Origin of the sequence: Streptomyces sp. NPDC047869 (genome assembly GCF_040704065.1) — a bacterium.
GTDB lineage: Bacteria > Actinomycetota > Actinomycetes > Streptomycetales > Streptomycetaceae > Streptomyces.
Genome location: NZ_JBEYRK010000003.1, coordinates 114,922 through 228,774 on the forward strand (window position 1 = coordinate 114,922; position 113,853 = coordinate 228,774).

General features: G+C 72.1%; 98 protein-coding genes, 1 tRNA gene and 3 pseudogenes (2 of these 102 cut by a window edge). 51 read left to right on the forward strand and 51 right to left on the reverse strand.

The window, feature by feature from the left end:
* The 3 genes in view from AB0924_RS05240 to ettA are tightly spaced (at most 6 nt apart) and all read right to left on the reverse strand, a layout consistent with a single transcriptional unit that may run on beyond the window.
* Positions 1-433 carry the 5' portion of a hypothetical protein gene (locus AB0924_RS05240; protein ID WP_366910689.1) on the reverse strand. Its footprint begins 245 nt before the window's first position, so only the first 433 of its 678 coding nucleotides appear in the window; the start codon lies at positions 431-433; its stop codon lies off the left edge, out of view.
* Positions 430-858, reverse strand: a complete 429-nt coding sequence (locus AB0924_RS05245; RefSeq protein WP_366910690.1) for a thioesterase family protein — start codon at positions 856-858, stop codon at positions 430-432. The genes AB0924_RS05240 and AB0924_RS05245 overlap by 4 nt, the downstream gene beginning before the upstream one ends.
* Before the next feature lie 6 nt (positions 859-864).
* Positions 865-2,529: an energy-dependent translational throttle protein EttA gene (ettA, locus tag AB0924_RS05250; protein ID WP_366910691.1), complete on the reverse strand. Its 1,665-nt coding sequence runs from the start codon at positions 2,527-2,529 to the stop codon at positions 865-867.
* A gap of 808 nt (positions 2,530-3,337) precedes the next feature.
* On the opposite strand from ettA, the gene AB0924_RS05255 reads away from it, so the two are divergent.
* The 4 genes from AB0924_RS05255 to AB0924_RS05270 all read left to right on the forward strand — a co-directional run bounded on the left by AB0924_RS05255 (position 3,338) and on the right by AB0924_RS05270 (position 5,966).
* Positions 3,338-3,652, forward strand: a complete 315-nt coding sequence (locus AB0924_RS05255) for a DUF6416 domain-containing protein (RefSeq protein WP_366910692.1) — start codon at positions 3,338-3,340, stop codon at positions 3,650-3,652.
* 328 nt (positions 3,653-3,980) lie between these two features.
* Positions 3,981-4,658, forward strand: a complete 678-nt coding sequence (locus tag AB0924_RS05260) for an HNH endonuclease family protein (RefSeq protein WP_358931501.1) — start codon at positions 3,981-3,983, stop codon at positions 4,656-4,658.
* A gap of 572 nt (positions 4,659-5,230) precedes the next feature.
* Entirely contained in the window at positions 5,231-5,431 is a 201-nt protein-coding gene (locus AB0924_RS05265) for a hypothetical protein (protein WP_358931503.1), read from the forward strand.
* Between the two features lie 250 nt (positions 5,432-5,681).
* Complete coding sequence (locus AB0924_RS05270) at positions 5,682-5,966, forward strand: hypothetical protein (protein WP_358931505.1); 285 nt, start codon at positions 5,682-5,684, stop codon at positions 5,964-5,966.
* Between the two features lie 113 nt (positions 5,967-6,079).
* On the opposite strand, the gene AB0924_RS05275 is transcribed toward AB0924_RS05270, so the two are convergent.
* Positions 6,080-6,886: a YhjD/YihY/BrkB family envelope integrity protein gene (locus tag AB0924_RS05275; protein ID WP_366910693.1), complete on the reverse strand. Its 807-nt coding sequence runs from the start codon at positions 6,884-6,886 to the stop codon at positions 6,080-6,082.
* 287 nt (positions 6,887-7,173) lie between these two features.
* Here AB0924_RS05275 and AB0924_RS05280 point away from each other — a divergent pair, with 287 nt between their 5' ends.
* Positions 7,174-7,611: a hypothetical protein gene (locus AB0924_RS05280; protein ID WP_366910694.1), complete on the forward strand. Its 438-nt coding sequence runs from the start codon at positions 7,174-7,176 to the stop codon at positions 7,609-7,611.
* Between the two features lie 61 nt (positions 7,612-7,672).
* Here the strand turns inward: AB0924_RS05280 and AB0924_RS05285 are convergent, their stop codons facing one another.
* The 4 genes from AB0924_RS05285 to AB0924_RS05300 form a co-directional block, all read right to left on the reverse strand.
* Positions 7,673-9,040, reverse strand: a complete 1,368-nt coding sequence (locus AB0924_RS05285; RefSeq protein ID WP_358931511.1) for a Cys-Gln thioester bond-forming surface protein — start codon at positions 9,038-9,040, stop codon at positions 7,673-7,675.
* Positions 9,041-9,368: 328 nt separating this feature from the next.
* Positions 9,369-9,848, reverse strand: a complete 480-nt coding sequence (locus AB0924_RS05290; RefSeq protein WP_366910696.1) for a single-stranded DNA-binding protein — start codon at positions 9,846-9,848, stop codon at positions 9,369-9,371.
* 335 nt (positions 9,849-10,183) lie between these two features.
* Complete coding sequence (locus AB0924_RS05295) at positions 10,184-12,424, reverse strand: GTPase (protein ID WP_366910697.1); 2,241 nt, start codon at positions 12,422-12,424, stop codon at positions 10,184-10,186.
* Positions 12,425-12,481: 57 nt separating this feature from the next.
* Entirely contained in the window at positions 12,482-14,089 is a 1,608-nt protein-coding gene (locus tag AB0924_RS05300; protein ID WP_366910698.1) for a dynamin family protein, read from the reverse strand.
* Between the two features lie 272 nt (positions 14,090-14,361).
* Between AB0924_RS05300 and AB0924_RS05305 the strand changes: the two genes are divergently transcribed.
* Positions 14,362-14,434: transfer RNA gene (locus tag AB0924_RS05305), tRNA-Arg, on the forward strand.
* A 180-nt stretch (positions 14,435-14,614) separates the two neighbouring features.
* On the opposite strand, the gene AB0924_RS05310 is transcribed toward AB0924_RS05305, so the two are convergent.
* Positions 14,615-14,818 (reverse strand): hypothetical protein, encoded by a 204-nt coding sequence (locus AB0924_RS05310; RefSeq protein WP_358931519.1) that lies wholly within the window; start codon positions 14,816-14,818, stop codon positions 14,615-14,617.
* Positions 14,819-14,945: 127 nt separating this feature from the next.
* Here AB0924_RS05310 and AB0924_RS05315 point away from each other — a divergent pair, with 127 nt between their 5' ends.
* Positions 14,946-15,077 carry a hypothetical protein gene (locus AB0924_RS05315; RefSeq protein ID WP_358931521.1) on the forward strand — a complete coding sequence of 44 codons (132 nt, stop codon included), beginning with the start codon at positions 14,946-14,948 and terminating at the stop codon, positions 15,075-15,077.
* A 107-nt stretch (positions 15,078-15,184) separates the two neighbouring features.
* Complete coding sequence (locus AB0924_RS05320; protein WP_366910699.1) at positions 15,185-15,307, forward strand: hypothetical protein; 123 nt, start codon at positions 15,185-15,187, stop codon at positions 15,305-15,307.
* Between the two features lie 4 nt (positions 15,308-15,311).
* On the opposite strand, the gene AB0924_RS05325 is transcribed toward AB0924_RS05320, so the two are convergent.
* On the reverse strand, positions 15,312-16,073 hold the full coding sequence (locus tag AB0924_RS05325) for a maleylpyruvate isomerase family mycothiol-dependent enzyme (protein WP_366910700.1): 762 nt from the start codon (positions 16,071-16,073) through the stop codon (positions 15,312-15,314).
* A gap of 160 nt (positions 16,074-16,233) precedes the next feature.
* Here AB0924_RS05325 and AB0924_RS05330 point away from each other — a divergent pair.
* Both AB0924_RS05330 and AB0924_RS05335 read left to right on the forward strand, forming a co-directional pair.
* A pseudogene (locus tag AB0924_RS05330) lies at positions 16,234-16,347 on the forward strand (IS5/IS1182 family transposase); the annotation flags it as partial.
* 200 nt (positions 16,348-16,547) lie between these two features.
* Positions 16,548-17,165 carry a TOPRIM nucleotidyl transferase/hydrolase domain-containing protein gene (locus AB0924_RS05335; protein ID WP_366910701.1) on the forward strand — a complete coding sequence of 206 codons (618 nt, stop codon included), beginning with the start codon at positions 16,548-16,550 and terminating at the stop codon, positions 17,163-17,165.
* A gap of 193 nt (positions 17,166-17,358) precedes the next feature.
* On the opposite strand, the gene AB0924_RS05340 is transcribed toward AB0924_RS05335, so the two are convergent.
* Together AB0924_RS05340 and AB0924_RS05345 are read right to left on the reverse strand one after the other, a co-directional pair.
* Positions 17,359-17,763: a hypothetical protein gene (locus AB0924_RS05340; RefSeq protein WP_358931529.1), complete on the reverse strand. Its 405-nt coding sequence runs from the start codon at positions 17,761-17,763 to the stop codon at positions 17,359-17,361.
* 100 nt (positions 17,764-17,863) lie between these two features.
* Positions 17,864-19,876 carry a hypothetical protein gene (locus AB0924_RS05345; protein ID WP_358931531.1) on the reverse strand — a complete coding sequence of 671 codons (2,013 nt, stop codon included), beginning with the start codon at positions 19,874-19,876 and terminating at the stop codon, positions 17,864-17,866.
* Between the two features lie 195 nt (positions 19,877-20,071).
* Between AB0924_RS05345 and AB0924_RS05350 the strand changes: the two genes are divergently transcribed.
* A complete protein-coding gene (locus tag AB0924_RS05350) occupies positions 20,072-21,031 on the forward strand; it encodes a D-2-hydroxyacid dehydrogenase family protein (protein ID WP_366910702.1) in 960 nt (319 codons plus the stop codon).
* A gap of 142 nt (positions 21,032-21,173) precedes the next feature.
* Here the strand turns inward: AB0924_RS05350 and AB0924_RS05355 are convergent, their stop codons facing one another.
* Positions 21,174-21,770 carry a DUF2087 domain-containing protein gene (locus tag AB0924_RS05355; protein ID WP_358931535.1) on the reverse strand — a complete coding sequence of 199 codons (597 nt, stop codon included), beginning with the start codon at positions 21,768-21,770 and terminating at the stop codon, positions 21,174-21,176.
* Positions 21,771-22,062: 292 nt separating this feature from the next.
* On the opposite strand from AB0924_RS05355, the gene AB0924_RS05360 reads away from it, so the two are divergent.
* Complete coding sequence (locus AB0924_RS05360; RefSeq protein ID WP_358931537.1) at positions 22,063-22,350, forward strand: chaplin; 288 nt, start codon at positions 22,063-22,065, stop codon at positions 22,348-22,350.
* A gap of 70 nt (positions 22,351-22,420) precedes the next feature.
* On the opposite strand, the gene AB0924_RS05365 is transcribed toward AB0924_RS05360, so the two are convergent.
* From AB0924_RS05365 to AB0924_RS05395, 7 genes are all read right to left on the reverse strand, one after another.
* Positions 22,421-23,287, reverse strand: coding sequence for a tyrosinase family protein (locus AB0924_RS05365; protein ID WP_358931539.1), 867 nt, complete (start codon positions 23,285-23,287; stop codon positions 22,421-22,423).
* Positions 23,271-23,759, reverse strand: a complete 489-nt coding sequence (locus tag AB0924_RS05370) for a tyrosinase family oxidase copper chaperone (protein ID WP_358931541.1) — start codon at positions 23,757-23,759, stop codon at positions 23,271-23,273. Before AB0924_RS05370 ends, AB0924_RS05365 begins: the two co-directional genes overlap by 17 nt.
* A 302-nt stretch (positions 23,760-24,061) precedes the next feature.
* Complete coding sequence (locus tag AB0924_RS05375) at positions 24,062-24,559, reverse strand: DUF5949 family protein (protein ID WP_358931542.1); 498 nt, start codon at positions 24,557-24,559, stop codon at positions 24,062-24,064.
* A 164-nt stretch (positions 24,560-24,723) separates the two neighbouring features.
* On the reverse strand, positions 24,724-25,014 hold the full coding sequence (locus AB0924_RS05380; protein ID WP_358931544.1) for a hypothetical protein: 291 nt from the start codon (positions 25,012-25,014) through the stop codon (positions 24,724-24,726).
* Positions 25,015-25,192: 178 nt separating this feature from the next.
* Entirely contained in the window at positions 25,193-25,324 is a 132-nt protein-coding gene (locus AB0924_RS05385; RefSeq protein ID WP_366910703.1) for a hypothetical protein, read from the reverse strand.
* Positions 25,318-26,109 carry a hypothetical protein gene (locus AB0924_RS05390; protein ID WP_366910704.1) on the reverse strand — a complete coding sequence of 264 codons (792 nt, stop codon included), beginning with the start codon at positions 26,107-26,109 and terminating at the stop codon, positions 25,318-25,320. The genes AB0924_RS05385 and AB0924_RS05390 overlap by 7 nt, the downstream gene beginning before the upstream one ends.
* A gap of 171 nt (positions 26,110-26,280) precedes the next feature.
* Positions 26,281-26,520: a chaplin gene (locus AB0924_RS05395; protein WP_358931550.1), complete on the reverse strand. Its 240-nt coding sequence runs from the start codon at positions 26,518-26,520 to the stop codon at positions 26,281-26,283.
* Between the two features lie 410 nt (positions 26,521-26,930).
* On the opposite strand from AB0924_RS05395, the gene AB0924_RS05400 reads away from it, so the two are divergent.
* Genes AB0924_RS05400 through AB0924_RS05435 form a run of 8 tightly spaced genes read left to right on the forward strand, consistent with a single transcriptional unit; the run spans position 26,931 to position 36,493 of the window.
* Positions 26,931-28,112, forward strand: a complete 1,182-nt coding sequence (locus AB0924_RS05400) for a glycosyltransferase (RefSeq protein ID WP_366910705.1) — start codon at positions 26,931-26,933, stop codon at positions 28,110-28,112.
* On the forward strand, positions 28,109-29,530 hold the full coding sequence (locus AB0924_RS05405; protein ID WP_358931554.1) for a sugar transferase: 1,422 nt from the start codon (positions 28,109-28,111) through the stop codon (positions 29,528-29,530). Before AB0924_RS05400 ends, AB0924_RS05405 begins: the two co-directional genes overlap by 4 nt.
* A gap of 3 nt (positions 29,531-29,533) precedes the next feature.
* Entirely contained in the window at positions 29,534-30,862 is a 1,329-nt protein-coding gene (locus AB0924_RS05410; protein WP_358931556.1) for an O-antigen ligase family protein, read from the forward strand.
* Entirely contained in the window at positions 30,859-32,805 is a 1,947-nt protein-coding gene (locus tag AB0924_RS05415; protein WP_366910706.1) for a lipid II flippase MurJ, read from the forward strand. Before AB0924_RS05410 ends, AB0924_RS05415 begins: the two co-directional genes overlap by 4 nt.
* Complete coding sequence (locus AB0924_RS05420) at positions 32,789-33,553, forward strand: polysaccharide deacetylase family protein (RefSeq protein WP_358931560.1); 765 nt, start codon at positions 32,789-32,791, stop codon at positions 33,551-33,553. Before AB0924_RS05415 ends, AB0924_RS05420 begins: the two co-directional genes overlap by 17 nt.
* Positions 33,550-34,707, forward strand: coding sequence for a glycosyltransferase (locus AB0924_RS05425; protein WP_366910707.1), 1,158 nt, complete (start codon positions 33,550-33,552; stop codon positions 34,705-34,707). Before AB0924_RS05420 ends, AB0924_RS05425 begins: the two co-directional genes overlap by 4 nt.
* Complete coding sequence (locus AB0924_RS05430; RefSeq protein ID WP_358931564.1) at positions 34,704-35,369, forward strand: lipopolysaccharide biosynthesis protein; 666 nt, start codon at positions 34,704-34,706, stop codon at positions 35,367-35,369. The genes AB0924_RS05425 and AB0924_RS05430 overlap by 4 nt, the downstream gene beginning before the upstream one ends.
* The gene (locus AB0924_RS05435) at positions 35,366-36,493 is read left to right on the forward strand and encodes a GNAT family N-acetyltransferase (RefSeq protein ID WP_358931566.1); all 1,128 of its coding nucleotides are present in this window, start codon (positions 35,366-35,368) and stop codon (positions 36,491-36,493) included. Before AB0924_RS05430 ends, AB0924_RS05435 begins: the two co-directional genes overlap by 4 nt.
* 24 nt (positions 36,494-36,517) lie before the next feature.
* Here AB0924_RS05435 and AB0924_RS05440 read toward each other — a convergent pair whose 3' ends face one another.
* The 3 genes from AB0924_RS05440 to AB0924_RS05450 form a co-directional block, all read right to left on the reverse strand.
* On the reverse strand, positions 36,518-37,765 hold the full coding sequence (locus AB0924_RS05440; protein WP_366910708.1) for a glycosyl hydrolase: 1,248 nt from the start codon (positions 37,763-37,765) through the stop codon (positions 36,518-36,520).
* Between the two features lie 174 nt (positions 37,766-37,939).
* Positions 37,940-39,109 (reverse strand): chaplin family protein, encoded by a 1,170-nt coding sequence (locus tag AB0924_RS05445; protein ID WP_366910709.1) that lies wholly within the window; start codon positions 39,107-39,109, stop codon positions 37,940-37,942.
* A 109-nt stretch (positions 39,110-39,218) separates the two neighbouring features.
* Positions 39,219-39,446 carry a chaplin gene (locus AB0924_RS05450; RefSeq protein WP_358931572.1) on the reverse strand — a complete coding sequence of 76 codons (228 nt, stop codon included), beginning with the start codon at positions 39,444-39,446 and terminating at the stop codon, positions 39,219-39,221.
* 371 nt (positions 39,447-39,817) lie between these two features.
* On the opposite strand from AB0924_RS05450, the gene AB0924_RS05455 reads away from it, so the two are divergent.
* On the forward strand, positions 39,818-39,970 hold the full coding sequence (locus tag AB0924_RS05455) for a hypothetical protein (RefSeq protein WP_366910710.1): 153 nt from the start codon (positions 39,818-39,820) through the stop codon (positions 39,968-39,970).
* Positions 39,971-40,031: 61 nt separating this feature from the next.
* Here AB0924_RS05455 and AB0924_RS05460 read toward each other — a convergent pair whose 3' ends face one another.
* From AB0924_RS05460 to iolC, 9 genes are all read right to left on the reverse strand, one after another.
* Positions 40,032-41,993 (reverse strand): AMP-dependent synthetase/ligase, encoded by a 1,962-nt coding sequence (locus tag AB0924_RS05460; protein ID WP_366910711.1) that lies wholly within the window; start codon positions 41,991-41,993, stop codon positions 40,032-40,034.
* A 105-nt stretch (positions 41,994-42,098) separates the two neighbouring features.
* A complete protein-coding gene (locus AB0924_RS05465; RefSeq protein ID WP_358931576.1) occupies positions 42,099-42,962 on the reverse strand; it encodes an ABC transporter permease in 864 nt (287 codons plus the stop codon).
* A complete protein-coding gene (locus tag AB0924_RS05470; RefSeq protein ID WP_366910712.1) occupies positions 42,959-45,610 on the reverse strand; it encodes a CocE/NonD family hydrolase in 2,652 nt (883 codons plus the stop codon). Before AB0924_RS05470 ends, AB0924_RS05465 begins: the two co-directional genes overlap by 4 nt.
* 247 nt (positions 45,611-45,857) lie before the next feature.
* Positions 45,858-47,264: an APC family permease gene (locus AB0924_RS05475; protein WP_358931580.1), complete on the reverse strand. Its 1,407-nt coding sequence runs from the start codon at positions 47,262-47,264 to the stop codon at positions 45,858-45,860.
* A gap of 371 nt (positions 47,265-47,635) precedes the next feature.
* Positions 47,636-49,138 (reverse strand): CoA-acylating methylmalonate-semialdehyde dehydrogenase, encoded by a 1,503-nt coding sequence (gene mmsA, locus AB0924_RS05480; protein WP_358931582.1) that lies wholly within the window; start codon positions 49,136-49,138, stop codon positions 47,636-47,638.
* Between the two features lie 15 nt (positions 49,139-49,153).
* Complete coding sequence (gene iolD, locus AB0924_RS05485; protein ID WP_358931584.1) at positions 49,154-51,031, reverse strand: 3D-(3,5/4)-trihydroxycyclohexane-1,2-dione acylhydrolase (decyclizing); 1,878 nt, start codon at positions 51,029-51,031, stop codon at positions 49,154-49,156.
* The gene (iolB, locus tag AB0924_RS05490; protein ID WP_358931586.1) at positions 51,028-51,852 is read right to left on the reverse strand and encodes a 5-deoxy-glucuronate isomerase; all 825 of its coding nucleotides are present in this window, start codon (positions 51,850-51,852) and stop codon (positions 51,028-51,030) included. Before iolB ends, iolD begins: the two co-directional genes overlap by 4 nt.
* An 8-nt stretch (positions 51,853-51,860) precedes the next feature.
* Positions 51,861-52,793, reverse strand: a complete 933-nt coding sequence (locus AB0924_RS05495; protein ID WP_366910713.1) for a deoxyribose-phosphate aldolase — start codon at positions 52,791-52,793, stop codon at positions 51,861-51,863.
* 11 nt (positions 52,794-52,804) lie between these two features.
* Complete coding sequence (iolC, locus tag AB0924_RS05500; RefSeq protein ID WP_358931590.1) at positions 52,805-53,770, reverse strand: 5-dehydro-2-deoxygluconokinase; 966 nt, start codon at positions 53,768-53,770, stop codon at positions 52,805-52,807.
* 145 nt (positions 53,771-53,915) lie between these two features.
* Between iolC and AB0924_RS05505 the strand changes: the two genes are divergently transcribed.
* From AB0924_RS05505 to AB0924_RS05515, 3 genes are all read left to right on the forward strand, one after another.
* Positions 53,916-54,830: a sugar phosphate isomerase/epimerase gene (locus AB0924_RS05505; RefSeq protein WP_366910714.1), complete on the forward strand. Its 915-nt coding sequence runs from the start codon at positions 53,916-53,918 to the stop codon at positions 54,828-54,830.
* A gap of 281 nt (positions 54,831-55,111) precedes the next feature.
* The gene (locus tag AB0924_RS05510; protein WP_199210618.1) at positions 55,112-55,312 is read left to right on the forward strand and encodes a MerR family transcriptional regulator; all 201 of its coding nucleotides are present in this window, start codon (positions 55,112-55,114) and stop codon (positions 55,310-55,312) included.
* Between the two features lie 50 nt (positions 55,313-55,362).
* Entirely contained in the window at positions 55,363-55,926 is a 564-nt protein-coding gene (locus tag AB0924_RS05515; protein ID WP_358931595.1) for a GNAT family protein, read from the forward strand.
* On the opposite strand, the gene AB0924_RS05520 is transcribed toward AB0924_RS05515, so the two are convergent.
* Positions 55,907-56,950 carry a zinc-dependent alcohol dehydrogenase family protein gene (locus tag AB0924_RS05520; RefSeq protein WP_366910715.1) on the reverse strand — a complete coding sequence of 348 codons (1,044 nt, stop codon included), beginning with the start codon at positions 56,948-56,950 and terminating at the stop codon, positions 55,907-55,909. The two genes, AB0924_RS05515 and AB0924_RS05520, sit on opposite strands and share 20 nt — an antisense overlap.
* A 49-nt stretch (positions 56,951-56,999) precedes the next feature.
* The gene (locus tag AB0924_RS05525) at positions 57,000-59,231 is read right to left on the reverse strand and encodes an MMPL family transporter (RefSeq protein ID WP_366910716.1); all 2,232 of its coding nucleotides are present in this window, start codon (positions 59,229-59,231) and stop codon (positions 57,000-57,002) included.
* Positions 59,232-59,391: 160 nt separating this feature from the next.
* Here AB0924_RS05525 and AB0924_RS05530 point away from each other — a divergent pair, with 160 nt between their 5' ends.
* From AB0924_RS05530 to AB0924_RS05545, 4 genes are all read left to right on the forward strand, one after another.
* A complete protein-coding gene (locus tag AB0924_RS05530; RefSeq protein ID WP_358931601.1) occupies positions 59,392-60,030 on the forward strand; it encodes a TetR family transcriptional regulator in 639 nt (212 codons plus the stop codon).
* A gap of 87 nt (positions 60,031-60,117) precedes the next feature.
* Positions 60,118-61,065 (forward strand): PrsW family glutamic-type intramembrane protease, encoded by a 948-nt coding sequence (locus AB0924_RS05535; protein WP_358931603.1) that lies wholly within the window; start codon positions 60,118-60,120, stop codon positions 61,063-61,065.
* Positions 61,066-61,140: 75 nt separating this feature from the next.
* Positions 61,141-61,380: a heavy-metal-associated domain-containing protein gene (locus AB0924_RS05540; RefSeq protein WP_358931605.1), complete on the forward strand. Its 240-nt coding sequence runs from the start codon at positions 61,141-61,143 to the stop codon at positions 61,378-61,380.
* 86 nt (positions 61,381-61,466) lie between these two features.
* Positions 61,467-63,719, forward strand: a complete 2,253-nt coding sequence (locus AB0924_RS05545) for a heavy metal translocating P-type ATPase (protein WP_358931607.1) — start codon at positions 61,467-61,469, stop codon at positions 63,717-63,719.
* Positions 63,720-64,349: 630 nt separating this feature from the next.
* Here the strand turns inward: AB0924_RS05545 and AB0924_RS05550 are convergent.
* Both AB0924_RS05550 and AB0924_RS05555 read right to left on the reverse strand, forming a co-directional pair.
* Complete coding sequence (locus AB0924_RS05550) at positions 64,350-65,639, reverse strand: citrate synthase (RefSeq protein WP_358931609.1); 1,290 nt, start codon at positions 65,637-65,639, stop codon at positions 64,350-64,352.
* Positions 65,640-65,878: 239 nt separating this feature from the next.
* On the reverse strand, positions 65,879-68,134 hold the full coding sequence (locus tag AB0924_RS05555; RefSeq protein WP_366910717.1) for an ATP-dependent RecD-like DNA helicase: 2,256 nt from the start codon (positions 68,132-68,134) through the stop codon (positions 65,879-65,881).
* Between the two features lie 148 nt (positions 68,135-68,282).
* Here AB0924_RS05555 and AB0924_RS05560 point away from each other — a divergent pair, with 148 nt between their 5' ends.
* The 5 genes from AB0924_RS05560 to rbsD all read left to right on the forward strand — a co-directional run bounded on the left by AB0924_RS05560 (position 68,283) and on the right by rbsD (position 74,144).
* The gene (locus AB0924_RS05560) at positions 68,283-69,311 is read left to right on the forward strand and encodes a LacI family DNA-binding transcriptional regulator (protein ID WP_358931613.1); all 1,029 of its coding nucleotides are present in this window, start codon (positions 68,283-68,285) and stop codon (positions 69,309-69,311) included.
* On the forward strand, positions 69,308-70,828 hold the full coding sequence (locus AB0924_RS05565) for a sugar ABC transporter ATP-binding protein (protein ID WP_366910718.1): 1,521 nt from the start codon (positions 69,308-69,310) through the stop codon (positions 70,826-70,828). Before AB0924_RS05560 ends, AB0924_RS05565 begins: the two co-directional genes overlap by 4 nt.
* Positions 70,818-72,767, forward strand: a complete 1,950-nt coding sequence (locus AB0924_RS05570; protein WP_358931617.1) for a substrate-binding domain-containing protein — start codon at positions 70,818-70,820, stop codon at positions 72,765-72,767. The genes AB0924_RS05565 and AB0924_RS05570 overlap by 11 nt, the downstream gene beginning before the upstream one ends.
* A gap of 67 nt (positions 72,768-72,834) precedes the next feature.
* Positions 72,835-73,758, forward strand: a complete 924-nt coding sequence (locus AB0924_RS05575; RefSeq protein WP_366910719.1) for a ribokinase — start codon at positions 72,835-72,837, stop codon at positions 73,756-73,758.
* Positions 73,755-74,144 carry a D-ribose pyranase gene (gene rbsD, locus AB0924_RS05580; RefSeq protein WP_366910720.1) on the forward strand — a complete coding sequence of 130 codons (390 nt, stop codon included), beginning with the start codon at positions 73,755-73,757 and terminating at the stop codon, positions 74,142-74,144. The genes AB0924_RS05575 and rbsD overlap by 4 nt, the downstream gene beginning before the upstream one ends.
* Positions 74,145-74,343: 199 nt before the next feature.
* On the opposite strand, the gene AB0924_RS05585 is transcribed toward rbsD, so the two are convergent.
* From AB0924_RS05585 to AB0924_RS05595, 3 genes are read right to left on the reverse strand one after another with little or no spacing between them, the layout of a single operon-like run.
* Entirely contained in the window at positions 74,344-75,195 is an 852-nt protein-coding gene (locus AB0924_RS05585; RefSeq protein ID WP_366910721.1) for a sugar phosphate isomerase/epimerase family protein, read from the reverse strand.
* Positions 75,192-76,343: a dihydrodipicolinate synthase family protein gene (locus AB0924_RS05590; protein ID WP_366910722.1), complete on the reverse strand. Its 1,152-nt coding sequence runs from the start codon at positions 76,341-76,343 to the stop codon at positions 75,192-75,194. Before AB0924_RS05590 ends, AB0924_RS05585 begins: the two co-directional genes overlap by 4 nt.
* Positions 76,340-77,491 carry a Gfo/Idh/MocA family oxidoreductase gene (locus AB0924_RS05595; protein WP_366910724.1) on the reverse strand — a complete coding sequence of 384 codons (1,152 nt, stop codon included), beginning with the start codon at positions 77,489-77,491 and terminating at the stop codon, positions 76,340-76,342. Before AB0924_RS05595 ends, AB0924_RS05590 begins: the two co-directional genes overlap by 4 nt.
* Before the next feature lie 278 nt (positions 77,492-77,769).
* On the opposite strand from AB0924_RS05595, the gene AB0924_RS05600 reads away from it, so the two are divergent.
* The 4 genes and pseudogenes from AB0924_RS05600 to AB0924_RS05615 all read left to right on the forward strand — a co-directional run bounded on the left by AB0924_RS05600 (position 77,770) and on the right by AB0924_RS05615 (position 81,971).
* Positions 77,770-78,822: a LacI family DNA-binding transcriptional regulator gene (locus AB0924_RS05600; protein ID WP_358937925.1), complete on the forward strand. Its 1,053-nt coding sequence runs from the start codon at positions 77,770-77,772 to the stop codon at positions 78,820-78,822.
* Between the two features lie 418 nt (positions 78,823-79,240).
* Positions 79,241-79,708: pseudogene (locus AB0924_RS05605) on the forward strand (GNAT family N-acetyltransferase); the annotation flags it as partial.
* A 16-nt stretch (positions 79,709-79,724) separates the two neighbouring features.
* Positions 79,725-80,525, forward strand: a complete 801-nt coding sequence (locus tag AB0924_RS05610; protein WP_358937923.1) for a sugar phosphate isomerase/epimerase family protein — start codon at positions 79,725-79,727, stop codon at positions 80,523-80,525.
* Positions 80,526-80,723: 198 nt separating this feature from the next.
* On the forward strand, positions 80,724-81,971 hold the full coding sequence (locus AB0924_RS05615; RefSeq protein ID WP_366910725.1) for an MFS transporter: 1,248 nt from the start codon (positions 80,724-80,726) through the stop codon (positions 81,969-81,971).
* 150 nt (positions 81,972-82,121) lie between these two features.
* Here AB0924_RS05615 and AB0924_RS05620 read toward each other — a convergent pair whose 3' ends face one another.
* On the reverse strand, positions 82,122-83,957 hold the full coding sequence (locus tag AB0924_RS05620) for a glycoside hydrolase family 3 protein (protein ID WP_358937919.1): 1,836 nt from the start codon (positions 83,955-83,957) through the stop codon (positions 82,122-82,124).
* Between the two features lie 368 nt (positions 83,958-84,325).
* Here AB0924_RS05620 and AB0924_RS05625 point away from each other — a divergent pair, with 368 nt between their 5' ends.
* Positions 84,326-84,970: a dihydrofolate reductase family protein gene (locus AB0924_RS05625; protein WP_358937916.1), complete on the forward strand. Its 645-nt coding sequence runs from the start codon at positions 84,326-84,328 to the stop codon at positions 84,968-84,970.
* 76 nt (positions 84,971-85,046) lie between these two features.
* Here AB0924_RS05625 and AB0924_RS05630 read toward each other — a convergent pair whose 3' ends face one another.
* From AB0924_RS05630 to AB0924_RS05645, 4 genes are all read right to left on the reverse strand, one after another.
* Positions 85,047-86,468, reverse strand: coding sequence for a S28 family serine protease (locus AB0924_RS05630; RefSeq protein ID WP_358937914.1), 1,422 nt, complete (start codon positions 86,466-86,468; stop codon positions 85,047-85,049).
* Between the two features lie 152 nt (positions 86,469-86,620).
* Positions 86,621-87,013: a hypothetical protein gene (locus AB0924_RS05635; protein WP_358937912.1), complete on the reverse strand. Its 393-nt coding sequence runs from the start codon at positions 87,011-87,013 to the stop codon at positions 86,621-86,623.
* A 126-nt stretch (positions 87,014-87,139) separates the two neighbouring features.
* Positions 87,140-90,859 (reverse strand): ABC transporter ATP-binding protein, encoded by a 3,720-nt coding sequence (locus AB0924_RS05640; RefSeq protein ID WP_366910726.1) that lies wholly within the window; start codon positions 90,857-90,859, stop codon positions 87,140-87,142.
* 123 nt (positions 90,860-90,982) lie between these two features.
* Positions 90,983-91,906, reverse strand: coding sequence for a serine hydrolase (locus tag AB0924_RS05645; RefSeq protein ID WP_358937907.1), 924 nt, complete (start codon positions 91,904-91,906; stop codon positions 90,983-90,985).
* A gap of 72 nt (positions 91,907-91,978) precedes the next feature.
* On the opposite strand from AB0924_RS05645, the gene AB0924_RS05650 reads away from it, so the two are divergent.
* Together AB0924_RS05650 and AB0924_RS05655 are read left to right on the forward strand one after the other, a co-directional pair.
* Complete coding sequence (locus AB0924_RS05650) at positions 91,979-92,356, forward strand: hypothetical protein (RefSeq protein ID WP_366910727.1); 378 nt, start codon at positions 91,979-91,981, stop codon at positions 92,354-92,356.
* Between the two features lie 77 nt (positions 92,357-92,433).
* A pseudogene (locus AB0924_RS05655) lies at positions 92,434-92,645 on the forward strand (endonuclease); the annotation flags it as partial.
* A 69-nt stretch (positions 92,646-92,714) separates the two neighbouring features.
* On the opposite strand, the gene AB0924_RS05660 reads toward AB0924_RS05655, so the two are convergent.
* The 3 genes from AB0924_RS05660 to AB0924_RS05670 are packed head-to-tail and all read right to left on the reverse strand — an operon-like array spanning position 92,715 to position 96,900.
* A complete protein-coding gene (locus AB0924_RS05660) occupies positions 92,715-94,400 on the reverse strand; it encodes a thiamine pyrophosphate-binding protein (protein WP_358937903.1) in 1,686 nt (561 codons plus the stop codon).
* A 5-nt stretch (positions 94,401-94,405) separates the two neighbouring features.
* A complete protein-coding gene (speB, locus tag AB0924_RS05665) occupies positions 94,406-95,377 on the reverse strand; it encodes an agmatinase (protein ID WP_358937901.1) in 972 nt (323 codons plus the stop codon).
* A gap of 56 nt (positions 95,378-95,433) precedes the next feature.
* Positions 95,434-96,900, reverse strand: a complete 1,467-nt coding sequence (locus AB0924_RS05670) for a sodium:solute symporter (RefSeq protein WP_358937899.1) — start codon at positions 96,898-96,900, stop codon at positions 95,434-95,436.
* Positions 96,901-97,092: 192 nt separating this feature from the next.
* Between AB0924_RS05670 and AB0924_RS05675 the strand changes: the two genes are divergently transcribed.
* Positions 97,093-98,667 (forward strand): PucR family transcriptional regulator ligand-binding domain-containing protein, encoded by a 1,575-nt coding sequence (locus tag AB0924_RS05675; RefSeq protein WP_358937897.1) that lies wholly within the window; start codon positions 97,093-97,095, stop codon positions 98,665-98,667.
* A 103-nt stretch (positions 98,668-98,770) separates the two neighbouring features.
* A complete protein-coding gene (locus AB0924_RS05680) occupies positions 98,771-99,559 on the forward strand; it encodes a phosphatase (RefSeq protein ID WP_366910728.1) in 789 nt (262 codons plus the stop codon).
* Between the two features lie 76 nt (positions 99,560-99,635).
* On the opposite strand, the gene AB0924_RS05685 is transcribed toward AB0924_RS05680, so the two are convergent.
* The gene (locus tag AB0924_RS05685) at positions 99,636-100,010 is read right to left on the reverse strand and encodes a hypothetical protein (RefSeq protein WP_366910729.1); all 375 of its coding nucleotides are present in this window, start codon (positions 100,008-100,010) and stop codon (positions 99,636-99,638) included.
* A 479-nt stretch (positions 100,011-100,489) separates the two neighbouring features.
* On the opposite strand from AB0924_RS05685, the gene AB0924_RS05690 reads away from it, so the two are divergent.
* The 3 genes from AB0924_RS05690 to AB0924_RS05700 are packed head-to-tail and all read left to right on the forward strand — an operon-like array spanning position 100,490 to position 103,934.
* The gene (locus tag AB0924_RS05690; RefSeq protein ID WP_358937891.1) at positions 100,490-100,903 is read left to right on the forward strand and encodes a hypothetical protein; all 414 of its coding nucleotides are present in this window, start codon (positions 100,490-100,492) and stop codon (positions 100,901-100,903) included.
* 29 nt (positions 100,904-100,932) lie between these two features.
* Positions 100,933-101,649: an ABC transporter ATP-binding protein gene (locus AB0924_RS05695; RefSeq protein WP_358937889.1), complete on the forward strand. Its 717-nt coding sequence runs from the start codon at positions 100,933-100,935 to the stop codon at positions 101,647-101,649.
* On the forward strand, positions 101,646-103,934 hold the full coding sequence (locus AB0924_RS05700) for an FtsX-like permease family protein (protein ID WP_366910730.1): 2,289 nt from the start codon (positions 101,646-101,648) through the stop codon (positions 103,932-103,934). Before AB0924_RS05695 ends, AB0924_RS05700 begins: the two co-directional genes overlap by 4 nt.
* A 71-nt stretch (positions 103,935-104,005) precedes the next feature.
* Here the strand turns inward: AB0924_RS05700 and tesB are convergent, their stop codons facing one another.
* The 3 genes from tesB to AB0924_RS05715 all read right to left on the reverse strand — a co-directional run bounded on the left by tesB (position 104,006) and on the right by AB0924_RS05715 (position 106,805).
* A complete protein-coding gene (gene tesB, locus AB0924_RS05705) occupies positions 104,006-104,872 on the reverse strand; it encodes an acyl-CoA thioesterase II (protein WP_358937884.1) in 867 nt (288 codons plus the stop codon).
* 34 nt (positions 104,873-104,906) lie between these two features.
* Positions 104,907-106,064, reverse strand: coding sequence for an acyl-CoA dehydrogenase family protein (locus tag AB0924_RS05710; protein ID WP_358937882.1), 1,158 nt, complete (start codon positions 106,062-106,064; stop codon positions 104,907-104,909).
* 135 nt (positions 106,065-106,199) lie between these two features.
* Entirely contained in the window at positions 106,200-106,805 is a 606-nt protein-coding gene (locus tag AB0924_RS05715) for a TetR/AcrR family transcriptional regulator (RefSeq protein WP_358937880.1), read from the reverse strand.
* 95 nt (positions 106,806-106,900) lie between these two features.
* Here AB0924_RS05715 and AB0924_RS05720 point away from each other — a divergent pair, with 95 nt between their 5' ends.
* The 6 genes from AB0924_RS05720 to AB0924_RS05745 form a co-directional block, all read left to right on the forward strand.
* Positions 106,901-108,517, forward strand: coding sequence for a carboxyl transferase domain-containing protein (locus tag AB0924_RS05720; RefSeq protein ID WP_366910731.1), 1,617 nt, complete (start codon positions 106,901-106,903; stop codon positions 108,515-108,517).
* Positions 108,518-108,528: 11 nt separating this feature from the next.
* Positions 108,529-110,457: an acetyl/propionyl/methylcrotonyl-CoA carboxylase subunit alpha gene (locus AB0924_RS05725; RefSeq protein WP_366910732.1), complete on the forward strand. Its 1,929-nt coding sequence runs from the start codon at positions 108,529-108,531 to the stop codon at positions 110,455-110,457.
* On the forward strand, positions 110,454-111,395 hold the full coding sequence (locus tag AB0924_RS05730) for a hydroxymethylglutaryl-CoA lyase (protein WP_366910733.1): 942 nt from the start codon (positions 110,454-110,456) through the stop codon (positions 111,393-111,395). Before AB0924_RS05725 ends, AB0924_RS05730 begins: the two co-directional genes overlap by 4 nt.
* 5 nt (positions 111,396-111,400) lie before the next feature.
* Positions 111,401-112,561: an acyl-CoA dehydrogenase family protein gene (locus AB0924_RS05735; RefSeq protein ID WP_358937871.1), complete on the forward strand. Its 1,161-nt coding sequence runs from the start codon at positions 111,401-111,403 to the stop codon at positions 112,559-112,561.
* Positions 112,562-112,744: 183 nt separating this feature from the next.
* Complete coding sequence (locus AB0924_RS05740; RefSeq protein WP_366910734.1) at positions 112,745-113,791, forward strand: ABC transporter substrate-binding protein; 1,047 nt, start codon at positions 112,745-112,747, stop codon at positions 113,789-113,791.
* A 37-nt stretch (positions 113,792-113,828) separates the two neighbouring features.
* On the forward strand, positions 113,829-113,853 hold the start of the coding sequence (locus AB0924_RS05745; RefSeq protein ID WP_366910735.1) for a siderophore-interacting protein. The gene runs 797 nt beyond the window's last position; the window shows 25 of its 822 coding nt (coding positions 1-25); the start codon lies at positions 113,829-113,831; its stop codon lies off the right edge, out of view.

The window sequence follows — 113,853 nt, forward strand, 5'->3', positions numbered from 1 at the left end:
CCGGCGTCAGCTCCTCGGTACGGGACCGGAACTCGGCGACGGCGTCGGCGACCGTGGTGCGCAGCGCGTCCGGCACGGGCAGCCCCGGTTCGGGCCGCCAGCCGCCGCGCGGCGGCAGCACACCGGCCCACGGCGGTCCGGTGACCGCGGCCGGTACGGCGGCCGTGGCCGCCCGTTCGTCCACGGACTCCAGGAACCCACCGGCCGAGACGGTGACGTCCAGCCTGACGTCGAGCCCGTTCTCGTACGGTTTGGCGAGCCGCACCGCGCGGATCGTCAGCACCTCGAAGGACGGCGGCCGGCCGAACACGGCGAGCGCCGTACCGGCCGCCTGCAGGCGCACCGCGGCTCCACGGTCGTAGTGGAGCAGCCGGGAGAGGAAGGCGGCGAGGTCGGCCGCCTCCGTCTCGTCGGCGAGGTGCAGGACCGTCATGCGGCGACGGCCTCCCCCGGGGTCTCCGCATCCTCGGCGGCGTCCGTGTAGTCCTGGAGGAACTCCCGCTCCTCCTGGGTGATCCGGCGCGGCCGCTGTGCCTCGAAGTCGAACGGCACGATGACGGTGGAGGCCCGTACGTAGACGAGATCCCCGTCCTTCACCTCGTAGGTGATGGTGAAGGACGCGGCCCGGATCTCGGTGACCCACAGCTCGATGTCCACCGGGTGGTGCCGGTGGACGAGCTGCCGCTTGTAGTCGATCTCGTGGCGCGCCACCACGGACCCCTGCTTGAACTCCTTGTCCGGGCGGAACAGGAAGTCGATACGGGCCTCCTCCAGGTAGCGGAGGAACACCACGTTGTTGACGTGGCCGTACGCGTCCATGTCCGCCCAGCGCAGCGGGCAGCGGTAGATGTGGCGCAAGACCGATCAGCCCCGGGTCAGCTTCTTGTAGGTGGCACGGTGCGGACGCGCGGCGTCCGCGCCCAGCCGCTCGACCTTGTTCTTCTCGTACGACTCGAAGTTGCCCTCGAACCAGAACCACTTCGACTCGCCCTCGTAGGCGAGGATGTGAGTGGCGACCCGGTCCAGGAACCAGCGGTCGTGGGAGACGACGACGGCGCAGCCGGGGAACTCCAGCAGCGCGTTCTCCAGGCTGCTGAGGGTCTCGACGTCGAGGTCGTTGGTGGGCTCGTCGAGGAGCAGCAGGTTGCCGCCCTGCTTCAGGGTCAGCGCCAGGTTGAGGCGGTTGCGCTCACCACCGGAGAGCACACCGGCCGGCTTCTGCTGGTCCGGGCCCTTGAACCCGAAGGCGGACACGTAGGCGCGGGACGGCATCTCGACCTGTCCGACGTTGATGTAGTCGAGCCCGTCGGACACGACCTCCCACAGCGTCTTCTTGGGGTCGAGGTTCGCGCGGCTCTGGTCGACGTAGGAGATCTTGACGGTCTCGCCGACCTTGATGTCGCCGGAGTCCGGGGTCTCCAGGCCCTGGATCATCTTGAACAGCGTGGTCTTGCCTGCGCCGTTCGGGCCGATGACGCCCACGATGCCGTTGCGCGGCAGCGTGAAGCTGAGGCCGTCGACGAGGACCTTCTCACCGAAGGCCTTGTTGAGCTTGTCGACCTCGACCACGACGTTGCCCAGACGCGGGCCCGGCGGGATCTGGATCTCCTCGAAGTCCAGCTTCCGCATCTTGTCGGCCTCGGCGGCCATCTCCTCGTACCGGGCGAGGCGGGCCTTGGACTTGGCCTGACGCCCCTTGGCGTTCGACCGCACCCACTCCAGCTCTTCCTTGAGCCGCTTCTGCCGCTTGGCGTCCTTCTGGCCCTCGACCTTCAGACGGGTGGCCTTGGTCTCCAGGTACTTGGAGTAGTTGCCCTCGTAGCCGTGCAGGCGGCCGCGGTCGACCTCGCAGATCCAGCCGGCCACGTTGTCCAGGAAGTACCGGTCGTGGGTGACGGCCACGACGGTGCCCGGGTACTTGGCCAGGTGCTGCTCCAGCCAGTTCACGGACTCGGCGTCGAGGTGGTTGGTGGGCTCGTCGAGGAGCAGCAGGTCGGGCTGCTCCAGCAGCAGCTTGCAGAGCGCGACGCGGCGCTTCTCACCACCGGAGAGGTTGGTGACGGGCCAGTCGCCGGGCGGGCAGCCCAGCGCGTCCATGGCCTGCTCCAGCTGGGCGTCGAGGTCCCACGCGTTGGCGTGGTCCAGCTCCTCCTGCAGCTTGCCCATCTCGTCGAGCAGCGCGTCGGAGTAGTCGGTCGCCATCAGCTCGGCGATCTCGTTGAACCGGTCGAGCTTGCCCTTGATCTCGGAGACACCGTCCTGGACGTTCTCCAGGACCGTCTTCTCCTCGTCGAGCGGCGGCTCCTGGAGCAGCATGCCCACGCTGTAGCCCGGCGACAGGTACGCGTCACCGTTGGACGGCTGCTCGAGGCCGGCCATGATCTTCAGCACGGTCGACTTACCGGCACCGTTCGGGCCGACGACACCGATCTTCGCTCCCGGCAGGAAGCTCAGGGTGACGTCGTCGAGGATCACCTTGTCGCCGTGCGCTTTGCGCGCCTTGCGCATGGTGTAAATGAACTCAGCCAAGAGAAACCGTCCGGCAGCTTGAAATCTGGCAGTGGGCAGATACACCCCATCTTGCCGTACCGCCACCCCTGTGCGGAAACGCGTATGGCCGGGCGCCTCTGACCTGGGGTTTCGCTGGTGGCAGCGGTGGCTCGTCTGTCAGTGTCGGTCGCCGTTGGTTGGCCTCGGGCACCCTCGCACGGCCCAGAGACGGCCCAGGGATGATCATTCGTCATCCGCCTGCCACATCGATCCGGCCCCTCACCTGATGGTTGTGTGGGTCGTGCCAGTAGACGACCCCCGTGGCGGAGGCCCCGGGCGCAGGCAGCTCCATCGCGAGTGGTCGTGATCTCAGCTACCCCACGGCATCGGGCACACCCTCTATCCGTTTGAAGATCCCGAACGGATGATGACTCACGACCTTCCGGTGATCCGGGTCCCCACGGCAGAGCAGCGACGGTCGCCGCCCGGCTCCGCCGCACCATGTCTCCAGCCGACACTTCAGAGCCCTTGAGCCTCGCGTACTCATCCATCGCTAGATCATGACGCCCTGACCGGGTCGGCGCTTAGAAGGCGCTTTGTGGGTGCGCCCCGCCCTCCCCCTTGACCTGTGGGTCTTCCTCAACTGAGGGGGTCGCCGGTAGAACTTCGACACGGATTCGACACGCAGTGTCCCCTGGCGGGTCTGTACGGTGCGAACGACACACACGCCAGGCACTAACTGTTGGGGGCGGGCATGACGGAGTACCTGTCTGAGGTTGATCCACGATGGGCTAAGCACTCTGGCGAAGCGGGGCACTACGGAGCCTCTGAATGGGGTCCGGAGGACTTGGAGCGCGCCGCGATGTTCTTGGCCGAACTCGCTCCGCAGGCCCGGCGGGTGTTCCAGTACCTGCTGAGCAACCCTGGCCGGAGGATCCACTGCACGGAGCTGGTGAGTAAGGCCCTGGGTGGGCCGAACGAGAGTGATCCGGCGCGGCGCGTGGCAGGGGTGCTGTCCGGGATGAGCAAGGGACACAGCAACAGTGAGCGGCGGCTTCCGTTCTACTGGTGGGAGGCTCCCGAGGGGAGCGCGGGCGCAACGTACGCAGTCCGCCCCTCGGTGGCGGCGGTGTTCCTGGCCGCTCAGCTCGGCGCTGCGTGATCTGCACAGCCACAACTGATCACGGGCGGCCGTGACCTGCGGCCGCTTCCTCGATCAACGTCCTGACCTGCTACTGAGCTGTCGGCAGTTGTCGGCGTCGGTCATCGTTGAGCGCCCTTCCACGGCCCCTGGACGGCCCGGGAGGGCGCTCGTGTGTCCGTCGCGCCTGTGGCGTACGCCTAGTGGGTCGTGCGGCGACTACTCCGACACACACTCTCCTCCAACGGGGCCAGGTGGCACACCTGCCCGGTGAACGCATGCACCTGTTCGGCTCATTCGTTCGAGTCGGATCTCATGATTGAAGTATTTTCAGTCAATCCTGCGGTGCGTGATCAGCAACCTCAAGCGCGCCGCGATTGCGGCCGCACTTGTCGCCGTGCCCCTCGTGGCACCCACGCCGGCCCACGCGCACGGCCGGTCCATCCCGAGCTACACACTTCCGATGTCGACCGCGGTCCTCGTCCTCCCCCTTGCGGCGGAGGTGCGGGACGGCTACCAGCGCACCAGCTTCAAGCACTGGAACGCGGGCCAGAACCCCACCGACGGATGCAATACACGAGCGGAGGTGCTCATCTCCGAGGCCGTCGACCCGCCAGAGGTCCTCCCAGGCTGCAAGCTCTCAGGAGGGCGATGGTGGTCGTACTACGACGCCAAGTGGCTGACCCCCGCGTCCGCCTTGGACGTCGACCACATGGTGCCCCTGGCCGAGGCCTGGGATTCCGGGGCATCGCAATGGACTGCCCAGCGGCGTGAGGCATACGCCAACGACCTCGCCGTTCCAACCTCCCTGGTCGCTGTCTCCGCAGCCTCGAACCGCAGCAAAGCCGACCAGGACCCGGCCGAGTGGCTGCCTCCGGCCGTCGACGTCACCTGTCGATACGCCTCGGAGTGGATCGCAACCAAGCTCCGCTGGGGGCTCACCGTCGACGCCGTCGAACTCGAAGCACTCACGCAGCTCGCGGAAGCATGCCCCGGCAACACTGTGACCTTCGAGCCTGCTCCGTAGGGCGGTGGCCTCGCCCGTGAACAGGGCGGGGCCACCAACCGGCCTGGCAGACATCGGGCACGGTCGCCCATAAGTCACCGCATCGTAGGACCGACGCTTACATAAGCCACCGCATCGTAGGACCGGCGCTTAGAGGATGCGGGCGGCCCTGTAGCGCGCCGCCGATTCGAAGGGCTTCGCAGCCACGACCGACTGCTGACGGCCACCACCGTCTGATCCCGCTGCCGTCATCGCAGGCGCCCTATCGGCCTCAGCCGCTTTCGGCTGTGCGCAACAGGTTCGGCGTCCCGGGTCTTTCGGAGCCTTGTTTCTGCAGGTTGGCGAGGACTACTGAATTGGGGCACGACCTGGGGTTTCGCTGCTTCGGGTCGGGCTCGTCCGTCAATGCCGGTCGCCGTTGTGCGCCCTCGGGCGGCCTCGCACGGTCCAGGGACGGCCTCATGGCGTCCCGGCCTGTCGAGGCAGCTCAAGCCATGGGGGCGTTTTGGCCGCAAGCCGCGGTGGTGTGGCGCAGACTGCTTGCAGGGGAGCCGGAAAGAAGTCGGAGCGGGAGGGAGAACAGGAGGACAGCCGTGACCGTCCTCGCGATCTTTCTCTTCGTCATCGGGACGCTCCTGGTCCTCATCGGAGCGCTTCTGATCTTGATCGGGACGTTCCTGATCACTCTCGGGGCGGCCTTGATCGTCATCGGGCTGGCTCTGATTGCCATCGGTGTGTTCGTGCTCATCCGGAGGCTCCTCGGACGTGATCGAACGCGATCTCACTCCTGGTGAACCGGTCACCGGGGCGGTGGCCTGCCAAGACCTCATCGATCACCGCTCTGACCTGCTGCTGAGTTGTCGGCGCCCGAGCCTGTCCGACGCCCCGGTCTGTTGCCGCGGTGGCTGACGGGACTCGGACGCCCAGTCGGAGGGGTCATGCGCCTGTCCGAGTGCCTTGCGGACCTGACGCGAGCGGGAGACGTGCACTGAGGGGTATGTCGCTTCGAGCAGAACGTCCCCGGGAGTCATGAGGAGATCAGCTATGTACGCAGTGGTTCGGCGGTACGAAGGGGTGACGGATCCTGCCGAGGCGGGACGCCAGGTGGACGAGGGATTCATCCCCCTCCTCCGCCAGGTCCCCGGTTTCGTGGCCTACTACTGGATTGATGCCGGGAATGGAGTGATGCTCTCCACCAGCGTCTACGAAGACCAGGCCGGAGCGGACGAGTCGGTCAAGCGGGCGGCGGACTTCGTGCGCGACAACCTCGCGTCGCTGCTGCCCAACCCTCCGCTGATCTCGGCCGGCCAGGTCGTGGCCGCTGGGTGACGATCTCCGCGGGCCGGCTGGATCCCCGTTACCCGCACGCCGCTGACCCGGTCATTCACGAGGCTGCGGGCAGAGCCGTCTTCGGCTCTGCCCGCAGTTCCGTGAGCTGGGGGTCACTGGAAGGCTCGGCCGACGATCGCGCCCAGGTGGATCACCACGCCGACCGCCACCAGCCAGGACAGGATGACCATCACGACGCCGATGGGGCCGTACTTCTGCTCGTTCGCCACGATCGCCGCGGAGAAGTAGTGGGCGGAGAAGACGCCGAGGCCGGTCCAGCACACGCTGGTGACCAGGGCCGACGGGAGTAGGGCGCGCCAGGGCACCCTCCCGGCCAGCAGCACGTACATGCTGCACCACCAGAAGACGACCGCCCAGAGAAAGCCGGTCAGGCCCGTCAGGAGCCAGCCGTGGAGCACCCTGCCGAAGGCGGCCTGCGCGGCGGCGTAGGCGAACAGCCCGGCGAGCCAGGTGAGCCGGGCCGTGGTCTTCCACTTCGCGTCCTCCGGGACGTCGAACAGCATGAGGTACCAGTTCTGGAGGGTGCCGGCCACGGCCAGGACTCCGAGCAGGAGCAGTACGGCGCTCGTCCCGGTCAGGGTGTACGAGGTCGTGGTCGGCGCGAACAGGGTGGCCACGGCCTGAGCCGCCTGCTCGTTCAGCCCCAGCCAGCCGGCGACGACCGCGGCCGTGTCCTGCCCTGCCGCCGCCGTGAGGATGATCAGGAACGGGAAGAAGCACAGGAGCGCGAGCGCGGCCAGCTGGAACGAGTGCCCGAAGAAGTCGACCGCCGAGAGCCGGACCCACAGCCGGCCCGGCCCACTCTCCTCGAAACGGCGGAACGCGGCCTGCCACGCCCGGTCCGCACGCCACCGGAGGGCGTGCTGTGACGGGTGGGATGTCTTCCTGCCGTCGTTCATGCGGTGATGCCCCAGGGGTTGGTCCGCCATCCGCTGGATGCGGGGTCCCCCCTGAGTGCACGGCGGTTGCGGAACAAGCGTAGGCACCCCCCTGCGGTGCCGCGCGTCGAGTCGCGTGTCGAGCGGGGTGGCCGGAGCGAAATCACCCGGGCCGAGTGATGCCACCGGTCCCGAGCAGGCGCACGGTGGATCCGGAAGCGTCGTCCGAAGCCCGGGCAAGGGCGAAGGGAGGCGCCCTCACTGATCGCCGGACGCAATCGCCGGACCCAATCGATCGAGGCCCAGAAATGACCACGACACACACCACACAGGCCCGCAAGCAACAGTGGGCCGGCGGGTTGATGCTCTTCGCCGCCATCATGCTGATGATCGCCGGAGTGATCGACATCTTCCGCGGCATCATGGGGATCGCCGCGGACGACGTGTTCATCACGACGCGTGGCTACGTCTTCCAGTTCGATCTGACCGGCTGGGGCTGGGTCACGCTCATCCTGGGCGCCGTCGCCGTGGTGGTCAGCCTGGGACTGTTCCAGACCGCGAAGTGGGCGCAGATCTCCGGCATCGTCATCGCTGGACTGATCATCATCGCCAACTTCCTGTCCCTGCCCTACTCCCCGCTGTGGTCCACCCTGATGATCGCCTTCTCGGGCGTCGCCATCTGGGCCATGTGCGTGGCCCAGCCCAGGGAGACCGGTCCGGGCCAGGGCATTCCGCGCGTCGGCTGACCGGCAGCGTCACGCGGCCCGCCCGGGCCGGCGGATCAGGAGGAACCGGTGCGGCCGGACCTCACTCGCCCGCCGCCGCTTCCCTCCTGCGCAGCACCACCAGCACCGCACCGCCGATCACCACGAGTCCGATGGCCACCCCGGCGATCATCGGGGTGATCGCGGAGCTGCCCGTGGCCGCGAGGTCGGTGTCGGGAGCCGTGCTGTTGCCGCCGACGGTCGCGGGGCTGGGCTCGCTGAGGGTCTGGGTGGACTCGGTGGTGACCGTGCCCTGGGTCTTGCAGTCGAGGACCCCGGTGAACCGATGGCTGAAGCCGTTCGGGCCGGTGATCGTGAAGTCGTAGGACTGGTCCTCCTGGAGCGGGACCGTCACCGTGCGGGAGGCCCCGGCCGGGATGGTGTGCTCCGCGCCCATCAGCTCGAAGGTGAAGGGCTGGTCCCCCTTGTTGGCCGCGGTGATGTCGACGCCGCTCTTGGCGCAGTTCTTCCGGGCCGACACCGCCGTGGCGCCCTTGTCCGCCCAGGTGGCGCCCGCGGTCGCGGAGACCGTGGACTCGCTGGAGCCGGCCAGGATCTGGGTCTGGCTGCGGCTCTCGGAGGCGAAGGCGCGGCCCACCGGGACGGTGGTGGAGGCCTGGACGGTCAGCTGGGCGGAGCCGTCCGCCGCACCCTCGGGAACATCGAAGAACAGCTGACTGCCGTCCTTCGCCGAGGTGATCACCTTGCCGGTCCTGTCGATGATCCGCACCCCACCGGCGCCCGCGCCCGCCGGCGCGCCGACCGTCACGCCGCGCGCGTTGGTGTGCACGGTCACCGGTCCGAGCAGGTCCCCCGGGCGGCCGGAGACAGCGGGCGGGTCCAGGGTCAGCGAGGCCTGCGGTTCGGTGCTGTCGCGGGCGCTCTTCTCCAGGTAGTCCGCGAGCTTCTCGGCCTGCGGGTCCACGGCGTCGACCTTCGCCCCGTCCGAGTAGCGCCAGATGGCAACCTGCGTGCCGGCAGCCGCGTCCTGCTCGCTCAGACCGCTCACACCCGCCCGCCGGGCGAGCGTGGCGAGGTCGTTCACTTGGGGGTAGGAGTTCTGCAGGATCCAGCGGATCTTGCCGGCGTCCTTGTTGGCGCCCAGCGAAGTCCCGCTCCAGGGGGTCTCCTGGTAGTGGGCGTCGCGCTGGGTGGGGTTGTGGATGTCGACGCAGTACGTCTGCAGTGTGCCGCCGCCGTCCACGGACATCTCGAACAGGCCCGCGGACACCTGCTGGTCGCCGCCGTCCTCGTGGATCACGGCCTGGCCGTACGTCTTCAGGCCGCCTATCGTCGCCGTCGCGCCGCCCTGGGTCTGCGGTGTCTCGTCGGCCGCGGCCGTACCCGCGCCGAACAGCACGGTGGTCGCCGCGAGGCCGGACGCGAGCGTCACGGCCGCGAGGCGGGCCACGCGGAACCGAGTGAACCCAGTGAACGCAGCAAGCACAGAATTCCCCTTCGAGCAGGACCCGTTGGATGTGGGGGACGGTCCCACCAGCAGAATCGGCTGCCCCGAGGGGCATGCCCGGCATCCTATGGATCACAGGGACCGCACCCCCTGTCGGATCGTCACATGAGGCGATCCGATCCGGAATCGTTATCGCCGGCACTGCACGCCGACCGGGCTTGTCGACAAATACATCGCGCTCACCGGCCTGTTCGGCACGCTCGGTGGCCGCATGCCGACAAGGCGTGACAGCCGCGGTGGTCGGTCGCAGGGCCGCGGCCGACCGCTGACGTCATGTCACCACCGCTGCTGCCACGACTGGTTGAGCGGATGGCTCGTCCTGGACCGAGTGGGCAGAGATGCCCGGTGTCTCCCAGCTCGGCTCCGGCCGGGCCGCCGGCGGTGCCTCCTGCCGGACCGTGCGGCGGAAGAGCGCGGTGCCCCGCGCAAGGTCGTGGCCAATGGCCACGGCGTCGATGTCGGCCGATGTGCGGCCCTGTTGCCCGTCGCGCAGTTCGGTGCGCACCTTCAGCCTGCCCTGGACGACGACGGGCTGTCCCACCTCCACCGAGGCCGCCACGTTGACTGCGAGCTGGCGGTTGGCCCACACGGTGAAGAAGTTGGTGTGCCCGTCCGTCCAGGCGCTCTTCTCCCGGTCCCAGTAGCGCGCGGTCACCGCCAGCCGGAACCGGGCCGAAGGTCCGGCGGCCGTCTCCCGGTACAGCGGCGGCGTCGCCACGTTGCCCACCACGCACACCACGGTCTCGTTCATCGTGAACCCCTCCCTCGCCCGGCCTCTCACGGCCGGGCGGCCATGCGTACGGGCCCGTCCCGTACGGCGGCGTCTGCCCTGCGGCACGATCGCCACGGGAACAGACTGCCTCCGCCGGGCCGGGCCCGCTGAGCACTGTGGACCACTGCCGAGCTGTGGAAAACTCCGCCACCCGTACGGGTGAGAGACGGGCAGGAAGACAGGCAGAAGGAAGACTGGCGGGAGGACGGCAGGGAGCCCCGTCGACGGCCGACACCTGACGACCTGCCGGGCTTACCCGTCTGACAGCCTCCTGCGCCCCTGCTCTTCGCCCTCTCCCCCTCACCGCACCGCTCTCACCCCACCCCCACGCCCGTCTGCACCACCCGGCCGTACTGCTCCCGCACCTCCCGGTACCGAAGCAGCTCCGCCGCCAGCGGATCGAGCACCCGGGCCCGGCCGCAGCTCGCGGCCGCCTCCCGCAGTCGCCGTTCCGCGTCCTGGCCGTACCGGCGGGCGGGCCCCCGGGCCGCCATCCGGCAGCCCCACTCCACGAACGGCCCGCCGACGATGCCGCACACCATCAGCAGCACCGGCACGCCCAGGTTGGGTGCCATGACTCCGGCGATCTGCCCCACCAGCCACAACCCGCCCACGACCTGCAGCAGGGTCATGGCCGCCTGGATCAGCACGGCCACCGGCCACCAGCCCGGCCGGGGCGGCCGCCCCGGCGGCAGTCCGGCCCGGGCCGCCAGGTCGTCCAGCGCCTCCGACAGTCCGTGCGAGCCGCGCACGGCCGCCTCCCGCACCGCCTGCGCCCACGGCGTGGGCAGACCGGCCGAAGCCCGGTCGGACACCGTACGGACCGCCTGTTCGACGCGCTGACGGGCCGTGGCCTCCTCATCGGCCTGGTGACGTACCGCCATGCGGCCCGTGCTGGGCCCGCCGCGGCTCTGGTACCAGCGCCACAGCCGCAGCCAGGGCGTGCCGCAGGCCCGGTTGGCGTTGCGCAGCCAGGCGCGTTCGGCGGCCTCGCCGGCCGCGGTGGCGCCCACCGCGTCGGCGAGCCGGGCGGCGAACTCCTCGCGCGCCTCCTCGCTGAGGCCGACGCGTCGGCCGGTGGCGTAGACGGGCCGCAGCTGAGCCGCGGCCGCGTCCAGATCGGCCGCGACCCGCCGGGCCGCCGCACCGCGCTCCATCACGAAGTGGCCGAGCACCTCGCGCAGCTCACCGACGCCGTCGCCGGTGAGCGCGGACAGCGCGAGCACCGTGGCGCCCGGCTCCCCGAACTCGCCGAGCGCGACACCGTCCTCGTCGAGCAGCCTGCGCAGATCGTCCAGTACCTGGTCGGCAGCCTCCCCGGGGAGCCGGTCGACCTGGTTGAGGACGACGAACATGACCTCCGCGTGGCCGGCCATGGGCCGCAGATAGCGCTCGTGGAGCATGGCGTCGCCGTACTTCTCGGGGTCGACCACCCAGATGACCGCGTCGACCAGCTTCAGAATCCGGTCGACCTGCTCGCGGTGCTCCACGGCCGCGGAGTCGTGGTCGGGCAGGTCGACCAGGACCAGTCCGCGCAGCTGCCCCTCCGCCTCCGCGCTCTGCAGAGGGCGCCGACGCAGCCGGCCCGGAATGCCGAGCCGGTCGATGAGGCCCGCCGCGCCGTCACTCCAACTGCACGCGATGGGCGCCGCGGTGGTCGGGCGCCGAACCCCCGTCTCCGAGATGGCCACCCCGGCCAGGGCGTTGAACAGCTGCGACTTTCCGCTGCCGGTGGCGCCCGCGATGGCGACGACGGTGTGCCCGCCGGAGAGCTTGCGGCGGGCGGCCGCCTCGTCCAGGACCCGGCCCGCCTCGGCGAGGGTGCGGGTGTCGAGGCGGGCGCGGGACAGGCCGACGAGTTCGCGCAGAGCGTCGAGCCGGGAGCGCAGAGGGCCGTCGTACGCCAGGGGGGCGGGGGTGTGGGTGCCCGGGGCGCGGACGGGCTTGTCGAGGACGGAGACGCGCTCGCCGCCCTCCGTCACCCGGCGGGCGATGAGCCCGTCGTCCCAGGGGTCGGACGCGTCCGCGTCGGGGCCGGGCTTCCCGTCGTCCTCCACAGGGCGGTGCGGGCCCCCATCGGTCCCGGTGCCGGTCCCCGTCCCGGTGCCGGAGGTGTTCACGCGCGCGTGCGGCTCGCCGGCGTCCCGCCAGTCCTGCTGTGCCTCTGCCGCGCGCGTGTGCGGCTCGGTTCCCCGCTGTCCCGCGGCTGCCGATGCCTGGTCACCGCCTTCATGGGCGGGCACGCCTTCCTCGCGGTCGGAGCGCTTACCGGGCACACGGGCGTGCGACCGTCCGTCCGTCTCCGGGTCGCGCTCGTCCCGCTGCTCCTCGGTCTCGGTGACTTCGGCCCTGGGGCCCGCCCCGGTGTCGTCACCGGTTTCCGCGCCGCGCACCGTGCCGGGGGTGGGGTGCGCGGAGCCGCCGGCGGCCGGTGTACGGCCGTTGACCGTGTCGCCCTCTTCCCCGGCTCGGCCGTCCGTGCCGGCAGCAGCAGGACCGGCGTGGTCCGAGGGGCCCACGTGCGTCGTGCGGTCCATGCGGTCCATGTGAGTCATGTGATCGGTGTGATCCCTGTGGTCCGTGTGATCATGGTCAGTGACGGCTGTCACCGTTCACCTCTCCTTCTGCAGTACGGACAGCGCGGCGATGAGCTCCGCCTGGGGCTCGGCACGAAGGTCCAGGGCGTCGAGCGGGGTGAGGCGCCGCTCGCGTTCGGTGTGCACGACGCGGTCGACGGTGTCGTTGAGCAGCCGCTCGGCCCGGTCGCGCAGCCGCAGCGCGCCATGGGCACCGATCCGCTCGGCCAGCCGCTCGCCCGCGGTACGCGCCCGGGTCCCGCCCAGCAGCGCGGTGGCGACGAGGGCGGCGACGCTCTCGGAATCGGGAGCGGTGCTGCGCTCGATGTCCCGCACCTCGTCCTCGGCGTACTCCTCCAGCTCGCGCCGCCAGCGACGGGCCGCGAGCCCGATGCGGTGCTCGGCCTTCTCCGGGGAGGGGTGCCGGTCGGCGAGTCCCGGAGCGGCCGCGCCGGGCTCGCGCCGCCAGGCCTCGTCGACGCGCTCGTCGGCGGCCGTGACGGCACACAGCAGCAGCGCGCCCAGGCTCTCCACGAGGGCGTCCAGCAGCTCGCCCGCGGTGCAGTCCAGGGGGAAGGCACGCCAGCGCTTGAGCGCGTCCCCGGCGAGTACCGCCCCGGACTGCAACCGGCCTCGCACGCGCGCGAGCTCGCCGTCGTAGGCGCTCTCGACGGCGGAGGTGAGCCGGAGCGCGGCGGCGTACTGCGCGGCGACGGCGGAGGCCAATTCCGGCATGCGCGACCTGAGCGAGTCGAGCAGGCCGTGTGCCGTACGGGCCATGACGTGCTCGCGGGCCGCGGCGTCCTGCGCGTGGTGCACGAGCCAGGTCCGCAGGGCCGCCACGGCGGTGCTGGGCAGCAGACCGGCGCCCCAGGCCGACTCGGGCAGCTCGGGCACGGTGAAACGCGGTACGTCGCCGAGCCCGGCCTTGGTCAGCAGGGCGCCGTACTGCCGGGAGACCTCCGAGACCACCTGGTGCGGCACACGGTCGAGAACCGTCACCAGGGTGACGTCGTACTCCTTGGCCGTACGCAGCAGATGCCAGGGCACGGCGTCGGCGTAGCGGGCGGCCGTGGTGACCATGATCCAGATATCGGCGGCGCAGATCAGCTCGGCGGCCAGGACACGGTTGTCGGCGAGCAGCGAGTCGATGTCGGGGGCGTCGAGCAGGGCGAGTCCGCGCGGGAGGCTCTCGGCGGTCTCGACACGCAGCACGCGCGCGGGAGCCTCGCCGGGGAGCAGCAGATCGTCTCCGGTGTCCGGCTGGGGCCCCCACACGCGCGTGAGATCGGGGAGCACGCGCATGCCGCTGAACCAGTGATGATCCTCCGGATGGCAGACCAGGACCGGCGTCCGGGTCGTCGGCCGGAGCACGCCCGCCTGGCTGACCCGGCGCCCCACGACGGAGTTCACGAGGGTCGATTTGCCGGCCCCGGTGGACCCGCCGACGACGGCCAGCAGAGGGGCGCCGGGGTCCCTTAGTCGGGGCACCAGATAGTCGTCGAGCTGCGCGAGCAGCTCGTCACGGTTCGCACGCGCGCGTGGGGCCCCGGCCAGGGGCAGCGGAAAGCGTGCGGCGGCGACACGGTCGCGCAGAGCGGAGAGTGTGTCGAGCAGCTGAGGCCGAACGTCCAAGGTCACCACATGTGAAGAATGCCCAATTTTAGGGGAATTCTGAAGCATATGGACATCTCAGCGCGCCGATGGAACACAACGGACGTAAGGGACGACTGGTACGAGGGCACAGTCCAGGCATAACGAGTGCACAACACCCGGTGCGTCGGAGGCCAAAAGCGGTGCACGATTCGTACCTGCCTGCGATTATCAGGACCGCTTCACCGAACCTCCACATCGAGCCACGGAGGCGAAGCGACAGGGTCAGGGAACAAGGAGCTTTATCCTTGTCCCGCCACCAGGCCCCCGTAGCTCAGTGGATAGAGCAGGCGCCTTCTAAGCGCTTGGCCGCAGGTTCGAGTCCTGCCGGGGGCGCTCACCCTCAGCCCTCCCCTCGGGAGGGCTTTTTGCTGGTCAGGGCCCATATCAGCCGACGTGACGAAGCCCCGGACGCCCTCTTGCTGATCAGGGCGGACTCCGAGGCTGTCCGGCTGGCACCGGGTTTTCGCGGGCGGCCGTGTCGAATACGTGTCGAAGTTCTCGACCAGTGGAAGATCAGCCAGCGCCAGGCACCTCCGCCTCCGGAAGGTCGCCCGCGGCTTTCAGTCGCCGTTTCAGGTCCGGCAGCTGCCCGTCGACGTACCGGGCGTAGGTCGCCAGGAGCACGGCGACGCTGTTTCCGGCCCACTCGGCCACCTGGGCGGGTGGGATGCCGTCGTTGAGCCGGATATGGCCCTGCGGGCCCATCGCGCTCATCATGAGCGGTATGCGAAGCGTTCAGGTGGGGGCCGCTGGAGCCGGGGGCAAGGCGCGGGGGGCGCTTGGTGGGGCGTCGGTCTGTCTGTTCGGGCTGGGTAGCCTCGACGCGGGGATCTACCTTGCCGAGTTGATCATGGATGGGGACCGCTACGTCGCCATGCTCGAGTCCGCCGTCGCGTTGTTGGTCGCGGGCTGGGTCGTCGGAGCCGTGCACCTCGCGCGGATCAGGCGGGTGGGGCAGCAGGGGCGGATCCCTTAGGGGCACCGAGGCTCAAGGGCGCGGAGGTTAGGGGCGCGGAGGCTTGGAGCACCTCACAGAAAGCCTGGTCGTAGCCATATCCCCTTCCTGGCTGAGTCGGCAGTGCTGTGGGGGAGGCGCTCGGGCCCGAGCTGTACGAGGCCGTACTGGCCGTCCGCCGTGCGGAGGCGGAGCTGTTCGCGATGTTCACCGACGCGGACGCCATCGAGGCCGTCCGCTGGCGGTATTGACTCGCTACTCCTCGGGCTCCCAGGCGATCAGCTGCTCGAACACCTGCTGGTCGCCCTCGATCTTCAGGTCGCTCAGCGTGAGGCGGCCCCAGACGAAGAGGAGCAGCTGCTCGGCCGTGCCCGTGGCCGAAGCGGAGGCGGGCGCGGCGTCGTCCGTGAGGGGTGCGGGCCAGGCGCCGGTGCCGTCCAGCGCGAGGAGCCAGGAGCGGCCCTCGGTGGCGTGGTAGTGGATGGTGGCGGCCTCGTGCGGCCAGGCCGCCGGGGTGGAGTTGCAGGTGTCGAGAAACTCGGCCACGCCGTCGATCGCGACGTCCGCCGGCATCGGCTGCACGGCGCCTGCGGCGAGCTGGGCGTCGTAGGTGTGCACGAGCACCTCGTGCACCCGGCGCCGGGCAACGCCCCGGGCATTCGCCGGCGACACGCCGGCGCCCCACCACGTCCAGCACTCGCGCTCCGGGCCGGCCTCGCGCAGCGCACTCAGCAGCAGCTCGTTCGCCTCGGCGTACCAGGCCAGCAGCGCCTCGAGCTCGCGCGGCACCTCCGCGGCATCCTTGGCCGGCGGAGCCTCGGCCGGGCCCGCGGCGACGATCGCGGCCCACCAGCGCTGGCCCGTACCCAGGTGCTGCACCAGATCGAACAACGTCCACTCGGGGCAGGACGGCACCGGCGCGTCAAGGCTGGGCGCGGCGGCAACCGCACTCCGGAACGCGGCCGACCGCTCGTCGATCAGTTGCAGCAGGGCGGAATACTCAAGACTGTCTGTCACATCGCTTACCTACCACCCCAGCTCAGCCGCCCGCACCCTATTTTCAGGGCCATCAGCTACGGGAGTTGGAGCACCTAATAGAAGGCCTGGTCGTAGTCATATCCCCTTCCTGGCCGGCTCGTTGAACGAGTCATGGGGAAGGGGAACGGGTTCTCCGTGGATGGTGCCTGATGACCTGTGGGGGCGCATGGAGCCGTCGCTGCCGGTCAGGCAGCGGCGTCCGCGCCATCCCGGCCGGCTGCCACTGGACGACCGTGGTTGCCTGCGGGGCATCCGCGACGACATCCACGAGGCGTTCCTGAAGCTCGCCTGCTGTGTGATCGCCTACAGGCGAGTCCAGGCACTGTGTTGGCTCTCTTAGGGGCTCAGGAGGGACGGGGCTCAGGGAAGGCATGGGGGGCTTACGGGCATCGGCGTCGCCTGGTGGAGGAAATTGCGTGGCGGTCCGGCCGTACGGGGGCGGAGACTCGGGGCGTGGCTGACATGGGGGCGTTCCGGGATGCGGTCGGTGTGTGGGCGGCCGGTGGGGACGGTGAGGCCGCGCGGGAGCTGGCCGGGCGGTTGTCCGTGCGGGTGGCCGTGTTGCTCGAAGGGCCCAGCGATGTCGCGGCCGTCGGTGCTCTGGCGGCGCGCCGGGGGCGGGATCTGGCGGCCGAAGGGGTCTGCGTGGTGTCGATGGGCGGTGCCATGAGCGTCGGGCACTTCGCCCGGGTTCTCGGGCCGCCCGGTCTCGGGCTGCGGCTCACGGGGCTGTGCGACGAGGCGGAACGTGGTTACTACGTCCGTGGGTTGGAGCGGGCCAGCGCCGCGTGGCAGGGGTTCTTCGTGTGTGCGGCGGATCTGGAGGACGAGCTCATCCGGGCGCTGGGCGTGACGCGGGTGGCGGAACTCGTCCGGGCGGAGGGGGACGAGCGGGCCCTGGAGACCTTTCTGCGCCAGCCGGCGCAGCGGGGCCGTACCGCGCAGCAGCAGTTGCGGCGCTTCTTCGGTACCAAGAAGGGGCGGAAGATCCATTACGGGCGGGTGCTGGTGGAGGCGCTCGAGGCCGATCGCGTGCCGGCACCGCTCGACGGTCTGCTCGCGGCTCTCTGACCGACCGAACCGGGCTGATTCAGCCGCCGGCGCCCGCCGCCTGAGCCCCCGCCCAGGTCCGCCGCCCAAGCCCGCCACCCGGGTCCCGCTCGCGCCCGCCACCAACTCCCACCGCTCGTGCCCGCCGCCCAGGCCCCCCGCTCGTGCCCGCCGCCTGAGCCCTCCGCCCAGGCCCCCCACCCGGTCCCCGCTTTCAGACTCCGGCCCGTCGGCCGTCCCGTGTCGCCGCGGTGATCACGGCGGAGACGACGGTGGTCGCGGCGAGGCTTCCCATCATGACCAGGCCCACGCCGACCGCGAAGAGGCCGCTGGAGTCGTCCGACCAGTCGTAGTACGCGGCGGTGGTCAGGCCGGCCGAGGTGCCGAGCACCGCGGCCGCGACGTAGTCGCGGAACGCCGCCCAGCACACCGGTGCCAGGAGGGTCAGCACCAGTCCGATGACCTGCCACGCCTCGTACGGGCCGGTCGTCGAGCCGTCGGGGTGGACGTCCCGGTGCTGGTCCCAGCCCAGCCAGGCGGCCCACAACGCCATCGACACGCCGGCCAGTACCAGGATCCACAACAGCTGGAGGGCGGGTTTCCGCGGTTCTCTGCTCATGGGTCAAGCGTTCCGGGCCGCCCCGGTACACGAACAGGGCGCTGATACTCAGGTCCACCCGAGTACGTCAGCGCCCCGTCCGCCGTGTCAGCCGCTCCGCTCAGGCCGCCAGTTCCGGAGTCGTCTCCTCCGCGCGCTCCGCCTCCGCCTTCGCGGCCAGGGCGTTCACCGAGGCGTTGAAGCGCGCCATGGAGGTCGGGTGGTCCGGGCCCAGGACGTACTCCTTCAGGGTGCGGCGGTCCAGGGCCATCGGGTCGGTGTGCGGGGCACGGACCGAGTCCAGGATCTGCGTCAGACGCGCGCACTCGCTGTCGAGGAGGTAGGCGCCGCCGGCCGTGGTGTAGGCGGCCCGGAACTCGTGGTCGGGCAGGTCGTGGGCGTTGGTCAGGACGTACGGCTTGAGGCCGGCCACGAAGTCGGCGACGACCGAGGAGACGTCGCTGATGAGCATGTCCGCCTGGTTGAAGCACTCGTAGAGGGTGGGCAGTTGCTTGAGGATCACGTTGTGGCGGACCGGGCCCCGGGTCTCCCAGAAGATCCGGTGCCACTCGGCGCGCAGCTCCTGCCATTCGGCCGCCCCCGCGCGGTCCGGCACCCGCGCCTCGCGCATCTGCTCGGCGTCGTCGCCGCCGTGCCGGCCGGCCAGTTCGTCGAGGCGGGCCTGGATCTCCTTGAGGCGGGGCTTGGCGGCGGCGACCGCGGCCTCCGCCTCGGCGGCGCCGCGCTGCTCGTTGTCCGCGCGCAGCAACTCGCGGATCTCCTTGTCGGCCTGGGCCGCCTCGGCCGAACGCTTGCCGGTGAGCGGGTGCGGCTTGTAGATGACCCGGACGTTCTCCGCGAGGAGCTTCTCGATCAGGCGTACGCCCATCGGGATCAGCGAGGTGTGGCAGTCGTCGTCGCTCCAGCCCTCCCAGGTGGGCGCGTACAGGACGACGGGCAGCGGGCCGGGCGTGTGGTCGGCGTGCAGCCGGATCGGGGAGAGCTGGGGGCGGCCGACCTCGACGATGGCGCTGTCGCTGATGGCATGCCGCACCCGCTGGTAGCGGTCGCGGCCGGCCCGGCCGGCCACCCAGATCTCGTCGTACACCTTGCTGACCCGGTTGCTGCTGGCGAGCTTGTCGCTGTCGCCGTGGCCGATGAAGACGTGCTTGGCCTCGGCCACCCGCAGCATGTGCACGTTCTTGCCCGCGTTGCCCGGATAGAGCACGACGCGCACGCCGGAGAGTTCGAGTTCGGCCAGGTCGTCGGCCTTCGGGACGCAGACCACGGGGATCCAGGTCCGGCTGAGGTAACGGAACGAGGCCCGCTCCCGGAGGATGATCACCGGGCGCATGTCGAGCTGCTCCAGCGTCTCGATCCACATGTTGACCTGGTACATGAAGTCACGGGAGACGGCGGCGAAGCTGAAGTAGAGCGCCACCTCGGGGCGGTATCCGGCGAGTTGCCGGTTGACCTCGGCGAACACCTCGTCCTTCGCGGGCATGCGGCGGGCCTTGCGGTACTGGTCGAGCAGTGCGACGACGGCCGCCGTGCTCACGCCGACGGTGACGGCGAAGGCCGCGTACGCCGGCTGCCAGGAGCCGACCGCGAGCGCGGCGAGGAGCCCGGCGTGGGCCGGCACGTCGAGGTGGAGGAGTTTGCGCAGGAAGCGCCGGTAGAGGAGGGCGGGCGGCTGCTTGGGTATGGGCAGCCCGCTCATGTCGAGGTTGCGCACGACCAGTGGCAGCACGCGGCGCGCGCGGATGGCGTGGTGCACCGCCGTGTAGAGCATCATCATCGCGAAGTGGGCGCTGAAGACGGCGAGCGCCGCCACCAGGACCGCCTCCGGCGCGTCCATCCGGCTGGCCAGCGCGAGCAGCATCACCGTGCGCACCGCGAACCGCAGCGGCCTGGTGAGCTGCAGCGCCGCGAGCCTGCGCACGAACCCCGGAGCCCTGGAGTGCAGCACCTCGTCCACGACGTACGTCACGGCCGACGCCACGGCGAAGCCCCGCCAGTCGGGCAGCAGCGCGAAGACGGGCAGCGCGGCGAAGCCGGCTCCGAGCAGGAGCACGAGAAGCAGCTCGGTCACCCCGCGCACGCGCAGGGCACCGCACAACCGACGGATCGTCATGGGCAAGGTTTCCTCTTCCGGGCAGGCGTGCACGTTGGGGGCAAACGCCGTTGTTCGCCAGTTCGACCCAGTAGGAGGAAGAAGAGTTGTACATCAGATCGAAAGAAGCAGTTCAGATTCCGTTTCCCCGGGTATTCGGCTGAGTTCGGGCTTTCGACGGGCAGGTACAGTCGCCGCGGGGAAGGGAGGGGTCACATGCGGCTTCGCTGTGCGGTGCTGGACGACTACCAGGGGGTGGCCACCGCCTCCGCCGACTGGTCGGTGGTCGGGGACCGGGTGGAGGTCGTCGCGCTGCGCGAGCACCTGGAGGGCGAGGACGCCCTCGCCGCGGCCCTCGCCGGCTACGACATCGTCGTCACCCTGCGCGAGCGCGTCCCTTTCCCCGGCTCGCTGATCGCCCGCCTGCCCCGGCTGAAGCTGCTCGTCGCCTCCGGCATGCGCAACAGCGTCATCGACTACACCGCCGCCGAGGCGCACGGGGTCACCGTGTGCGGTACGGCGAGTTCGTCGACGCCTCCCGTGGAGCTGACCTGGGCGCTGCTGCTGGGCATGGCCCGCGGGATCGTCGAGGAGAGCGGCGCGCTGCGCTCGGGCGGGCCCTGGCAGTCCACCGTCGGCGCCGACCTGCACGGGCACCGGCTCGGTCTCCTCGGGCTCGGGAAGATCGGCAGCCGGGTGGCACGGATCGGACTCGCCTTCGGCATGCGGGTGAGCGCCTGGAGCCAGAACCTGACCAAGGAGCGGGCCGAGGAGGTGGGCGTGGAACTGGCCGCGGGCAAGGAGGACCTCCTGGCGACCAGTGACTTCGTCTCCGTCCATCTGGCCCTCGGGGAGCGCACCCGCGGACTGCTGGGCGCCGCCGAACTCGCCCTCATGAAGCCGACCGCCTACCTGGTCAACACCTCCCGCGCGGCGATCGTGGACCAGGACGCCCTGCTGGCCGCGCTGCGCGAGGGCCGGATCGCCGGGGCCGGCATCGACGTCTTCGACCTCGAACCGCTGCCCGCGTCGCACCCGGTGCGCACCGCGCCCCGCCTCCTCGCCACGCCCCACCTCGGCTATGTCTCACGGGCCAACTACGCGACGTACTACGGCCAGGCGGTGGAGGACATCCAGGCGTACCTGGCGGGGTCGCCGGTACGCCGGCTGCCCTGAGGTTCCGGGGTACGGCAGCCGTTGTCCGGCCTTCGGGTTCGGCAGCCGGTGTCCGGCCTGCGACTCCGGCAGCCGGTGTCCGGCCTGCGACTCCGGCAGCCGGTGTCCGGCCTGCGACTCCGGCAGCCGGTGTACGGCCGGGTCAGCCGGCTTCCGGGCAGCGGTAGATTCCCTCGCTCCGGTGCAGATGGTGGAGGTCCACCAGATAGCGCCGGAGCGTCACATGGTCGATGTCGTCGGCGTCCTCGCACCAGGCCCGCAGGCGCTCGTTCACGACCCGTTCCGGGTAGGCGACGCCCGGCTCGAAGGTCTGCTCGGCGATGTGCCGGAGCACCAGCTTCTTCCGGGTCCATTTGGCGGGCAGCCGTACCAGCCGCCCGTCCCGTACGAAGGTGTCCAGGACGGCGTCCGGCCCGTTCCCGGCTCGCGGTGCCGGCGGCTCCCGCCGGGCCAGCTCGCGGAACAGGGCGTAGGAGACGGCGAGCGCGCCCGTCGGGCCGTCCGTCACCGCCCGCTGCTCGCGCAGCCGGAGCAGCGCCGCCGCCGTGTCCTTCGCGGACAGCCCGGCCGCCTCGGCGACCCGTTCGGGTGTGTCCGCGCCCAGGACCACGGCGGCGAGGGCACGCAGCCTGCGCTCCTCGGCCAGCAGGCCGATCAACTGCCTTGCCCGCTCGCTGGGGTCGGCGTCGTCGCCCGGGCCGGCTTCTGTGCCGGCGGCGGTGCCTGAGTCCGTGGTCATGACCGGAGGCTAGGCGGGCGGCCCACCCGGACGCCTCCCAATTAACGCGCGCCGGACATGCATCGGACGCGCGCCTGAAGTGCGGCGGACGTGCCCCGGACGTCTGCCGGCCCCGCTGTGCTCCATCCCCCCGGCGCCCCCCGCTCCACACTCCACCGTGCTCCGCCGCCCGCGCGCCCCGTTGAACGGGTGATCCCCGGCTGATCGGCGTGACCAGCCCTCTGCCGGGCCGTTGAACGGGGAGCGCGGCGGCTGGTCCTGCCGCCGTACCCCCGAGCAAAAGGAGAACCTGATGTCTCGCATCGCGAAGGCGGCCGCCGTCGCCCTCGGCGCGGGTGCCGTGGTGATCGGCGGTGCCGGCCTCGCCCTGGCCGACGCGGGCGCCGAGGGCGGAGCCCTCGACTCGGCCGGCGTGCTGTCCGGAAACGCGGCCCAGGTTCCGGTGCACGTCCCCGTGAACGTGTGCGGCGACACGGTCGACGTCATCGGCCTGCTGAACCCGGCGTTCGGCAACGTCTGCGGCAACGGCGGCCACAAGGCCACCCCGGGCAACCCCGAATCGGGCGCCTACGGCAACTGATCCGGCCGCACGGACAGCGAAGAGCCCCTGCACCTCGAGCGCCGGGGCTCTTCCCTTGTCCGCGCTCCGCTCACGCGTACCGGTAGATCCCGCTCACGTCCTCGAGCTGGTCCGGCGTCACGTCCCAGGGCGGCAGCTTCTGGTGCCGGGCGACGATCCGCCCGTGCTGCCGGTCCCCCGAGGGGGGCGGACTCGCGGGCAGATAGCGGTGGCTGCGGTGGGCGAGCTGCCACCGGTGCCACTGCATGTCGAGGAAGGCGTGGTGCAGCCAGAACACCGGGTCGTTGACGGACGCGCCGCCGAGCATGACACCGCCGACCCAGCGGTGCACCCGGTTGTGGTTGCGCCAGGAGGCGCTGCCGCTGCCGGGTCCCCAGCCCTCCAGCTTGTTGCGGAATCCCGTGGTCGCCGTCGAGTCCCAGGGCCGGGCGTCGTAGACGGGGTCGTCGAGGGCCCACTGGAGCTGGCTCCTGGTGGGCAGCGCGATGGGATTGGCGGCCCGGCCCAGGTCCCGGGTGAGGAACTTGCCGTCCGTGATCCCCACCCTGATGGTCCAGTGTCCCGCCGTGTAGGCGAAGGGGCCGGTCATCACCTGCCGGTCGGAGCGCCGCCCGTTGCCGCCGAGGACGTCCGCCGTCCACGGCACGGAGGTCTTCGTACGGTTCCGGGTCCAGTCCCAGTAAGGCACCGTCACCGAGGAGTCCACCCGGCGCAGCGCCCGCTCCAGGTCCAGCAGGAACCTGCGGTGCCAGGGCAGGAAGGACGGGGCCATGTGGGCGGAACGCAGCCCGGTCTCGCCGTCGGCGGCGTAGTGGTCGATGTGCATGCGCACGAACTCGTCGTACTCGCCCCGCCGTTTCAGCTCCAGCAGCGCGTCGACGAACCGGCGGCGCTCGGCGCGGGTCAGTGTGCTGACGTCCTTACGCACGTACGCCATGGCGCCCTCCCATGTGGTGCCCGGCCATCCGGCCGCCGACCGGGCCGGGGGCGAGGTCGCGCAGTTGCTGCCCGGGACCGATCTCGTCGACTGCCGCGCGGGTCGCCTCCAGCGCGGTGGGGTACGAGCCGTAGTGGTCGACCATGCTCAGCCAGGTGCCGTCGGCCCGGCGCATGAGGTGCAGCGGATGGCCGTCGATGGTGACCTCCCAGTCGCCGTCGGCCTTGCGGCGCCCGGCGATCGGCACCAGGGCGCCGTGGATGCGGCGGCCCCGGTAGGTCTCGTCGAAGGAGTTGCCCCCGGGGCCGGGCCCGGCCGGCAGGGGGCGGGAGGCGGCGACGACCGGGGCGAGCGCCAGGGCGGCGCCGGTGGCCAGCAGCGCCCGGGCCGCCTCTCTGCGGGAGACTCTGCGACCGCCCGCCGCGACCTGCTGATTCGCCCCCACCGCGACGCCTCCGGCACCGACGACCATCTCTCACTCCTAGATCGGGATCAGATGTCCGTATCGGTAACCGACGGGACCCGGGCCGAGTCACCGATGACGGCCATCCGGCGGTACGCGGCGCGCGGAATGCGGCCGGGTGCCCCAGCCGGTCACTCGGTGACCGATCGGCTCATCGGGTCGCCACTTCTCGACTCATCAGCTTTTAACTCATCGGTTCTTCATTCGTCCGCTCGTGGGCTCGTCGGTTCGTGGGCTCATGCGTTCGTCGTTCATCAGCCGGTCATTCTTGGGCTCGTCATTCATCGGCTCGTAGGCCGGGCTCGCGGGCGTCAGCCGCGCAGGCGGCGGGCCGGCAGGACGACGTGCGCGGCGGCCGAGAGGGTCTCCTCGGCACCGGCGAACGCGGCCAGGGCGGCCGGTTCCACCACCTTGCCGGGCTCGCCCTCGGGCCAGGCACGGGTGGTGAAGACCAGGTAGGCGTAGCCGCGGGCGGCGACGGCGGCGAGCCACTCCGGCGGCGCGTCGGCCTGCGCGACCAGCTGCGGCATGTTGACGACGGCCTGCCCCGCCTCCACGAGCAGGGTGACGGGCAGGCTGGGCCGGTTGGTGCCGTCGACCGGATCGCCGCCGACCGGGAGCCCGTTGCTCACCAGCAACCGCTCGACCGCGGCCGCCGTCGCCTCCGGGCCGCCCTCGGCGTCCCCGAGGGAGTAGCCCAGCAGATAGGGCATGTCGGTGCCGTCGGGCGCCTCGCCGCTCCAGGCCAGGACGACGAGCGTGCCGAGATCGGCGAGACGGGCGGCGGGCGCGCTTGAGGTTGAGGTCACCGCGCGACCCTACCGACGGGGTACGGCTCGGCCGGGTGGCCTCTCACCCTTTCGGCTCAGTGCCGGGTACCGCTCCACACGATCGGGGGAAGCGGTCTCGAACGCACCGAGGGCTGGTCCCGCACGGTGCGGTACCGGCCCCTCTTCGACGCGTCGCCGGTGTGTCAGCCCTGCAGGGGGATGCCGCCGAGCAGCGGGTTCTGCTGGTTCACGGCGGTGGTGGCGTCCTTGACCGTGTGCAGGACGGAGTCCTTGTTCTCGGTGCTGAGCGCGTCCGACTGGTGCTTGAGCGGCATCACGTCGTGCACGGTGAGGGGGTGCTGGGCGAGCGTGTCCACGGCGCCGTTGAGGCTGGTGGGCCTGAGGTCGGCCGAGTTCTGGGCGAACGCGGGCGCGGCGGCGCCGGCGAGGGCAAGGGAACCGGCAACGACAGCGGCGGCCTTGAGGGACTTCATCGTGTTCCTTCCTTCGGCAACTCACGTCACCCCGGGGATTTCTGACGCCGTGCTTAACGAGTCGCCGTCGGGCCGGAAACCCTGCGAGGAAAAGGCATATGAGATGCCTCCGGGAAGGGGGGCGCCTCGGCCGCCGTGCGCCGGTCGCACGGCGGCCGAGGCGGAGGCGGGGAAGCCGTCACCCGGTCGGCAGCGCCGGTACCGCCGGCAGACTGGGCACGGCCGGCAGGCTGGGCAGCGCCAGGCTCGGGGTGGGTGTTCCGGTGCCGGGGAGGGCCGGCTTGAGCAGGCCCAGCAGGTCGTTCACCACGCCGGTGGCGGCCGCAGTACGTCGTCGAGGCTGGAGACGTCGGCCTTGACCAGGGCGTCGATCGCGCCGGTCAGCGCAGCGAGCGCGTCACTCGTGGCGTCCCGGGCGGTGGGCGCCGCCATGCGGGCCGCACCGTCGGCGGCCGGCGGAGCCGCGGCGGGGTCCGGCAGGCCGAGGGTCTGGCTCATGGCGCCGTCGGCGGGGACGGCGGGCGTGGCGGGGGCCTCGGGACCGGTCGCTGTGGAGGGCGTCGCCGCCGACGGCACGGCTGTCATGGAGGGCGACGCGGCGGTGGACAGCGTCGGGTCCATGGAGGGCGACACGGCGGTCGACAGCGTCGGGTCCATGGAGGGCGACACGGCGGTCGACGACGCCGGGTCCATGGAAGGCGTCGCGGCACTCGTCGGCGTGTCCGCCGGAGCCACGGGCGTCATCGCCGCGAGCGGCGTGGCCGGCGTGGCGGCGGCCGTCGGGGCCCCGGTGACCGCCTCGGTGACGGAGCGTTTGGCCGCCTCGCCCAGCCGGTGCGCCTCGCCGGGGGTCAGCCGGCCCTTGCGGAGCGACTGTTCGAGCAGTTCCTTGACGGGCGCGGGGACGGAGCCGGTGACGCTCAGCGCCTTGATCCGGGCGAGCAGCGGGGCGGCGCCGGGGACGGCCGGGCGGGAACCCACCGGGGTGCGCTCCCTGGCCAGGTCGGTGGCGACGGCGGCGGAGCCGGCGATGCCGACCAGGAAGGCGGCGCAGAGGGTGGCGGACGCGAGACGCCGTGGGGGCAGCACACGCATGCGGGTTCCTTTCGGTGGGGCTGGGATCTCAGCCCACCGTTGAACCGCCGGTGTCGTACCGCAACCGCTCGGAGCCCGGGCGGAGCATCCGGCGGAGGCGGTACACGAACCGGCCGCCCGTCCGTGCGTGAGGCACGGGCGGGCGGCCGGCGAAGGGGATGCGTCTCGGCGTCAGTCGTTTACGCAGCCGCTGCCGACCGCGGGGTTCAGCAGGCCGATGACGTCGACGGTGTCGCCGCAGACGTTGACCGGCACGTGGATCGGGGCCTCGATGACGTTGCCCGACAGCACGCCCGGGGAGTTGGCGGCGAGGCCGTCCGCACCCGAGTCGGCGGCGGCCACGCCGACACCGCCGGCGACGGCCGCGACGGCGGCGGAGGTCAGAACCAGACCCTTCGCGATACGCGACATGGAGAAGTGCTCCTTGGGATCGACACAAACATCCGGGCGGGATGCCCAGCGCTGTGTCAACGCGTGGCAGCCGCCGGGGTTCCGCCGCCAAAGGGGTGATGTGTGCCGAAGTACCCCTTCACTATTCCGACACACTTGTCCAGTTTCTTCCGATTAATCCTCACGCCTCATAGAGTTGCTGCCCTCTCCACCACGTGCGGGAGGAGGGACTGCACACCCCGATCACCGCCACGCAGATGCGTTCGAAGCCGACCCGGCTCGGCGGCGCGGTGGTGACCAGCCGGGCTTCCGGCTCGTTGCTCACCGGGACGCGGCGTGGACCGGCGCACACCTCGTGGCGGCCGACGCGCCGGCACGACACGCGTACCCACCCTCAGCCCCGAGCGCCCCTGTGAGCGAGGAACCCGAGAATGCACCGACCGGCACCCGATCCTCGGCCGCGGGTTCTGCATCTCGCGCAACCCGTCGACGGCGGGGTCGCCCGTGTCGTGCTCGACCTCGTGCGGGCTCAACTGGCGTCCGGCGCCCAGGTCACCGCCGGCTGTCCCGGCGGTGATCTCGGCTTGGAGCTGCGGCGGACGGGCGCCGGATTCCGTCCCTGGCGGGCCACGCGGTCGCCGGGTCCGGGGCTGGCCGGTGAGGTGCGGCGACTGACACGTCTGATCGAAGAGGTGCAGCCCGAACTGGTGCACGCGCACAGCGCCAAGGCCGGGCTCGCCGCCCGGCTGGCGGTACGCGGCCGCATCCCGACCGTGTTCCAGCCGCACGCATGGTCGTTCGAGGCCGTCGGCGGAGTGACCGCGGGCCTCGCGCTGCGCTGGGAGCGCTGGGGCGCCCGGTGGGCCGACCGGGTGGTGTGCGTCAGCGAGGCGGAGCGTGCGACCGGAGTACGCGCCGGTGTCCACGCCTCGTACGCCGTCATCCCCAACGGCGTCGACACCGCACGCTTCTCCCCCGCACCCGCCGCCACGGCACCCGCCGCGCCCTGCCGCACCGCGCTTCCGCCGGACCTCGATCCGTCCGCGCCGCTCGTCGTCTGCGTCGGGCGGCTGTGCCGGCAGAAGGGCCAGGACGTGCTGCTGCGCGCCTGGGAGCAGGTCCGGCGCACGGCGCCGGACGCCCGGCTGGTGCTGGTCGGCGACGGACCCGACCGGGACGCGCTGCGCGCCCGGGCGCACCCCTCGGTCCATTTCGCGGGCGCCGTCGACGACACCGTCCCCTGGTACCGGGCCGCCGACCTGGTGGTCCTGCCCTCGCGCTGGGAGGGCATGGCGCTCGCCCCGCTGGAGGCGCTGGCCTGCGGGCGGCCCGTCGTACTCACCGATGTCGACGGCGCCCGGGAGAGCCTGCCCCCGGCCCTCACGCCCCACTGTCTGGTGCCGGCGGCGGACCCCGTGGCGCTGGCCGCGGCCGTCACCGCGCTGCTCGCCGACGCCCCCCTGCGCGCCGCCCTGGCGGACCAGGGGCGCCGTCACGTCGTGTCCACGCACGACGTGCGGCACACCGCAGAGCGGGTCGCGGACCTCTACCGCGACCTCCTCGGGTCCCGGCCACCCGTGTCCTTCGAGCGCAGGGAGTCCATCCACTCGTGACCGCGGAAAGTACCGTCCCCTCCACCGGCGGCCAGCCATGGGACCACGGACTCTCGCCCCTCTCGGTGCTGCCTGCCCGTGCCACCGGCGGGTCCAGGTTCCCGGTGCGCCGGCCGCCCGCGCGGCCCGCCTCGCCGCTGCCCCTGCTCGCCGCCGACGTGCTCGCCGCCTGCGCGGGCGCGCTCGCCCTGGAAGGCGCCGTCCACCGCCCGTTACTGGTCGCCGTGCTGGTGGCGGGCACCATACTGCTACGGCCGCGTACGGCGCGGCCGGTGCTCGGCGTGCTCGACGAACTACCCGCCGTCTGCGGCCGGATCGCGGTCACCTGGCTCGCCGTGGCCACACTGCGAGCCGCCTACGACCCCGGTCTGGCGCTGTCCGCCCGCGGTCTGCTGCTCGGCTGGACGCTGCACGCGGCCGTGGCCTGCGCGGGACGCGGCGCGGTGCACTGGCGGCGCCGTGCCGTCCTGGCCGGCCACCCGCGCCCGGCGCTGGTCGTCGGCCCCGCCGCGACCGCGCAGCGGGTGGCCGCCGCGCTGCTGCGGCATCCGCGCTGCGGGGTGCGGCCGGTGGGCGTCGTCGCCGAACACCCCGAAGGCCCGGGCGGGCTGCCCGTGCTCACCACCGACGAGGAGGTGGGACGCGCGCTCATCCAGAACGGCGTGCGGGTCGTCCTCACCGTCGCACCGGCCGTGCGCACCGAGCGGGCGCCGCTGCTGCGGACGCTGCTCGAGGCGGGCTGCACGGTGTGGGAGGTGGACCCGGACAGCCCGGCGCACGAGTCGGGCGACCAGCTCGCCGGGTTCGCGGTGCACCACCTGGACCTGGGTTCGGGGCGACGCGGGAGCCTCGGCAAGCGGCTGCTGGACCTGCTGGTGTCCGGGGCGCTGCTGGTGCCGGTCTCCCCCGTGCTGCTGGTGTGCGCGGTGGTGCTCCGGCTCACCGACGGACCCGGTGTGCTGTTCCGGCAGGAGCGCATCGGCAAGGACGGGCGCCCCTTCACACTGCTGAAGTTCCGCACCCACCGCCCGGTCGACCAGCACGAGGCGGCCACCCGGTGGAGCGTGGCGGGCGAGCGCGACATGAGCCGCTTCTGCCGCTTCCTGCGGCGGTCCTCGCTGGACGAGCTGCCGCAGCTTTGGAACGTGTTCCGGGGCGACATGAGCCTGGTCGGGCCGCGTCCCGAACGGCCCTACTTCGTCTCCCTGTTCAGCCAGAACCACCCCGGCTACGCGGCCCGCCACCGCATGCGGACCGGCGTCACCGGGCTCGCCCAGATCAACGGCCTGCGCGGCGACACCTCCATCGAGGACCGGGCCCGCTTCGACAACGCCTACATCGACAACTGGTCGCTGTGGCAGGACGTCTGCATCCTGCTGCGCACCGCGGTCGCGCTCGTGCGGTCGGCGGGGAGCTGACCGATGAGCCTCGCCCTGCCGCTCCACCGCCCGTTCAGGCCCTCGCCGGTGCTGTCCGTGGTGGCCGTGGTCGCGCTGCTCGCGCTGCCGGGCCAGCCCGGCGGCGAGGGTGGCGCGGGCCCGGCCGACGCCATGTCCGCCGTGGTCGTCGCCCACTGCGCCGTACGGCTCCTGCGGGAACGCCGGCGCCCGCTGTCCCGTACCGCCGCCGTCGTACTCGGGCTGCCGGTCGCGGGCCTGGCGCTCGCCGCGATGGGTGCGGTGTCACCGGGCTCCGGGATCACCGGCCTCGGCCGCTACCTGCAGATCTTCGTCCTCGTACCCGCCGCCGTCCTCCTGCTGGTCCGCGACCGGCGCGACTTCCGGCTGCTGGCCTGGTCGCTCGTGGCGCTCGCGCTGTGGCAGGGGGTCCTCGGGGTGCACCAGTACGTCACCGGCACGGGGGCGTCGTACGAGGGCGAGGACGTCCGCGCGGTGGGCACCTTCGGGGCGTCGGACGTGATGGGCATGGCGACGGTGGTGTCCTTCGGGCTGGTCTGCGCGGTAGGTCTGGCGCTGGGCCGGGCCACGGGGCGCGAGCGGTGGGCCGCGGCGGCCTGCGCCCTGGCCCTGCTGCCGCCGCTCGCCCTGTCCTTCAGCCGGGGCGCCTGGATCGCCACCGTCGTGACCGTCACCGTCCAGCTCGCGCTGGCCGGCCCGCGCCGGGCGCTGCGGGTGGGGGCGGCGGCGGTGGCCGCGGGCGTGGTCCTGGTGGGCGGGTTCGGGGTGGGTACGGCGATGCTGCAGGAGCGGTTCGACAGCATCACCCAGGTCGCCGACGCTCCCGACCAGTCCGTCACCGACCGGTACACCATGTGGGCGGCGGCCACCGACATGTGGCGGGAGCACCCGCTCACCGGCGTCGGCCTCAAGGGCTTCCCCGAGTACCGGGACGGCCACGCCTCGCTGGCGCTGTCCTCGGGCAGCGACACGGCGGGCGCGGGCGCCGCCTTCCGCCGCCAGCCGCTGCTCTCCCCGCACAACATGTACCTGCTGGTGCTCGGCGAGCAGGGTCTCCTCGGGCTGCTCGGTCTGGCGGGCGGCTGGCTGGCCCTGCTGGTGTGCGCGCTGCGGAACCTGTGGCGGACGCGGCGTTCGCGCGGGGGCCGGGAGTGCGCGCTGGTCGCCTGCGGACTGCTGGTCTGGCAGCTGGTCGACTTCGCCTACGCCGACATCGGCGGCCCCTCGACCGTGCTGACCGCGGTGTGCCTGGGGCTGGCGGCCTGGTGGGCGCTGTCCGGCAACGCCACGGCCGGACGCGCCGCGGAGCCGGGAGAGGCGGCCGCGCGATGACGGCGATCCCGTCCCGCGAACCGCGGGACCCCCGGGCACCGGCCGGGCCCGCGGCGAGCCCCGAGGCCGGTGGGGCGGCCGGGCCGGCGGCGGAATCCGCCGTTGCGGGGCCGGTGGGCGGGGTGTCCCTGCCGGCCGCGCGGACGGCCGTACGCGGCGGCGCCGTGTCCGGAGCGGAGGCGACGTCAGGCGCCGGCGCCACGCCCGGCGCGGGTGCCATGGCCGACGTGGACGCGATGCCCGGCGCAAACATCACGCCCGGCACGGATGCCGGGCCCGGCACAGACGCAACGCCCGGCGTCGAAGAGGGCACCGCCCCGGAGTCAGGCCCCAACCCCGAGTCCGGCCGCGCATCCGCCCTCACGCCCGAACCCACCCCGCCCATCCCCCGGTTCCTCGCCCGCGCCGCTCTCGTCACGGCCTCCCTCTCGGTCGCCGGCTCCCTCCTCGGGTTGCTGCGTGACCAGTCGCTGGCCCAGCTCTTCGGGGCCGGGCGGGACACCGACGCCTTCCTGGTCGCCTGGACCGTGCCGGAGTTCGCGGCCACGCTGCTCATCGAGGAGGGGCTGGCGTTCGCGCTGATCCCGGCGTTCAGCGCCGCCCTGGCCCGGCGTGCGCAGGGCGCCCCCGGTGATCCCGTGCGGTCCCTGGTGGCAGGAAGCCTGCCCCGGCTGGCACTGGCCTTCACGGCGGTGGGCGCGCTGCTCGCCGCCGCCGCGCCGCAACTGGTCGGGGTGCTCGCGCCCGGGCTGCCCGACCCCGCCCTCGCCGTCGACTGCACCCGGCTCACCGCGACCTGCGTGCTCAGCTTCGGGCTCGCCGGGTACTGCAGCGCGGCGCTGCGGGCCCACGGCCGCTACCTGGCCCCGGCGGCGATCTACGTCGTGTACAACATCGGCATCATCACGGCGATGTTCGCGCTCGGCGGGCGCTGGGGGGTGCGCTCGGCGGCGTTCGGGGTCGCGGCCGGCGGATGTCTGATGGTGTTGGTCCAACTGCCGGACCTGGTGCGCCGGTTGCGCGACCGCCGGGTGACGCGGGCCGTCTCCGGGGACGCCGCCGGCGCCCGGCCCGTGGACGTCGCGCTGATGGCCACCGTGCTGCTGTTCGGGCTGTGCCGGCAGTCGCAGGTGCTCATCGAGCGGTTCCTCGCCTCGCAGCTGCCCGCCGGGGCCATCTCGCACCTGAACTACGCGCAGAAGGTCGCGCAGATCCCGATGATGCTGTCGATGATGCTGTGCACGGTCACCTTCCCGGTGGTGGCCCGGGCCCTCGCGGACGGCGACACCGAGCGCGCCCGGACGAGGGTGGAGCGCGATCTGGCGGTGGCCGCCGGTCTGGTGCTGCTCGGCACTGCGGCCGTCCTCTCCTGCGCCCCGCTGATCATCCGGCTCCTCTTCCAGCGCGGCGCGTTCACCGCCGCCGACACCGCGGCCACGGCGGACGTCATGCGGGTGTACGCGCTCGGCCTGCTCGGCCAGACCCTGACGGGCGTGCTGGTCCGCTCCTACTTCTCGGCGGGCCGCGCCACCTGGTACCCGCTCGCCGCCATGGCCGCGGGCATCGCCGCGACCTCCTGGATCGGCGCCGGCACCATCGGCTCCTGGGGCGTCACCGGCATCGCCGCCGCCAACGCCGCCGGGATCACCGTCACCGCCGTCCTGCTGCTGTCCGGGCTGGCCTCGCGCAGCGTGCCCGTGCGGGCCCGGGGCGTGCTGCGCGAGCTGAGCCGGCCGCTGGGAGCCGCCGCGGTGGCCACCCCGGCCGGGGCGTTCGCCGCGAGCCTGCCCACCGCCCCGCTCGCCGGTCTGCTGGCCGGCGGCACCACCGTGACCGTCGTGTTCGTCCTGCTCGGCCATGCCCTGGGTGCCCAGGGCTGCACCTTCGTCATCCGAATCGTCCGCACCCTCGTCGGAAGGCTCGCCCATGCCGTCCTCCGTTGAGTCACCCCGGCGCGCAGCCGCCGCGGGCCCGGGCCGCGTCCCGTGGATCGCCATGTACCACTCGGTCGGTGACCGTGCCGACGACCCGTACCGGATCACCGTCACGCCCGACCGGCTGGAGCGGCAGCTTCGCTGGCTGCACGGCCGGGGCCTGCGGGGGGTGTCGGTGCGCGAACTGCTCACCGCCCGGGCCCGCGGGAAGGGACGCGGTCTGGTCGGGCTCACCTTCGACGACGGTTACGCCGACTTCCTGACCGGCGCGGTCGACGTGCTGGCCCGCTGGGAGTGCACGGCCACCCTGTTCGCGCTGCCCGGCCGGCTCGGCGGCGACAACGCGTGGGACCCGCTGGGCCCGCGCAAGCCGCTGCTGACCGCCGACGGGATCCGGCGCGTGGCCCGGGCGGGCGTGGAGATCGGCTCGCACGGTCTGACCCACGTGGACCTGACACGGGCCGACGACCTCACGCTCAAGGCCGAGACCGTCGAGAGCCGGGTCCTGCTCGAAGGGCTGACCGGTGCTCCGGTCACCGGCTTCTGCTATCCGTACGGCACGGTCGACGCCCGCGCCGCCGACGCGGTGCGGGAGGCCGGGTACGACTACGCCTGCGCCATCGACCCCGGCGCGCTGACCGGCCCGTACGCCCTGCCCCGGGTGTACGTCGGGCAGCACGACACCGATGTGCGCCTGTCGCTGAAGTACCGGCTGCACCGGCTGCGCCGCCGGCCGGTGCCGGAGGGGCCGCGGTGAGGGCGCTGCACATCATCACCGGACTCGGGGTGGGCGGCGCCGAACAGCAACTGCGTCTGCTGCTAAGGCACTTGCCCGCCCGGTGCGACGTGGTGACGCTGACCAACCCCGGGCCGGTGGCCGACGGGCTGGCCGCCGACGGGGTCCGGGTGACACACCTCGGTATGAGCGGCAACCGGGACGTGGCGGCGCTGCCCCGCCTGGCCCGTGTCATCCGGCGCGGCCGCTACGACCTCGTGCACACCCACCTCTACCGGGCCTGCCTGTACGGCCGGATCGCGGCCCGGCTGGCCGGGGTGCGCGCTGTCGTGGCCACCGAACACTCCCTCGGCGACTCGCAGATGGAGGGGCGGCCGCTCACGGCGGGGGTGCGCGCGCTGTACCTGGCCGGCGAACGGCTGGGCCGGACCACCGTCGCGGTCTCCCCCACGGTCGCCGACCGGCTCACCCTGTGGGGGGTGCCCCGGCCGCGCATCGCGGTGGTGCCCAACGGCATCGACCTCGACGGGTTCCGTTTCGACCCGGTACGGCGGCGGCTGACCCGCGCCCGGCTCGGGCTGCCGGACGACGCGTTCGTCATCGGCGGCATCGGCCGGCTGGCCCCTGGCAAGCGCTTCGACGTCCTGATCCGGGCCCTCGCCCGGCTCCCGGACGACTGCAGGCTGCTGCTGGTCGGCGGCGGCCCGGAGGAGGCCGCCCTGCGCCGGGCCGCCGAGGAGGCCGGCGTCGCCGGCCGGGTGCTGTTCGCCGGTGAGCGGCCCTACGCCCCGGACGGCTCGCCCGGTCCCGAACTGCCCGCGCTGACCTCGGCGATGGACGTGCTCGCCGCGCCGTCCACGCAGGAGGCCTTCGGGCTGGCCGTCGTCGAGGCGCTGGCGGCCGGGCTGCCGGTGCGCTACACCTCCTGCCCGGCCGTCGAGGACCTGCCGCCCGAGGCCGCCCCGGACGCGCTGCGCGTCACGGGCGGCGCCGACGCCTACGCCCGCGCGCTCGCCGGGGTGCGCGCCGCCGGGCCCGGCCCGCGCACCGCCCCCGAGGCGCCCCACCACTACTGCATCACCCGCAGCGCCGCCCGGCTCATGGACGTCTACACGGCGGCACTGGCCGGCACGTTCCCCAGGTCCCGATCTCCCGAGGAAGTCAGCTCGCCATGACCGAGAATCCCAGCCGGCACTCCCGCCCGGCCCCTTTCAGGCGCCTGCGCGCGCTTCCGCCCTGGTCGCTGGTGGCGGCCGGCGTCCTCACGGGCGGGCTGCTCGGCGGTGCTTACGGCGTGCTGAAGCCGCCGGTTTACACGGCCACCAGCTACGTCATCGCCGTACCCACCGAGAGCTCCGACTCCGCCGCCGCGGTCGGCTTCGCCCAGGCCTACGGCCGGGTCGCCACCGACCTCGCGGTGCTCGGCGACGCGCAGGTGTGGGCCGGGGTGCCGGTGAACACCCTGCGCGGCAGTGTGCGCACGGCAACCTCGCCGGACGCCCCGATGGTGGCCGTCTCCGCCACCTCGGGCCGCCCGGCCAAAGCCGCCGACATGGCCAACGCGGTCGCCCGCTCCCTGGCCCAGCACGCCAACGCCACCAAGGCCGACACCCATGTCGAGCTGGTGCAGTTCTCCCGGGCCCCGCGGCCGACCGCGCCCACCTCGGCCTCCCCCGTGGTCACGGGCCTGGTCGGGACGAGTGCGGGCGGACTGCTCGGCGCCCTGGTGCTGCTGGTACGGCCCCGGCGCAGGCCCGAGGACGAGGCCGGGGCCGACCTCCGCCCGGCGTCGGTGCCCGGCCCGGCCGTCGCCTCCGACGCGCACGGCCAGCTGTGACGGCCGTCTGCCCGGCGGTCCGGGCCCACACCACCGACCTCGTCACCGACGAGGACGCCTTCGCCGCGCTGGCCCCGGCCTGGGGGCGGCTGTACGAGCGGTGCGCCACCGCGACCCCGTTCCAGCACCACGCCTGGCTGCACTCGTGGTGGCGGTCGTACGGCGGGCGGGACCGGCTCCGGGTGCTGCTGGTGCGCTCCGGTGACGAACTGGTCGGCGCGGCGCCGCTGATGCTGGTCCGCAGCCCGCTGCCGGCGCTGGTGCCGCTGGGCGGGTCGATCTCCGACTACGGGGACGTCCTGCTGGACGACGCCGACGACGGGCGGGCGGCCGACGCCCTCGCCGACGCCCTGTGGGACGCGGCCCGCACCGCCCTGGTCGACTTCCGTGAGGTGCGGCCCGGTGGTGCGGTGGAGCGGGTCTACGACCGCTGGCGCGGGCCGCGCCGCACGGTCCGCGACTCGCTGTGCCTGGAGCTGCCCGCCGTCCCGCTGACCGAGCTGGCCGCCCGGCTGCCCACGAAGCGGGCCCAGCGGGTCCGCGCGCAACTGCGCCGGCATGCGTCGCTGGGCGTGGTGCGGCACGTGGCCCGGCCCGACGAGGCGGCCGCGGCCCTGCACCGGATGCTGGAGCTGCACCGGCTGCAGTGGCAGGAGCGCAAGGTGACGGCCGAGCACATGCTGCCGCGCTTCCGCGAGCATCTGGTGCGCGCGGTGCCCGAGCTGGTCCGCTCCGGGAACGCGGTCGTCACCGAGTTCCGGATCGGCGACGACGTGCTCGCCGTCGACCTGACGCTGCGGTCCCGGAGCCTGGCCGGCGGATATCTGTACGGCGCGCATCCGCGGCTGCGGGAGAGCAAGGCGGACGTGGCCGTGATGCTGCTGGACGCCTGCAGCGAGCAGGCCGCGCGCACCGGTGGCACGGACGGACGCGGCACGCTGAGTCTGCTGCGCGGCAACGAGCCGTACAAGCTGCACTGGCGGCCCGAGCAGGTCGCCAACCGGCGGCTGCTGATGGCCCGGCCGTGGACCGCGCCGCTGCTGTCGGCCACGCTGTTCGGCGCGGCCGCCCGGCAGCGGGGCGGCAAGGTGCTGCGCCGATGGCGGGAGCGGCCGTCGGGCTGACGGCGGGGCCCGCCCGTCGCGGGCTCACCAGTCGAGGCAGAATTTCCGGCCGAGCCAGTACTTCACCCAGTCGGCCGGGTCCGGGGCCGGGCAGTCGCCGGCCGGCTCCGGCGTGGGCGCGGTGGACTTCGTGGGCCCCGGGGCCGACGTGGACACCGTCGGTGCCGGAGCCGCGGGCTGCGCGCCACGGCCGTACAGGAAGGACCGGTAGACCTGGGACGAACGGGGGTTCTGCGCGCACTGCCACACGCCGTGCGGGCAGTAGTCCGTGAGGGTGTTGTACAGCGGCTTGTGTTCCTCGATCCAGGCCAGCATTCCGCGCATGTAGTCGGTGTTGTCGCCGTTGCGGAAGAGTCCCCACTCCGGATAGGAGATGGGCTTGTGGTGCGCCTCGGCGAAGTCGACGTGCTGCCGCAGCCCGTAGGGCTCCTTCACCTGCTCACCGAACGTCAGTCCGGCCGGCTGGTCGTAGGCGTCCATGCCGATGATGTCGACGGTGTCGTCCCCGGGGTAGCACTCGGTCCAGGGGACGGCGTCCCGGCCGCGGCTCGGGGTGAAGTCGAACCGGAACCGCTGGCCCGGCACCGACCGCATGGTCGTGACGATCCGCTTCCAGTACGTCTTCCAGGCCGCCGGGTCCGGCCCGCAGCGGTGGGTGTAGGTGACGCCGTTCATCTCCCAGCCGAGGACGAGCACGGTGTCGGGGACCTTCGACTCCACCAGCCGCTCGGCCAGTGTCCGGAAGTGCTGGTCGAACTCCCCGGCCGCCCCCTGCCGGAGCAGCTCGCGCACTTGGTCGTCGGAGACGTTCTCCTCGTTGCGCTCCTGCATCGGCACGTTGAGCACGAGCGTGCGGTCCGCCTGCGCGCGCCGCCACCGCGCCCAGGCGTCCAGGAAGCCGGGCGGGCCCTCGATGTCGATCCATCTGCCGCCGGGCAGATAGGTGTGCGCGACCTTCGGCTCGGTGCCCCCGAGCCAGCGCCGCAGCTCCGACATGCGGGTCACCCCGAGCGGCCCCGAGCCGAGGAAGGCGCCGAAGGGAGCGATTCCGGCGGCCGCCTTCGTGGCCTCGAGCGAGGCCGAGCCCGGTGGTGTCGCCGGTGCGGTGGCCGCGGGTGCGGAGGCCGCGGACGGGGACGCCGTGGGCGCGGGTGGCGCCGGTGTGGAGGTCAGCGGGCCGGGAACCGGCCCCGCCGCCAGGATCGCCGCGACGGTGATCCCGGCCGCGATGAGCGTCAGCCGGTACCGGGGCCTTCGCCGCTGTGGAGCCATGCCGGGATCCTCCCTCTCCCGCACGCCCGCCTGCTCGCCCGGCGGTTGCTGTTACTGACACCCAGTCATACGAACGGGGGCTCCGCCAGCGCGGTTACGGCTTACAGGTGGCCGTGCCCCCCGTACGGCCGAACAAGCGGGGTGCCGGGGCACTGGGCTCCGGCACCCGGCACGTCAGCGACGGGACGCGGTGCGGCGGCCCCGGCGGTAGAGAGTGGTTCCGGCCACGATCAGCGCGGCGCTCGCCGCGGAGGCCGCGATCATGGCTTCGGCGTTGCCACCGGTGTGCGGGAGGTGGGGTCTGCCCCCGTGGTGATGGTGGGGGCGGTGATGCTCCCCGCCACCGTAGGACGGGCGGGTGTGGTCATCGCCGTACGAGGGCGGACCCGAGTGGTCGTCGTGGCCGTACGAGGGCGGGTTCGAGTGGTCGTCGTGGCCGTACGAAGGCTTGTGGGAGGGCTCGTCGTGGCCGTACGAAGGCTTGTGGGAGGGCTCGTCGTGGCCGTACGAAGGCTTGGGAGACGGCTCGTCGTCCCCGTACGAAGGCTTCTGCGAAGGCTCATCGGTCCCGTACGAGGGCTTCGGAGTGGGCTCGTCGTCCCCGTACGAAGGCTTGGGAGAGGGCTCGTCGTCCCCGTACGAAGGCTTCTGGGTGTGCTCGTCGTCGCCGTACGTGGGCTTCGGCGAAGGCTCGTCGTGCCCGTACGAGGGCTTCTGAGAGTGCTCGTCGTCACCGTAGGAGGGCGGGGCCGAGGGCTCGTCGTCCTTCCCGTACGAGGACTGGGAGGAGTGCTCCTCATCGCCGTACGAGGGCGCGCTGGTGGGCTTCTCCTCCCCGTAGGAGGACTGGGAGGAGTGCTCCCCATCGCCGTACGAGGGCGCCTGGCTGGGTTCCTCGCGCCCGTACGAGGGTTCGGTCGAGTGCTCCTCTTCCTCCTTCGAGGGGCCCTCGGCCTTGTCCTCCTCGCCGTACGAGGACTGAGCCGAATCGTTTCCCTTACTCGGTTCGGCCGTCGGGGTCACGTCGTCGCTGTAGTCGGACTCGTCCTGCGGGTCCGCGTTCGTGACGCCCTTGCCCTTGTCGGTGTCCGGGCCGGACTCATGACCGCCGGCGCAGGAGCCGCCGGAAGCGGGGTCCAGCGCGGCGGTACCGTTCGCGGAGTTGCCGCAGACGTCGGCCGGGGCGTCCGCCGGGGCCTGGACGGTGTTGCCGGACACCACCCCGGACGATTGCCGGGCGGCGCCGTGCGCGCCCGAGTCGGCGAGGGCCAGGCCGCCGTACAAGGACAGCATGCCCGTCGCAGCGGCGGCCACGAGGATGCCCTTGCTGAGGGTCTGTCGCAATGTCGTTGTCTTCCTGCTCGTAGAAATGGGAAGGCCGGCCCCGGAACGAGAAAGAGGTCCGGGGCCGGCCACGACACAGCCGGTGGGCTGAGACGTCGGGATACTGCACTCAGTCGTTGTCGCACCTGGCGCCGAGCGCCGGGTTCAGCGCCCCGATGACGTCCACGGAGTCGCCGCAGGCGTTGACCGGAACGTGGACCGGCACCTCGATGGCGTTGCCCGAGACGACGCCCGGCGAGTTGGCGGCGACGCCTTCCGCGCCGGAGTCCGCGAACGCGGGGGCCGCCCCACCGAGAGCCAGGATCGCGCCGACGAGCACAACAGCGCTCTTGTTCATGAGACTTTCCCTTCTCTGCGGTCATGCCCTTTTGACGGCCGAAACCCAGCGAGCGGCTTCGGTCGAGCGAGCACAGCTTCAACGGCTCGCACCATGACCGGCAGTTGTAAAACGAGGAATAGACAGCGGAAGAAACTGCGGAACGCATACCACCCGTCAATTCACTCGAACGCCCCCACAGAATTGACACCTTGGCGGACACCGGCGCATTTTCACGTGCGCGAAAGCATGAGAAACCGCCCTCCGGGCGGTGCCGGGGGTCGGGACGGCTCAGTCGTCACCGGGGCCGTTGCCCGCCAGGACGGGGGTGCCGTCCAGGAGGTGCGAGGCCGCTCGTCGCCCTTGGCCTGCGTCGAGGTCCTGACGTCCCCGTGGCCACCTGGGCCATAGGAGTGAAGGGGAGCGACCCGGTGACCGGTGGTGGGTCGGCCAGGGCTCCGGTGGACGGGGTGTCCTCCGACACCACGCCGTTCAGCGGCAACGGTGCCTCGCAGGCGTTCGGCAACGGCACCGGGAACGGCTGAGCGCACACTCCGCGGCGGCGGGCACCGGGAAGTCCCGCTCGCCGGCCGCCGTTTCGCGTGCTCATCCGCGGTACAGCGCCTCGATGTGTTCGGCGTAGGCGGCGGTCACCGCGTGCCGCTTCACTTTCAGCGACGGGGTCAGCAGCCCGTTCTCCTCGGTGAACTCTCCCTCGATCAGGGCGAAGGCGCGGATCGACTCGGCGCGGGACACGGCCTCGTTGGCATGGTCCACCGCCTTCTGTACCTCGCGGCGCAGCCGTTCGTCACGGACGAGCTCGGCGAGCGGGGTCTCCGCCGGGAGCTTTCGCACCGTCAGCCAGTGCGCCACCGCCTCCGGATCGAGGGTGATCAGCGCGGCGACGAAGGGCCGGTTGTCGCCGACGACCAGGCACTGGCCGACCGGTGAGCGGCTCCGCAGCCGGTCCTCCAGGATCGCCGGGGAGACGTTCTTGCCGCCGGAGGTGACCAGGATGTCCTTCTTGCGGCCGGTGATGGTGAGGTAGCCGTCCTCGTCGAGCCGGCCGAGGTCGCCGGTGGCGAACCACTCGCCGGACAGGACGGCGTCCGTGGCCGCCGGGTTGTTCCAGTACGCACCGCAGACCACTCCGCCCCTGACCAGCACCTCGCCGTCGTCGGCGATGCGCACGGCCACGCCCGGGATGGGCAGGCCGACCGTGCCGGGGCGGGGGGCGAGCGGGGGCACGATGGTGGCGGCCGCGGTGGTCTCGGTCAGGCCGTAGCCCTCGTAGATGACGATCCCGGCCGCGTTGAAGAAGAGGTTGAGGTCGCGGTCCAGCGGGGAGCCGCCACTGATGGCGTAGCGCATGCGGCCGCCGAGTTCCTCGCGGATGCGCCGGTAGACCAGCAGGTCGTACAGGGCCCACGCGGCGTACAGGCCGGGGCCCGGGCCCTTGCCGGTGCCGAGGAACTTCCGCAGGTACGCCTCGGCGAAGCGCACGGCGACCCGTTCGGCGCGGTCGAAGGAGGCACCGCGGCCGATCTTCTCGGCGGTGGCGCGCCCGGTGTCATGGATCTTCTCGAAGAGGTACGGCACCCCGACCAGGAAGGTGGGCCGGAACTCCTTGAGCGCGGGCCGCAGCTCGTCGGGCTTGACGCTCGGGAAGTGGCCGGTCTCGATACGGGCCATCAGGCAGGCGAGCTGCAGGGTACGGCCGAGGATGTGGGCGAGCGGCAGGAAGAGCAGGGTGGAGGCGGTCTGTCCGGTGACCGCCTGGAAGACCGGGTGCAGCAGTTCGACGGTGTTGGCGGCCTCGGCGTGCAGGTTGGCGTGGGTGAGCACGCAGCCCTTGGGGCGGCCGGTGGTGCCCGAGGTATAGCAGAGGGTCGCGATGGTGTCGGGGGTGAGGGCCGCGCGCCGCTTGGTGACCTCGTCGTCGCCGAGGTCACGGCCGAGGGCGGTGAGTTCGGCGAGGGCGTCGTCCGGTACGGCGGACGCGGTGGTCGTACCGGCGTCCGCCGGCTGGGTCAGCTGCCACACGCGTGGCCGGTGGGCGTGGCTCGCGGTGCCGGCGAGAACCGTGGCGGTGTTCTCGGCGGTCTCGGTGACCACGTACCGGGCGCCGGAGTCCCGGACGATCCACTTGACCTGCGCGGCGGAGGAGGTCGGGTAGACGGGGACGGACTGGCCGCCGGCCGCCCAGATCGCGAAGTCCAGGACCGTCCACTCGTAGCGGGTGCGGGACATCACCGCGACCCGGCCGCCCGGTTCCAGACCGGCGGCGATCAGCCCCTTGGCGACGGCGGTGACCTCGGCGGCGAAGGCGGCCGCGGTCACCGGGCGCCAGGTCCCCCCGGCGCGGCGGCGCAGGAGAACCGCGTCCGGGGTCCCGGCCGCGTGGGAGTACGGGAGGTCGGCCATGGAGCCGCCGGTGAGCGGTGCCGCCAGGGGGGCTGCCCGCACCTCGCGCACGGTGCCCCCGGGATCCCTGACGATCTCCACCGACCCGCGCGCCGCCAGGTCGGCGCGCCGCCGTGCTCGTTTCAGATCCCTGCGTACGCCCATGACGGCTCCCGGTCGCGGCTGTGGCGAAGGTTCTTACTGCCGGGTCAACTTACTCACAAGTAAGGAAACGTCAATGGGGTGTGCGGCGGCTGGTCCGGGCCGTGGTCAGGAGACGATGTCCTTGCGTGCGAAGCCCCGGAAGGCCAGGGCGAACAGCACCACGGCGTACGTCACGGAGACCGCCGCGCCCTGGACCATGCCGGACCACTCCGGGTCCGGCTGCACGGCGTCGGCCCAGGCGAACTGCCAGTGCGCCGGCAGGAAGTCGCGCCAGTGGCCGAGGGCGGTCACGGCGTCCAGGACGTTGCCGACGATCGTCAGGCCGACCGCGCCGCCGACCGCGCCGAGCGGGGCGTCCGTCCTCGTCGACAGCCAGAACGCCAGACCGGCCGTGACCAGCTGCGACACGAAGACGTAACCCACGACCACCACGAGCCGCTGCGCCGCCGTGCCCGGGTCCAGCGCGCCGCCGGTGGGGATCTGCAGCGGCCCCCAGCCGTAGGCGGCCGTGCCGACCGCGAGGGCCACGACCGGCAGCAGCACCATCGCGGCGAGGCTCAGCCCGAGCCCCACGGCGAGCTTGGACAGCAGCAGCCGGGTTCTCGGCACGGGAGCGGCGAGCAGATAGCGCAGGGAGGACCAGCCCGCCTCGGAGGCGACCGTGTCCCCGCAGAACAGGGCGACCGGGATAACCAGCAGGAAGCCCGCCGAGACGAACAGGTTGACCGCGGCGAAGTTGGCGCCGGACGCGGTGGCCGTGTCCATCAGCGTGACCCGGCCGTCGCGGCCCGAGGGCTCGCCGCCGATCGCGAACGCGACGAGCAGCACGAACGGCAGGACCGCGAGGACGCCGCCCATGATCAGCGTGCGGCGCCGCTTGAGCTGGCGGACCAGCTCCACGCGCAGCGGCAGCGTACGGCCCGCGCGGTATCCGGGGGCCACCTCGACGGGCTCGGTGAGCGTGCTCACGGGGCACCTCCGATCAGGGTGAGGAAGGCGTCTTCCAGGCGCCGGTGGGGGCCGACCGAGGCGATGGGCACCTCGAGGCGCACCAGTTCCACGACCAGCTCCTCGGCGGTGCCGCCGGGTTCGAGACGGATGAGCAGCCCGTCCTCGGTGCGGACGGCGGAGGCGACACCGGGCAGGGCGGTGACCTTCTCCACCACCGGCTCCTCCACGGGCGTGCCGGTGCCGACCAGCAGCGTGTCGCCGGAGCCGACTATGTCCCGCACCGGTCCCGCCTGGACGAGCCGGCCGCGGTCCATCACCACCAGGTGGGTGCAGGACTGCTCGACCTCGGCGAGGAGATGGCTGGAGACGATGACGGTGCGGCCGGCGGCCGCGTAGCGGATCATCACCTCGCGCATCTCGCGGATCTGGGGCGGGTCGAGGCCGTTGGTGGGTTCGTCCAGGATGAGCAGCTCGGGCAGGCCGAGCATGGCCTGGGCGATGGCCAGGCGCTGGCGCATGCCCTGGGAGTAGGTGCGCACGGCGCGGGCGAGCGCGTCACCGAGGCCGGCGATCTCCAGGGCCTGGTCGAGATGGGCGTCCTCGGGCGGCCGGCCGGTGGCCCGCCAGTAGAGCTCCAGGTTCTCCCGGCCGGACAGATGGGGCAGGAAGCCCGCGCCCTCCACGAAGGCGCCGACTCTCGACAGCACGGGGGCGCCGGGCCGGACGGCGTGGCCGAAGACGCGGATCTCCCCGCCGTCGGGCCCGATGAGGCCCATCAGCATGCGCAGGGTGGTGGTCTTGCCCGCGCCGTTGGGCCCGAGCAGGCCGAGGACCTGGCCCTTCTCCACGCGGAAGGACAGCTCACGCACCGCGTACCGGTCGGCGGACCTGGCGTATCGCTTGCTCAGGTCCGTTATCTGCAGCGGGACGTCGGCGAGCGCCGGATCGGGCGCGGGGGCGGCCGTGGGCCGGCGGCCGGTGACCAGCAGGGCAAGCGCGCCCACGGCCCCGGCCAGGGGCAGCCACCACACCCAGGCGGGCAGCGGGGCCGCCGCGGTGGCGACGGCGGGCGCGGTCGGCACGCTCAGGTCCGACCTGAGGGACACGGTGTACGTGGCCGGGGCGGCCGGTGAGGCGTAGCCGAGGTCGGTGGAGGCGAGGACCAGGCGGAGCCGGTGGCCCTTGCGCACCTCGTGGTCGATCGCCGGGAGGGTGACCTTGACGTCCTTGCCGGCCTTGGCGCCGGTGACCCGCAGGGGTGTGACGAGCTGGGAGGGCAGCACCTGCCGGGTGCCGTCGGGGCCCACGTCGTACACCTTGCCGAACAGGACGGCGTCGCCGGTGGTGGAGGTGACGTGGACGGTGGCGGTCGGCGTGCCGGTGATCCGCAGGTCGCGGGTGAGGGGGGCCGAGTCGAACCGGGCGTACTGCCCGGGGAAGTCGAGGGAGACTCCGACGCCGAGCGCGGAGAGCTGGGAGAGTCCGCCGGAGCCGCCTAGGCCGGGCAGCGCGGAGACGCCGGGCGGGCTGGCGCCGGCCGGGTTGGTCACGTGCTGTTCGCGGCCGGTCAGGGCGATGGCGCGCGGGTGGTCGCGCAGGCCCGGGTAGGCGCCGGCGCTCGCGCCGCGCAGCCGGGCGGCGCCGTCGGTGGAGTCGACGCCGCCGGTGCGGGTGACGCGGAAGGCGGGGCCGGTGCCGGCGGACTTCTCGCCCTTGAGGTAGTGGTCGAACCAGGCGGTCACCCGCTCCCGCACCCGGCCGTCCTCCATGTCGCCGCCGTCGTGTCCGCCCGCGATCCAGTCGACGTCAACGGGGGCGCCGTTCGCGCGGATCGCCTTCTCGGCGGCGTCGGACTGGGCGAGGGTGAACAGGGAGTCGGTCTGGCCCTGCAGCAGCAGCGTGGGCACCTTGACGCGGTCGGCGACCGCGACCGGCGAGCGTTCCCGGAGCAGCTCGCGGGCGGCGTCGTCCGGGGTGCCGGACTCGGCGACCCGGTCGTACATCCGGCACAGGGCGGGCTCGAACCTGGCGCAGCCGCCGCCGGTGTTGAAGAAGACGCCGGCCCAGAGCTTCTTGAAGACGCCGTTCGGGAAGAGGGCGTCGGCCAGGTTCCAGTAGGTGACGGCCGGGGCGATGGCGTCGACGCGGCGGTCGTGTCCGGCGGCGAGCAGGGAGATCGCGCCGCCGTAGGAGCCGCCGGTCACGCCCACCCGCGGGTCGCCCTCGCCGTCGAGGCGGACCTGGGGCTGCTCGGCCAGCCAGTCGATGAGCCCGGAGACGTCGGCGACCTCGTGCTCCGGGTCGTTCAGACCGATCTTCCCGGTGGAGCGGCCGAAGCCGCGGGCCGACCAGGTCAGCACCGTGTATCCGGCGCGGGTGAGATCTTCGGCCTCCTGCCGCACGTCGTTCTTGCTGCCGCCGAAGCCGTGGCCGATCAGGACGGCGGGGCGGCGGCCGGCGGAGGCGCCGGTGAAGTACGAGGTGTCCAGGCGGGTGCCGTCGGCCATGGTCATGACCCGGTCGGTCCGGCGCACCCCGGGCCCGTCGTCGGACGCGACGGCCGACCACGTCCCGGCCCCGGCGAGCACCACGACGGCGGCCGCGGCGGCCAGCAGCCGGCGCGGCCCCTTCAGCAGTCCCCGGGGTCCGGGCGCTCGAAGATCCATGCATCAACGGTACGGGCCGCCACCGACAGCGCATGCGGCCCAGGGGCTGAACGCCCACCCTCCTTGCGGCGTACGGACACGCTCACCCGTACTCCAGGCGTGGTACCGGACCGGGCCGGCGCCACCGGGAAGGTGGCCGACGCGGGCCGCGGGAACGACGTCGCCCTCGCCGCCCGTCGGAGTGCGGGCGGCGAGGGCGAGGGCGAGGGGTCGTGCGCGGTGGTGGCCAGGGACTTCGGCCGGGTCCTCAGGCCTGCTCGTCCTCCGGGATCGACACCAGCCAGCGGGTGTCGCGGCGCGGGCGCAGGTAGAAGGCCCAGTAGAGGGTGGCGACCGCGGTGATGCCGCCGGTCCACAGCAGGTAGCTCGCCTCCTGCTGGGTGAGGATGTAGGCGAGGACCACGATCAGCAGGATCGGCATCGCGGGCCACAGCGGCATCCGCCAGGCGGAGGTGTGCTTGTGGGAGCCGCGGCGGCACAGCAGGGCGGCGACCGCGACGAGGATGTACATGCCGGTCACGGAGACACCGGTGACGCCGTACAGGGTGTCCAGGTTGACGAAGCAGAGCAGCGCGCCGGGGACGCCGACCGCCAGGGTGGCGACCCAGGGCGAGCCGAAGCGGCCGAGCTTGGAGAAGACGTTGTTGACCGGCTCGGGCCAGGCCTTGTCGCGGGCGGAGGCGAACAGGACGCGGGAGTTCTGGATGACCATGACGATGCCCGCGTTGATGATCGCGAGGGCCACGCAGAGGCTCACGAAGGTGCCGACCGCGGAGTTGGACCAGGCGGTGACCATGGAGCTGATGTCGCCGCTGGTGAGTTCCTCGATGTCGGAGGCGCCCATGGTGATCGCGGCGACCGGCACGATGATGACGACCGAGGAGATGGCGAGGGTGGCCAGCACCGTGCGGGCGACGTTGCGGCGCGGGTGCTCCAGTTCCTCGGAGAGGTAGACGGCGGTCGAGAAGCCCTGGGTGGCGAAGAGGGCGATGGCGAGCCCGGATATGACGAGCATGGCCGTCACCGGGTCGGTGTGGCCGCTCGGGCCGGCCACCTGCATGGAGACCAGGCTGCCGACGCCGCGGTGGCTGTGCGAGAAGCCCAGCAGGGCGACCACGCCGGCCGCGATGACCTCGAGGACCAGGAAGATGCCGGTGATCCAGGCGTTGGCCCGCAGGTCGAGCAGTCCGGCGAGGGTGGCGAGCAGCATCACGCCGGCGCCGGTCATGGCCGGGTCCAGGTGGACGATCGGGGCCAGGTAGTCGGCCGTGCCCATCGCGATCACGGGCGGGACGATCATCACCACCAGGAGGGACAGCACGAAGACCAGCCAGCCCGCGAGCCGCCCGGCCATCGTCGACACCATGGCGTACTCGCCGCCCGCGCTGGGGATGAGGGTGCCCAGCTCGGAGTAGCAGAACGCCACGGCGATACAGAGGAGGGAGCCGATGGCGATCGTCAGGGCGGTGGCGGTGCCGAGGGAGCCGAACAGGTCCGGGATGACCACGAAGAGCGTGGACGCGGGCGTGACGCACGAGAGCGTCAGCAGGGTGCCGCCGACGACGCCGATGGAACGCTTGAGCTTCTGGGGGCCGTCAGGGATGCCGGAAGCGTCTGTGACGGCTGTGTCGACAGGGCGGAGCGTGTCGGTCATGCGGCGGGGTTCCGATCGACTCGTGCGACTGAGGGTGGGGGTCGGGAGCGCTATCGCCTCCGGCGGATCGTCGTACGTCTCTCTCGTCCGCTCCCGGCGCTGCTTAGAGAACCCCTTCGAAAACCGCCGCGTCAATGGGGGTTCACCTTCGGATTCCGCACTCGTAAAGCGACGCAGTTCACATCGCTTTCGTAGGCACTGATCACGCAGCAGTTCATTCAGTAAGCCGAAGGGATTCATGACCTTGCTTTCGAAGGCAAAAGACAGATCCCTCATGGCTTGCCCGTTTCATCCGCGAAAACGGGAACCGCAGGTGCCAGGGCAAAAAAATGTCGGGCCGTCCGGTATCCGGACGGCCCGACGGGGCGTTCTCAGTGGTTGCGCGGGAAGCCCAGGTCGACGCCCGCGGGGGCGTCCGCCGGGTCCGGCCAGCGGGTGGTGACGACCTTGCCGCGGGTGTAGAAGTGCGTGCCGTCGTTGCCGTAGATGTGGTGGTCGCCGAAGAGCGAGTCCTTCCAGCCGCCGAAGGAGTGGTAGCCGACCGGGACCGGGATCGGGACGTTGACGCCGACCATGCCGGCCTCGACCTCGAGCTGGAAGCGGCGGGCCGCGCCGCCGTCCCGGGTGAAGATCGCGGTGCCGTTGCCGAACGGCGAGGCGTTGATGAGGGCCACGCCCTCCTCGTACGTCTCGGCGCGCAGCACGCACAGGACGGGGCCGAAGATCTCGTCCTGGTAGGCACGGGCGGTGACCGGAACCCTGTCGAGCAGCGAGAGGCCGATCCAGTGGCCGTCCTCGAAGCCCTCCACGGTGTGGCCGGTGCCGTCCAGCACCACTTCGCAGCCCTCGTCCGCGGCGCCCTTGACGTAGGAGGCGACCTTGTCGCGGTGGACGGCGGTGATCAGCGGGCCCATCTCGGACGCCGGGTCGTTGCCGGGACCGATCTTGATCTTCTCGGCCCGCTCGCGGATCTTCTCCACCAGCTCGTCGCCGATCGCGCCGACGGCCACGACCGCGGAGATCGCCATGCAGCGCTCGCCGGCCGAGCCGTAGGCCGCCGAGACCGCCGCGTCGGCGGCCGCGTCCAGGTCGGCGTCCGGCAGCACCAGCATGTGATTCTTGGCGCCGCCGAGGGCCTGCACCCGCTTGCCGGCCGCGGAGGCGGTGGTGTGGATGTAGCGGGCGATCGGGGTCGAGCCGACGAAGGAGACGGCCTTGACGTCCGGGTGCTCCAGCAGCCGGTCCACGGCCACCTTGTCACCGTGCACGACGTTGAAGACACCGTCGGGCAGTCCGGCCTCGGCGAGCAGCTCGGCCAGCCGGACGGCCGCCGACGGGTCCTTCTCGCTCGGCTTCAGCACGAACGTGTTGCCGCAGGCGATGGCGATCGGGAACATCCACATCGGGACCATCGCCGGGAAGTTGAACGGGGTGATGCCCGCGACGACACCCAGCGGCTGCCGGATCGACGACACGTCCACCCGGCTCGCCACCTGCGTCGACAGCTCGCCCTTGAGCTGCACGTTGATGCCGCAGGCCAGCTCGACGATCTCCAGGCCGCGCGCCACCTCGCCGAGGGCGTCCGAGTGCACCTTGCCGTGCTCGGCGGTGATCAGCTCGGCGATCTCGTCCCGGTGCGCGTCGAGCAGCGCCCGGAACCTGAAGAGGATGTTGGTCCGCTGGGCCAGCGAGGACTGGCTCCAGGTCAGGTAGGCGTCCTTGGCGGCGGCGACCGCCGCGTCCACCTCCTCGACCGACGCGAACGCGACCTTCGTGGTGACCGCGCCGGTCGCCGGGTCCGTGACCGGCCCGTACGTACCCGACGCGCCTTCGGCGGTCTTGCCGCCGATCCAGTGGTTGACGATCTTCGTCATGCCCTAAGACTCCTTCTACAGATGGCGGCGTCGGGTCGAGACGTGCCGTTCGTACAGCTCACGCGCCTTGACCGCGGACGATCGGGTCGCGGTCTCGGCCACAGGAACATCCCACCAGGCCTGCGCCGGAGGCGCGCCCGACACAGTGTCGGACGTTTCGGTCTCCACGTAGACACATGTGGGAGTGTCGGCCGCGCGTGCCTCGGCGAGCGCCGCCCGCAGGTCCCGGACCGTCCGCGCGCGCAGCACCCGCATGCCGAGGCTGGCCGCGTTGGCGGCGAGGTCCACCGGCAGCGGGGCACCGGTGAAGGTGCCGTCGGCCGCGCGGTGACGGTAGGCGGTGCCGAACCGCTCGCCGCCCACCGACTCCGACAGGCCGCCGATCGACGCGTACCCGTGGTTCTGCACCAGCAGGACCTTGATCGCGACGCCCTCCTGGACGGCGGTCACGATCTCCGTCGGCATCATCAGATACGTGCCGTCGCCGACCAGCGCCCACACGTTTCGCCCGGGCGCGGCGAGCTTGACGCCGATCGCGGCCGGGATCTCGTAGCCCATGCAGGAGTAGCCGTACTCCAGGTGGTACTGGTCCCGGGACCTGGTCCGCCACAGCTTGTGCAGGTCGCCGGGGAGCGAGCCGGCCGCGTTCACGATGATGTCGGACTCGTCGGCCAGGGCGTCGAGGGCGCCGATGACCTGCGGCTGGGTGGGCCGTACGTCGGGCTCGTCGGCCTCGAAGCAGGCATCCACGCGCTGCTCCCAGCGCTCCTTGTCCTCGGTGTACTCGGTGACGTAGGAGCCGGCGGCCCGGTGGCCGTGCATCACCAGCGCCTCGGTGAGTTCGCCCAGGCCGCTGCGGGCGTCCGCGACCAGCGGGAGCCCGGCGAGCTTGTGGCCGTCGAAGGGCGCGATGTTGAGGTTGAGGAAGCGGACGTCCGGGTTCTCGAAGAGGGTGCCGGAGGCGGTGGTGAAGTCGGTGTAGCGGGTGCCGACACCGATGACGAGGTCCGCGGTGCGGGCCAGTTCGTCGGCGGTGGCGGTGCCGGTGTGGCCGACGCCGCCGACGTCCTGCGGGTGGTCGTGGCGCAGGGAGCCCTTGCCGGCCTGGGTGGAGGCGACCGGTATGCGGGTGGCCGCGGCGAACTCCGCGAGGGCCTCCTCGGCGCGGCTGTGGTGGACGCCGCCGCCCGCGACGACGAGCGGCCGGCGGGCCCGGCGGACGGCCTGGACCGCCTCGGCCAGCTCGGTCGGGTCCGCGCCGGGGCGCCGTACCACCCACACGCGCCGGGCGAAGAACTCCTCGGGCCAGTCGTACGCCTCGGCCTGTACGTCCTGCGGCAGGGCGAGGGTGACCGCGCCGGTCTCCACCGGGTCGGTGAGGACCCGCATGGCCTGCAGCGCGCCCGGGATCAGCTGCTCGGGCCGGGTGATCCGGTCGAAGTACCGGGACACCGGGCGCAGGGTGTCGTTGACCGAGACGTCGCCCGCGTAGGGCACCTCTAGCTGCTGCAGGACCGGGTCGGCGGGGCGGGCGGCGAAGACGTCGCCGGGGAGGAGCAGGACCGGGAGGTGGTTGACGGTGGCGAGGGCGGCGCCGGTGACCAGGTTGGTGGCGCCGGGGCCGATGGAGGTCGTGACGGCGTGGGTGGACAGGCGGTTGGACTGGCGGGCGTAGCCGACCGCCGCGTGCACCATGGCCTGCTCGTTGCGGCCCTGGTGGTACGGCATGACCTCGGCGTACTCGACCAGTGCCTGGCCGAGCCCGGCGACGTTGCCGTGCCCGAAGATGCCCCAGGTGGCGCCGATCAGCCGCCGCCGCTCGCCGTCGCGTTCGGTGTGCTGGGCGGCGAGGAAGCGGACGAGCGCCTGGGCGACGGTCAGCCTGATCGTCATCGGTAGCCCCCTGTGTTCTCTGCTTGGCCGGGGTGGAAGCGGATCCGCCACTCCCGCTTCTCGCCGGGTCCCGCCATGACGTTGAGGTAGTACATGTCGTGGCCGGGCTGGGCGATCGACGGGCCGTGCCATCCGTCGGGGACGAGGACGGCGTCGCCGGAGCGGACCTCGGCGAGGACGTCGGAGCCGCCCTCCCGCGAGGGGAATACGCGCTGGTAGCCGAAACCGTTCGGGCCGTCGATCTCGAAGTAGTAGATCTCCTCCAGCCGGGACTCCTCACCCGGCAGCTGCTCGTCGTGCTTGTGCGACGGGTAGGAGGACCAGTTGCCGCCGGGGGTGACGACCTCCACGGCGATCAGCCGGTCGCAGTCGAAGGTGTCGGCCGCCGCGAAGTTGCGTACCCGGCGGGCGCAGGTGCCGCTGCCGCGGTGTTCGACGGGGACCTCCGGCGCGGGGCCGTAGCGGGCGGGGAGTCGTCGCTCGCACTTCGCTCCTGCCAGGGCGAAGCGGCCTCCCGCGCCGGAGGCGATCTGGACCCGGGCGTCGCGGGGCGCGTACACGAAGTCGGAGACCTCGGTGAACACGCTCTTGCGCCCCAGGAGTTGGAACTCGTTTTCCTCGATTCGCACGGTACATCCGCCTTGCAACGGAAGCACGATCCATTCACTGCCCCCGGTGGTGAACGTATGGCTGCCGCCGGGTGTCAACTCCACGACACGCAGGCCGCTGTACTCCCATCCGGCGCGCTCGGGGCCGATGTCGAGGGTGTACCCGCCGTTCGCGGTGGTTCCCCGGGGCAGGTGCAGATCGGTACTGGTCATGCGGCCCCTCACAGCAGTCCGGCGGCGGTGTCCACGGCGGCGGCCACATCGCCGTCCGCCGGGTACAGCAGCGAACGGCCCACCACCAGGCCGCGCACGGTGGGCAGTTGCAGTGCGCCGCGCCACTTCTCGAAGGCGGCGGTCTGCTCCCCGGGAGAGTCGCCGACGTCACCGCCGAGGAGTACGGCCGGCAGGGTCGAGGTCTCCATGACCCGGGCCATGTCGTCGGGGTTCTCGGTGACGGGCACCTTGAGCCAGGTGTAGGCCGAGGAGCCGCCGAGGCCGGAGGCGATGGCGATGGATCTGGTGACGGCGTCGGCGGACAGGTCGTTGACCAGCCGCCCCTCGGGGGTGCGGCTGGTGATGAACGGCTCCACGAAGACCGGCAGCCGGCGGGCGGCCATGTCGTCGATGACGCGGGCGGCGGACTCCAGGGTGGTCAGAGAGCCGGGGTCGGCGTAGTCGATGCGCAGCAGCAGCTTGCCGGCGTCGAAGCCGAGCCGCTGGATGTCCTCGGGGCGGTGACCGGTGAAGCGGTCGTCCAGTTCGAAACTGGCGCCCTGCAGGCCGCCGCGGTTCATGGAGCCGAGGACGACCTTGTGGTCGAGGGCGCCGAGGAGCAGCAGGTCGTCCAGGATGTCGGCGGTCGCGAGGACGCCGTCGACGCCGGGCCTGGACAGTGCGAGGCACAGCCGCCGCAGCAGATCGGCGCGGTTGGCCATGGCGAGAGCGCGGCCGCCGGCACCGAGCGCGCCCCGGGCCGGGTGGTCAGCGGCGACGATCATCAGGCGGCCGCTCGTGGTCAGCAGCGGGCGCCGGGCGCGGCGGGCGGCGGCCTCGGCGACGGCCTCGGGGTGGTGGGTGCGGACGCGGACCAGTTCGGAGACGTCGACGGGCGGCAGCCGGGTCCCCGACCCGCCCTCGGAGTGCGTCCCCGCCACGCGGCCGGCCCTCACAGCACCGCTCCGGCTTCGAGTGCGGCGGCCACCTCGGCGGGGGTCGGCATCGCGGAGGAGCACTCCAGGCGGGAGGCGACGATGGCGCCGGCCGCGTTGGCGTACCGCATGGTCGTCTCCAGGTCCCAGCCCGCCAGCAGGCCGTGGCAGAGGGCGCCGCCGAAGGCGTCGCCGGCGCCGAGTCCGTTGAGGACGGTGACCGGCAGGGGCGGGACCTCTGCGCACTCGCCGGTCCGGTCGACGGCGAGGACGCCCTTGGGTCCCTGTTTGACCACGGCGATCTCGGCCCCGGCGGCCAGCAGGGCGCGGGCCGCCGCATGGGGTTCGCGGACGCCCGTCGCGATCTCCACCTCGTCCAGGTTGCCGACGGCGACCGTGGTGTGCCGCAGCGCCTCGGCGTAGTGGGGGCGGACCTCGTCGGGGTCGGTCCGGGCCGTGCCGTTCCAGAGAACGGGGCGCCAGTCGAGGTCGAAGACCGTCGTACCGGACCGGGCCCGGTGGGCGAGGGCCGTGAGGGTCGCCGTACGGCTCGGCTCCTCGCTCAGGCCGGTGCCGGTGACCCAGAAGATCCGGGCGGCGGCGATGGCGTCCAGGTCCAGGTCGCCGGGGTCGATCTCCAGGTCGGGCGCCTTGGGGTGGCGGTAGAAGTAGAGGGGGAAGTCGTCCGGCGGGAAGACCTCGCAGAAGGTGACCGGCGTGGGCAGTCCGGGGACCGGGGTGACCCAGCGGTCGTCGACGCCGAAACCGCGCAGGGCCTCGTGCAGATAGGTGCCGAACGGATCGTCGCCGGTACGGGTGATCACGGCCGTGCTGCGGCCGAGCCGGGCGGCGGCGACCGCGACGTTGGTCGCCGATCCGCCGAGGAACTTGCCGAAGGCCGACACCTGGGCGAGGGGGACGCCGGTCCGCAGCGGGTAGAGATCCACTCCGATCCGCCCCATGGTGATCAGGTCGTACGCCATCGGCATCCCTTCCGTGCTGTCCGGTTCACCCCGCGTATCTCCTCCCGGGCTTTCTAGTCCTGCCGGACGAACCCTGTCAATCTTTTGTCCGGACATTCGGACGACAGCTTGACACCGCTTTCCGGGCGCCCGCAGGCTGGCGGCCATGACGTCCTTGTCACCCTCCTCACTTTCCCGCATCCGGATCGGTTCGGCGCCCGACTCCTGGGGTGTGTGGTTCCCGGACGACCCGCGGCAGGTGCCCTGGCAGCGGTTCCTCGACGAGGTCGCCGGCTCGGGCTACGAGTGGATCGAGCTGGGCCCCTACGGCTATCTGCCGACCGACCCCGCGGTGCTCGCCGAGGAGACCGGCCGCCGCGGCCTGAAGGTGTCGGCCGGCACGGTCTTCACCGGCCTGCACCACGGCGCCGCCGTCTGGGAGCGGACCTGGGAACACGTCTGCGGCATCGCCGCCCTGACCCGGGCCATGGGCGCCCGCCACCTGGTCGTCATCCCGTCCTTCTGGCGGGACGACCGGACGGGCGAGACGCTGGAGCCCGACACGCTGACCGCCGGGCAGTGGCGCGACCTGACCGCGCTGACCGAACGGCTGGGGCGCGAGGTACGGGAGCGGTACGGCCTCACGGTCGTGGTCCACCCGCACGCCGACACGCACATCGACACCGAGGAGAACGTCACCCGGTTCCTCGACGGCACCGACCCCGATCTGGTGTCGCTGTGCCTGGACACCGGGCACTACGCGTACTGCGGCGGCGACAGCGTCAAGCTGATCGAGACCTACGGCGAGCGGATCGGCTATCTGCATCTCAAGCAGGTGGACCCGGAGATCCTCGCCGACGTGCGGGCCAAGGGCACGCCGTTCGGGCCGGCGGTCGCCCAGGGCGTGATGTGCGAACCGCCGTCCGGGGTGCCCGCACTGGGGCCGGTATTGGAGGCCGCCGGGCGGCTGGACGCCGATCTGTTCGCGATCGTCGAGCAGGACATGTACCCGTGCGACCCGGACCAGCCGCTGCCGATCGCCCGGCGCACCCGGGCGTTCCTGAGGTCCTGCGGAGCCTGAACGCCGACGCCGCCCCGCTCCTACCTCCCTCCTCGCGCCCCTCGTCGCCCGAACCGGACGCATCGCGCGCCACTTTGCTGCGGCCGTGTCACAAACTCCCCTTTCCTGTCACAGATGTCGCACCTACGCGGGTTCTCCGTCACACCCGGCCGACAGCCGCTTGCCCGTCGCCCCTCGGTGTCGTTCACCGGGCACAGGCTTGGTGATCACCAGCGCACCGCCCGGCTCCCCCGACGGCCGTCCCCCGGCCGCGCCGCGGCGCGCGCGGGGAGGTACGACGCATGACCGACCGAAGGCTCTGGTCCTACAAGGAGATCGCGGCTCACATCAGGGTGCAGCCGGACACCGTGCGGTCCTACCGCAAGCACGGTCTGCTGCCGCCGCCGGACCAGGTGGAGGCCGGCAAGCCCTACTGGTACGCCGACACCGTCCGCGCCTGGGTCGCCTCCCGGCCGGGCAACCGGGGCCGAAGAGCGGACTGAGCGCCGAAAACCACCTGTGCCCCACCTGCCGTGTGCGGCACAGTCGCCCCATGAGTTTCTCCGTCAAACCCGTTCTGACCGGCCGCAGGACCGTTCTGCGGCCGTTCACCGAGGCCGACGCCGATGTCATGGGGGAGATCGTCGCCGACCCCGAGGTCGTCCGCTTCACCTTCGAGCCGTCCACCGACCTGACGCCGGAGCGGCTGCGCACCTGGTACGGCTCCCGGGCCACCGCCCCCGACCGCGTCGACCTGGCCGTCACCGATCCGCAGACCGGTGAGGTGCTGGGCGAGGTCGTGCTGTACGAGTACGACGCCGTCGCCCGAAGCTGCACCTTCCGCACCCTCATCGGCCCCCGCGGCCGGGGCCGTGGCATCGGCACCGAGGCGACCCGGCTGATCGTCGCCCACGGCTTCGAATCGCTCGGCCTTCATCGCATCGAGCTGGCCGCCTGGGCCCACAACCAGCGGGCCCTGCGCGTCTACGAGAAGGCCGGCTTCGTGGTCGAGGGGGTCCGGCGGGAGGTGCAGATACGCGACGGCGAGTGGGCCGACGAGGTGATCATGGCGATCCTGGACCGTGAGTGGGCCGCGCTCAGCGCCACGGCTCGATGACGGTCACGCCCGACCCCGGCGCCGCTCCCATGGCGGCGAGGGCGGCCGGGGCCTCGTCCAGCGGGATCGTCCGCGTCACCAGCAGGTCCGGGCGCAGCGCTCCGCTGCCGACCAGGTCCAGCATCCCGGGATAGGCGTGGGCGGCCATGCCGTGGCTGCCGAGGATCTCCAGTTCCAGGGCGATGGCGCGGGCCAGCGGGACCGGTGTGGTGCCGTCGGCCGAGGGCAGCAGGCCCACCTGGACATGCCGGCCGCGGCGGCGCAGGGAGCCGACGGAAGCGGCGCAGGTGGCGGGCGAGCCGAGGGCGTCCAGGGAGAGATGGGCGCCCCCGCCGGTCAGCTCCCGCACGGCCGCCGCCGTGTCCGGTACGGCGGCGGCGTCCACCGTCGCGGCCGCGCCGAACGTCCGGGCCAGTTCGAGCGCCCGGGGCGAGACGTCCACGGCGACCACCCGGGCCCCCGCGGCGGCCGCGATCATCACCGCCGACAGCCCGACCCCGCCGCAGCCGTGCACCGCGACCCACTCCCCCGCCGCCAGCCGGCCCTGCCGCACCACCGCGCGGAAGGCGGTGGCGAAGCGGCAGCCGAGGGCGGCGGCCGTGCCGAACGCCATCGAGTCCGGCACCGCGACCAGGTTCACGTCGGCGTGGTCGAGCGCCACGTACTGGGCGAAGGATCCCCAGTGGTGGAAGCCGGGCTGGGTCTGACGCTCGCACACCTGCTGGTCGCCGGCCGCGCAGGACGGGCAGCTTCCGCAGGCGCAGACGAAGGGCACGGTGACCCGGTCGCCCGGCCGCCAGCCGGTCACCCGGGCGCCCACCGCCTCGACGACTCCGGCGAGTTCGTGCCCTGGGACGTGTGGCAGGGTGATGTCCGGGTCGTGGCCCATCCAGCCGTGCCAGTCGCTGCGGCACAGTCCCGTCGCCTCGACCCGCACCACGACCCCGTGCTCGGCCGGCTCCGGGTCCGGCACCTCCCGCACCTCGGCCGGCTCCCCGTACTTCTCGAACACCACCGCTCTCATGCGGACCACCTTCGCACGCGGTGACGCCGCTCCACACCCCGCTGTCGGCTCACACCCCCGCCGTCTCCTTCTCCGGCGCGGGCGCCGGCGCCTCGCCCTCGCTGAGCCCGAACCGCCGGTGGAAGCGGCGCAGCGGGGCGGGGGCCCACCAGGTGGCGCGGCCGGTGAGCCGCATGATCGCCGGGACCAGGAGGCTGCGGACGACCATCGCGTCCATCAGGACCGCGAGCGCGATGCCGAGGCCCAGCATCTTGGTGTTGGTCACCCGGGAGGTGCCGATGGCGACCATCACCACCGCGAGGATGACCGCCGCCGCGGTGATCAGCCCGCCGGTGCGCTGCAGCCCGTGGCGGACCGCCTCGTTGTGGTCGCCGGTGCGGTCGTACTCCTCCTTGATGCGGGAGAGCAGGAACACGCCGTAGTCCATGGAGAGTCCGAAGGCCACGCAGAACATCAGGACGGGCAGGGTGGTCTCGATGGAGCCGGGGCTGGTGAAGCCCAGCGCGCCGGACAGATGGCCGTCTTGGAAGACCCAGACCACCGCGCCGAACATCGCGGTCAGGCTGAGCGCGTTGAGCACCACGGCCTGCAGGGGTATCAGCACGCTCCCGGTGAGCAGGAAGACCAGCAGCAGGGTGACGACCGCGATGAACGCTCCCGCCCAGGGCAGGCGTTCGCCTATCGCGTGCTTGGAGTCGACCAGGACGGCGGCCGTGCCGGTCACCTCGGTGTCGAAGGGGGCCTTCAGGGAGCGCAGGTCGCCGACGAGGTTCTGGGCCGCGGTGTCGACGGCCTCGCCCTTCGGCTGGACGGTGAAGTAGCCCGTGTCGCCCTTGATCAGGGGGCCGTCGACCCGGGCGACGCCGGGCAGGGCGGCCACCCGCTGTTTCCAGTCGGCGTACTGGGCCTTGGTGGCGCCGCCCTCGGTGAGGACCTCGAGGCCGCCGCCGGGGGTGCCCGGGAAGCCGTCGCGCAGGTGCTGCTGCACCACGTGCGACTCGGCGCCCGAGGGCAGCTGGCGGTCGTCGGCGGTGCCGAACCTCACGCCGAGGAACGGCAGTCCGAGGACGACGAGGAGGACGCTGGTGCCGATCGCGAAGAGCGGGGCGCGGCGCATCACCAGCGCGGCGGTGCGCGTCCAGCCGGTGCCGCCCGTCGCCTCGGTGCCGGAGCCGGCGCTCTCCCGGCCGCGGCGGAACAGGCGCCGCAGGTCGAGGGAGTTGACCCGGTGGCCGAGCAGGACCAGCGTCGCCGGGAGCAGGATGAGGGCGGCGGCGGCGGCCAGCAGGACCACGGCGATACCGGCGTAGGCGAAGGACCGCAGGAAGTACTGCGGGAAGAGCATCATGGCGGCCAGGGACACCGCGACGGTGAGGGCGGAGAACAGCACCGTGCGGCCGGCCGTGCGCAGGGTCGTGCCGACCGCTGTCAACGGGTCGGCCCCGCCGGACAGTTCCTCCCGGTAGCGGCGGACGATGAAGAGTGCGTAGTCGATGGCCAGGCCGAGGCCGAGGGCCGTGGTGAGGTTGAGCGCGAAGACCGAGACGTCGGTGAAGGTGGTCAGGCCGCGCAGCACCGCGTTGGTGCCGAGGATGGCCACGATGCCGATACCGAGGGGCAGCAGGGCCGCGACGGCGCTGCCGAAGACCATCACCAGGAGCACCAGTGTGATCGGCAGGGCGATCATCTCGGCCCGGGTGAGGTCCTCCTTGATGATGGTCTGCATCTCGTGCCGGACGGCGACGATACCGCCGACCTTCACCCGCACCGGGCCGTGCGCGCCCCGGTAGTGGGGTGCCATGCGGTCCAGCGTCCGGCCCATGGCGTTCTCGTCGCCGGTGATGCGGGCGGCGATCAGCGCCTCGTGACCGTCCTTGGCACGCAGGCCGGGCGCCGCCGAGGGGCCGGCCTGCCAGTAGGAGCCGACGCCGGTCACGCCGCGCTCCCCGGCCAGCCGCTCGGCCAGGCCGCGGGCCTCGGCGGCGACCGCCGGGTCGTCGACGGAGGCGCGGCCGGCGTCCACCAGGAGCAGCAGATTGGGCTGGGAGTCGGGGAACTCGCGCTCCAGCGCCTTGGTGGCGTACGTCGACTCGGCGGCCGGATCCTCCCAGCCGCCGCTGCCCAGATGGTCCGCGACCCCACTGCCGGCCAGCACGGCGAGCGCGGTCAGCACCAGGGCCACCAGCAGCGACAGGCGCGGGCGGGCGGTGACGAAACGCGTCCAGCCGCCGGCCCGGGGAGGTCCGTCCCCGGGGCGCGGCGCCTTGTTGACTTCGGTCATCGTGCGGTGTCCCCTTCACCGTGACCCATGTCCGTGCAGGCAGGCGGCATGGGTCGGTCATTGCCATAAACTGGCAAACACGAGAGATCGCTCGCGTTTCACAAGAATGCGAGCGACCACTCGCGTTTGTCAATCGCCTTCGAAGGGCTGGGGATAACGCGTGTCCGACACCTCGGAGAACGAGCAGCCGCGCCGCCGTCAGGCACGCGGCGAGCGCCGCATCGCCCAGCTCCTCCAGGCCGCCGCCCAGGTCTTCTGCACCACCGGCTACACCGCCGCCAGCACCAACGCCATCGCCCGCGAGGCGGGCGTCTCGCCGGGCACGCTCTACCAGTTCTTCCCGAACAAGGAAGCGATCGCGATCGAGCTGGGCGACCGCCTGATGCACGAGATGCGGGAGACCTACGGCGAGGCGCTGGCCCCGGTCGATCCCGCCACCCCGCTGGAGGAGGCCATCGGCTCGGCCGTCGACCGGTTCATGGCCTTCAACACCGAGCACCCGGTGTTCTTCGCGCTGATGCACGGACCCGACCTGCCCGGCGGGATCACGGAGGCGCACGACCAGCTGCACGCGACCCTGATCGGCCGCGTCGAGGGCCTGCTCGCCTCACTGCTGCCCGAGGCCCCGCCGGCCGACCTCACCCGCACGGCACACGTCTGCCTCGGCATCTACAAGGCCGGACTCGAGCTGGTCCTGGCCCACGAGGGAGCCGAGCGCACCGCCTACGTGCAGGAGATCAAGAACGTGCTCGTCCGCTACCTCGAACCACTGGTGGGCGACCGGCTCGGCCGCGCCTGACCCCACAGGGTCACCCGGACTGCGACAAAAGGCGCACCTGCATAGGGTGCGGATAAATCGCCCCGCAGCAGTCCGAGGGGGACCCACGTGACCCACTCCCCGCCGCCCGGCAGGCCCCGGGCCCGCATCCCCGGCCCGCAGCAGCCGCCGCCGCCGTTCCCCCGCATCGGCGCGGGCCTGTGGCGGCGTTGCCTCAAGGGGGGCCTCGCCCTGTGGGCGCTGACCGCGGTGGCGACGTACACCACGCGCGGCGTCGCGCCGCTGCCCGCCCTCGTCCTGCTCGGCGGCTTCCTGATCCCCGTCGTCTTCGTGCTGTGGGCGTACGAGCGGCACGGCCGGGACCTGGGCGTCAGCGCGGTCCTCGGCTGCTTCCTGGCCGGCGGCGCGCTCGGGGTGCCCGGCGCCGTGCTGATGGAGTCCCATCTGCTCCACCCCTCCCTGGGGCGGTTCACCTGTGTCGCCCTGGCCGAGGAGGCGGCGAAGCTCGGCGCGCTCGCCTTCGCGCTGCGCCGGCAGCCCGGCCTGCGCGGGGCGCGGGCCGGGCTGGTGCTCGGCGCGGCCGTCGGCCTCGGTTTCGCGGCGGTGGAGAGCTGCGCCTACGCCTTCGACGCGGTGCTCCTCTCCGACGCCGCCGATCTGCGGGTGGTACTGGAGACGGAGTTCCCGCGCGAGCTGCTCGCCCCGCTCGGGCACGGACTGTGGACCGCGATCGCGGGCGCCGCGCTGCTGTCCCAGCGCCGCCCGAACGGGCGCTTCCGCCTCGCCGCGCCGGTGACCGGCACCTGGCTCGGCGTCTGCGTGCTGCACGCTGCGTGGGACGCCACGCGCGGCGTCGCCGGCCGGCTGGTGACACGGGTGTACGGCACCGAAGCCGTCCCGGGGCCGTTCGGGCAGCCGTACCTCCCGCGGACCGGCGCGGGACAGGAGCACCTGTTCACGTTGGTCTCGGCGGGCGGCCTGGTACTCGTCGCCCTGCTCGGCGTCGCCTGGGTGTGGTCGCTGGCTCCCGGAGATGCTTGGAGAAATACCCCCTAGGGGTATAGTGTGGTGAGCATGGGGGTTCCACCGCGAGCCCCACTGGCCCCACCTGCCTCGACGAGGAGTAACGACATGACCGCCCAGACCGACACTTCGGGCTCCGTCACCACCGTCTACAAGGTGACCGGCATGAGCTGTGGCCACTGCGAGGGATCCGTCTCCGGCGAGATCTCCGGGATCCCGGGTGTCAGCTCGGTGAAGGCCGTCGCGTCCACCGGCGAGGTGACCGTCGTCTCCACGGCCCCGCTCGACGACGAGGCCGTCCGCGCCGCCGTGGACGAGGCCGGCTTCGAGCTCACCGGCCGGGCCTGAGAAAACCCTCTCCCTTCCCCGACCGGGCCGTTCCGACCAGCTGATACTGGATCCGTACGGCCCGGTCCGATGTCTGGAGTCCGGACATGACCAGCACCACCGCCCAACCGGCGAGCGCGATAGGCGACACCTCAGAGGTCGAGCTGCTCATCGGCGGGATGACCTGCGCCTCCTGCGCCGCGCGGGTGGAGAAGAAGCTCAACCGCATGGACGGCGTGAGCGCCTCCGTGAACTACGCGACCGAGAAGGCGAAGGTCAACTACGCCGGAGACGTCCAGGTCGCCGACCTGATCGCGACCGTGGTGAAGACCGGCTACACCGCCGAGGAACCCCCGCCCCCGGAGCCCGAACCCGCGGCCGCCGAGACCCCCCGGGGCGCCGGCCAGGACCCGGAACTCGGCGCCCTGCGGCACCGCCTGCTGGTTTCCGCGCTGCTCGCCACCCCGGTCGTCCTGCTCGCGATGGTCCCCGTCCTGCAGTTCGACAACTGGCAGTGGCTCTCGCTCACCCTCGCCGCACCGGTCGTGGTCTGGGGCGGAGCACCCTTCCACCGGGCCGCCTGGACCAACCTCCGGCACGGCGCCGCGACCATGGACACGCTCGTCTCGGTCGGCACCCTGGCCGCCTTCGGCTGGTCGCTGTGGGCCCTCTTCTTCGGCGACGCGGGCATGCCCGGCATGCACGACGAGTTCCGGTTCACCGTCTCCCGCATGGACGGCGCCTCCACCATCTATCTGGAGGTCGCCTCCGGGGTCGTGACGCTGATCCTGCTCGGGCGCTATCTGGAGGCCCGCTCCAGGCGGCGCGCCGGGGCCGCCCTGAAGGCGCTGATGGAGCTGGGCGCCAAGGACGTGGCGGTACTGCGTGACGGGCGCGAGGTGCGGATCCCGGTGGCCTCCCTGGCCGTCGGCGACCGGTTCGTCGTCCGGCCCGGCGAGAAGGTCGCCACCGACGGCACGGTCGCCGAGGGCGTCTCCGCGGTGGACGCGTCCATGCTGACCGGCGAGTCGGTGCCGGTGGACGTCGGCCCCGGCGACCGGGTCACCGGCGCCACCGTCAACGCGGGCGGCCGGCTGGTGGTCGAGGCGACCCGGGTCGGCGCCGACACCCAGCTCGCCCGGATGGCGAAGCTGGTGGAGGACGCGCAGAACGGCAAGGCCGAGGTGCAGCGGCTCGCCGACCGGATCTCCGCCGTGTTCGTCCCGGTGGTCATCCTCATCGCGCTCGGCACCTTCGGCGTCTGGCTGGGTGTCACCGGTGACACCGTCGCCGGGTTCACCGCCGCCGTCGCCGTCCTGATCATCGCCTGCCCCTGCGCGCTGGGCCTCGCCACCCCGACCGCGCTGATGGTCGGCACCGGCCGGGGCGCTCAGCTCGGCATCCTGATCAAGGGCCCCGAGGTGCTGGAGTCCACGCGCCGCGTCGACACGGTCGTCCTGGACAAGACCGGCACGGTCACCACCGGACGGATGACCCTTCAGGAGGTGTACGCCGCTGACGGGGAGGACGAGAAGGAGCTGCTGCGTCTCGCGGGCGCCCTGGAGCACGCCTCCGAGCACCCCGTCGCCCGGGCGATCGCCGCGGGCGCCGAGGAACGCGCCGGAGAACTGCCGGCCGTCGAGCACTTCGAGAACGTGCCCGGCCGCGGCGTGCGCGGACGCGTGGCGGGCCGTGAGGTGTCCGTGGGGCGGCTGTACGACGAGCTGCCCGAGGAGCTGGCACACGCCCGGGAGGCGGCCGAGCGGGACGGGCGCACCGCCGTCACCGTCGGCTGGGACGGCCGGGCCCGCGGGGTGCTCGCCGTCGCCGACGCGGTGAAGGAGACCAGCGCGGAGGCGGTGCGCGAGCTGCGCGCGCTCGGACTCACGCCGGTGCTGCTCACCGGGGACAACCGGACGGTCGCCGAGTCGGTCGCCCGTACGGTCGGCATCGACGAGGTGATCGCCGAGGTGCTCCCCGAGGACAAGGTGGACGTCGTACGGCGGCTGCGGAGCGAGGGCCGGACCGTGGCCATGGTCGGCGACGGCGTCAACGACGCGGCCGCGCTCGCCACCGCGGATCTGGGGCTGGCGATGGGAACCGGCACGGACGCGGCGATCGAGGCCGGCGACCTGACCCTGGTCCGCGGCGACCTGCGGGTGGCCGCGGACGCGATCCGGCTCTCCCGGCGCACCCTCACCACCATCAAGGGCAACCTGGTGTGGGCCTTCGGCTACAACGTGGCCGCGCTGCCGCTGGCCGCCGCGGGACTGCTGAACCCGATGATCGCGGGCGCCGCGATGGCCTTCTCCTCGGTGTTCGTGGTGACCAACAGCCTGCGGCTGCGCGGCTTCCACTGAACTCGCACAGGGTTACCGGCGGTTAGCCGCAGTTGAAGTGGCAGTCCCCCTGGAGTCGGGCGCGAGCCTCACATAAGCTCTTCACAAGGCTCGCGCATCATCCTTACGCTTGGGTCCCGATCGTCGTATCGGGGCTCTTGCGCACCTAAAGGACAAATGCAAGAGACGCAGATCACAGTGACGCGAACGTAACCATCGAAGGGGTTCGAAGGTCTAAGTTGGCGATGTCAGTCCAGCGTCTTGGGGGGCGCTGACCGACATCTGGGGATGTCTTGGGGGACTTCCTCAGAGATGCGTTGCCGGGGCACGTACACCGGGAAGCTTTGAGCGGCCCTCCCAGCGTGCGTTGTCCCGGCAGATCGCACCGCGTCACTGGAGCACGACGGGTTCTTCCCGTGGTGTTCAGACAGCGAATTCAGGCGCTGTCCTCTCCGAGCGCCCGGCCGGATCCCGTGGGGGGAATCCGCACCGGGACATGGGAAGGCGCCCTGGTCGTCGGCCCGTGGGGGGACCGGCGTCAGGGCGCCTTCCGCTTTCGCTCATCACCGTCGACTCAGGGCCCGCCCGTGACAGCAGGCCCTGTGCGGCGGGCGGGGCACCGGACCGGCGCCCCCCTCGACCGGCAGGTGCTCAGCGCGCCTCGACCGGCACGAAGTCGCGCTCCACCACGCCCGTGTAGATCTGGCGCGGGCGGCCGATGCGGGAGCCAGGCTCCTTGATCATCTCGTGCCACTGGGCGATCCAGCCCGGCAGACGGCCGAGGGCGAACAGGACCGTGAACATCTCGGTCGGGAAGCCCATGGCCCGGTAGATCAGACCGGTGTAGAAGTCGACGTTCGGGTAGAGGTTGCGCGAGACGAAGTAGTCGTCGGAGAGCGCGTGCTCCTCCAGCTTGAGCGCGATGTCCAGCAGTTCGTCGGACTTGCCGAGGGCGGACAGCACGTCGTGCGCGGCGGCCTTGATGATCTTCGCGCGCGGGTCGAAGGACTTGTAGACCCGGTGGCCGAAGCCCATCAGGCGGACGCCGTCCTCCTTGTTCTTCACCTTGCGGATGAAGGAGTCGACGTCGCCGCCGTTGGCCTGGATGCCCTCGAGCATCTCCAGGACGGACTGGTTGGCGCCGCCGTGCAGCGGGCCCCACAGGGCGTTGATGCCGGCCGAGATCGACGCGAACATGTTCGCCTGCGACGAGCCGACCAGGCGGACCGTGGACGTCGAGCAGTTCTGCTCGTGGTCCGCGTGCAGGATGAGCAGCTTGTCGAGCGCGGAGACGACGACCGGGTCGAGCTCGTACTCCTGCGCGGGGACCGAGAAGGTCATGCGGAGGAAGTTCTCGACGTAGCCGAGGTCGTTGCGCGGGTAGACGAACGGGTGACCGATCGACTTCTTGTACGCGTACGCCGCGATGGTCGGGAGCTTCGCGAGCAGGCGGATCGTGGAGAGGTTGCGCTGCTTCTCGTCGAACGGGTTGTGGCTGTCCTGGTAGAAGGTGGACAGCGCCGAGACGACCGAGGACAGCATGGCCATCGGGTGGGCGTCGCGCGGGAAGCCCTTGTAGAAGTTCTTGACGTCCTCGTGCAGCAGGGTGTGCCGCGTGATGTCGCCCTTGAACGTCGTCAGCTCGTCGACGGTCGGCAGCTCACCGTTGATCAGCAGGTAGGCCACCTCCAGGAAGGTGGAGCGCTCGGCCAGCTGCTCGATCGGGTAGCCGCGGTACCGGAGGATGCCCGCCTCACCGTCGAGGTAGGTGATGGCGGATTTATAGGCGGCCGTGTTGCCGTAACCGCTGTCCAGAGTCACCAGACCGGTCTGGGCGCGGAGCTTCCCGATGTCGAAGCCCTTGTCACCGACGGTGCTGTCGACCACCGGGTAGGTGTACTCGCCGTCGCCGTACCGCAGTACTACAGAGTTGTCGCTCACGTCTTCCCTCACCGACGTAGTGCCTCATCTTCGAGGTGCCCTGACTGTCTCTACCATCCCCCATTTGGCTCAGGAGAGTGCACTCGGGGTCGACCATTGGGCCCATCGGCGGCACTCAGTGCCGCCAACCTGCTCATCCTGCCCGCTTCGACCGGTCACCGGAAGTACTCTGTGACCTTCGTGACTCATTTGATCGATCATTTTTTATGACGCATGTCGGAGCCGCTGGTCAGAGGCGCTCAGGAACCGCGGAGCCGGAAGTCCAGAGCCGTACAGCGCCGGCCCGCCGACACCGTGCGCACCGCCTGTCCGATCGCTTTGCGTGAACCCACGAGTACCACCAGCCGTTTCGCCCGTGTCACCGCCGTGTACAGCAGGTTCCGCTGGAGCATCATCCACGCCCCGGTGGTGACGGGGATCACCACGGCGGGATACTCGCTGCCCTGCGACCGGTGGATGGTCACCGCGTACGCGTGGGCCAGTTCGTCCAGTTCGTCGAAGTCGTAGGGAACCTCCTCGTCCTCGTCGGTCAGCACCGTCAGACGCTGGTCGACCGGGTCGAGCGAGGTGACCACGCCCACGGTGCCGTTGAAGACACCGTTCTCCCCCTTCTCGTAATTGTTGCGGATCTGGGTGACCTTGTCGCCGACACGGAAGACCCGACCGCCGAACCGCTTCTCCGGCAGCTCGGGCCGGCCCGGTGTGATGGCCTGCTGGAGCAGCCCGTTGAGGGTGCCGGCGCCGGCCGGGCCCCGGTGCATCGGGGCGAGCACCTGCACGTCCCGGCGCGGGTCCAGGCCGAACCGGGCCGGGAGCCGGCGGGCGGCCACGTCCACGGTGAGCCGGCCGGCCTCCTCGGTGTCGTCCTCGACGAAGAGGAAGAAGTCCTTCAGCCCGTCGGTGAGCGGGTGCTGCCCGGCGTTGATGCGGTGCGCGTTGGTGACGACGCCGGACTGCTGGGCCTGCCGGAAGACCCGGGTCAGCCGCACCGCCGGCACCGGGCCGCCCTCGGCGAGCAGATCGCGCAGCACCTCCCCGGCACCGACGCTGGGCAACTGGTCGACGTCGCCGACGAAGAGCAGGTGGGCCCCCGGCGGCACGGCCTTGACCAGCTTGTTGGCGAGCAGCAGGTCCAGCATCGAGGCCTCGTCCACGACCACCAGATCGGCGTCCAGGGGGCGGTCCCGGTCGTAGGCCGCGTCGCCGCCGGGCTTGAGCTCCAGCAGCCGGTGGACCGTGGAGGCCTCGGCGCCGGTCAGCTCGGCCAGCCGCTTGGCGGCCCGCCCGGTGGGCGCGGCGAGCAGCACCTTGGCGCGCTTGGCGCGGGCCAGCTCCACGATCGAGCGGACGGTGAAGGACTTGCCGCAGCCGGGGCCGCCGGTGAGCACGGCCACCTTCTCGGTCAGCGCGAGCCGTACGGCGGCCTCCTGCTCGGGGGCGAGGTCGGCGCCGGTGCGGCCCCTGAGCCAGCCGAGCGCCTTGTCCCAGGCCACGTCCCGGAAGGCGGGCATGCGGTCCTCCGGGGTGCGCAGCAGCCGCAGCAGCTGGGCCGACAGGGAGAGTTCGGCGCGGTGGAAGGGCACCAGGTAGACGGCGTTCACGGGCTCCGCGTCGCCGTCCGGACCGGGCACCTTCTCCCGGACGACGCCCGGATCCTCGCCCTCCTCGGGCGGCCCGGCCAGTTCGGCGAGGCACTCGATGACCAGGCCGGTGTCGACCTGGAGCAGCTTCACCGCGTCCGCGATCAGCCGTTCCTCCGGCAGGAAGCAGTGGCCCTGGTCTGCGGACTGCGACAGGGCGTACTGCAAACCCGCCTTCACGCGCTCGGGGCTGTCGTGCGGGATGCCGACGGACCGGGCGATCCGGTCGGCGGTGAGGAAGCCGATGCCCCAGACGTCGGCGGCCAGCCGGTAGGGCTGGTTCTTCACGACCGAGATGGACGCGTCGCCGTACTTCTTGTAGATCCGTACGGCGATGGATGTCGAGACCTCGACGGTCTGGAGGAAGAGCATGACCTCCTTGATCGCCTTCTGTTCCTCCCAGGCGTCGGCGATCTTCTTCGTCCGCTTGGGGCCGAGGCCGGGGACCTCGATCAGCCGCTTCGGCTCCTCCTCGATGATCGCGAGGGTGTCCAGGCCGAAGTGCTGGGTGATGCGGTCGGCGAAGACCGGGCCGATGCCCTTGACCAGCCCGGATCCCAGGTAGCGGCGGATGCCCTGGACGGTGGCGGGCAGGACGGTCGTGAAGTTCTCGCAGACGAACTGCTTGCCGTACTGCGGGTGCGAGCCCCAGCGGCCCTCCATCCGGAGCGACTCCCCGACCTGGGCGCCGAGCAGCGCGCCGACCACCGTCAGGAGATCCCCGCCGCCCCGGCCGGTGTCGACGCGGGCGACGGTGTAGCCGTTCTCCTCGTTGGCGTAGGTGATCCGCTCCAGCACGCCTTCGAGCACGGCGAGCCGCCGCTCGCCCGTGGGGTTCCCCGCCTGTTGAGCCATGACCCGAAGGTACCGGCCGGGTCTGACATCACGATCCGGTCTCAGGAACCCGTCGAGGGGTTGATTTACGCCCGTGTAATCGATTCCAATCCTTCGTGCATGTCGATGTAATCGATTCCATGAGTTCCACAAGGAGGTGGAGCCCGCGATGGCGAGCATCAAGGACGTCGCCGCCGCGGCGGGCGTCTCGGTCGCCACGGTGTCGCGCGTCCTGAACGAGCACCCGTCGGTCAGCGCGGACGCACGCACACGCGTGCTGGCCGCCGTCGAGGCGCTGGGCTACCGCCCCAACGCCGTCGCCCGTTCCCTGCGCACCGATCAGACCCGCACCCTCGGCCTGGTCATCAGCGACGTCATGAACCCGTACTTCACCGAGCTGGCCCGCTCCGTCGAGGAGGAGGCCCGCGCGCTCGGCTACAGCGTGATCATCGGCAACGCCGACGAGCGGCCGGATCTCCAGGACCACCATGTGCGGACCCTGCTGGACCGCCGCATAGACGGCCTGCTGGTCTCCCCCACCGACGGCGGCTCCCCGCTGATGCTGGACGCCGCGCGCGCGGGGACGCCGATGGTCTTCGTCGACCGGTGGATCCCGGGTGTCGAGGTGCCCGTGGTGCGGGCCGACGGGCAGCGCGCGGTACGGGACCTCGTCGCGCACCTGTACCGGCTCGGCCACCGGCGGCTCGCGATCATCTCCGGGCCCGCGGCCACCACCACCGGAAGCGAGCGCGTCGAGGCCTTCCGGGCCGCCCTGGCCGAGTACGGTCTTGACCTGCCGGATGCCTACACCGGCCAGGGCGACTTCCAGGCCGAGAGCGGCCGGCGGGTCACCGAGGGCTTCCTCGACCTGCCGGAGCCGCCCGAGGCGGTCTTCGCCGCGGACAACCTGATGGCGCTCGGCGCCCTGGACGCGATCCGCGCGCGCGGGCTGCGCGTCCCGGACGACATCGCGCTCGCCGCGTTCGACGACATCCGCTGGTTCGTGCACACCGATCCGCCGGTCACCGCGATCGCCCAGCCCACGGGCGAGCTGGGCCGGGCCGCCGTACGGGCCCTGGTGGACCGCATCGAGGGACGGCCCGGCGAGTCCGTCACCCTCCCCGCCCGCCTTGTCGTGCGCCGCTCGTGCGGCGCGCCCCCCGCCGAGAACCCCGTGACGAACAGGAGCGAGTCGTGAGCGACCAGGACGAGTTGCTGCGCATCGAGGGCATCCGGAAGACCTTTCCCGGCGTGGTGGCGCTGGACGCTGTCGACTTCGACCTGCGCCGGGGCGAGGTCCATGTGCTGCTCGGTGAGAACGGCGCGGGCAAGAGCACGCTGATCAAGATGCTCTCCGGTGCCTACACGCCCGACGCCGGGCGGATCCTCGTCGGCGGCGAGGAGGTGCGCATCCACGGTGCGCAGGACTCCGAACGCCTCGGGATCGCCACCATCTACCAGGAGTTCAACCTCGTTCCCGACCTGACGGTCGCCGAGAACATCTTCCTCGGCCGGCAGCCGCGCCGGTTCGGGCTGATCGACCGGAACCGGATGGAGGCCGACGCCGAGGTCCTGCTGAAGCGGGTCGGCGTGAACGTGTCCCCCCGCGCGCGGGTGCGCGAACTCGGCATCGCGGGCCTGCAGATGGTCGAGATCGCCAAGGCGCTCAGCCTGGACGCGCGCGTGCTGATCATGGACGAGCCGACCGCCGTGCTCACCTCCGAGGAGGTCGACAAGCTCTTCCGCATCGTGCGCCAGTTGCGCGAGGACGGCGTCGGGATCGTCTTCATCACCCACCACCTTGAGGAGATCGCCGCCCTGGGCGACCGGGTCACCGTCATCCGGGACGGCAGGAGCGTCGGGCAGGTCCCGGCAGCCACACCGGAGGCCGAGCTCGTCCGGCTCATGGTGGGCCGCGCCATCGAGCAGCAGTACCCGCGCGAACGGGCCGGCCGGGGCGGCGCGCTGCTCAGCGTCGAGGGCCTGACCCGCGACGGTGTCTTCCACGACGTCAGCTTCGAGGTGCACGCCGGTGAGGTGGTCGGCATCGCCGGGCTGGTCGGCGCCGGCCGTACCGAGGTCGTCCGGGCGGTGTTCGGGGCGGACCGGTACGACAAGGGGGCCGTGAAGGTCGCCGGCACGGCGCTGAAGGGCCACGACGTCAACGCCGCCATGGGGGCCGGCGTAGGACTGATCCCGGAGGACCGCAAGGGCCAGGGCCTGGTGCTCGACCAGTCGGTCGAGGAGAACCTCGGCCTGGTGACCATGCGCGCCGCCACGCGCGCGGGGCTCGTAGACCTCAGGGGCCAGCGCGAGGCCGCCGCGAGGATCGCCGGGCAGCTCGGCGTGCGGATGGCCGGACTCGGCCAGCACGTGCGGACCCTGTCCGGCGGCAACCAGCAGAAGGTCGTCATCGGCAAGTGGCTGCTGGCGGACACCAAGGTGCTGATCCTCGACGAGCCGACGCGCGGCATCGACGTCGGCGCCAAGGTCGAGATCTACCAGCTCATCAACGAACTCACCGCGGCCGGCGCCGCCGTACTCATGATCTCCAGCGATCTGCCCGAGGTGCTCGGCATGAGCGACCGGGTGCTGGTGATGGCCCAGGGCCGGATCGCGGGCGAACTGTCCGCCGACGAGGCCACCCAGGACTCCGTGATGGCACTCGCCGTCAGCAACCCCACGACCGACAAGGAGGCCGCTCGTGGCCACTGACACGCTCAAGAGCACGACGGGCGCCGGTGGCGCCACGGCGGTACGCCGTCTGCTCCTGGAGAACGGCGCGCTGACCGCGCTGATCGTCCTCGTCATCGCCATGTCGACGCTGTCGGGCGACTTCCTGACCACCGACAACCTGCTCAACGTCGGCGTCCAGGCGGCCGTGACCGCCGTCCTCGCCTTCGGAGTCACCTTCGTCATCGTCTCGGCGGGCATCGACCTGTCGGTCGGCTCGGTGGCGGCCCTGTCGGCCACCGTCCTCGCCTGGACCGCCACGTCGCACGGCGTACCGGTCGTCGTGGCGGTACTGCTGGCCGTCGTGACCGGCATCGCCGCCGGACTCGTCAACGGCTTCCTCATCGCGTACGGCAAGCTCCCGCCGTTCATCGCGACGCTCGCCATGCTGTCGGTGGCCCGCGGTCTGTCACTGGTGATCTCCGGCGGCTCCCCGATCCCCTTCCCCGACTCCGTCTCGCACCTCGGTGACACGCTCGGCGGCTGGCTGCCGGTACCGGTCCTCGTGATGATCGTGATGGGCCTGATCGCCGCCCTCGTGCTCGGCCGGACCTACATCGGCCGCTCGATGTACGCGATCGGCGGCAACGAGGAGGCCGCGCGTCTGTCCGGCCTGCGGGTGAAGAAGCAGAAGCTCGCCATCTACGCCCTGTCCGGCGTGTTCGCCGCCGTCGCGGGTGTCGTGCTCGCCTCCCGGCTGTCCTCCGCGCAGCCCCAGGCCGCCGACGGCTACGAGCTGGACGCGATCGCCGCGGTCGTGATCGGCGGCGCCTCGCTCGCGGGCGGCACCGGCAAGGCGTCCGGCACGCTGATCGGCGCGCTGATCCTGGCGGTGCTGCGCAACGGCCTGAACCTGCTGAACGTCTCCGCCTTCTGGCAGCAGGTCGTCATCGGCGTCGTGATCGCGCTGGCCGTGCTCTTCGACACGCTGCGCCGCAAGGCGGGCGCGGCCCCGGCGGCGGCCGGTGCCTCTCCCGGCGGCAAGGGCAGGCAGGCCGGGACGTACGCGCTCGCGGCTGTCGTCACCGTGGCGATCGTCGGCGCGACCTCCTTCCTGCACAACGGCTCCTCCTCTTCCACGAACCCGAAGATGGGCCTGTCCCTGTCCACCCTCAACAACCCGTTCTTCGTGCAGATCCGGTCGGGTGCCCAGGCCGAGGCGAAGAAGCTGGGCGTGGACCTGACGGTGACGGACGCCCAGAACGACGCCTCGCAGCAGGCCAACCAGCTCCAGAACTTCACCAGCTCGCACCTCGGCGCGATCATCGTCAACCCGGTGGACTCGGACGCGGCCGGCAACTCCGTGAAGGCCGCCGGCAAGGCCGGGATCCCGGTCATCGCCGTCGACCGCGGGGTCAACAAGGCGACCGTGAACGCCCTGGTGGCCTCGGACAACGTGGCCGGCGGTGAACTGGCCGCGAAGACGGTCGCCGAGAAGCTCGGCGGCAAGGGGAAGATCGTCATCCTGCAGGGCCAGGCGGGCACCTCCGCCGCCCGTGAGCGGGCGGCGGGCTTCGCCAAGGGCCTGAAGTCCTACCCGGGCATCCAGGTCCTCGCCCAGCAGCCGGCCGACTTCGACCGCACCAAGGGGCTCGACGTGATGTCGAACCTGCTGCAGGCCCACCCCGACGTGCAGGGCGTCATCGCCGCCAACGACGAGATGGCCCTCGGCGCGATCAAGGCGCTGGGCGCCAAGGCCGGCCGGTCGGTCCAGGTGGTCGGCTTCGACGGCACCCCGGACGGACTGAAGGCGGTCGAGGGCGGCACCCTGTACGCGTCCGTGGCGCAGCAGCCCAGCCAGCTCGGCCGGATCGCGGTCGACAACGCGCTCAAGGCGGTCCAGGGCAAGAAGGTCGGGGCGGCCATCAAGGTGCCGGTGAAGGTGGTCACGAAGGAGAACGTGGCCGGGTTCACCGGCTGACATCGGCGAGCGGGCGGGTGGTCCTCGGGGCCGCCCGCCCCGGTCATCTCTCAGGGGAGTCAATTCCATGTACGACTACGACCTCCTGGTCGTGGGTTCGGCCAACGCCGACCTGGTGATCGGGGTCGAGCGGCGGCCGGCCGCCGGCGAGACGGTGCTGGGCGGCGACCTGGCCGTCCATCCGGGCGGCAAGGGCGGCAACCAGGCGGTCGCGGCCGCCCGGCTCGGCGCGCGCACCGCCCTGCTGGCCCGGGTCGGCGACGACGCGCACGGCCGGCTGCTGCTGGACGCGCAGCGGGCGGCCGGGGTGGACACGGCGGGCGTGCTGGTGGGCGGGGCGCCGACCGGTGTCGCGCTGATCACCGTCGATCCCTCCGGGGACAACAGCATCGTGGTGTCGCCCGGCGCCAACGCCCGGCTCACCCCGGCGGACATGCGGGAGGCCACCGGTCTGCTGCGCGCCTCGCGGGTGGTGTCGGCGCAGCTGGAGATCCCGCTGGAGACGGTCGTGGAGGTCGTACGGAACCTGGCGGGCGGCAGCCGGTTCGTGCTGAACCCGTCCCCGCCGCGCGCGCTGCCCGCGGAGGTGCTGACGGCCTGCGATCCGCTGATCGTCAACGAACACGAGGCCAGGGTGCTCCTCGGTGAGGACGGGGCGAGCGGTGAACCGGCGGACTGGGCATCCCTGCTGCTGGCCCGGGGCCCGCGCTCGGTGGTGGTGACGCTCGGCGCGGCCGGGGCGCTGGTGTGCGACTCCTCCGGTGTGGCCCGGGTGCCGTCGGTGCGGGTGGACGCGGTGGACACCACCGGCGCGGGCGACGCGTTCACGGCAGCCCTGGCCTGGAAGCTGGGGTCGGGCGCCGCGCTGCCGGCGGCGGCGGCCTACGCGGCCCTGGTGGGCGCGGCGGCGGTGACGCGGCGCGGCGCGCAGGAGTCGTATCCGACGGCGGCGGAGGCCGAGGCACTCGGTGAGCGGGGCGGTGACCGGTGAAGAGGGCGGGCATTCTCAATCGTCATCTGGCCGGTGCGCTGGCCGCGCTGGGGCACGGTGACGGGGTGCTGGTGTGCGACGCGGGCATGCCGATACCGGACGGACCGCGCGTGGTGGACCTCGCCTTCCGCGCGGGTGTGCCCTCGTTCGCGGAGGTCCTGGACGGGCTGCTGGCCGAGCTGGTGGTGGAGGGGGCCACGGCCGCCGAGGAGGTGCGGGACGCCAATCCGGCGGCTGGCGCGCTGCTGGACGGCCACTTCCCGGAGCTGGCGCTGGTGCCGCACGAGCGGCTGAAGGAGCTGTCGGCGGGGGCCCGGCTGGTGGTGCGCACGGGGGAGGCACGGCCGTACGCGAACGTGCTGCTGCGGTGCGGGGTCTTCTTCTAGACCCCGGCTTCCGGAGCCCCGGGCGGCGGCGCCCGGAGGTTTCGAGGGGGTGCGCCCGGTCCGTCGACCGGGCGCACCCCCTCGGCTTTCCCCTCCGTGCCGGAACCCCTTGATCCCCCCCGGGTCCCCTCCCCAGAAGTTCCGGACGACGGGTTCGACACGGGATGCGGAAGGAGGGTTGTACGGGATCCGGAATTTTTTACCGGATCACATGGGCGACGAACCGCTCCGCCGTCTCGGCCAGCACTTCGCGGCCGTCCCGGGCCCACAGTCCCTCGTTGAACAGTTCGACCTCGATGGGTCCGGTGTAGCCGGCCGCTTCCACGTACCCCTTCCACTCCCGCATGTCGATGGAGCCGTCGCCGATCTGCCCGCGGCCGTTGAGGACGCCCTCGGGAAGCGGAGTGGTCCAGTCTGCGAGCTGGAAGGTGTGGATACGGCCGCCCGCCCCCGCGCGGGCGATCTGCTCGGGCGCCCGGTCGTCCCACCACAGGTGGTAGGTGTCCACGGTCACGCCCACCTGGTGCGCGGGGAAGCGCTCGGCGAGGTCCAGGGCCTGGGCGAGGGTGGAGACCACGCAGCGGTCGGACGCGTACATGGGGTGCAGCGGTTCGATGGCGAGGCGCACGCCGTGCTCCTCGGCGTACGGCCCGAGTTCCGCGAGGGCGTCCGCGATGCGCTCGCGGGCCGCCCGCAGGTCCTTCGAGCCGGACGGCAGGCCGCCGGAGACGAGGACCAGGGTGTCCGTGCCGAGGGCGGCGGCCTCGTCGATCGCGCGGCGGTTGTCGGCCAGGGCCGCCGCGCGCTCCCCGGGCTCGGTCGCCGTGAGGAAGCCGCCCCGGCACAGGGTGGTGACCGTCAGACCCGCGTCCCGGACCAGCTTGGCGGCCGCCTCCACGCCGTACGACCGGACGGGTTCGCGCCACAGGCCAACGCACTGCACGCCCAACTGGACGCACGTGTGGACCAGTTCCGGGAGGGAGAGCTGCCTGACCGTCATCTGGTTGATGGAGAAGCGGGCGAGATCGGTGCGTGCGGGACCGGTGCTCATTGGTTCACCCCGTACAGCGACAGCAGGTTCCTCATGCGCTCCTCGGCCTGCTTCGGGTCGGGGAACAGGCCCAGGTCGTCGGCGAGTTCGTAGGCGCGGGCGAAGTGCGGCAGGGAGCGGGCGGACTGCAGGCCGCCCACCATCGTGAAGTGGCTCTGGTGGCCGGCCAGCCAGGCCAGGAACACGACTCCGGTCTTGTAGAAGCGGGTCGGGGCCTGGAAGAGGTGACGGGACAGCGCCACGGTCGGATCGAGCAGGGCGCGGAAGCCGGCCGTGTCGCCCGTGTCGAGGACCCGTACCGCCTCGGCGGCCAGCGGGCCGAGCGGGTCGAAGATGCCGAGCAGGGCGTGGCTGAAGCCCTGGTCGTCGCCCGCGATCAGCTCGGGGTAGTGGAAGTCGTCGCCGGTGTAGCAGCGGACGCCCCGCGGTAGCCGGCGGCGCAGCTCGACCTCGCGCCCGGCGTCGAGGAGGGAGACCTTGATGCCGTCGATCTTGTCGGGATGGGCGGCGATGACCTCCAGGAAGGTCTCGGTGGCCGCGTCCAGGTCGGACGAGCCCCAGTAGCCCTCCAGCGCCGGGTCGAACATCGGGCCGAGCCAGTGCAGGACCACCGGCTCGGAGGCCTGGCGCAGGAGGTGGCCGTAGATCGCCAGGTAGTCCTCCCGGCCGCGCGCGGCGGACGCGAGCGCCCTGGACGCCATCAGGATGGCCTGCGCGCCCGCCTCCTCGACGACCGCGAGCTGCTCCTCGTACGCGGCGCGGATGGCGGCGAGGGTGCCGCCGGTGATCTGGTCGGTGCCGACGCCGCAGGCGATACGGCCGCCCACCGACTTCGCCTCGGCGGCGGAGCGGCGGATCAGCTCGGCCGCGCCCGCCCAGTCCAGGCCCATGCCGCGCTGGGCGGTGTCCATCGCCTCGGCGACGCCGAGCCCGTGGGACCACAGGTGGCGGCGGAAGGCGAGGGTGGCGTCCCAGTCGACGGCGGCGGGCGAGTCGGGGGTGGTGTCGGCGAACGGGTCGGCCACGACGTGCGCCGCCGAGAAGACCGTACGGGAGGTGAAGGGGATGCCGGGGGTGACGGCGAGCGGTTCGGTCCTGGGCTCGTACGTCCGCAGGCCCCCGTCCGCGTCCGGGAGTCGGATGGTCACAGCGAGATCTCCGGGACCTCGATGCGGCGGCCCTCGGCCGAGGACCGCAGGCCCAGCTCGGCGAGCTGGACGCCACGGGCGCCGGCCAGCAGGTCCCAGTGGTACGGGGTGCCGGCGTGCACGTGCTTGAGGAACAGCTCCCACTGGGCCTTGAAGCCGTTGTCGAACTCCTGGTTGTCCGGGACCTCCTGCCACTGGTCGCGGAAGACCTCGGTGGCGGGGATGTCCGGGTTCCAGACCGGTTTGGGGGTGGCCGAGCGGTGCTGGACACGGCACCTGCGCAGGCCCGCGACCGCGGAGCCCTCGGTGCCGTCGACCTGGAACTCGACCAGTTCGTCGCGGTTGACGCGCACCGCCCAGGAGGAGTTGATCTGGGCGATCGCGCCGCCCTCGAGCTCGAAGACGCCGTAGGCGGCGTCGTCCGCGGTCGCGTCGTAGGGCTTGCCGTTCTCGTCCCAGCGCTGCGGGACATGGGTGGTGGCCAGCGCCTGGACGGAGGTCACCCGGCCGAACAGCTCGTGCAGGACGTACTCCCAGTGCGGGAACATGTCGACGACGATGCCGCCGCCGTCCTCGGCGCGGTAGTTCCAGGAGGGGCGCTGGGCCTCCTGCCAGTCGCCCTCGAATACCCAGTAGCCGAACTCGCCCCGGACGGACAGGATCCGGCCGAAGAAGTCGCCGTCGACGAGCCGCTTCAGCTTGAGCAGTCCGGGGAGGAAGATCTTGTCCTGGACGACGCCGTGCCTGACGCCCTTCTCCCGGGCCAGCCGAGCGAGTTCGAGGGCGCCGTCGAGTCCGGTGGCGGTGGGCTTCTCGGTGTAGACGTGCTTGCCCGCCGCGATCGCCTTCCGGATGGCGTCCTCGCGGGCGGAGGTGACCTGGGAGTCGAAGTAGATGTCGACGCCCGGGTCGGCGAGCACCGCGTCCAGGTCGGTGGAGACGTGCTCCAGGCCGTGCCGGTCGGCGATCTCCCTCAGGGCGTGCTCGCGGCGGCCGAGCAGGATCGGCTCGGGCCACAGCACGGTGCCGTCGCCGAGGTCGAGGCCGCCCTGCTCGCGCAGGGCGAGGATCGACCGGACGAGGTGCTGGCGGTAGCCCATGCGTCCGGTCACGCCGTTCATGGCGATACGCACCGTCTTGCGTGTCACGTGAGTCCCCTTCGTAACGCCAGGCAAGCCTTGATCTGCGGCGCCGGCGTCGTCATCATCAGCAAGTGCAGCAAGCGCTTTCTACGATGAGAAGCTAGCCTCTGCACAGGGCTCCGGACAAGACCGTGTCCTCTTCGAGTTGTTCGAGGGGGCGAACAAACAGCCTGGTTGGCCTTATGGTCTGCTCGGCACGGACGGAACCGTGACCGTGCCCGGCCTGTCTACGAGGACGTACGAGCACCAATGCGCGACCCCTTGCGCGACCGGAGGACGACGAGATGACGGTGACCCTGGCGGACGTGGCGGCCCGCGCACAGGTCTCCCCCGCGACGGTTTCGCGCGTACTGAACGGCAACTATCCGGTGGCCGCGTCCACCCGGGATCGGGTGCTGCGGGCGGTCGACGAACTGGACTACGTCCTCAACGGCCCGGCCAGCGCGCTCGCGGCGGCCACCTCCGACCTCGTGGGCATCCTCGTCAACGACATCGCGGACCCGTTCTTCGGGATCATGGCGAGCGCGATACAGGCCGAGATCGGGGGGCCGGGCGGCCGGGCGGGCGGTGAGCGGCTGGCGGTCGTGTGCAACACCGGTGGCTCGCCCGAGCGGGAGCTGACGTACCTCACCCTGCTGCAGCGGCAGCGGGCCGCGGCGGTGGTGCTGACCGGCGGGGCCGTGGAGAACGAGCCGCACGCGGCGGCGGTCTCGGCCAAGCTGCGCAAGCTGGCCGAGGCGGGGACCCGGGTGGTGCTGTGCGGGCGGCCGCCCGCGCCGGACACCGAGGCCATCGCGCTGACCTTCGACAACCGCGGGGGCGCCCGCGCCCTGACGGACCACCTCATCGGCCTCGGCCACCGGCGGCTCGGCTACATCGCGGGCCCCGAGGAGCGCACCACCACCCGGCACCGGCTGGAGGGCCACCGGGCGGCACTCGAAGCGGCCGGCATCGAGGAGGACCCGCGGTGGACGGTGTACGGCCGCTACGACCGCCGGTCCGGTCACGAGGCCACGCTGGAGCTGCTGCGCCGGGACCCGTCCCTGACGGCGATCGTCGCCGCGAACGACTCCGTCGCGCTGGGCGCGTGTGCCGCGCTGCGCGAGTCCGGGCTGCGCATCCCCGAGGACGTCTCGGTGGCCGGCTTCGACGACCTGCCGTTCAGCATCGACGCGGTGCCGTCGCTGACGACGGTGCGGCTGCCGCTGTCCGAGGCGGGCGCCCGGGCGGGGCGTATCGCCATGGGCCGCGAGGAGGCTCCGCCCGGGGGGATCGCCTCGGTGCGGGGGGAATTGATGGTGCGGGGGTCCTCCGGGGTTCCGCGGGGCGCCCAGTAGCTCGGGTTCGCCGGAGTCTGGGCGGGTGCGGTCGGTGGGGGTTGTTCGCGCAGTTCCCCGCGCCCCTTCTTGTGTGAGCGGATGTTCTTTGGGGGCCCGGTAGCTCGGGTTCGCCGGAGTCTGGGCGGGTGCGGTCGGTGGGGGTTGGTCGCGCAGTTCCCCGCGCCCCTTCTTGTGCGAGCGGATGTCTTTTGGGGGCCCGGTAGCTCGGGTTCGGCGGGGCTTGGGCGGGTGCGGTCGGTGGGGGTTGGTCGCGCAGTTCCCCGCGCCCCTTCTTGTGTGAGCGGATGCCTTTTGGGGGCCCAGTGGCTTGCTGGGCGCGCGGTTGCCCGTGCCCCTCTCTGGCTCTGCGGCGTTGGGTTGTGGGCCTAGGCTCGGTGGCATGGGTTCGAGTGCTTCGCTGCGTGCGCCGGTGGCCGGTGATCTCGGCTGGATCGTGCGGCGCAACGGTGCCCTGTACGCGGCCGAGTACGGCTGGAACGCCGAGTACGAGGGGCTGGTGGCGCGGATCGTCGCCGACTTCGCCGAGGACCACGACCCGCGTCTGGAGCGGGTGTGGATCGCCGAGCTGGACGGCCGGGCGGTGGGGTGCGTGATGTGTGTGCGGGATTCGGCTCCGGCCACCGCGCGGCTGCGGCTGCTGCTCGTCGAGCCCTCCGCGCGCGGGCACGGGATCGGCGACCGGCTGGTACGCGCCGTCGTCGGTTTCGCGCGCGAGGCCGGCTACCGGGACCTGGTGCTGTGGACCAACGACGTGCTCAGCGGGGCCCGGCGTCTCTACCGGCGGCACGGCTTCGTGCTCGTCGCCGAGAAGCCGCACCGTTCCTTCGGCAAGGATCTGGTCGGCCAGGACTGGCGGTTGGATCTCCGCGGATCGGGCACCTGACGAGTAGGGTCCGAGCATGAAGCTGGCGTTCTCCACTCTCGGTGTCCCCGGCCTGCCCGTCCCCGATGTCCTGGCGCTCGCGACCGCGCACGGTTACCACGGTGTGGAACTGCGCGCCCATCGCGAGGAGCCCGTGCACCCGGGTCTGTCCCCCGCCGAGCGGGCGGACACGGCCGCGCTGTTCAAAGCGGCCGGAATCGAACTGCTCGGCCTGGCCGGATATACACGCGTCGCCGCGCCCGGCGACGACGCCCCCGTCCTCGACGACATCCGACTGCTCCTGCAACTCGCCCACGATCTGGGCGCCCCGTTCGTCCGGGTCTTCCCCGGCGCCGATCCGGACCGGCCCCGCGAGGAGTCCGACGCCCTCGCCGCCCGGCGGCTCGGTGCCGCCGCCGAGGACGCCACCGCGCTCGGCGTCCGGATCCTGCTGGAGACACACGACTCGCACCGCACCGGCGCCGACGTGATCCGCGTGCTGGGCCCCGTCGGGCACCGGCAGGTGGGCGCGCTGTGGGACGTGATGCACACCTGGCTGGGCGGCGAACAGCCCGCCGACAGCTACGCGGCGCTCGCCCCGCACCTGGGATACGTCCAGGTCAAGGACATCGCCTCGGCCGAGGACAGCACCCCGCTGCCGCTCGGCGCGGGCGTCCTGCCGCTCACCGAGTGCGTGGACGTGCTGTGCCGCAACGGCTGGGACGGCTGGCTGTGCTGGGAGTACGAGAAGCGCTGGCACGAGTCCGCCACCCCGCTCCCCGACCTCCTGGCCGCCGGCCGCGACCACCTCGTACGCCTGCTCGGCGAGGCGGCCTAGCCGTACCGAACCCGTCCACGGCCGCCCGGTGCGGACGTCTCCCCGCCCCATGGGCGAGCGTCCCGTGCCGGGCGGTCAGCGCGTGAACCGGTGGTGTGGGGCCGATGGCCCGGCGGCGGGAAAATCGATGGCCGGGGACGCGGTGGGCGGTTAGCCTCCGTCGGTGATTGTGCAGCCCTCGCGTTCCTGTTCGCTCTCGTGAGACTCCGCCGCTCGCTCATCGACGTGACGCCGCTGCGCACCTCGCCCGTCTTCCGGCGGCTGCTGATCGGCCGGACCGTGTCCGTGCTTGGCGGGTTCATGACCATGGTGACGGTCATGTACCAGGTGTGGGACATGACCCGCAGCACGGCGTGGACCGGCGCGGTCGGGCTGGCGCAGGCGTTGCCGCTGGTGGTGTTCGGGCTGTTCGCGGGTGCCTGGGTGGACCGGGCGGACCGGCGCCGGATCTATCTGGCGGCCACCGTGGGCCAGGCCGCCTGCTCGTTGCTGCTGGCCGTGCAGGGGTTCACCGGGCATGTCCCGGTGGTGGCGGTCCTCGCGCTGGTCGCCGTGCAGTCGTCGTTCGGCGCGCTCGGCGCCCCGGCGGCCGGGGTGTTCGTCCCCCGGCTGCTGCCCCAGGAGCAGGTGCCCGCCGGGCTCGCCCTGAACCTCGTCACCGGCCAGACGATGATGCTGCTCGGCCCCGCCCTGGCCGGTGTGCTGCTGGGCCGGCTGGGCATCGGCACCTGCTATCTGCTGGACGCGCTCAGCTTCGGGCTCGCCTTCCACGGGGCCTTCGGGCTGCCCGCGCTGCCGCCGGAGGGCGAGCCGTCGCGGGCGGGGGTGCGCGGGGTGCTGGACGGGCTGCGGTTCCTGGCCGGGCACCGGGTGGTGCGGGGCGCGCTGATCACGGACCTGGCCGCCACCGTGCTGTCCTTCCCGGTCAGTCTGTTCCCGCTGGTCAACGCCGAGCGGTTCGGCGACGACCCGCGCACCCTCGGCCTGTTCCTGTCGGCCCTGGCGGTGGGCGGCGTCACGGCGACGGCCCTGTCCGGCTCGCTGACCCGGCTCGGCAGGCCGGGCGCGGTGATGCTGTGCGCCTCCGGCACCTGGGGCGTGGCGCTGGTCCTGTTCGGGCTGTCGAGCAGCCCCTGGGCCGGCCTCGCCCTGCTCACCCTGGCGGGGGCGGCGGACGCCACCGCGGTCGTCTCCCGCTCCACGATCGTGCAGACCCGCACCCCGGACGCGCTGCTGGGCCGGGTCACGGCGGCCGAGCAGATCGTCGGCCAGGCGGGCCCGAGCCTCGGCAATGTGCGCGGCGGTATGCTCGCGGGCTTCAGTTCCGGGGCGACGGCTCTGGTCAGCGGCGGCCTGATGTGCGTCCTCGCGGTGGCGGCGGTCGCGGCGGCGACCCCCGAACTCCGGGAAGGGGCCGGGGAGCTCGCCGTTCCGGAGGCGCCCTGAGAGCGGCAGGGCGGCCGCCCGGCGCCACCCGGGGGCGGCCTGCTCCCCCGGGCGCCCCCGTCCGGCGTGGCCCCTGGACTCGGGCCACGCCGGACACGCGGGGCGCCTTCCGCCCTTCACGGGCGTTCGCGTCCGGTGCGCGGCGGACGTCTAGTACGTCAGCCCGTACCCCAGGGGGTACAGCTCCCGCGCCGGGTCGTCCGCCCGCCGCACCGGTACCGGGAGCCTGCCGTGCGGTGCCACCCGGCCGGCGATCACCCGTGCGGCGGCGCGCAGTTCGACGTCGGTCCAGGAGTAGGTCGCCAGGAATGCCTTGACGGCGGGGAGCTGGGCGACGTCGTACGGGTTCCGGACGGCCACGGCCACCACCGGTTTCCCGGTGGCGAGCAACTGCTCCACCAGGGTCCGCTGGCTGCCGGCCGCCGTCACGTTGTACGTGGCCACGACCACCGCGTCGGCGTCCCGCGCGGCCGTCACCGCCTTGCCGATGACCGTCGCGGAGGGCGCGGTGCCGGTGGACAGGGCGGTGGCGGTGAAGCCGAGTTCGGTGAGGGCGGCCGCCAGGACCGTGGTGGGCGGGCCGGTGGTGCCGGACGGAGAGGCCGGGTCGGCGCCGACCACGAGGACCCTGGGCCGGTCGCGGTGGTCGAGCGGGAGGACGCGGTCCTCGTTCACGAGCAGGGTCGTGGTGCGCTCGGCGATCCGGTCGGCGGCGGCCAGATGGGCCTTGGTGCCCACCGTGCGGTCGACGCCGGCCCCGGTGACGTAGGGCGGCCGGTCGAGGAGTCCGAGCCGGTCCTTCAGCCGCAGGATGCGCAGGATCGATTCGTCCAGGCGGGCCTCGGTCAGCTCGCCGTCCTGGACGGCCTTGAGCACCGCGTGCCAGGCGACGTCCAGCGACGGCGGGTTCAGGAGCTGGTCGACACCGGCCTTCAGGGCGAGCACCGGCACCCGGTCGTCGCCGTACTTGGTGCGCACGCCCTCCATGCCGAGCGAGTCGGTGACCACGACGCCGTCGTAGCCGAGTTCGCCGCGCAGGATGCCGGTGAGGATGGGGTGGGAGAGGGTGGCCGGGTCGCCGGCGTCGTCGAGGGCCGGGAACTGCAGGTGCGCGGTCATGATCGAGTCGATGCCCGCCGCGATCGCCGCCCGGAAGGGCACCGCGTCCAGTCTCTCCCACAGCTCCCGGCTGTGCGTGATGACCGGGAAGCCGGTGTGGCTGTCGACGGCGGTGTCCCCGTGGCCGGGGAAGTGCTTGGCGGTCGCCGCGACCCGGGAGGCCTGATAGCCCTTCACCTCGGCGGCCACCAGCCGGGCCACCGCCTCCGGGTCGGCCCCGAAGGACCGTACGCCGATGACCGGGTTGGCCGGGTTGACGTTCACGTCGGCGTCGGGGCTGTAGTCCTGGTTGATGCCCAGGGCGCGCAGTTCGGCGCCGGAGACGCGGCCGAGGGTGTGGGCGTCGGCGGGGCGGCCGCCCGCGCCGATCGCCATCGCGCCCGGGAACAGCGTGGCCGGCTGCCCCACCCGGCAGACGATGCCGTGCTCCTGGTCGGTGGCGATGAGCACCGGCAGGCCGCGGGGCTGTCCCAGGGAGGCCTTCTGGATGCCGTTGGACAGGTCGGCGATCTGGTGCGGGTCCCGGGTGTTGTGGGCCCAGGTGAAGTAGATGATGCCGCCGACCCGGTACTTCGCGATCAGCTCGGCGGCCGTGCGGACCCCGATCTCCGCGAGGTTGGCGTCGATGTCGGCCTGGTCGGGGGCGGTGGCGGAGTGGCCGTAGACCCGCATCACGAAGAGCTGGCCGACCTTCTCCTCCAGCGACATGCGGGAGATGAGGGCGCGCAGCCTGGTGTCGCCGGAGGCGGCGGCGTGGGCGGTGGCCGGTACGGTCAGCGCGGCCGTGATGCCCGCGGTGGCGGCGAGAACGGTCCGTCTGGACGGCCGCGGGGTGTTTCCCGTGCTTCCCGTGCTGCTGTCGTGCACGCGTGCTCCTTCCGGAGGAGAACCGCTGAAGGAAACTTCCAAGGAGCCACCAATATCCGGGAAGTTTCTTTCCGTCAAGGGAACGCACAGGAAGCCGCGATGAGCCGCCGCCGGCGCTCGGGAGGGGGGCGCGCCGACGGCGGCGGCCGCCCGGCCCGGTGCGGCGGAGAGGGTGCGCCGGCCTCGCGTCCGGGACCGGCACCGCACCGCGGGCTCATCCGGCGGCCTGAGCGTTGGACGGCCGCGGGTGGCGACGGGTTCCGTCCGGGCGGACGGCCGCACGGGTGAGTTTCGGCGGCCCGCCGCACCGGTGAGTTCCCGCGGCCCGGGGAGTCTGCACCACAGTGGCCGATGACACGGGAGGAACCATGGCTCAACTGCTGAGGGTGCAGAACTTCAACGTCTCGAGTGACGGGATCGCCGCCGGGGAGGACCAGAGTTTCGAGCAGCCGTTCGGCCTGGCCGGTGCCGAGCGGCTCTTCGGCTGGGCCGGCGCGACGGCGAGCTGGCCCAATCGCACCGACCCCGGGGGCAGCCGGGGGCTCGACGACTACTTCACGCGGGACTTCGCCCACGGCATCGGGGCGGAGATCATGGGCCGCAACAAGTTCGGACCGCAGCGCGGGCCCTGGCAGGACCACGAGTGGCGCGGCTGGTGGGGTGAGGAACCCCCGTTCCACACGCCGGTGTTCGTCATGACCCACCACCCGCGTCCCTCGTTCACGCTCTCGGACACCACGTTCCACTTCGTCGACGGCGATCCGGCGACGGTCCTGGAGCAGGCGCGCGAGGCGGCGCGGGGCGGGGACGTCCGGCTCGGCGGCGGGGTGACCACCGTCCGGCAGTTCCTGGACGCCGACCTGGTGGACACCCTGCACGTGGCGGTCTCGCCGGTGAAGTTCGGGTCCGGACTCCGGCTCTGGGAGTCGCCGGACGAGCTGCTCGACCGCTTCCACCTGGAGGTCGTGCCCAGCCCGAGCGGCGTGACGCACCACCTGTTCTGGCGGAGGTGACGGCGGGCGCCGGACACCGTCGTCCCGGCGCCGGGCGGTGCCGGCCCCTCCGCGTCGAGGGACCGGCACCGGCGGGTCAGGGACGCAGCGCGGGCTCGCGCTCGACGTCCCGGACGTCCAGCTTCGCGTCGTGGCGCGCCAGCGGCCTGGCCGCGGACGGGTCCGCCTGGACGGCAGCGGGCGCGACGCCCGCCCACTCCAGGATGCGGGCCGTGGCCAGCGCCTTCTGGTCGGGCACCAGGCCCGCCACGTTGGCCCCGTGGTTCATGCCGGGGGCGGTGAAGACGTACGAGTCACGGGCACCCGCGCCGACGCGGAACCGCTCCGAACCCCACGGGTCGTTCTCGCCGTAGACGAAGAGCATGTGCCGGGCGTGCTGCCGGACCCAGCTGTCCACGTCCCGCATCGCGTCCGGCTGGAAGCGCATCGGGATGGAGCGGGGCACGAAGTTGCGCGGCGGCTGGTAGCCGTAGCGGATCAGCTTCTTCTCGATGTACGGGAAGTGGATGGTGGGCGCGCCCAGCTGGGTGCCCGCCTGGTAGTAGTACGGCGTGTACGTCTCCAGGCCCTGGTCGGTGTAGGCGGAGAAGCCGGAGATGGCGTCGACCGAGTCCCAGATCGCGTCGTCGGTCGCGGTCGCCGCCGCGGCGGGGATCGTGTCGCAGTCCGTCAGCAGGCTGTACTGCCAGAAGCCCCAGACGTAGTCGAGCACGACCGCCTCGTAGGCCTTGTCCAGGCCGCCGATGGTGTCGAAGGTGTAGCCGTTGTCGGCGGCGTACTGCGCGTACCTCTTCTCCAGCGGCTCGCGGCGGACCAGCGCCTCCCGCTGGACGGCGTTCAGCCGGTCCCGGCACTCCTTGGTGCCGACGCCCACGAAGAACCGGTCGTACGCCGAGTCCTCCTTGTTGACGACGTCGTTGGGGGCGACGTAGGCGATCACGCCGTCCATGTCGCGCGGGTAGAAGCGCTCGAAGTAGGTGGCCGTCATGCCGCCCTTGGAGCCGCCGGTGGCCAGCCAGTTGGCGGAATAGAGCGGCTTCAGGGCCTGGTAGACCCGGTGCTGGTCACTGGCCGCCTGCCAGATGTCCAGCTTGGACCAGTCGGCCGGCGCGGGCCGGGACGGGGTGAAGAAGCGGTACTCCAGGGAGACCTGGTTGCCGTCCACGATCTGGGTGGGTTCCCGCCGGGACGGGGTCGTGGAGACGTTGTAGCCGCCGGTGTAGAAGACCGTCGGGCGGCTGGTGTCCTTGTGCAGCACGGTGATCCGCTGCTGGAAGGTGCCCTTGGACGGGTGCCGGTGGTCGACCGGCTGGGTGTAGTTCAGTACGAAGTACCGGTAGCCGGGGTACGGCTTCTCCTGGACCAGGCTCATGCCGGGTATCGCCAGGAGCCGGTCCTTGATGTCGGGCTCGGACTGGGCGGCGGTGGCCGCGCCCGCTGTGCTCAGCGTGCCTATGAACACCGTGAGCGCCAGCAGCCATCTGAGCGCCTTGCGCATGCGCACTCTCCCCTGTGAGACAGATGTCCGCCGGAAGCTAGCGGAGCAACTGGCGTGACACCAGAGGGGGTTGTGCGGTTTGGGGCGGTCTGCGGTCACATGGCCGTACGGATCAATGGCCAAAGGGCGCAGGGGCTCGGGAATTCAGCGGTTCAGCACAGGAACCAGCCGGAGCTGACCGAGGCGCGGCCCACCGAGCCCCGCACCCACACGCAGCGCTGCCCGGCGTGCACGGTCACCGGGCCGGCGTGGTGCTTGAACCGGCCCGCGTCCGCGACCGGCCGGTTGCCGCGGGCCTGGACGCTGACCGACATGAGGCGTCTGGCGCCGGGGTGCCGGGCCACGGTGACGGCGCAGACGTAGCCGTTGCGCTTGTAGACGTGCACGACCCCGGCGCTGAAGGGCAGGGTGCGTACCTCGCGTCCGGCGCAGGAACCGGCCTGGGCCGCCTGGGCGGCGCCGGGCACCGCGAGGGCGAGCGCGCCGGAGGCGGCCAGCGCGGCCGCGCCGAGCGCCAGACGCCGGCGTATCGCACCACAGTCCATCGTCGTCCTCCCCCTACCGCGGTCATACGTCCCCGGCATACGTCACCGACGACCGTACTGATGTACGGACGCACGACATGTGTCGGATGGTTGCACGGCCGTCGGCGGGAAGGCCCTCCGGGGTGCTCAGCGGGTGGCGCCGACCGGCTCCTCCGGTTCGGCCTGGCCGACGAAGGTCCGCCACAGCTCGGCGTACCGGCCGTCACGGGCCAGGAGTTCGTCGTGGGTGCCGTCCTCCACCACCCGGCCGTGGTCCATGACCACCACCCGGTCGGCGCGCGCGGCCGTGGTCAGCCGGTGCGCGACCACCAGCGTGGTGCGGCGGCCCGCCAGCCGGTCGGTGGCCTGGTTGACCTGGGCCTCGGTGGCCAGGTCCAGGGCGGCCGTGGCCTCGTCGAGGAGCAGGACGTCCGGGTCGACCAGCTCGGCGCGGGCGAGCGCGATGAGCTGGCGCTGGCCGGCCGAGAGGTTGCGGCCGCGCTCGGCGACCTCGTGCAGGTAGCCGCCGTCGAGCGTGGCGATCATCTCGTGCGCGCCGACCGCCCGCGCCGCCGCCTCGACCTCGGCGTCGGTGGCCTCGGGGCGGCCGTAGGCGATGGCGTCCCGGACGGTGCCAGGGAAGAGGTACGCCTCCTGCGGGACCACCCCGAGGCGGTGCCGGTACGAGGTCAGGTCCAGGGCGCGCAGATCCGTGCCGTCGGCCGTGACCCGGCCGGAGGTGGGGTCGTAGAACCGGGCCACCAGCTTGACCAGCGTCGACTTGCCGGCCCCGGTCTCGCCGACGAAGGCGACCGTCTGTCCGGCCGGGATCGTCAGGTCGATGCCGGTCAGCGCCTCCTCGTCGGCGCCGTAGGCGAAGCACACGTCCTCGAAGGCGATGTCGCCGCGCAGGGAGCCGACCTCGCTGGGCTCGTCGGCGGCGCCCGTGGAGGTCGGTTCGCGCAGCAGCTCCTGGATGCGGCCGAGGGAGACGGTGGCCTGCTGGTAGCCGTCGAAGACCTGGGAGAGCTGCTGCACCGGGGCGAAGAACAGGTCGATGTAGAGCAGGTACGCCACCAGCGCGCCCGTGGTCAGCGTGGCCGCCTCCACCCGGCCGGCGCCGGTGATCAGCACGGCGGCCGCGGCGACCGAGGACAGCAGCTGGACGAAGGGGAAGTAGACCGAGATCAGCCACTGGCCGCGGATGCGGGCGGCGCGGTAGCTGTCGCTGCGCTCGGCGAACCGGCGGGCGCCGTCCGGCTCGCGCCGGAACGCCTGCACGATCCTGAGGCCGGCCACCGACTCCTGCAGGTCCGCGTTGACCAGCGACACCCGCTCACGGGCGAGTTCGTACGCCTTCACGCTGGCCCGGCGGAAGAAGAAGGTGGCGATGATCAGCGGGGGCAGGGTGGCGAAGACGACCAGGGCGAGCTGTACGTCGAGCACCAGCAGGGCGGCCATGATGCCGAAGAAGGTGACGACCGAGACGAACGCGGTGACCAGGCCGGTCTGCAGGAAGGTGGAGAGGGCGTCGACGTCGGTCGTCATCCGGGTCATGATCCGGCCGGTCAGCTCGCGCTCGTAGTAGTCGAGGCCGAGCCGCTGGAGCTGGGCGAAGATCTTCAGCCGAAGCGCGTACAGCACTCGCTCGCCGGTGCGGCCGGTCATCCGGGTCTCGCCGATCTGCGCGGCCCACTGCACCAGCACGGTGAGCAGGCCCAGCAGCGACGCGGCCCACACCGCGCCCAGGGCCGCCCTGCTGACGCCCTGGTCGATGCCGTGCCGGATCAGCACCGGCAGCAGCAGGCCCGCGCCCGCGTCCACGGCGACCAGCAGCAGGCTGACCAGCAGCGGCAGGCCGAAGCCGTGCAGCAGGCGGCGCAGGCCGTACGACTGCTCGGCGCGCACCGCGCGGGCCTCGTCGACGTCGGGGACGTCGGTGGCCGGGGGCAGTGCCTCGACCTGGGCGAGGAGCTCGGGGGTGGCGGGGGTGCCGGCCATGGCCGCGTCCCTGGGCCGGCGCTCGCCCGTCCACAGCCTGGGGGTGACGCCGGCCTCGGCGTCGAACTCGGCGTCCAGCTCCTCGCGCAGGCTGGTGTCCTCCTGCGGCTCGGCGGGACCGGTGTGCCCCGGGGAGACGCCGCCCAGCTCGTCGGGGTCGGTCAGCAGCCGGCGGTACAGGGCGCAGCGCTCCTGCAGTTCCTCGTGGGTGCCGAGGTCGGCGAGCCGGCCGCCGTCCAGGACGGCGATGCGGTCGGCGAGGTTCAGGGTGGAGCGGCGGTGGGCGATGAGCAGGGTCGTACGGCCCTCCATCACGTGCTTCAGCGCCTCGTGGATCTCGTGCTCCACGCGGGCGTCCACGGCGGAGGTGGCGTCGTCCAGGACCAGCAGGCGGGGGTCGCTGAGCAGGGCGCGGGCGAGCGCGACGCGCTGGCGCTGGCCACCGGAGAGAGTCAGACCGTGCTCGCCCACCGTGGTGTCGTAGCCGTCGGGCAGCTCGCTGATGAAACGGTCCGCCTGGGCGGCGCGGGCGGCGGCCTCGATCTCCTCCTGGGTGGCGTCCGGGCGGCCGTAGGCGATGTTCGCGCGGACGGTGTCGGAGAACAGGAACGAGTCCTCGGGGACCAGGCCGATCGCGGCCCTGAGCGAGTCCAGGGTCAGCTCGCGCACGTCGTGCCCGCCGATCAGGACGGCGCCCCCGGTGACGTCGTAGAAGCGCGGCAGGAGCAGGGAGACGGTGGACTTGCCGGAGCCGGAGGAGCCGACGACGGCCAGGGTCTCGCCGGCCCGGATCCCGAAGCTGAGCCCGTCGAGCACGGGGCGCTCATCGGCGTAGCCGAACGACACGTCGTCGAACTCGACGGTCGCCGGCGCGTCGGCCGGGAGGGTCTTCGTGCCGTCCTTCATGGTCGGCTCGGTGTCGATCAGCTCCAGCACGCGCTCGGTGCCGGCCCGGGCCTGCTGCCCGACGGTGAGCACCACGGCGAGCATGCGGACCGGGCCGACGAGCTGGGCGAGGTAGGTGGAGAAGGCGACGAAGGTGCCGAGGGTGATGTGGCCGCGGACGGCCAGCCAGCCGCCGAGGGCGAGCATGGCGACCTGGCCGAGGGCGGGGACCGCCTGCAGGGCCGGGGTGAACCTGCTGTTCAGCCGGATGGTGCGCAGCCGCCCCGCGAAGAGCCGGCGGCCGACCTCGCGCAGCTTCCCGGTCTCCTGCTCCTCCTGCCCGAAGCCCTTCACCACGCGGACACCGCTCACCGCGCCGTCCACGACGCCGGCCACGGCCGCGGCCTGGGCCTGGGCGTACCAGGTGGCGGGGTGGAGCTTGCTGCGGCTGCGCTTGGCGATCGCGTACAGGGCGGGGGCCACGGCGAGGGCGACCAGGGTCAGCGGCAGCGACAGCCACGCCATGATCACCAGGGAGATCAGGAAGAGCAGGACGTTCCCGATGGTCATCGGGAGCATGAAGAGCAGGCCCTGGATGAGCTGGAGGTCGCTGGTGGCCCGGCCGACCACCTGTCCGGTGGACAGCTCGTCCTGGCGGCGGCCGTCGAGGCGGGTGATCGTGCCGTACATCTCGGTCCGCAGGTCGTGCTGGACGTCGAGGGCGAGGCGTCCGCCGTAGTAGCGGCGGATGTAGGTGAAGACGTAGACCAGGACGGCCGCGCCGAGCAGGGCCCCGGCCCACACGGCCATGGAGCGGGTGTGGGCGCCGATCACATCGTCGATGATCACCTTGGTGAACAGCGGGACGACGGCCATGACGGCCATGCCGCCGAGGGAGGAGCCGAGGGCGAGGACCACGTCCTTCGGATACCGCCAGGCGTAGCCCGCCAGCCGCCGTGCCCATCCCCGTTGCGCTGCCACGCCGGTGCCTTCCTGTCGTCCTGGTCTACCGGAAGGCACCAACGCCGCGGCGTGCGGATTTCATCCCCCCGCAACAAAACGGGGCCGGGCACCAGGACCGTGCCCGTGGGCGGCGGAGCCGCTTCAGCCCTGCGGCGGCACCGCGACGTACGCCTCGCTCGGCGTGCTGGTCGGGGTGTAGCGGGCCACGGCGGACGTCGTCGGCACCAGGTCCTTGTGGATCGCCTTGGCGACGTTCTGGATGGTGGTGACGCCGTAGCTCATGGTGCTGTTGTCCTGCGTCAGCACGGACATCATGTAGTCGTGGCCGCCGCCGTTGAAGGTGCCGAGGCTGTGCACCCGCCAGCCGTGCGTGGCGCGCTCCAGCCAGCCGTTCTTGACATGCACGGTGACCGTGGACGGCGCCCCGGCCGGCGTGCCCCAGCGCTGCGAGGAGACGACCTGGTTCATGAGCTTGAGGATGTAGGCGCGCGAGTTGTCGCTCAGCACGGTGTTCTTGGCGGTGACGAGCTTGAGCAGCCTCTGCTCGTCGGTGACGTTCTCCTGGGTCAGCCCCCAGTAGCCGTTCGCACCGGGGACCGTCTTCGTCATCCCGGCGGCGGACAGGAAGCCCTTGATCTTCGTCATGCCCAGCTGCTTCCAGAGCGTGCTGGTCGCGTTGTTGTCCGACTTGGTGATCATGGCCTTGGCGAGCGAGGCCTCACGGTCGGTCAGGTACCGGTTGTGCTTCTTGGCGTCCCACAGCAGCGTGGCGAGCACGGTGACCTTGACGGTGCTGGCCGAGTCGTAGGCGGTGGTGGCGCGCAGGGTGCAGGTCGTCTTGGTGGACCGGTCGTAGAGGCCGATCGCGACGGTGCCCCTGCGGTTCGCGAGCGCCGCGGTGATGTCCTTCTTCAGCTTGTCGGCCAGGCCCGCCTTGGCGGACGTGCAGCTGACGGTGGGCGCGGTCGCCGCCGCGGCCGGGGTGGCGGCGACGGCCGGTATGAGCACCGCGGCGCCGAGGGCGGCCGCGAGCGCTCCGGTGCGTACGGATGTGCGGGAAGTCATGCATCCGTTGACTCACCGGGGAGGGTGACGGTTGTACGTGTGGCCGGTCACGGGGGTGGCAATGCTGCACTCATGCCGGAGGAGAACGAAAGCGGATTCAAGCGGTCGGGGCGCCTGTTCGCCGCGCTGGCGGTGCTGCGCTACCTCGCATCGTCCGACAACAAGCTGCTCAGCCCGGACGAGTTCGACCCGAAGGACAACATCTGGGACCGCATCGGGGAGACGAATTACAAGCAGCACTACTCGTACGACGAACTCGTACGTCTACGCGGAAAGGGCGGAACGGCATGGGAGGCCGCGAAGGAAGCCTTCCAGTCGATACCGGACCTCCTGCAGCCCGGGCTGCCGCAGACCAACACCTTCAACGCCCGTGAACTCGCACAGCACAAAGCCGGTTACGACGCCCAGATGGCCGAGTACCGGAAGAAGTTCCCCCGGCTCTTCGACTGACCTGAAAGATCGCCCCCGGGCGGGGTCGGCCGCCGCCGCGTCAAATGACCCTTTCGACAGGCGACTTGCCGGGTTCCGACGGGGGCGACGGCTTCGCCGACCTGGAGCCCACCGAGAAGGTAACGGCAGCAACCCGTACATCGGCAGACTGTCCGTCCTCAAGCAGTGGAACGACGAGGACCCGCCGAGCGCCTTCGAGGAGAAGCGCAACCAGGTCATCTACGACACCTACCAGCACAACCGCAACCCGTTCATCGACCACCCGGAGTGGGTCGACGCGATCTGGTAGACGCACGACAGCGGTGAACCTGCCCCCGCACGGGGAAGTTCACCGCTGTCCGGCGTCCGGCGCGGCCGGTCAGCCCAGGTGGGTCGGCGCGAACATCCGCAGGACCGCGGGGAGCAGCACCACCGAGGGGCCGGGCGTGGACAGCGCCTTCGCCAGGTCCTCCTCCAGGGTCTCGGGGCTCGTGCGCACGCCCGGCACCCCGAAGGACTCCGCCAGCGCCACGTAGTCCGGGCGGGTCAGTTCCGTCGCCGTGGCCTGGCCGAAGGCGTCGGTCATGTACTCGCGGAGGATGCCGTAGCCACCGTCGTCCACGATCAGCCAGGTGACCGGCAGGTCGTACTGACGGGCCGTGGCCAGCTCGGCGATCGAGTACAGGGCGCCGCCGTCGCCGGAGACCGCGAGGACGGGGCGGGTCGGGTCGGCCGCCGCCGCGCCGAGTGCCGCCGGGAAGCCGTAGCCGAGGCCGCCGGCGCCCTGGGCGGAGTGCATGGTGTTGGTGCCCCGGGGGTCGAAGGCCGACCAGGCCCAGTACGCCAGGATCGTCATGTCCCAGAACGACGGGGAGCCGGTGGGGAGGGCGCTGCGGACGGCGGTCAGTACGTCCTGTTCCAGGGTGAGCTCCTGGCCCGCGATACGGTCCGCGACCTTGGCGAGCAGCTCCCGTACCCGCTCCGGCGCCGACTCGTCGGCGCGCTCCTCCACCGTCTCCAGCAGGGCCTGGAGGGCGAGGCGGGCGTCCGCGTGGATGCCGAGGGCCGGGTGGTTGGACTCCAGCTTGCCGAGGTCGGCCTCGATCTGGATCACCCGGCCGCGCGGCTTGAACGTGTGGTAGTTCGAGGAGAGTTCGCCGAGGCCCGAGCCGACGACCAGAAGGACGTCGGCGTCCTCCAGGAAGTCGGTGGTGTGGCGGTCCTCCAGCCAGGACTGGAGGGAGAGGGGGTGCTCCCAGGGGAAGGCGCCCTTGCCGCCGAACGTCGTCACCACCGGGGCGTCCAGCTTCTCCGCCAGCGCCTTCAGCTTGCCGGTCGCGTCCGACCGTACGACTCCGCCGCCCGCGATGATCGCCGGGCGGGCCGCGCGGGACAGCAGGTCGGCCGCCACCGCGGTCAGCTCGGGGCGCGGGAGAAGGTCGTCCGGGGTGGCGTCCATCGCCGTCACCACCGGAAGCGGGGTCGGGGAGAGCAGTACGTCCTGGGGGATCTCCACCCACACCGGGCCGTGCGGAGCGGAGAGCGCCGACTTCCACGCCTCGGCGATCGCCGACGGGATCTGGGACTGGGTGCGGACGGTGTGCACCGACTTGACCACGCCCCGGAACGAGGCAGCCTGGTCGGGGAGTTCGTGGAGGTAGCCGTGGCGGCCGCCGCCCAGGCCGGCCGTCGGGATCTGGCTGCTGATCGCCAGCACGGGCGCGGAGGCCGCGGCGGCCTCCTGGAGCGCGGCCAGCGAGGTCAGCGCGCCCGGGCCGGTGGAGAGCAGCAGCGGGGCCGCCTCACCGGTGACCCGGCCGTACGCGTCGGCCGCGAAGCCCGCGTTGTTCTCCACCCGCAGGCCGATGTAGCGCAGCGACGAGCGGCGCAGGGCGTCGAACATGCCGAGGGCGTGCTGCCCCGGCAGACCGAACACGGTGGTCGCGCCGAGCCCGGCCAGGGTTTCCACGACCAGGTCTCCGCCGGTGCGCCCCGGGGGAGGGTTCAGCGCGGTCGAGATCTGTGCCTCGGTCGGGCGGAGCACCAGGTCGTGGTCGTGAGTCACTTCGCTTACGCGTCCTTCCGGGCCGCCGCGATCTGGCGGCTCATGATGGTGGTCAGTTCGTAGGCCGTGTGGGAGGCCGCCACCGAGGTGATCTCCGCGTGGTCGTACGCGGGGGCGACCTCCACGACGTCCGCCGACACCAGGTTGCAGGACGCCAGCCCGCGCAGGATCTCCAGCAGCTCGCGGGAGGTCATGCCGCCCGCCTCGGGGGTGCCGGTGCCCGGGGCGTGGGCCGGGTCGAGGCAGTCGATGTCGATGGAGATGTACAGCGGGCGGTCGCCGATGCGCTGGCGGAGCTGGTCGGCGACCTCGTCGGCGCCGCGACGGTAGACGTCCGCCGAGGTGACGATGCCGAAGCCCATCTTCTCGTCGTCGGTGAGGTCCTGCTTGCCGTACAGCGGACCGCGGGTGCCGACGTGGGAGAGGGCCTCGGTGTCGAGGATGCCCTCCTCCACGGCGCGGCGGAACGGGGTGCCGTGGGTGTACTCGGCGCCGAAGTAGGTGTCCCAGGTGTCCAGGTGGGCGTCGAAGTGGAGCAGGGCCACCGGGCCGTGCTTCTTCGCCACCGAGCGCAGCAGGGGCAGCGCGATGGTGTGGTCGCCGCCGAGGGTCATCAGCCGGGCGCCCGTACCCAGGAGGTCGTCGGCCGCCGCCTCGATGGTCTCCACGGCCTCGTTGATGTTGAACGGGTTCACGGCGATGTCGCCGCCGTCCGCGACCTGTGCGAGGGCGAAGGGGGAGGCGTCCTGCGCCGGGTTGTAGGGGCGCAGCAGCCGGGACGCCTCGCGGATCGCGTTGCCGCCGAAGCGGGCGCCCGGCCGGTACGAGACGCCGGAGTCGAACGGCACGCCCACCACGGCGACGTCGGCGGTGCCGACCTCGTCGAGGCGGGGCAGCCGGGCGAAGGTCGCGGGGCCGGCGTACCGCGGGACGCGGGAGGAGTCGACGGGGCCGCGGGGCGTCTCGTTGCTGCTCATGGTCAAATGCCTTCTTTCCAGCGCTTCATCACGCTTGTAACGCTTCCCGTACGACTCTACTGGTGAGCCGCTACCGGTTCGGACGCGAGTTCGGGTTCGGGGGACCGTCCCGCGAGGCGTTCCCGCCAGGCGGCGAGGACGGTCTCGTCGGTGGGCCTGGTCGCCAGGGAGACGGCGACGTAGACGACGAGGGAGGCGAGCAGGCCGTAGTAGACGGGCTCGTTGGCGAGGATGCCGTAGCCCGCCATCAGGCCGATCACGGCGAGGCCGCCGACGATCACGGAGGCCAGCGCGCCCTGCGCGGTGCCGCGCTTCCACAGCAGGCCGCCGAGGATGGGGACGAGCAGGCCGCCGACGAGGAGGTTGTAGGCGACCGTCAGGGCCTCGACGACGTTGTTCAGCGCGATCGCGGTGCCGATCACCGCGACGCCCATGATCAGGATGAAGACCCGGTTGCCCCGGACCTCGTCGTGCTCCTCGCCGGAGGGCCTGACCACGCCCCGCAGCCGCGACCAGATGTCGTTGTTGGCGACGGTGGCGCAGGCGATCAGGGCACCGGAGGACGTCGACATCACGGCGGCGAGGGCGGCGGCCAGCACCAGGCCGCGCACACCGACGGGCAGTTCGTCCTTGACGATGGTGGCGAACGCGTCGTCCGGGCTGCCCAGCTTGGGGTAGAGCACCTTGGCCGCCGTGCCGATCACGGCGCCGGCGAGGGCGTAGGCGAGGCAGTAGGTGCCGGCGACCGTGCCGCCCCACTTCGCCGTCCTGTCGCCGCGGGCGGTGAACACGCGCTGCCAGATGTCCTGGCCGATCAGCATGCCGAAGGTGTAGATCAGCACGTAGGTGAAAATCGTCTCGCCGCCGATGCCCAGCGGGTCGAAGTACGTGGTCGGCAGCTTGGCCTTCATCTCGGAGAAGCCGCCAGCCTTGATCACCGCGATGGGCAGGAGCAGCAGGAGCACGCCGATCGTCTTGACCACGAACTGCACCATGTCGGTGAGGGTGATCGACCACATGCCGCCCAGCGTCGAGTACGCGACGACGATCGAGCCGCCGAGGATGATCGCGACGGTGCGGTTCATGTCGAAGAGGACGTCGAAGATGGTGGCGTACGCGATGGTGGACGTCACCGCGAGCATGAGGGTGTAGGCCCACATGACCAGGCCGGAGATCACACCGGCGCGGCCGCCGTATCTGAGGTCCAGCATCTCGGAGACCGTGTAGACCTTCAGCCGGGCGATGCGCGCCGAGAAGAAGACGGACAGGGCCAGCAGACCGAGGCCGATGGTGAAGACCATCCACGCGCCGGAGAGGCCGTACTGGTAGCCGAGTCCGACGCCGCCGATGGTGGACGCGCCGCCGAGGACGATCGCCGCCATGGTGCCGGAGTACATGGCGGGCCCGAGACGACGGCCGGCGACCAGGAACTCGCTCTTGGACTTGGCGCGGCGCATGCCCCACCAGCCCATGGCCAGCATTCCGGCGAGATAGACGACGATCACTGTGTAGTCGACGGCCATGTGGGGCCCTCCTTCGCGCACATCCGGTGGCGTGTCGTGCGGGTTGCAATGGGGATGTGACGGCAGCGGATCGCGGGGACATCCGCCCGTACCCGCGGCTGCCGGTCTGAGTTGACACTAGGTGGCCGGAAAGCGACTGCGAAGTGTACGTTTCATCCATGTGAACGAGGCTGGATGGAGGGAACGCACACCATGCCGGAACCGGTCGCCCCAGCCGTCCCACCGACCCCACCGGTCGCGCTCTCGGCCCTGCTGTCCCGGGAGGACCTCGCCCTGCGCCAGATCGCGGGCCCGTCCGGTCCGTCCCTGGTGATCCACGGGGCGCACACCTCGGAGATGGCCGACCCGTACCCGTATCTGCTGGGCGGCGAGCTGCTGCTGACGGCCGGGGTGCACATCCCTCCGGCGGCGGAGGCGGGCACGTACTTCGACGACTACGTCTCCCGGATCGTGGCCGCCGGCGGCGCGGCCCTCGGCTTCGGGCTGGCACCGGTACACGACACCGTGCCGCCCGCACTGATCGAGGCCTGCGACGCGCGGAACCTCCCGCTGCTCGAAGTCCCGCCCCGGACCACCTTCTCCGGCGTGGCCCGCGCGGTCTGGCAGCTCATGGCACAGGCCCGGCTGGCCGAGCTGCGCCGGGTGACCGACGCCCAGCAGAGCCTCGCGGCGGCGGCCTCCCGCCCGGACCCGGTGCCCTCGGTGCTGCGCCAGCTCGCCCAGCGCCTGGGCGGCCTCGCGGTCCTTTTCGGCCCGGACGGCACCGGCGTCGCGGAGGCGGGCCGGGCGGTCTCCGGCGAAGTACGGGAAGCCCTGGCGGAACTGGGGGAGGTGGTCCGGCCCAGCGGCCCGCGGCCCCCGGAGCCGGAACGCGCCCCGGAGGGCGACGGCGGCACCGGGCGGCCCGGCGCCGCCGGGCCCGCTTCCACCGCACCCGCCGCCCCGTCCCCCCGGCCGGTGCCCTCCTCCGCCACCGACACCCTCGGTGACACCCACCTCGCCGCCTACGCCCTCGGAGCCGGCGAGGGGTTCGTGCTCGCAGTGGCCTCCGGGCAGCGCGGCCCCGGGGACCACACGATCGCCTCCGTCGCCGCCGTACTGCTCTCCCTGCTGACCGGCGGGCAGCAGAGCGGGTCCGGCGCGGCCCGGTCGGCCGCGCTCGTGCGGCTGCTGCTCGGCTCGCCGCCCGAAGAGGTGGCGCCGCTGCTCGGGGACGGCGACTGGATCGTCGTGCACGCCCGGTCGGAGGCCCAGGCACCGGACGCGGTGGCCGCCTCCGCGCTGGGCGCCGCTCTCGGATCGCCGCTGGTGGACGTGGCCCGTGACGTCGTACGGGTGCTGGTGCCCGCCGAGCGGGAGCCCGTGCCGCAGCCGGGCTGGACCCTCGGGGTCAGCGCGGCGGCCGGACCCGGTGAGTGGCCCGCGGCCGACACCCAGGCGGCGCGTGCGCTGTCCCGCGCCCGCGCCACCCGCGCCCCGCTGGTCCGGCACGGTGCCCGGCCGGGCCTGGCGGACCTGGTGCCCCGCGCGGACGCCCGGGCGCACGCCCGTGCGCTGCTCGCGCCGCTCGGCGGCCGGCCCGCGCTCGCCGAGACGCTGCGTACCTGGCTGTCCCTGCACGGCAGTTGGGACCGTACGGCGGTGGCACTGGACGTGCACCGCAACACGGTGCGGCAGCGGATCGCCCGCTGCGCCGCGCTGTTGGACGCCGACCTCGACGACGCGGACGCGCGCATGGAGCTGTGGTTCGCGCTGCGGCAGGGCTGAGCGGGGCGCGGGGGCCGGGTGTTGCGGTGGGACCCAGTGATCCAAGTCCCAGCCTCCGGTATGCCGAGGACGCGCCCGGCCCGCTGCCCTCACAATGGGAGGCATGCCGATACCCGGGACACCCAGCCGCCCCCAGCTCGTCGACCACCTGGTGAGGACCCGTATCGCGGGGGACGTCGCCACGCCCCGCGAGAACAACCTCTCCCACTACCGCAGGCTGGCCAACGGCGAGCGCAACTTCTGGCTGGGGCTCGAGCTGGGCGACCGCTGGGCGGACGAGCAGGACGTGCTCGCGGTGATGGCCGAGCGGGTGGGCGTCAACGACGACCCGGAGTACCGGTTCGGGCAGGACACCATCGACCCCGAGCTGACCGTGGACGCGCTCGACCGGCTGGCCGCCCGGCTGCGCAAGGCGGCCGAGGGACAACAGCGGGTGCTGTTCGCCACCGGTCACCCGGGCGGTCTGCTGGACGTGCACCGGGCCACGGCCGGGGCGCTGCGCGCGGCCGGCTGCGAGATCGTGGTCATCCCGGACGGGCTGCAGACGGACGAGGGTTATGTCATGCAGTTCGCCGACGTGGCCGTCCTGGAGCACGGCGCGTCGTTGTGGCACACGCACTCCGGCGAGCCGATGCGGGCCATTCTGAACGGACTTGAGCGCGAGGGGCGTCCGCTGCCGGACCTGGTGGTCGCCGACCACGGCTGGGCCGGGTACGCGGGACAGCACGGCGTCGACTCCGTCGGGTACGCCGACTGCAACGACCCGGCGCTGTTCCTCGCCGAGTCCGAGGGCACCGTGCAGGTGGTGGTCCCGCTCGACGACCACGTCGTCAGCCCGCGCCACTACGACCCCATGACGGCGTATCTGCTGGCGGCGGCGGGCCTCGACTAGGGCCTGTCCGGCGGGCACGGCGGATGTGCGGCTCCGTGGACGGGGCCGCACATCCTCATTTCAGGTGATGGTCGGTTCAGTGACCTCCGTGACCGCCGCCGTGGCCGCCGCCGTGACCGCCGCCATGACCGCCGCCATGACCGCCGCCATGACCGCCGCCGTGGTCGCCGCCATAGCCACCGTGGTCGCCACCGTAGCCGCCGTGGTCGCCGCCGTGGTCGCCGCCATAGCCACCGTGGTCGCCATAGTCGTCGTCATCGTCGTCGTTCCACCACCCGTTGTGGTGGTTGTAGTGGTCGTTGTCTCCCCAGTCCCGGCTGTGGCTGTAGGAGCCGTGGTCGCTGTGGTCGGAGGCCGAGGCGGTGCCCGCCGTGCCGATCGCGGCACCGCCGGCCAGCAGGAGGCCTGAGGCGGACAGGGCGACAAGGCGCCTCGTGCGCTGTGCTCGCATGGGAAATACCTTCCATCCCTAAGTGGATGGCCGCCGCCGCGGGCCAAGAGGGAAGAGCGGGGCGGTCGAGAGAGGTCACCGCAGCTTGTGAAGCGGCACGACGTGCGTCACCTTGCCGGCGCCTGTGGCCCACCCCGTACGCGATCGCGCCCTCGGGTGCAGCGGCTGAGGTCCGGGCTCATCCGAACACTCGCCGGCCGGGCATGCCGTGCACTACGGCTTTCACTTTCAGAGCCTAGTCCCCCATGCGTCACACGTCATTTTGAGCAGGCAACTATTTTCCGCCCGCTTCGAAAAAGCCCCGGAAGATCATATTCCACTCAGCGGCAGGCAAGGTGACGGCAAAGTATGCCCGGAACTACCGCCCCAAACACCGCCATACCTCACCCGAATTCGAGCCGCCCCGACGCCCCTGCGGCTACGTTCTAGGAGTTCCTGGCCTGACCACCAGGAATCACACAACTGAAACGGGAGAACACATGCGGAAACTGGCAGCAGGCATCCTGACGGCAGCCCTGTTCGCCACGGGGGCAGGAACCGCGTTCGCCGCCTCTTGGCACACGATTCCGACGCTGCACACGGGCGGAGCGAAGTTCTACGACGGCCAGTACAAGTTCTGGCCCGCCGGTCAGCACCACGGCGCCTTCGAATGGAAGGGCAAGCTCCAGGACGCCGACCACGGCGACGGACACAACGTGTACATGCAGGTGAAGGTCGAGGGTTACGACTGGAGCCGGTACAACGGCAAGCAGAAGAAGACCGTCCCTCTGGACAACTACAACTGGGACGGCGCGGAGCGCTACACGGTCAACGCCTACATACGCGTCTGCCGGGACAAGGGCTCCTTCCACCCGGACAACTGCTCCGTGACCAAGCACTACAAGCGGCCGTAGCCGGTACACCGGCGAGATTCCGGGCCCAGGTGCAAGCCTGGGCCCTCCCGCTTCTGGGGGAAGTCATCACTACGTCACACATCCTCTCCGCCTCGGGCGTCGAACTCTCCTACGGCAATCACCTCGCCGTCCGCGGCGTTGATCTCTCGATCGCGCGGGGCGAGGTCGTGGCCGTCACGGGGCAGAGCGGTTCGGGCAAGTCCTCGCTGCTGTACTGCCTGGCCGGGGTGCTGACGCCCGCGCGCGGGCGGGTGCGCTTCGACGGGACGGTGCTCGCGGACCTCGACGACGAGGAGATGAGTTCGCTGCGCCGCGAGCGCTTCGGCTTCGTCTTCCAGTACGGCGAGCTGCTGCCCGAGCTGACCGTCGAGGAGAACACGGCACTGCCGCTGCGCCTGGCCGGGAAGCGCAAGAAGGCCGCCCTGGCGGAAGCCGGCCGGGTCCTGGAACGGCTCGGCCTGGGTGAGCTGCGCGAGCGGCGGCCCTCGCAGGTGTCGGGCGGTCAGAGTCAGCGCGTCGCGGTGGCCCGTGCCCTGGTGCACCGCCCGGCGGTGGTCTTCGCCGACGAACCCACCGGGTCGCTGGACAGCGCCAACGCCGCCGCCGTTCTGCGGGAGTTCCTCGACCTGGCGCGCTCCCAGGGCACCGCCGTGGTGCTGGTGACGCACGACCCGGAGGTCGCGGCGCAGGCCGACAGCCACTACACGATGGCCGACGGCGTGCTCTCCCCGCGAGGTGCCTCATGAGGGAGTTCCTGCTCGGACTACGGCTGCTGTTCGGCGCCGGACGGGGCAACCGCCTGCGCTTCTTCCTCATGGCGGCGGGCAGTTCCCTCGGGGTGTGCTGTCTGGCCCTGGTGCTGACGATCCCCGCCGTCCTGGACGCGCACGACGGACGGGCCGCGGCCCGTGAGCCGCAGACGACGTCCGTGAGCAAGGCGAAGGGGGGCTCGGCGCTCGTCCTGGAGCGCCGCGACCCACACGGCTCCAGGCCGTTCACCCGGGTGTTCGTAGCCCGCGGCGGCGCGCACCAGCAGCCGCCGCCCGGACTCGACGCGCTCCCGGCCCCCGGCGAGCTGTACCTCTCCCCCCGCCTGCACGACCTGCTGCACTCCGAACCCGGCATCAAGGGGCTGCTGCCGGGCCGGGAGAGGGGCCTGATCGGCGCTCCCGGTCTCGCGGACCCCGACGAGCTGTACGCGTACGTCGGCACGACCCGCGCGGAGATCGCCCACGACGCGGACACCGGGGCGCTGCAGTCCTTCGGCTACTCCTACGCCCCGGTCTCGGTCGTCGAACCCTCCACGCTGACCAACCTGCGCTTCGCCCTCGCCACTCTGGTCCTGCTTCCGCTCGCCGTCTTCCTTTCGGTGTGCGCCCGGCTCTCCGCCGCCAGCCGCACCAGGCGCCTCGCGTCGCTGCGGCTGCTGGGCCTGAGCAGCAGAGGCACCCAGCGCGTCAACGCCGCCGAGACGGTGGCCGCCGCGCTGCTCGGCGTTCTGCTCGGGCTCGGCGAGTACTGGCTCCTCAACCAGGTGATGTCCCGCTCCGGCCTGCCCGCGCTGCGCTGGTACCCGGCCGACGGCGCCCTGTCCTGGACCACCGCGGTGGTCTGCCTGGTCGGCTGCCCGGCCCTCGCCTGGTTCGTCGGCCGGGCGAGCGCGCGCGGCGCCGCCGCCAGCCCGCTGGCGGTGCGCCGTACGGCCGTGCCGAAGCCTCCCTCGAAGTGGGGCGGCCTGTTGCTGGTCACCGGGCTCGGCATCGTCACGGGCTTCTGCGCGACCGGCCTCACCGACCATCCCGCCACGAGCAACGGTGTCTTCGGCCTGCTCCTGGTGGGCGGAGTGCTGCTGACCGGGCTGGGGCTCGTACTGGCTCTGCCCTGGCTGTCGTACCTCCTCGCCCGCAAGCTGGCCGGCACCACCCAGTCCCTGACGCTCAATCTGGCCATGCGCCGCAACGAGGTCGAGCCCGGCAGCGCCATGCGCGTCGTGACCGGCCTGGTGCTGCTGGTGTTCGCGGCGTCGCTGGCGCAGGGTGTGCTGATCGAATTCGAGCAGGTGAGCAGGCCGAGCAATCCCGTGCAGGACTACTCAGTGCCGCTCACGGCCCTCACCGAGGAGCAGCAGGAGCGGCTCGCCGAGGTGCCGGGAGTACGGGCACACGCCCGGACGATGGTGTCCTGGAGCAAGCCGACGGACTCCGGCTTTCCGCCGCAGGCCACCGCACTGATCGCCACCTGCGCCCAGCTGACGCGGCTGGTGCGGAGTGTCGAGGGATGCCAGGAGGGGCGGGTCATGCGGCTCGTGAATCCGAACAGCTCCACCGATCCGGACATCCGGCCCGGCGCCTCCTTCCCTTTCCGGCTGCGGGACGGGCAGCGGCACCTCACGCTGTCCCTCACACTCCCGTCCGCCGCCACCGTCGTGCGCCCGTACGACCCCTCGGCGGTCGGCGACGCGTCCGTGATCGTCCCGCCCTCGCGGCTGCCGGCCCATGCCCGGCCGCAGTCGGGCTTCCTGGTCCTGAACAGCGACTCCGACCCGCACGTCGTCCGCGCCGTCCTGGACGGCATCGGAACGGCCGCGCCGACCGCGTCCGTGGAGCCGGTCGGCGTCAACGTCGACAGCCTGCAGCAGATCGCCGTCATCGAGACGCTGCTGGTCCTCGGCATGATCATGGGGCTGGTGATCGGTGTCGCCGCCTTCCTGGTCGCCGTCACCGACCGGGCCGTCGAACGCCGGGCGCAGGTCACCGCCATCACACTGATCGGGGCCAGGCGCCGCACGCTGCGCGCGGTGCAGAGCGTCCAGGTCGTGCTGCCGCTCGCCATCGGTCTCACGCTCGCCGTGGTCACCGGCAAGCTCGCCGAGTCCAGTTATCTGATCACCGGAGGCGGCGAGGTCTTCTGGGACTTCGCCGGGGTCCCGGTGCTGGTGTGCGCGGCCCTGGGTGTGGTCGTCGTCGCGACGCTGGGCACGCTGCCGCTGGTGGGGCGGCGCATCGATCCGGAACTCGTCCGGCGGGACTGACCCGGCGCGGCGAGGCCCGCCCGCGCCCCCTTGGTGCGAGGGCGCGGGCGGGCCTCGCCGGCGGGACGGGGTCAGCGCGGGACGCGGACCACGCCCTCCTGGATGACCGAGATGGCCAGCCGTCCGTCCTGGGTGTAGATACGGGCCTGGCCGAGGCCACGGCCGCCGTGCGCGGACGGCGACTCCTGGTCGTACAGCAGCCACTCGTCGGCGCGGAACGGCCGGTGGAACCACATCGCGTGGTCCAGCGACGCCCCGACGACGTCCCCGACGGCCCAGCCGCCGCGACCGTGCGCGAGCAGCACGGAGTCGAGGAGGGTCATGTCGGAGACGTAGGTGGCGAGTACGACGTGCAGCAGCGGGTCGTCGTCGAGCTTGCCGTTGGTGCGGAACCACACCTGGGAGTGCGGCTCGCGCGGCTCGCCGAACCTGCCGTACGGCGGCTCGTCCACGTAGCGCAGGTCGATCGCCTGACGGGCCTCGAGGAAGCGTTCCACGACCTCGGGCGCGAGGTGGTCGTAGCCGCGCATCCGCTCCTGCGAGGTGGGCAGCTCGGCCGGGTCGGGCGCGGCCGGCATGGCGGTCTGGTGGTCGAGCCCCTCCTCGTACATCTGGAAGGACGCCGAGAGATGGAAGATCGGCTTGCCGTGCTGCACGGCGACCACGCGGCGGGTGGTGAAGGACCGGCCGTCGCGGATGCGGTCGACGCTGTAGACGATCGGCGCGCCGGGGTCGCCCGGGCGCAGGAAGTACGCGTGCAGGGAGTGGGCCTGCCGGTCCCCGGGGACCGTACGCCCGGCGGCGACCAGCGCCTGCGCCGCGACCTGCCCGCCGAAGACGCGGGGTACGACGGCGGAGCGGGACCGGCCGCGGAAGATGTCCTCCTCGATCTGCTCGAGGTCGAGCAGATCGAGGAGGTTCTGAAGTGCCTGGCTCATAAGGTGGTTGTACCCGCCAGTGATTGCGGGGACCTTACAGACCCATGTCCTTGGCGATGATCGTCTTCATGATCTCGCTGGTGCCGCCGTAGATGCGGTTGACGCGGTTGTCCGCGTACAGGCGGGCGATCGGGTACTCGTTCATGTAGCCGTAGCCGCCGTGCAGCTGGAGGCAGCGGTCGATGACGCGGTGCGCGACCTCGGTGCAGAACAGCTTGGCGGAGGCTGCCTCGGCGGGGGTCAGCTCACCGGCGTCCAGGGCCTCGGTCGCGCGGTCGGCGACGGCCTCGGCGGCGTCCACCTCGGCCTGGCAGGCGGCCAGCTCGAACTTGGTGTTCTGGAAGTGGGCGACCGGCTTGCCGAAGACGGTGCGCTCCTGCACGTACTGCTTGGCGAACCGGACGGCGGCCTTGGCCTGGGCGTAGGCGCCGAAGGCGATGCCCCAGCGCTCGGAGGCCAGGTTGTGGCCGAGGTAGTAGAAGCCCTTGTTCTCCTCGCCGAGCAGGTCCTCGACCGGCACCTTGACGTCGACGAAGGCCAGTTCGGCGGTGTCGGAGGTGCGCAGGCCCAGCTTGTCCAGCTTGCGGCCGATGGAGTAGCCCTCGGACTTGGTGTCCACGGCGAACAGGGAGATGCCGTGGCGGCGGTCCTCGGCGGTCGGCGCGGCCGTACGGGCGCAGACGATGACCTTGTCGGCGTGCACACCGCCGGTGATGAAGGTCTTGGCGCCGTTGAGGACGTAGTGCGTGCCGTCCTCGGAGAGCTTGGCGGTGGACTTCATGCCCGCGAGGTCGGAGCCGGTGCCCGGCTCGGTCATCGCGATGGCCCACATCTCCTCGCCGGAGACGAACTTCGGCAGGTACCGCTTCTTCTGCTCGTCCGAGGCCAGCATCTTGATGTACGGCAGGGCGAGCAGCACGTGCACGCCGGAGCCGCCGAACTGCACGCCGGCGCGGGCGGTCTCCTCGTAGAGGACGGCCTCGAACTTGTGGCTGTCCAGACCGGCGCCGCCGAACTCCTCGGGCACGTTGATCCCGAAGATGCCCAGCTCGCCGAGCTTGTAGTAGAAGTCGCGCGGCGCCTGGCCGGCGGCGAACCACTCGTCGTAGACGGGGACGACCTCGGCCTCGATGAAGGCGCGAAGGGTCTCCCGGAACGCCTCGTGATCCTCGTTGAACACCGTACGGCGCACGCCGCCACCTCCACGTACCTCGGCATGACTTTCGGGCATGTCTAAGCGCTTGCTCAGAGTCCAAGATACTGGCGGGTACGTTCAGTCGTCCAGGGTGACCTTGGCCACCCGGCGGTCAGGAGCGGCCCTCGCGGCTCAGCCCTCGGCCACTCCGGCCGCCCCGAAGGCCCCCCGGGCCATCCGGTGCAGCAGGGCCGCCGTGGCGGCGCGGCCCGGCAGGGTGCCGGCGCGGCCGAGGTGCGGGGTGGAGTTGAGCAGGCCGAAGACCGAGTGGACCGCCGAGCGGGCGCTGGGCTCGGTCAGCCCGGGGTAGACCTCGCGCACCACCTCCACCCACAGCTCCACGTACTGCCGCTGGAGCTGCCGCACCAGCTTGCGGTCGCTGTCGCGCAGCCGGTCCAGCTCGCGGTCGTGCAGGGTGATCAGGGGCCGGTCGTCGAGGGCGAAGTCGATGTGGCCCTCGATGAGCGAGTCCAGGACCTCCGGGGCCCCGGTCCTCCCGTCGGCCTCGGCCAGGCGGAGCTTGGCCCCGGTCAGCAGCCGGCCGCTGATGCCGACCAGCAGCTCCGCGAGCATCGCGTCCTTGCCGGGGAAGTGGCGGTACAGGCCGGGGCCGCTGATGCCGACCGCGGCGCCTATCTCGTCCACCCCGACGCCGTGGAAGCCGCGCTCGGCGAAGAGCCGGGCAGCCTCCCTGAGGATCTGCTCGCGGCGGGTGGGGGCGTCGGTTCTGGTGACCATGCCAGTAATTCTAGACAGCGAGGTTAGCGGTCGTTAACCTGAAGGAAATGGTTAACGCTCATTAACAGTCACCACTGGGTGAGGGGACCGCAAGGATGCAAGAGGCACCGGAGCTTCACAGCGCGGCCGATCCCGCGTCGGAGGCCTGGCGGGCCAATGAACAGGCTCATCTCGCACTCGTCGGGGAACTGCGCGGCAAACTGGCCGCCGCCGCTCTCGGCGGCGGCGAGAAGGCCCGGACCCGGCACACCGCGCGCGGCAAGCTGCTGCCGCGGGACCGGGTGGACACGCTGCTCGACCCGGGATCGCCCTTCCTGGAGCTGGCTCCCCTCGCCGCCGACGGGCTGTACGACGGGCAGGCACCGGCCGCGGGCGTGATCGCCGGTATCGGCCGGGTCAGCGGGCGCGAGTGCGTGATCGTCGCGAACGACGCCACCGTCAAGGGCGGCACCTACTACCCGATGACGGTGAAGAAGCACCTGCGCGCGCAGGAGGTGGCCCTGGACAACCGGCTGCCCTGCGTCTACCTGGTCGACTCCGGCGGGGCGTTCCTGCCGATGCAGGACGAGGTGTTCCCGGACCGTGAGCACTTCGGGCGGATCTTCTACAACCAGGCGCGGATGTCCGGGGCCGGCATCCCGCAGATCGCGGCCGTCCTCGGTTCGTGCACGGCCGGCGGGGCCTACGTACCGGCGATGAGCGACGAGGCCGTCATCGTCCGCAACCAGGGGACGATCTTCCTGGGCGGCCCGCCGCTGGTGAAGGCGGCCACCGGCGAGGTCGTGACCGCCGAGGAGCTGGGCGGCGGCGAGGTGCACTCCCGGATCTCCGGGGTCACCGACCACCTCGCCGAGGACGACGCGCACGCCCTGCGGATCGTGCGGAACATCGTCGCCACGCTGCCCGCCCGGCAGTCCCTCCCCTGGGAGGTCACCCCGGCCGTGGAGCCCAAGGTGGACCCGGCCGGGCTGTACGGCGCCGTGCCCGTGGACTCCCGCACCCCCTACGACGTGCGCGAGATCATCGCGCGTGTGGTCGACGGCTCGCGGTTCGCCGAGTTCAAGGCCGAGTTCGGGCAGACCCTCATCACCGGCTTCGCCCGGATCCACGGCCACCCGGTCGGGATCGTCGCCAACAACGGCATCCTGTTCTCGGAGTCCGCCCAGAAGGGCGCCCACTTCATCGAGCTGTGCGACCAGCGCGGCATCCCGCTGGTGTTCCTCCAGAACATCTCCGGCTTCATGGTCGGCCGGGACTACGAGGCGGGTGGCATCGCCAAGCACGGCGCCAAGATGGTCACGGCGGTGGCCTGCACGCGCGTGCCGAAGCTGACCGTCGTCGTCGGCGGTTCGTACGGCGCCGGCAACTACTCGATGTGCGGCCGGGCCTACTCCCCCCGCTTCCTGTGGATGTGGCCCAACGCCAAGATCTCCGTCATGGGCGGCGAGCAGGCCGCCTCCGTGCTCGCCACGGTCAAGCGGGACCAGATGCAGGCGCGCGGCGAGGAGTGGCCCGCCGACGAGGAAGAGGCCTTCAAGGCCCCGATCCGCGCCCAGTACGAGAACCAGGGCAACGCCTACTACGCCACCGCCCGCCTGTGGGACGACGGCGTGATCGACCCGATGGAGACCCGTCAGGTGCTGGGACTCGCCCTGACGGCCTGCGCCAACGCGCCGCTGGGAGACCCCCAGTTCGGCGTCTTCCGGATGTGAGGAGGGGAACCGTGTTCGACACAGTGCTGGTGGCCAACCGGGGCGAGATCGCCGTACGCGTCATCCGTACGCTGCGCTCGCTGGGCGTCCGCTCGGTGGCGGTCTTCTCCGACGCCGACGCCGACGCGCGGCACGTCCGGGAGGCCGACACGGCGGTACGGATCGGCCCGGCGCCCGCGGCCGAGAGCTATCTGTCGGTGGAGCGGCTGCTCGAGGCCGCCGCCCGCACCGGCGCCCAGGCCGTCCACCCCGGCTACGGCTTCCTGGCCGAGAACGCCGGCTTCGCGCGTGCCTGCGAGGAGGCGGGGCTGGTCTTCATCGGCCCGCCCGCCGACGCGATCGCGCTCATGGGCGACAAGATCCGCGCCAAGGAGACGGTGAAGGCGGCCGGGGTCCCGGTCGTGCCGGGCTCCAGCGGCAGCGGCCTCACGGACGCCGAACTGGCCGGCGCCGCCCGTGAGATCGGGACGCCCGTGCTGCTCAAGCCCTCGGCGGGCGGCGGCGGCAAGGGCATGCGGCTGGTGCGGGACATCGCCGTGCTGGAGGAGGAGATCGCGGCCGCCCGCCGCGAGGCCCGCGCCTCCTTCGGCGACGACACCCTGCTGGTGGAGCGGTGGGTCGACCGTCCCCGGCACATCGAGATCCAGGTGCTGGCCGACGGACACGGCAACGTCGTCCACCTCGGCGAGCGCGAGTGCTCGCTGCAGCGGCGGCACCAGAAGATCATCGAGGAGGCGCCGAGCGTGCTCCTCGACGAGGCCACCCGGGCCGCGATGGGCGAGGCCGCCGTGCAGGCGGCCCGCAGCTGCGGTTACCGGGGCGCGGGCACGGTGGAGTTCATCGTGCCGGGCGGCGACCCCTCGTCGTACTACTTCATGGAGATGAACACCCGTCTCCAGGTGGAGCACCCGGTCACGGAACTCATCACCGGGCTGGACCTGGTGGAGTGGCAGCTGCGGGTGGCGGCCGGGGAACGGCTGGGCTTCGCGCAGGAGGACGTCCGGCTGACCGGGCACGCGGTGGAGGCCCGCATCTGCGCCGAGGACCCGGCGCGCGGCTTCCTGCCCTCGGGCGGCACGGTGCGGCTGCTGAACGAGCCGCAGGGCGACGGCGTGCGCACCGACTCGGGGCTCAGCGAGGGCACCGAGGTGGGCAGCCTCTACGACCCGATGCTGTCCAAGGTGATCGCCTACGGCCCCGACCGGGAGACGGCGCTGCGCAGGCTCCGCTCCGCGCTCGCCGAGACCGTCACGCTGGGCGTGCAGACCAACGCGGGCTTCCTGCGGCGGCTGCTGGCGCACCCGGCTGTGGTGGCCGGCGAGCTGGACACCGGTCTGGTGGAGCGGGTGGTCGACGAGCTGGTCACCACGGACGTGCCGGAGGAGGTGTACGAGGCGGCGGCGGCCGTACGGCTGGATGCGCTGCGGCCGGCCGGCGACGGCTGGGTCGACCCCTTCTCGGTGCCGAGCGGCTGGCGTCTGGGCGGCACGCCCAAGGGGCCCGTCGTCCACCTGCGGGCGCAGGAAGCGGTCGCGTACACCCCGCGCGGCACGCACACCGTCACCGGCGACCGGGTGTCCGTGACCCTCGACGGTGTCCGGCACACCTTCCGCCGGGCCGGTGACTGGATCGGCCGCGACGGCGACGCCTGGCAGGTCCGCGACCACGACCCGGTGGAAGCCGCCCTGACCCGGTCGGCGCACGCGGGTGCCGACTCGCTCACCGCGCCCATGCCGGGCACGGTGACGGTGGTGAAGGTCGCCGTCGGCGACGAGGTCGCGGCCGGGCAGAGCCTGCTGGTGGTCGAGGCGATGAAGATGGAGCACGTCGTCTCCGCCCCGCACGCGGGCACGGTCGCCGAGCTGGACGTGACCCCGGGCTCGACGGTGGCCATGGACCAGGTGCTGGCCGTCATCACGCCCAAGGAGGACACGGAGTGAGCGCCGAGGGACTGCCCATGGTCGTACCGGCCCAGGATCTGCCCGCGCGGGTGCGGATCCACGAGGTCGGCGCGCGCGACGGGCTGCAGAACGAGAAGACGTCCGTGCCGACGGCGGTGAAGGCGGAGTTCATCCGCCGTCTGGCCGACGCGGGCCTGACGACGATCGAGGCGACCAGCTTCGTGCACCCCAAGTGGGTGCCCCAGCTCGCCGACGCCGAGCAGCTGTTCCCGCTGGTCTCGGACCTCGACGTCGAACTCCCGGTGCTGGTGCCGAACCAGCGCGGCCTGGACCGGGCCCTGGCGCTCGGCGCCCGCCGGATCGCGGTGTTCGCCAGCGCCACGGAGTCCTTCGCCAAGGCCAACCTCAACCGCACCGTGGACGAGTCGCTGGCCGTGTTCGAACCGGTGGTGCGGCAGGCGAAGGACGCCGGCGCGCAGGTGCGGGGCTATGTGTCGATGTGCTTCGGCGACCCCTGGGAGGGAGCCGTCCCGCTCCACCAGGTGGCCCGCGTCTGCAAGGCACTGCGCGACATGGGCTGCGACGAGCTGAGCCTCGGCGACACCATCGGCGTCGCCACTGCGGGCCACGTCCTGGAACTGCTCGCCCTGCTGAACGAGGAGGGCGTGCCGACGAACGTGATCGGCGTGCACTTCCACGACACCTACGGCCAGGCGCTCGCGAACACCTACGCGGCCCTGGAGCACGGCGTGACGACGGTCGACGCGTCCGCCGGCGGCCTCGGCGGCTGCCCGTACGCGAAGTCCGCCACCGGCAACCTCGCCACCGAAGACCTCGTCTGGATGCTGCACGGCCTCGGCATCGAGACCGGGGTCGACCTCGGCCGTCTGACCGCCACCAGCGTGTGGATGGCCGAACAGCTGGGCCGGCCGAGTCCGTCCCGTACCGTCCGCGCTCTCTCCCACAAGGATCAGTGATCAGCATGGACCACCGTCTCAGCCCCGAGCTGGAGGAACTCCGCCGCACGGTGGAGGAGTTCGCGCACGACGTGGTGGCGCCGAAGATCGGCGACTTCTACGAGCGGCACGAGTTCCCGTACGAGATCGTCCGCGAGATGGGCCGCATGGGCCTGTTCGGGCTGCCGTTCCCGGAGGAGCACGGCGGCATGGGCGGCGACTACCTGGCCCTCGGCATCGCCCTGGAGGAACTGGCCCGGGTCGACTCCTCGGTGGCCATCACGCTGGAGGCCGGCGTCTCGCTCGGCGCCATGCCGATCCACCTCTTCGGCACCGAGGAGCAGAAGCGCGAGTGGCTCCCCCGCCTCTGCTCCGGCGAGATCCTGGGCGCCTTCGGCCTGACCGAGCCGGACGGGGGCAGCGACGCCGGTGCCACCCGCACCACGGCCCGCCTGGACCCGGACACCGACGAGTGGGTGATCAACGGCACGAAGTGCTTCATCACCAACTCGGGCACCGACATCACCGGTCTGGTGACGGTCACGGCGGTCACCGGCCGCAAGCCGGACGGCAAGCCGCTGATCTCGGCCATCATCGTCCCGTCGGGCACCCCCGGCTTCACGGTCGCCGCGCCCTACTCCAAGGTCGGCTGGAACGCCTCCGACACCCGTGAACTGTCCTTCCAGGACGTCCGGGTGCCCGCCGCCAACCTGCTCGGCGAGGAGGGCCGGGGTTACGCGCAGTTCCTGCGCATCCTCGACGAGGGCCGTATCGCCATCGCGGCGCTCGCCACCGGGCTGGCCCAGGGCTGTGTGGACGAGTCGGTGAAGTACGCGAAGGAACGCCACGCCTTCGGCCGGCCGATCGGCGCCAACCAGGCCATCCAGTTCAAGATCGCCGACATGGAGATGAAGGCCCACACGGCCCGGCTGGCCTGGCGGGACGCCGCCTACCGGCTGGTGGCCGGCGAGCCCTTCAAGAAGGAGGCGGCGATGGCCAAGCTGTACTCCTCCACCGTCGCCGTGGACAACGCCCGCGACGCCACGCAGGTGCACGGCGGCTACGGCTTCATGAACGAGTACCCGGTCGCCCGGATGTGGCGCGACTCCAAGATCCTGGAGATCGGCGAGGGCACGAGCGAGGTGCAGCGGATGCTGGTGGCCCGCGAGTTGGGCCTGATCGGCTGAGGCGTTCCCCTGCGCCGAATACGCGGGGCGGCGGGCGGACCCATCCGTCCGCCGCCCCGCGTTCGCGCTGCTGACGGGGTGTCGGCGGCGGACCCCGCCCCCTGGACATTCACTGAGGTTAGGCTAACCTACCTTCGAACTGTCCGGCGGGCGGCCACGCCCCGGTCGAAAGCAGCCATACCCATGCCCCATGCCCGTTCCACCCACTTCTCCCGTCGCGGCCTGCTCGCCGCGGGCGGTGCCCTCGGACTCGGTGCCGCGCTCGCGGCCTGCGGTGACGACAAGGGCGAGGACGCGGGGTCCGACGGACAGACCAAGGGCGGCAAGTCCGGCCCCTGGAGCTTCACGGACGACCGCGGCACGACGGTGAAGCTGGACAAGGTCCCCGCGAACATCGTCGCGTTCACCGGCGCCGCTGCCGCGCTGTACGACTACGGCATCCAGGTCAAGGGCGTCTTCGGCCCGACGAAGACCACCGCGGGCAAGGCCGACGTCCAGGCCGGCGACATGGACATCAGCAAGGTGACGATCCTCGGCAACACCTGGGGCCAGTTCAACATCGAGAAGTACGCGGCCCTCGCCCCCGACGTGCTCGTCAGCACCATGTTCGACGACGCCGGCACCCTCTGGTACGTCCCCGACGAGTCGAAGAAGAAGATCGCCCAGCTCGCGCCCAGCGTCGGCGTCTCCGTCTACGACCGTCAGCTCACCCAGCCGCTGCAGCGCATGTGGAAGCTGGCCGAGTCGCTCGGCGCCGACATGAAGGCCGCGAACGTGACGGACGCCAAGAAGCGGTTCGAGGACGCCTCGGCCCGGCTGCGCGCCGCCGCCAAGGCCAAGCCCGGCGTCAAGGTGCTGGTGGGGTCGGCGAGCGACGAGCTCTTCTACGTCTCCGGCACCAACCTCTCCATCGACCTGGAGTACTTCAAGGCCCTCGGCGTGAACTTCGTCGAGCCCCCGGAGAGCGCCAAGAAGCAGGGCGGCGGCTGGTACGAGTCGCTGAGCTGGGAGAACGTCGACAAGTACAAGGCCGACATCATCATGATGGACGACCGCACCTCGGCCATCCAGCCGGCCGGCATCACCAAGGCCACCTGGAAGAAGCTGCCCGCGGTCAAGGCGGGACAGGTCATCCCCCGCTCCCCCGAGCCGATCCTCTCCTACGACAAGTGCGTGCCGCTGCTCACCGGCCTGGCCGAGGCACTGGAGAAGGCCAAGAAGGTCGGCTGAGACCCCCTTTCCTGGACGGCAACCTCAGGAGCCCCCCATGACGACGGCCGTGGCCGCCCCGT

What these genes read in the sequence shown, in the direction of transcription:
- AB0924_RS05275 (WP_366910693.1), bottom strand. Translation starts at nt 6,886, where the DNA reads ATGAACGACGGCAGGAAGACATCCCACCCGTCACAGCACGCCCTCCGG.
- AB0924_RS05650 (WP_366910727.1), top strand. Translation starts at nt 91,979, where the DNA reads ATGCCGGAGGAGAACGAAAGCGGATTCAAGCGGTCGGGGCGCCTGTTC.
- iolB (WP_358931586.1), bottom strand. Translation starts at nt 51,852, where the DNA reads ATGACCAGTACCGATCTGCACCTGCCCCGGGGAACCACCGCGAACGGC.
- AB0924_RS05280 (WP_366910694.1), top strand. Translation starts at nt 7,174, where the DNA reads ATGACCACGACACACACCACACAGGCCCGCAAGCAACAGTGGGCCGGC.
- AB0924_RS05290 (WP_366910696.1), bottom strand. Translation starts at nt 9,848, where the DNA reads ATGAACGAGACCGTGGTGTGCGTGGTGGGCAACGTGGCGACGCCGCCG.
- mmsA (WP_358931582.1), bottom strand. Translation starts at nt 49,138, where the DNA reads ATGACGAAGATCGTCAACCACTGGATCGGCGGCAAGACCGCCGAAGGC.
- AB0924_RS05630 (WP_358937914.1), bottom strand. Translation starts at nt 86,468, where the DNA reads ATGCGCAAGGCGCTCAGATGGCTGCTGGCGCTCACGGTGTTCATAGGC.
- AB0924_RS05675 (WP_358937897.1), top strand. Translation starts at nt 97,093, where the DNA reads ATGCCGGAACCGGTCGCCCCAGCCGTCCCACCGACCCCACCGGTCGCG.
- AB0924_RS05645 (WP_358937907.1), bottom strand. Translation starts at nt 91,906, where the DNA reads ATGACTTCCCGCACATCCGTACGCACCGGAGCGCTCGCGGCCGCCCTC.
- AB0924_RS05270 (WP_358931505.1), top strand. Translation starts at nt 5,682, where the DNA reads ATGTACGCAGTGGTTCGGCGGTACGAAGGGGTGACGGATCCTGCCGAG.
- AB0924_RS05420 (WP_358931560.1), top strand. Translation starts at nt 32,789, where the DNA reads ATGCCGTCCTCCGTTGAGTCACCCCGGCGCGCAGCCGCCGCGGGCCCG.
- AB0924_RS05575 (WP_366910719.1), top strand. Translation starts at nt 72,835, where the DNA reads ATGTACGACTACGACCTCCTGGTCGTGGGTTCGGCCAACGCCGACCTG.
- AB0924_RS05685 (WP_366910729.1), bottom strand. Translation starts at nt 100,010, where the DNA reads ATGCGAGCACAGCGCACGAGGCGCCTTGTCGCCCTGTCCGCCTCAGGC.
- AB0924_RS05395 (WP_358931550.1), bottom strand. Translation starts at nt 26,520, where the DNA reads ATGTCGCGTATCGCGAAGGGTCTGGTTCTGACCTCCGCCGCCGTCGCG.
- iolC (WP_358931590.1), bottom strand. Translation starts at nt 53,770, where the DNA reads ATGGCGTACGACCTGATCACCATGGGGCGGATCGGAGTGGATCTCTAC.
- AB0924_RS05740 (WP_366910734.1), top strand. Translation starts at nt 112,745, where the DNA reads ATGCCCCATGCCCGTTCCACCCACTTCTCCCGTCGCGGCCTGCTCGCC.
- AB0924_RS05540 (WP_358931605.1), top strand. Translation starts at nt 61,141, where the DNA reads ATGACCGCCCAGACCGACACTTCGGGCTCCGTCACCACCGTCTACAAG.
- AB0924_RS05460 (WP_366910711.1), bottom strand. Translation starts at nt 41,993, where the DNA reads ATGGGCGTACGCAGGGATCTGAAACGAGCACGGCGGCGCGCCGACCTG.
- AB0924_RS05410 (WP_358931556.1), top strand. Translation starts at nt 29,534, where the DNA reads ATGAGCCTCGCCCTGCCGCTCCACCGCCCGTTCAGGCCCTCGCCGGTG.
- AB0924_RS05370 (WP_358931541.1), bottom strand. Translation starts at nt 23,759, where the DNA reads ATGGTCGTCGGTGCCGGAGGCGTCGCGGTGGGGGCGAATCAGCAGGTC.
- AB0924_RS05350 (WP_366910702.1), top strand. Translation starts at nt 20,072, where the DNA reads ATGCGGCTTCGCTGTGCGGTGCTGGACGACTACCAGGGGGTGGCCACC.
- AB0924_RS05400 (WP_366910705.1), top strand. Translation starts at nt 26,931, where the DNA reads ATGCACCGACCGGCACCCGATCCTCGGCCGCGGGTTCTGCATCTCGCG.
- AB0924_RS05670 (WP_358937899.1), bottom strand. Translation starts at nt 96,900, where the DNA reads ATGGCCGTCGACTACACAGTGATCGTCGTCTATCTCGCCGGAATGCTG.
- iolD (WP_358931584.1), bottom strand. Translation starts at nt 51,031, where the DNA reads ATGACGATCAGGCTGACCGTCGCCCAGGCGCTCGTCCGCTTCCTCGCC.
- AB0924_RS05545 (WP_358931607.1), top strand. Translation starts at nt 61,467, where the DNA reads ATGACCAGCACCACCGCCCAACCGGCGAGCGCGATAGGCGACACCTCA.
- AB0924_RS05510 (WP_199210618.1), top strand. Translation starts at nt 55,112, where the DNA reads ATGACCGACCGAAGGCTCTGGTCCTACAAGGAGATCGCGGCTCACATC.
- AB0924_RS05380 (WP_358931544.1), bottom strand. Translation starts at nt 25,014, where the DNA reads ATGAAGTCCCTCAAGGCCGCCGCTGTCGTTGCCGGTTCCCTTGCCCTC.
- tesB (WP_358937884.1), bottom strand. Translation starts at nt 104,872, where the DNA reads ATGAGCCAGGCACTTCAGAACCTCCTCGATCTGCTCGACCTCGAGCAG.
- AB0924_RS05635 (WP_358937912.1), bottom strand. Translation starts at nt 87,013, where the DNA reads ATGGACTGTGGTGCGATACGCCGGCGTCTGGCGCTCGGCGCGGCCGCG.
- AB0924_RS05600 (WP_358937925.1), top strand. Translation starts at nt 77,770, where the DNA reads ATGACGGTGACCCTGGCGGACGTGGCGGCCCGCGCACAGGTCTCCCCC.
- AB0924_RS05680 (WP_366910728.1), top strand. Translation starts at nt 98,771, where the DNA reads ATGCCGATACCCGGGACACCCAGCCGCCCCCAGCTCGTCGACCACCTG.
- AB0924_RS05440 (WP_366910708.1), bottom strand. Translation starts at nt 37,765, where the DNA reads ATGGCTCCACAGCGGCGAAGGCCCCGGTACCGGCTGACGCTCATCGCG.
- AB0924_RS05430 (WP_358931564.1), top strand. Translation starts at nt 34,704, where the DNA reads ATGACCGAGAATCCCAGCCGGCACTCCCGCCCGGCCCCTTTCAGGCGC.
- AB0924_RS05295 (WP_366910697.1), bottom strand. Translation starts at nt 12,424, where the DNA reads ATGACTCACATGGACCGCATGGACCGCACGACGCACGTGGGCCCCTCG.
- AB0924_RS05515 (WP_358931595.1), top strand. Translation starts at nt 55,363, where the DNA reads ATGAGTTTCTCCGTCAAACCCGTTCTGACCGGCCGCAGGACCGTTCTG.
- AB0924_RS05625 (WP_358937916.1), top strand. Translation starts at nt 84,326, where the DNA reads ATGGCTCAACTGCTGAGGGTGCAGAACTTCAACGTCTCGAGTGACGGG.
- AB0924_RS05525 (WP_366910716.1), bottom strand. Translation starts at nt 59,231, where the DNA reads ATGACCGAAGTCAACAAGGCGCCGCGCCCCGGGGACGGACCTCCCCGG.
- AB0924_RS05715 (WP_358937880.1), bottom strand. Translation starts at nt 106,805, where the DNA reads ATGGTCACCAGAACCGACGCCCCCACCCGCCGCGAGCAGATCCTCAGG.
- AB0924_RS05310 (WP_358931519.1), bottom strand. Translation starts at nt 14,818, where the DNA reads ATGATGAGCGCGATGGGCCCGCAGGGCCATATCCGGCTCAACGACGGC.
- AB0924_RS05585 (WP_366910721.1), bottom strand. Translation starts at nt 75,195, where the DNA reads ATGAGCACCGGTCCCGCACGCACCGATCTCGCCCGCTTCTCCATCAAC.
- AB0924_RS05505 (WP_366910714.1), top strand. Translation starts at nt 53,916, where the DNA reads ATGACGTCCTTGTCACCCTCCTCACTTTCCCGCATCCGGATCGGTTCG.
- AB0924_RS05720 (WP_366910731.1), top strand. Translation starts at nt 106,901, where the DNA reads ATGCAAGAGGCACCGGAGCTTCACAGCGCGGCCGATCCCGCGTCGGAG.
- AB0924_RS05415 (WP_366910706.1), top strand. Translation starts at nt 30,859, where the DNA reads ATGACGGCGATCCCGTCCCGCGAACCGCGGGACCCCCGGGCACCGGCC.
- speB (WP_358937901.1), bottom strand. Translation starts at nt 95,377, where the DNA reads ATGAGCAGCAACGAGACGCCCCGCGGCCCCGTCGACTCCTCCCGCGTC.
- AB0924_RS05520 (WP_366910715.1), bottom strand. Translation starts at nt 56,950, where the DNA reads ATGAGAGCGGTGGTGTTCGAGAAGTACGGGGAGCCGGCCGAGGTGCGG.
- AB0924_RS05475 (WP_358931580.1), bottom strand. Translation starts at nt 47,264, where the DNA reads ATGACCGACACGCTCCGCCCTGTCGACACAGCCGTCACAGACGCTTCC.
- AB0924_RS05555 (WP_366910717.1), bottom strand. Translation starts at nt 68,134, where the DNA reads ATGGCTCAACAGGCGGGGAACCCCACGGGCGAGCGGCGGCTCGCCGTG.
- AB0924_RS05345 (WP_358931531.1), bottom strand. Translation starts at nt 19,876, where the DNA reads ATGACGATCCGTCGGTTGTGCGGTGCCCTGCGCGTGCGCGGGGTGACC.
- AB0924_RS05610 (WP_358937923.1), top strand. Translation starts at nt 79,725, where the DNA reads ATGAAGCTGGCGTTCTCCACTCTCGGTGTCCCCGGCCTGCCCGTCCCC.
- AB0924_RS05735 (WP_358937871.1), top strand. Translation starts at nt 111,401, where the DNA reads ATGGACCACCGTCTCAGCCCCGAGCTGGAGGAACTCCGCCGCACGGTG.
- AB0924_RS05355 (WP_358931535.1), bottom strand. Translation starts at nt 21,770, where the DNA reads ATGACCACGGACTCAGGCACCGCCGCCGGCACAGAAGCCGGCCCGGGC.
- AB0924_RS05450 (WP_358931572.1), bottom strand. Translation starts at nt 39,446, where the DNA reads ATGAACAAGAGCGCTGTTGTGCTCGTCGGCGCGATCCTGGCTCTCGGT.
- AB0924_RS05470 (WP_366910712.1), bottom strand. Translation starts at nt 45,610, where the DNA reads ATGGATCTTCGAGCGCCCGGACCCCGGGGACTGCTGAAGGGGCCGCGC.
- AB0924_RS05340 (WP_358931529.1), bottom strand. Translation starts at nt 17,763, where the DNA reads ATGAGCAGAGAACCGCGGAAACCCGCCCTCCAGCTGTTGTGGATCCTG.
- AB0924_RS05700 (WP_366910730.1), top strand. Translation starts at nt 101,646, where the DNA reads ATGAGGGAGTTCCTGCTCGGACTACGGCTGCTGTTCGGCGCCGGACGG.
- AB0924_RS05690 (WP_358937891.1), top strand. Translation starts at nt 100,490, where the DNA reads ATGCGGAAACTGGCAGCAGGCATCCTGACGGCAGCCCTGTTCGCCACG.
- AB0924_RS05560 (WP_358931613.1), top strand. Translation starts at nt 68,283, where the DNA reads ATGGCGAGCATCAAGGACGTCGCCGCCGCGGCGGGCGTCTCGGTCGCC.
- AB0924_RS05360 (WP_358931537.1), top strand. Translation starts at nt 22,063, where the DNA reads ATGTCTCGCATCGCGAAGGCGGCCGCCGTCGCCCTCGGCGCGGGTGCC.
- AB0924_RS05365 (WP_358931539.1), bottom strand. Translation starts at nt 23,287, where the DNA reads ATGGCGTACGTGCGTAAGGACGTCAGCACACTGACCCGCGCCGAGCGC.
- AB0924_RS05390 (WP_366910704.1), bottom strand. Translation starts at nt 26,109, where the DNA reads ATGCGTGTGCTGCCCCCACGGCGTCTCGCGTCCGCCACCCTCTGCGCC.